The organism is Parabacteroides gordonii MS-1 = DSM 23371, assembly GCF_000969825.1.
GTDB classification, from domain to species: domain Bacteria; phylum Bacteroidota; class Bacteroidia; order Bacteroidales; family Tannerellaceae; genus Parabacteroides; species Parabacteroides gordonii.
In genome coordinates this window covers 3,747,134-3,862,476 of sequence record NZ_KQ033919.1, presented here as the reverse complement: position 1 = coordinate 3,862,476, position 115,343 = coordinate 3,747,134, and the positions used below count along the sequence as shown (strand labels likewise).

The window sequence follows — 115,343 nt, the reverse complement described above, 5'->3', positions numbered from 1 at the left end:
CGTATGCTTAATCGCATTGGTCAGCAAGTTAGTAAGAATTTGCGTAAGACGATTACGATCTGTACAAAAAAGTTGCGGCGGGCATTCATTAAGTTCCAGCTCCACCTCCTCCGGCATCCTGAGCCGTATTACATTATATATCTCTTTCATCAGGACGGGAAGATCATGTTCGGCATAAGTCAAAGCCATCGTGTTGGATTCTATCTTCGAAATATCGAGGACATCCGCGATCAAACGCTGAAGCAATTCATTGTTACTTTGGATAATATCCGCATATTCCTGACGCGTTTCCAAATCATCTTCATCTACCAGTACCTGCGAGAAACCGACAATGGCATTCAACGGCGTACGTATCTCATGGTTCATATTAGCCAGGAATGCCGATTTCATCCGGTCGGCTTCTTCCGCCTTTTCCTTTGCCACTTTCAATTGCTGACCATAGCGATGGCGGCTATACGATATATATCCCAGCAAACAACATAAGACAAATAAAAGAGCCGCTCCTCCCCCCATTTGCAGGAGATGGGAATGCGCCTGGGCTACTTCCAGATCCATCTGCTTATTTTTCAGTTCCAGCTTATCCACCTCATGCTGCGTTTTCATTTCTGCCAGCTCGTCATAGAAGCGGACTTTCGATAAAGAATCGTTCAGGAAAGCATATTCTTTATAGGCCAGCGATGCTGCTCTGTCTCTTCCGCTTTCCAACAAAACGTCTGCTTTATCCTGCAATGTTTCCAGATAAGAGTCCATCGTATTCCGCTTACGCCAAAGCGGCAATAAAGAATCGTAAACAACCAACGCGCGGTTATACTGTTTGCTTTGTTTGTAATAATATCCGTAAATGGTCAGCAATTCATTCTTATAACTGAACATCTCATGCTGCCCCAACAGTTCTTCTGCCTTTTTCAGATGAGACAAGGCCTCCTGAAGTTCATTCCTCTTTATATATTCGATAGCATAATGCCGGTGTGCGACATATTCCAGATAATAGAGAGGTATCTCTTCATCCAGCCAGTCCATATTCCTGCTCTTACATATATGTATATAATCATCCAGCCGCTTTACGTATTTCATCCGGATATCCGGGTCGAGCGCTTTGTTCATCAGCTGCCTGACAATATTGATCCTTTTGATGAGCGGGGCATTCCGCATCTCCATACTCCGGATCACTTCCTCGTATAAAGCCACTCCTTCTTCACCTAAATTATTGGATAAATAGAAATCGGCCAATGCCTGGTTGGCCATCTCCATTCCTTCCGGGAATTTCAAACGACCGGCCTCTTCCCTCAGGCCGGATACGTATTTCAGCGCTTCTTCATTCCTTTTCGTCCGGTTCAGCACATAAATATACCAGGCTTTCATCCGGAAATATTCGACATACCTCTCCTGTTCCAGAAATAAAGGCAAAGCTTTTTGCATCCAGAAATACATACTGTCCGGATTCTTGGAGTAATAATACCGTACATAACAAAACATGGCATTGGCTTCCTGAAGCCTGTCTTTTTGCTGCCTGGACAGTTCCAGTAACTGTGTCGTATAATCAAACCCTTTCTGTTGTTGAACATTCGCTTGCGCCAACGCAAAGAGCGAATCCAGTGAAGGCGTTTTTTCTATCACTTCAGCGCCGTATATAGTTAATGGAAGGGTACAGCCCCACACAAAAACTAAAAAGATTAACAAATACCCTCTAATTACCCTCATTTCCCGCAAAACTTGTACAATCAAGGCCTGCAAGTTAGCAAAAAACAAATAGATTATTCCTTTTATTCCAGGAATTTAAACGAAAACATCCATATTTGTCCAAATAAGGAGCAAACATGGATGTTTTATATCTTTATAAAGAAACCTTCCCTTACTTTTTCAGGGCAGCAATGCTTTCTTCAATCGATTTGATCTTACTTTCGGCATCTGCCTGTTTCTTGCGTTCCATTTCGATTACCTTGGCAGGCGCTTTGCTTACAAAGCTTTCGTTGCTCAACTTCTTGGCAACGGAAGCCAGGAAGCCTTGCTGATATTTCAGTTCTTCCGCCAGTTTAGCCAGTTCTTCTTCCACATTAATCATGTTGCCCAGAGGTACTGCATATTCCGTAGTACGAACCAGGAAGGAAACCGCACCGGCAGCCTTATCATCTGTCCTGATAATATCCGTCAGGTTACACATCTTGGAAATAACGGGATTGAATGCATCGCTATGATCACCCAACACCTGCAATTCAAGTGTATCCTTATTCGGTATATTCTTCTGCAAACGGATGGTACGTACACCACTTACAATCTCTTTGACGATCTCGAACGATTCCAGATAAGCGCTATCCACCGGCGCAACTTCCGGCATCAAAGCAACCATCAGGCTTTCGCCTTCTTTACGCAGTTCCAGCGCCTGCCACAATTCTTCCGTGATAAACGGCATGAACGGATGAAGCAAACGAAGCAAGGCATCGAAGAAACCAAGAGTCGCATCGTAAGTTGCCTTATCGATCGGCAGCTGGTAACCCGGCTTGATCATTTCCAGATACCAGGAAGAGAACTCATCCCAGAACAGTTTATAAACAGCCATCATCGCCTCACTCAAACGATATTTGTCGAACGAGTCGTTCACTTCGGCTATTGTCTTATCCAACTGCATCTTGAACCATTTAACGGCAGTAGCCGAAGCTTCTGGTTGGGCAATCGTATCGTCTACCGTCCAACCTTTGATCAGGCGGAAGGCATTCCATATCTTGTTGTTGAAGTTACGTCCTTGTTCACATAATGCCTCATCGAAAGGAATATCGTTTCCGGCAGGTGCAGCCATCATCAGCCCCATACGAACGCCATCGGCTCCGTACTGTTCGATCAGCAACAGCGGGTCGGGAGAGTTACCTAACGACTTGGACATCTTACGTCCCAGCTTATCACGAACGATACCGGTAAAGTAAACATTCTTGAACGGCATATCTTTCCGGTATTCGTAGCCGGCCATAATCATACGGGCCACCCAGAAGAAGATAATATCCGGCCCTGTTACCAGGTCGCTGGTCGGATAATAATAGTTGATTTCTTCATTATCCGGATTATTGATACCATCAAACAAAGAGATCGGCCATAACCAGGAAGAGAACCAGGTATCCAGACAATCGTCATCCTGACGAAGGTCTGCCATTGTCAGGGAAGCGTTACCGGTCTTTTCTTTTGCCAGTTCCAGAGCCCGTTCCGCTGTTTCAGCTACAACGTAACCACCTTCCGGCAGGTAATAAGCCGGGATACGGTGTCCCCACCATAACTGACGGCTGATACACCAGTCCTTGATATTTTCCATCCAGTGACGGTATGTATTCTTGAACTTGGGTGGATAGAATTTGATATCATCCTTCATCACCGGTTCGAGGGCGATCTGCGCCAGATGTTCCATCTTCAGGAACCACTGCATAGACAGCTTCGGTTCGATAGGCACACTGGTACGCTCAGAATAGCCTACTTTGTTTTCGTATGCTTCTACCTTTTCCAGCAAGCCGGCAGCAGCCAGGTCTTTTTCGATCTGTTCGCGAACGTCGAAACGATCCATGCCGATATACAAGCCGGCCGCTTCACTCAAGGTACCGTTATCGTTGAAAATATCGATGGAAGGCAAGTTATATTTCTCGCCCAGCATATAGTCGTTTACGTCGTGTGCCGGAGTTACTTTCAGGCAACCTGTACCGAATTCGATATCTACATAATCGTCTTCGATAACCGGGATCACACGGTTTACCAGCGGAACGATCACTTTCTTACCTTTCAAATGCTGGTTCTTCGGGTCGTTCGGATTGATACACATGGCAGTATCGCCCATGATCGTTTCCGGGCGAGTAGTCGCCACTACGGCATAACCGTCTTCGCCTTCTATTTTATAACGCAGGTAAAACAGTTTGCTATGTTCTTCCTTATAGATCACTTCTTCATCGGAAAGAGCAGTCAGGGCTTTCGGATCCCAGTTTACCATACGTACACCGCGGTAGATCAATCCCTTTTCAAACAGGTCTACGAATACTTTCAATACGCTTTCCGAACGTTTTTCGTCCATCGTGAAAGCCGTACGGTCCCAGTCGCAAGATGCACCCAGTTTACGCAACTGTTTCAGGATGATACCTCCGTGTTCTTCCTTCCATTCCCAGGCATGTTTCAGGAACTCGTCGCGGGTCAGGTCTGTTTTCTTGATGCCCTGCTGCGCCAGTCTGTTCACCACCTTCGCTTCGGTTGCGATAGAGGCATGGTCGGTACCGGGCACCCAGCAAGCATTCTTACCCAGCATACGGGCACGGCGAATCAGAATATCCTGAATGGTATTGTTAAGCATGTGTCCCATGTGAAGTACGCCGGTGACGTTAGGGGGCGGAATGACGATTGTGTACGGCTCACGGCCGTCTGGTTTCGACTTGAAGAAGCCGTTATCCAACCAATACTGATACCACTTTCCCTCTACTTCGGCGGGGTTGTACTTACTTGCAATTTCCATATTGTTTTGTTCTAATTATATCCTTATTAAATACAGGCCAGCCAGCCCGTTATTTTTTGATTCGCAAAGGTACAAAAAATATTATCATATAGCATGTTCAGTCTATAAATATAGCGGTTCTGTTACTTTGAAACCATTCCACCATCTGCTATAGGTTACAGATACGATTGGGGAATAAGGATATTATAAGGAATTAAGTCAGCCTGGCAACTTCATCGCGGAGTTCAGATTTAACCAGATTCCAATCGATGGCTTCAAACATAAAAGGTTCCGGATCATTTTCGGCATCATCAAAATAAATCAGACTTTTCAGGATCATAAATACGGAGCCATCTGCATATTTGGCAGTGTACAGATCCAGCATTTCCTGTAAAGAAAATTGTCTGAGAAGAAAATGAATGTCTATAAAATCTTTCCGGGTACCGCGTCCGGCTATTGCTGCTAATTTCATAGCTGCAATGTCTTCAATAGACGCCAAACGTAAACCATCTGCTTTATTTGCTTGATGTAACCAAGGATAAGAATAATTTATGATGTCGACTTTTATTCCGTTAATCATAAATACGTGGATATTTCTCATATTCCTGATGGTAGTCAAGCTACCAATAGAATTGAGTATATCCAATATTTCATTCGGTTCAATTTCAATTGCTCCGAATAAATCGAGGTCTATGGATTTACGATGCCCAATCTGGAGAGCCAGAGAGGTTCCTCCTGCCAGTCGTAAATTTTTAAATTCGGGGATAGCCAGTAAATCTCTTAGAAGTTCCAGTGTGGCTGGTTCGATTGTTTGGTATTGTAACATCTGAATTCTTCTTTAGGAGTATTTGATATCGCAGAAATAAAGGCAAGGGTTTTTGTATCGAGTTGGCGGAACTGTTTGGCCAGTTTCGCTATTTCGGTGACAGATAACCTGCTGCGGAGAAGTTGCCAGTCCGAAAATAAACCGTATTCCAGAACACGTTCTACAATATAAGAACGATGCTTTGTCCAATCCAGTTTACTCCGATCAGTATCCCAAAATAAATGGGGAGAAAACTTCTCAATGAAGTTGCTTACCATATTATCTGATTGTTCCATAAAGAGGTGATTTGTTGTTACTATTTTCACTCGCAAATATAACAAATATATTCTTTTCTCCAATCCCATCCTGTCAAAGAACGCCATTGTTTATTGACAGGATGGAAGAAATTGTTACAGTCTGCCCCTGATAGAGGTGGTGCCACCAGGCCATGCGATCGTCGGGCGGTTATTCAATTACCGGGCGGTCGTCGGGGTCAGGAGTATCGGGAGAGTCGGGAGATTCGGTGCCGCCCCATTCTTCCCAGAAGATATCGTTGGAGATGAGGGAACGGGTAGCTACCTTCCGGCCACTGGTACGAGTCGTTTCAGGGATAAACCGGACACGCGTGCCGATAATATGAGAGGCTTTTACCTTTTCCCGCGAATCGACACCCTGTTTGGTGGCAACGGCGGTTAAGTAAAAGGTGCCCAGCCCGTCCAGTTTGACGGTACGGCCCTGCGCCATGAAGTCGCCCAATACACCGCCGAGGCATTTCAGTACGGCGAAGGTGTCGGCAGGGCTGACGGTTGATATTTCGGCCAGCCGTGCCGACACCTGGTTGGTGTTGACGGGCTTGCCCACTGTAACGGACTTCGGATACCAAAGCCCGTTAATTTTCTGTTGAACTCTCTTAAAAAATGCCATAATTTATATTGTGTTTATATACGAATATTCCTTATAAAGAGGTTCCCTATTCAGTGACGGACCGAATGTGATTCAGTGACGGACTGAATAGGGTTCTGTGACGGATCGAATACAGTTCAACAACGGGCTGAAAAGTATCCTTTCAGCTTAGTTTCATTTTCGAGCGATCGAATAAGAATAGTCATCTTTATTCGAATAATCACGTACAATCACATGATTAGAGTCTACACAATCATAGTCACTATTTATCACTATTTCATGGAGTGTATTCCCATCAAATTTAGTGTAAAGAGTAGCAATTGTTTCTCCTGCACTATTTTTTACTTCCATTTTAAACCATGGGTCAGAAGCAAACGCTTTACCCGAAAGATAGAATGTGTGAGAAGTAGAAATTTCTGCATGAAGAATAACTGTTTCAGGATCTTTTTGATTTGTCCAATCTGCTTTGTCCTCATCGAAAGCATTCACTGTGATCGGCGAACCGGTCTGATTGATAATAGTAAACTTGTAATCCATAATACTTAAATATTTAAAAGGTTTGACATATGTTCCTTGGCAAAGCCTCAGAAACTTGTACAAATGTTTATTTTTCTTCCGAACAATTCTTCCCAGATTACAATTTGAGAACTCTTTTTTTCAAAAAAAATAAGAGCTTGATAAGAATACCTTTATCCGGGAAAAATATGATAAGAATAGCTATGTCGGTTATCGGACAGATTCGGTTTCAGGGTTATTTCCTTATTAACCGGAACCTTACCGACAGATGAACAGCATTCGTTCATTGAGGTATCGCTTTGCCTTCTATCAGACTTTCATACTGCTTCCAGAACTTATCACCCTTATACAGATCTACATATAGCGTCGGCACGTATATTTTTTTAAGACTACTCAGGCCCTCGCCTAAAGAATAGTTGGAAGCAGCAGCCTGTGGTGGAGCACTATTCCAACAACTTATAGACGCCAAGGGAGTGCAGCCTGAAAAGACATTATTTCCAATGGTTTTCAAATACTTAGGTAATTCAATCTCCTTTAAAGAAGTGCAGCCTGAAAAAGCACCAGTACCGATCGTATAACATTTCTCCGGTAGCTTCACGGTGGTCAGATTTGTTTTTCCAGAGAAGTAATTATCGGGAATAGCATTCCCCTCCAAGGTCGCATCTTCCAGATCTATCCCCTCTAGTGGTAACTTTTGGATTTCATTCATATGCTCAGATGTCAATCTTCCACTGACTTTCAGATAATTCGCCTGATCGCGGTAGTTTTCCAACATGGATGACAGGTTATTGGCTTTGCAATAGAGAAAGTCGGAAGCTACCAAGAAGAAGGTATACTCGGATGTTTCTCCAATTTTGTTTTTAACTGTAACAATCACTTTACACTCGGCCTTATCCGGGTCTGATTGGCAATCGTCTTTACTTGGGGCTTTGATAGTACGGCTGGAGTTAGGTTCTTCTTGTAGACCCCAAGAATTATTCGAACGGTTCACACTTATTACCAAGGAACCTTCTGATAGGTCAGAGAAGGAAACATTTAAGGTTCCTTCGAATTTCACTGACCGTATTTCTCCTCTAGGTATTATCAGGCCTTTTCCGTCTTTCACAACCAGCGACAGTGTTACATCATAGCGTGGAACCTTTATCTTATCTCCATTCACGTCAAATATGACATAGTCATAGTTGGAATCATCTGTTATTTTAATAGAAGACGAGCCAGTTCCGGGATCGCCGGTGTTACCTTTATCGCCTTTATCACCTTTGTCACCTTTATCACCGGACACTTTATTCCATGTCTTTCCATTATCAACCGAGAGGTAGAAGGCGTCGTCCTGCCAGGTGCCGGCAACGGAATCGACTTTTAACTGACGGCCCGTTTTCAGTTGCGGTGTCGGGGCCGAAGTGCCGTTGGTTCCGTTGGTTCCGTTGGCTCGAATAGGTGCACCGGAGGCATCGGTCATCAGGGAGCCGTTCAGCGTCCAATACCAGTTACCGTCTTTTTCTTGTTTCAGGCTGATAAGCGGAGTGTCGCCTTTATCCCCTTTGTCGCCTTTCTGACCATTCAATAGGGTGATGGTTCCACTCTTTTTAAAAGTAATAGTATATCCCTTTTGGGTTTCGCCCTCCATAACGGGAACGACAGAAAGAATATAGTCGCTCTCATCGGTTATTGCCTTCAAAAGAGCGATTTCTTCACTGGCTTGTTTCTGCCATGTTTCTAAATTAATAAGGCGCTCTTCCAGGTTCCTGACGGCATCCCAAATGGCGTCATCATCATACTTGCAGCCGAACAGTGATAGAACTGCAATGGCAATCAGAAGTAGGTTCTTTGTTTTCATCATCTTGTATTGTTATTATTATGAATTTGTCCAAATATCCGTTTTCCATCTGAACAATTCTTCCCAAATTACAATTTGAGAACTCTTTTTTACCATGAAAAATAAACTATTGATAGGAATACCTCTATCCGGAAGAATAATGATAAGAATACCTATGCCGGTTACCGGACGCTGTTCTTGCGGAAGAGCGCAGGGGAAAGGCCGGTTTCGGTTTTGAATAGACGGTAGAATGTTTGCTGGCTCCTGAAACCGGCAGAGAAAGCAATGTCGAGGATGGTCGCACGGTCGGCGGGATCGGACAGCCGTTCGATCACTTCACGCAGGCGGAAGTCGTTAATATACTGGTTGAAATTTTGGTTCTGGATAAGATTGATTACTCTCGAAAGGGTATTGCGGTGTACATCGAGCCGGGTTGCCATCGAGTCGAGCGTCAGGTCGGGATCACGGTAAAGGTGTTCCTCTTCCAGTAAAACATGCACCCGGTGCATCAACAGACGGTCGTCGTCGGCAACAGACAACGGTAACTCCCCGATCGTCTGCTTCCGGGCCCATTCGCGGCTACGCTCTACCAGGATACGGTAAGCGCTCCGTTTCTGCCGGTAGAACATCCATAATACAAGCAATCCGGCAGCAAGCAACACACAGCCGGCCGTAATCCATCCCAGTAACCGGCGTTGCACGGCGATCCGGTGGGCAGCCGTCTCCTCCTGCTGTGCCGCCACCTCCTGTTCGGCCCGGAGCAATACCTGTGCATTGAACCGTTCTTCCCGCCGGTGACGGACAACGGTTGCCGAATCGAGGTAAGCCTGAAACAACGGCATATTGCCCTTCTCCGCATAATATTTATACATCAACGGATACAACCGGAAATACACGGAATTGTCGGCTCCGGCCTTTCCTTTGTGCAGGTAGACAAAGGCCGAGTCGATCATGGCTTTTACCTGCACCGGGTCTTTCTTTACCTGATACACTTCGCCCAGTCCGGTGAAGATCGTGGCGGCCAGGGTATGGTAACCCTCCTTGCAGGCAAAGTCGGCGGCATAGCGGTAATAATCGGCCGCGTTATCGTACGATCCTCTCAAATACAGGTTATACCCCAGTTCGACCAGGGCCAGATGATCGTAATAGGGACGGAATTTGATCATATCGCGGCTGGTTATAATGGAACGGAAATAGTAATCGGACGAGTCGAGCTGCTGCTCCGTACGGAAATAGTTGCCCAACTCCACACGGGCGCGGATATTGGAACGGTCGAAAAAGAAACGGGTCGTATCGACCAGCGCTTCGCGAAGGTAAGAGAGCGCACGGGGATAATCGCGGAAATCCATATAGGCCCGTCCCAGATGGAAAAACATTTCCCGCCGCTCGGTATATTGCCGGTCAGTCAGTTTATTGAGTTCCTCCACGACACAGGGGGCGAAAGCAAAGGCATAGGCATAATGCCCGGTGCGATAGTTGGATATAAAATCGAAGTTCATCGCCCGTATTCGGGATACGGCATCGCCCTCTTTTCCGGCCCGCACGGCAACTTTCCTGACAATCCGGTTGCAGACTTGCAAAAGGCTGTCTTTATAATAATCGAGTACCGACACTTTCATCAGGTCTGCTTCGTTGGCCAGCGCTTTGCTCTTATAGCGGCGGGCGGCATCACGCATGCGCTCCACTTCTTTTTCTGCTTCTTCCAAGCTCATATAGGAGACATAATCATGGTAATAATAGTATAATTCGTCCGGCAAAGCGGCATATCCTTCGGTGGCATACCTATAAAACAATGTATCGGCATTAAACAGGTATTTGCTCCGGTCTTCCTCGCTCTTTTCGCGAACCTGATACAGGTGGTGCATCGGGTTGTCGTACATATGTAACAACAATGTGTCGGGAACAGCGGCAGAGGCTGTCGCTCCGAGTATGAAAAACAGAATATTAAATACGGTTCTTCGGGACATTGTCGTTAATATTAATAAGAGTGTATTATTCAACCGAGTTCTGAGAGAACTCGGTTATAACAGAATCCCTTTTGTCCGTTTTTTGGTAGAATAAGACCTTTTTTAGGCTGTCAGGATTGAAGCAGTATTAAAAAACAAGTTCTTTTTTAGGGAAAAAGCAAAGATATTAGCGAATTGTTTCTATTTTTACCGGAGAAATGCCATAGTTCTCTCAGGACTATGGTATTCATAGCCTCCCCCAATATATTGCGGAGAATATATACTTTTACCTATATCTATCTGTATATGAGAGTTTACGGAGCAAAAACAACGGGTACAGACACCTTCATCGTATCCACTTCCCAGTCCGGCCCTTTCTCTATCAGGCGAAGTGCTTCCTTATCGACCGACTCGCAAAGACTTTGTTTGACTGCCAGGTCGACAGGACGACCTTGTTCGTTGATATGAAATTCTACTATTACGGTTCCGCTAACGTCCTTGCAAAGAGAGTCCTGCGGATGGATCAGTTCTTTTTTCAGATATTCCTGATAGGCTTCCTCACCGACAACAGGGCGGGGACGGCGATCGGCCACAGCTACGTCATCTTCGGCAATAGACCGGGCTTCCAGCTGAGCCATAGCGGGAGCAGCGGCAAACGGTTCTACCTGTGCCTGTTCCAACGGAGCTGCCTCTTCTTCCGTCACTACTGCCAACGGTGATTGTGCAGGCATCCCCGGTTGACGGTTCAGCCAGAAGTAGCTGCCGAAACCTACACAAATCAACAGACTGGCGGCAATGCTCCATTTCGTTATGCTGTCGCGACGGGAACGGGTACGGCGGGAGATCCGGCGGCGCATCTCTCCAATACTTTCCACATGGTTGCCCTCGACGGACTGGTAACCGTCGAGCGCTTCCGAAAGGAAAGGGTCTTTCATCGCCTCTTTCTCCAGGCGATGGGCTTCCTTGCCTTTTCGTGAACCTTGTATGTATTGCATCAGATTTTTCATTGCGCCATTCTCTTTTCAATACAACTTTTCAGATTGCGTTTGCCATTCTGGATATAACTTTTTACGCTCTTCAGCTGATATCCGGTCTGTTCCATGATATCGGCGTACGACATTTCTTCCATAAAGAAAGAGAGGATACAACGTTGCTGCGGTTCGGGCAGTTTCTCCATGCAATGTTTGAGGGCTGCCGTACGGGCATCGTCGCTTGTCTCTTCCTTGTCTAATAGATGCAAAATATCGTACGTTTCCACAAATTGTTGGTCGAAATCGGTTGCTATCTCCGGATTTTCTTTCCGGAGCAACTGGAAACAATGGTTCTTCGCCACACTGTAAATCCAGGTTTTGAATTCACGTATCTCGTAACGTGACAATTTAGGCAGCAGGTCTTCAAACAATTGCATCACGGCATCCTGTGCCTTAACCTCTTCCTGCAAGTATTTCAGACACAGCCCATAGATCAACGGGATATAGCGGTTATACAATTCACCGAAGTAATCGCTTTCCCCGGTTTCCTTATATAATCGCACCAGATCACTGTCGGAATAGGTCGATATGTTACGTCTGAAAAACAGCAAGTTGTTCTTATATTTTTCTACAAATGTAAGATTTAAATCAAAATATTGGCAAAAGAAGCCCGTACAAACACGTGCCAACTATAAAAAAAATCACAAAATAAGGCATCCCTTACAGATTAATAACTAAGATATACAAACACGGCTTGCAACATTCCGCAAATGCCAGTATCTTTGTGAATTATTTACGAAATAAAATGGGAAGACGCTCAGGTTACAAAGACACAAATCTAAAAAAAGCCCCTCGCGGACGCAAAGTATCGGTGAAGGAAGAGAATACTCTTCTTCCTTTCCTTTTCGAATTGCTGAGCCAACAGAGCAAAAGTTCCGTTAAAGCGCTATTAGGCCACGGACAAATCTTGATAAACGGGAAGGTTACTTCCCAGTTCAACGCTCCTTTAGTGCCGGGAGACGAAGTCGAGATCAGTTACGAACGGGGGAAAGTGGAGTTCACCAATCCGCTATTGCACATTGTTTGGGAAGATGACGACCTGATAGTGGTCAACAAGAAAAGCGGGCTCATGTCCGTTTCCAGCGACCGTGTAAAAGAACGTACCGCCTATCATCTGCTTAGCGATTACGTGAAAAAGAGCGATCCTAAAAATAAAATATTTGTCCTGCACCGTCTCGACCGTGACACATCGGGGCTGATGATGTTCGCCAAAAACCAACGTGTGCAGAAAGCATTGCAGTCGAACTGGAATTCAGCCATTACCCAACGTGCGTATGTCGCTGTTGTGGAAGGCAAGCCGGAAAAAGACTCCGACCTGATTGTCTCCAACCTGGTTGAAAATGCCAAGATGCAGGTATATGTAGCTGTCGACGGCGACGGAAAGGAAGCCATCACCCGCTACCATGTGCTGCATAGCAATGGCCATTATTCATTATTGGAACTCGACCTGGAGACAGGCCGCAAAAACCAGATACGTGTCCAGATGGAATCTATCGGACATCCCATCGCCGGCGATTACAAGTACGGCGCAGATACTGATCCCGCCGGACGGCTGATGCTTCATGCCCGACGGCTCTTCTTTATTCATCCGGCAACAGGTGAAGAGATGCGTTTTGAAACACGTATTCCGGATGCTTTCGTTTCATTAGCTAAATAACTAAGACAGAAATATAGACAAAGTATGAAGAAACTCTTTAGCATCTTTTTGCTGGTGTTCGTAACACTGGCTGTACAGGCGCAGATACATCAGCCTGTCAAGTGGAAAATCAAACTGGAGGACTCCAAAACTGCCGAAAAAGAAATCGTGTTTACCGCTACCTCTGAGAAGGGATGGCATTTGTACGATATGAATCTGCCTGAGGGAGGGCCCGTTTCTACTTCATTCACATTCGAGACTTTAAAAGGGGCCGAATTGATCGGACAACCGGTTTCATCCGTTAAACCGACTGTAGTTTATGACGAACTGTTCGCGATGGATCTCCGTTGGTATCCGGGAACGGTTTCATTCACTCAAAAAGTCAAAATCACCGATCCGAAGAAATTCAAGATTGAAGGTGAAGTTGAATTCATGGCCTGCAACGACGAAACTTGTTTACCTCCTGATCGTGTAAGCTTTACTTTCGATGCAAAGAATACAAAACTGACCTTACCGTCGGATGCCCCAGCCATCGACAAAGAGGATGTAACGGCTATCCAACCGGATACCGAACAGGTGGCGCAAGAAGCAGAAACGCTTACGACTCCCGATCCGGTTGCAAAGACCGATAATATAATTTCCAGCCCGGCAAAGATAGCCAATGAGCTGACAGACGACGCTGCTCTCTGGACACCGGTCATCGATAACCTGAAAGCATTCGGTGATACAACTGTTACAGCCACAGATACCTCCTGGTTGTTTATCTTCTTCGCCGGGTTCCTGGGTGGATTGATCGCCCTGCTGACACCTTGTGTATGGCCTATGATCCCGATGACGGTCAGCTTCTTCCTGAAACGCACCAAAGACCGGAAGAAAGCCATCCGCGATGCATTGACTTACGGTCTTTCCATTATCGTTATCTATCTGGTTATGGGATTACTGATCACCGGCATATTCGGAGCCAGTGCGCTGAACGACTTATCAACGAACGCGATCTTCAATATCATATTCTTCCTGCTACTGGTAGTATTTGCTATTTCGTTCTTCGGAGCATTTGAAATGGTATTACCTGCCTCATGGACTACTAAGCTGGATAGCAAAGCAGACTCGACAACCGGTATATTGAGTATCTTCTTTATGTCGTTTACGTTGGTATTGGTATCCTTCTCTTGTACCGGCCCTATCATCGGAACATTGCTAGTTCAAGCTGCATCTATGGGTAACGCAGTTGGCCCGGCTATCGGAATGTTCGGATTCGCATTAGCATTGTCCATTCCGTTCAGTTTGTTCGCCATCTTCCCGAATATGCTGCAAAGTATGCCTAAATCAGGCGGTTGGCTGAACTCCGTAAAGGTTGTATTAGGCTTCCTGGAACTGGCTCTGGCACTGAAATTCCTTTCTGTTGCCGACTTGGCTTACGGCTGGCGTTTGCTGGATCGTGAAGTTTTTATCGTATTATGGATTGTGATATTCGTTCTGTTGGGCTTCTACCTCTTAGGCAAGATCAAGTTCAGCCACGACAGCGATGTGAAATATGTATCTGTACCGCGCCTGTTCATGGCAATCATTTCATTCGGTTTTGCCGTTTATATGGTTCCGGGGCTTTGGGGTGCACCGCTGAAATCGATCAGTGCCTTCGCTCCTCCTTTGTACACACAGGATTTCAGCTTGTATGACGATGAAGTACATGCAGCTTTCGATGATTACGAAAGCGGTATGGCTTATGCCAAACGGGTAAATAAGCCGGTGATGATCGACTTCTCCGGTTTCGGCTGTGTCAACTGCCGTAAGATGGAAGCCTCTGTATGGACAGATCCGAAAGTAAAACAGTTACTGGAAAAAGATTACGTCCTGATCACCCTGATGGTCGACGATAAAACTAAACTGCCGCATCCGATCGAGATCGAAGAACATGGCAAAGTGCGTAAGCTGAAAACGATCGGTGACAAATGGAGCTACCTGCAACGAAGCAAATTCGGTGCTAACGCCCAACCGTTCTATATCCTGCTGAACGACGAAGGCCAACCGCTCGGCCCATCCTATGCTTTCAACGAAGATGTATCGAAATATGTACAATTCCTTGAAAACGGATTGAAGACATTTAAAGAGCAAAGTAAATAAAACACCATAGAGGGGTAGGTTTTGCCTACCCCTTTTTTAAAACTATAAACCCTGGCGTGGTCTATCCGCCTTTATAATATGTCAACGAAACAAGAAAAAATGGAAGCCTTCGGGCAACTGCTCGACATCCTGGATGAACTCCGGGTAAAATGTCCCTGGGACAGAAAACAAACAAATGAGAGCCTACGTACCAACACGATCGAAGAAACTTACGAATTGTGCGACGCCATTATGAAGAACGATAACAATAACATCAAAAAAGAGTTGGGCGACCTGCTCCTGCATATCGTCTTCTATGCTAAAATAGGCGAAGAGAAAGAAGCATTCGACATCAAGGATGTATGCGACAGTCTCTGCCAGAAACTTATCTTCCGCCATCCGCACGTTTTCGGCGATGCATCTGCCGATACGCCCCAGAAGGTGGAACAAAGCTGGGAACAAATAAAACTAAAAGAAAAAGGTGGCAACAAAACCGTCCTGGAAGGTGTCCCCGCCTCTCTCCCGTCTGTTGTCAAAGCACACCGCATCCAGGACAAAGCACGCAACGTAGGCTTCGACTGGGAACAGCGCGATCAGGTATGGGATAAAGTACACGAGGAATTTACCGAGCTGAAAGAGGAAATCGACAAGATGGATGCCGACAAGATGGAAGGCGAATTCGGCGACTTATTCTTCAGTCTGATCAATGCCGCCCGCCTGTATAAGATCAATCCCGACAATGCACTGGAACGCACGAACCAGAAATTTATCCGACGTTTCAATTACCTGGAAGATCATACTATCAAACAGGGACGTTCATTGAAAGATATGCCGTTGGAAGAAATGGATAAGATATGGAACGAAGCCAAATCGAAAGGGTTATAAAAAACAAAAGGGGAACCGACATCACGTCGCCACCCCTCCCTTAACTTAAACGCCAAAACTAAATCTAAACAAAAAACACAAATAATGATAATATTTTATTTTTTCTTGTTTTCATCTTTCTTATCGTCCGGCCCTTTCATAAAACTCCGTGCAAACTTATATTCTGCCCGCCGGTATTTATAAAGTTTCTCAGGCGATAATATCTTTTTGAATTTCTCGTAATATTCTTTTTCCAGAGCAGCCTCTTTCAACTTTACTCCGAGACATTCATCGTTAACCTTTGAATAATCGGACTCTGTCGGAGACTTCTTATGCCTCATTTCTTTCGTCAGTTTACGGCATTCACGACCGACTTCAAACATCTTCTGTTGCAATTCGTTACATAACGGAATAAAAGCTGCTGCTTCTTCCGGTGTAAGACCTACTTCAGCTGTAATAAAAGCACTTCTCTTTGCCTGATAGGCTTCTTTGTCAAAATGTCGATGTTCTTTATCTCCCTGCGCCAACACTTTCGAAGAGAACAATACTGAAATCGCCACAAATGTAATAAAAAATATTTTATTCATACAAGTATTATTACAAAAATATGCTAATAACTTCTTTTTTTCGTCAAATTATTCATAATTACCCAATTCTTCTGCTAAAAGATAATCCGTGTACTGTGCTTCCAGATACTCCAGGTATTCCTCATTTTCAGCTTCCTGTATAGCAGATATTGTTGCAGATGCATCGTTAGACTGCACTAATAATGTATCTGTTTTACTTTGCTCACCGTCGATGCCTACAATTGCTTTAAAGAACAGCCCCAGCCCGGCAAATACAGCAGCCATATACAACCACGGACGCATACGATCCATCATAGAGATCTTTTTCGCCTCTACTTGCGGTTTCTCAGGCAGCTGGCTCATTATATTAGCCGTCAAATCCTCCATGTACCCGTCGGGCACGGTAAAAGGATTTTTTCCTTTAAAACGATCCAGATTGTTTTGTTCTTTTTCCATACTCCTGCGTTTTAATACACCTTTGACGAGCTTCCGTCCAAAAGGTTTAAATGTCTTTTGTTAAAAACTCCTCGACTTTTTTTACAGCATGGTGATAAGAGGCTTTCAGGGCACCAACCGAAGTACCCAGAATATCCGACATATCTTCATACTTCATCTCGTCAAAGTATTTCATGGTAAACACTAAACGTTGTTTCTCCGGCAAAGTAAGAATTGCATTCTGCAACTTCAGCTGTGCTTCATCACCATCAAAGTATTCGTCTCCTTTCAGCCGTTCCAGCAAAAAGACATCCGTATCGTCGATCGACACATTATTCATATTCCGCTGACGGTTCAGAAAAGTAATACATTCATTGATTGCAATTTTATATAGCCAGGTAGATAACTTTGCCTCGCCCCGGAAATAGTCTATATTCGTCCAGGCCTTCAGAAATGTATTCTGCAAAAGATCGTTGGCGTCATCATGACTCAACACCATCTTCCGTATCTGCCAGTACAACTTTTCCCCATAAAGATTCACCACCCGGGCAAAAGCATCCCTTTGCCTGGCCGGATCCCGTAGCTGTTCTACTAATTCATCTTCTGTATACTGCTGCATCCTCTCTATTTTGGCGTAAATATATAAAAAAAACGGATATAAAAAAAGCGGGCAACTTTACAGTTGTCCGCTTTTCAGAAGTGCCCAGAACAGGACTCGAACCTGCACGCCTCGCGACACACGCACCTGAAACGTGCGCGTCTACCAATTCCGCCACCTGGGCAATTCATTATTTTCAGGTAAGCAATCTCTCGTGATTGCGGTGCAAAGGTAGTGTTTTTTTTTATTCTACAAAATATTCACTCTTTATTTTTCAATATTATTTATTTTATCCCCCATGAGTAATTGGGCTCCGATGACATTTCAAAAACAAGCGAGCCTCCTTTCAGTAATTCTGAAGCCGGAAAACTAAAAGACTGCAAAGGTTTACCATTCAGGAGAGCGCTTTGTACATATTTATTACTACGGGAAGCATTACGGGCTTCAATCGTAAATGTTTTACCTCTACCGAAGCGTTCTCCCAAATCGATTACAACTTTTTCATACAAGGGGCTTGCTATTTCATAAACAGGCTCGGTGCTGCAACCTCCGTCTGTTTGAAAGAGACCCAGGGAGGCCATTATCAACCAACCACTCATCTGTCCCTGATCTTCATCGCCCAGATAGGCATTAGCCATACCTGTACCATAATAACGTTCTATGATAGAACGGCTCCACCGCTGAGTCAACCAGGGTTTGCCAACCCAGTTAAATAAAAATGCAAAGTGCATGGATTGTTGATTACCCTGAACCACCGGATAATCCCAGTACTGATCGTTCGGGGCATTATATCTCCAGGGTTCACTCGCTTCAAATCCCCATTGCAAACGTTCAACAAAACGATCTTTTCCGATGACTTCTGCCAATGCCGGAACATCTTGCGGAACAAAATAAGTAAGCTGCCAGGCGTTTCCTTCCACATAATGATGGTTGGCTCCCGAATGGAACGGGTCAAAATCTTTAGACCAACTGCCATCGCTACTGCGCATCTGGGCGTATCCGGTCTCCGGATTAATTGCATTTCTCCACCATGTCCCCCGTTCTGTAAAGTATTTATAATCCTCTTCCTTATTCAGTGATTTTGCTAATTGGGAGACCGTCCAATCATCATAAGCATATTCGAGCGTGTTGGAGAAACGTCCCTGATCGGTCGGAACATATTTATGTTTCAGATAAGGGATCAAGTCTCGATTTCCGGCATAACCACCACAAACCTTTTGACTTGGAGTTGTCTGCATCTTCTTTACAGCTTCAAAGGCCTTTTCTCCGTCGAAACCACGAATACCCATTTGCCAGGCACTAACGATCAGGGGAATTTCATGTTCCGCTACCATCACTGGAATATATTCCATACCTGCCGGGCCTTTTGCCAGCCAACCGTTTGCATCATACATTCCCAGTTGTGACTTCACCCAGCGATTGCTCCACTCCGGAGTGACCAGATTCCAGAACTGATTCAGATTCCAAAACGTATTCCAGAAAGCATCGCAACCCAATGCTACATCATCCGGATCAGTAAAACGACGCACTTTTTCATCGGCAGACACCCATTCTCCATTTACATCACTCCATATATTGCGGCTGCACAAAGCTCTGTACATATTCGTATAGAAACGGACTTTTTCCAATCGGTTATCAGTCGTTATCTGTAGCCGGTTGAATAAATCATTCCACACATTCTGTTGGTTAGCACGTACCTGATCAAACTGCCAGCCAAAAGGAGTGCTGATTTCTTTTTCCAGGTTATCCGCTGCATTGGCAACACTAACCAGAGAAATGCCGGAACGAGCCTGTACTACAGGCGACTTCCGGGCATCAAACTGCAACCAGGCTCCGGCATCTTTTATATCACGGGCAGTCAAACAATCGGTTATCTGCCGCTTTTCATTCACCCATCCGCCCATCGACAAGATCGGTTGATCAAATTCTATTACAAAATGTATGGTATATTCCTGGTCTGCATCCGAACTCCATACATTCTTAGACAATTGATGACTAAATCCCTCGATACGGGTATCACTGACTTTTTTAATTTCAATATCTTTTAATTGATAATCGTATTCGGCAGGTATATGTAAATCTACCAGAACGCGGGCACTGTCTTTATCCGAAGGAAAAGTATATCGCTGGAAACCACAATGGGTAGTCGCTGTCAGTTCTGCACGGATGCCATAATCAGTAAGATCGACTTTGTAATATCCCAGAGGGGCTTCTTCACTCAACTTATCGATCCGGGAGCGATAGCCCGAGTCCGGATCTGATTCATCTCCAACGACGGTATTCAAAGAACCATTTGTCGGCATCATTCCTAAACCCCCCATTGTCCATTCATGGATATGGCTAAAACAACCTACACTTTCAAAAGTGGGCTGATAACCGGCCTGCCATCCGGCATTCTGGTTATCCGGACTTAGTTTAACCATACCGAAAGGCATCCAGGGGCCGGGAGCAATCATCCAGCGGGAATGAGCCGTACCGATTCTTGTATCAACATATTGTGCGAATGTTTGAAGTGGTTGTTGCCGGCGTTGTATCTCTCCTTTCTGAAGGACTTTACCATCTGCACGAACCTCATAAGAACTTGTCACCTCTCGGGTAACAGACGGCATCGGAGCTTCAAGGCAATAGCGTGCCGTATCCAGCCGGGTAGACAGGATTTCCTTTCCATCCAGTCTGACAGATAAAAGCGGTTGCCCTTCCAGATGTTCTACATCGACAAGCAGAGGTTGTATCTTATTTCCATCTGTTTCTATTTCATAATTTGCGGCTTCTACGGAACGGACAAATGCCTTTTCCGGAACTGTTGTCCGGACATTTCCCGGCCCTTCCAATGCTATATGATCAAATAAAAGCCACGATCCTTCAAGTACGGAAAGCGTAATGCAGTTCCCTCCTTTTCGCAAAGACTCTCTCTTTACAGGAACAATCAGACGGACAGGTTTCCCCTGACTCATATCTCCTGTAATAGAAGTATCGCTTCCTCCGGCAGCTAGTTGTATTTTTTCTTCCTGACAATTGTTGATTGTTATTTTTAATAAAGGGGGAAGATGCGGAGAGTTATCAGCGAGGTCGATTACCAAATTCCATTCTCCCTTTGCCGGAAGTTTATCCAGACCAAAGAGAATATTAGACTCATGCGTCCGCAAACCGGCAGTAGACCAGGTTCCTCCCCATTGGTCGGCAGGCCCCGGCAAAACATAAGGGAACGATTCTTTGGCATCACTTCTCCCTACCAGATAATATCGGTCTTCAAAGCCAAAGTCATTCGCCAGAAATTCTTTATATCGATCAGGTCCCAGAGCCAGCTCGACAGCCGAACTGTCAGCCACACCAATATTCCATACCTGTTGTCCCTTTTCCGGTACTGTACATGAAGTAATTATCAAGCAACACAGACAACCAAGCGAGAGTATTCTTTTTCCCATAACTGCAAAGATTGTTTTAATTGACAAAAGAAGTAATCTTTCACGATTCCGGCAAGTCATATTATTCCGATTGAGTTGTACTATGTTCTGATTTTTCTATAAGACGCAAAAAGCCCCGCCGGATAACCAGCGGGGCTTTGTAGTATGTTACCTGTCAACCTTACGGTTTACCAGGAGTGTCTTATTTACTTAACGATAGCTTTAACTGCGCTTTCACCGTCAACAGCAACAACTACGATACCTGCAGGAGCAGAGAATGTTACGTTGTCTGAGTTCAGAGTCTGAACTGTTACTGTCTGACCAAGGATGTTGCTTACAGTTACTGTCTTACCAGCTGCATTCTGGATAGTGATCTTACCTTCACCTGCAATTACGCTAACTGTTGATGTAGAAACACCTTCGTTAGATGTTGCGAAGTCTTCAGTATCTTCCAGATTGAAGATCTGAGCCTGGTTGATCAATTCCTGCATCTTCTGGTCGTCATCTGCATGATTACCGTTATCTACAGTATATTCAGCCAATACAGGAACACCGTTGTGGATTTTCACCCATGCACCCTTGAAGGAAGCAACGTGAGATACACCGTCCAGGTTAGATTCCAGTAAGAAGTCTTTATGATCATCGTCTGTGTAACGCAGAGAGAATGCATAGTTCTTATGTAAACCATCTACCGGTTTCTTTTCGAAGATAGCTTCATTGTACAGGTCGCGAGGATCAAGAACGCCGTCTTTAGTTCTCAGGTCTGCCAATTTCTTACCGTCTTTCAGGATATACAAGAATTCGCCGTCTGCATCTACCTGGTGAACACCTTCTACAAAACCAAGGCGAGTGTAAGACTGCCATTTGTAAACGTCAGGATTGTTCAACATGTTAGTGCTGCTCTTAACCGAGTCAGTCAGGTTGATCAGGAAGCTACCAGCCAGGTAACCATTGTAATCAACTTCGTGCTCGCAGTTCGGGTTGTAACCGTGAGTGTTACACCATTTGCCGTCTTTTACAGAATCCGGACGTACAACGAACAGATACTGAGGCATACGATCAGAAGAACTTAATACATAATCTGCATACAGAGCTTTTGTGCTTTCTTTACCTACCGGCTGGATCTTTTCAGCTGTCATACCCAGGTAACCGAAGTCTTTCACTACCTGCGGAGCATTGCTCTGGTTGTTAGAGTCTTCGAACAGGAATTCAGAACCTGTACCTCTTGCACGGAAGATATTGATGTTCTTACCGATTTCACCCAGATCCATATACAATGGACGGTCGTCTTTGATAACTGCAAATGCAGAAGCTCTTTCAGTAGCTACGTTGTTCAGAGGCAGATAGCTCATTTCGCCAACGCCGTCTTCGCAATGTGCCTGCATCCAACCATTAGAAGTTTCAAGAACTGCACCACTGTTGATATCAACTAATACATAGCAGATTTCGTCACCCTTCACCTGGTCAGCTTTCAGATAGAATACACCCAGTTTAGGATTATCAGCTGCATTATCTTCAGCCTGAGCCTTAGTCATAGCCTTGTAGTAAGGAGTCTTACCCTGCGGGCTTACCAGATATACATATACCTTATCGTTGTCGATCAAGTTTTTGTCGCTTACTTTCAGTACATAAGCAGTTCTAGCCAACTGAGGCAAACCGATTTCTGCACCGTAACCGAACGGAACGTCAATAGCTTCTTCGTCTTCAACCGGAACATCTTTCGCTTCGATCAATTCATAAGTTGTAGCCTGACCTGGAGTCGGAGCAAAGCTCTTATCCTCTGTTACATTCAGATAAAGTTCCTGATTTGCGAACAGGTTATAGTTCAGATAATACTTAGTATAAAGCAGATCATCAGAGTTCAGATATTTGTAACCATGACGAACACTTGTTTTAGCTTCATTATCTTCTACAGCAGTGAATGTATAAGTATCTTCGTTCAGAAGCTCTTTCTGTCTGAAGCTATCATAATTCTTATTGATGAAGTAAGTACCGGTTGCATCTGTGTAAAGCTGACCTTCAAATACTTCGTCTGCATATTCACGGTTGTAAACAGCAACTGTAGGAACATCACCGCAACCTGTAGTTTTAACAACCCACATAGTAGCCGGCATATCATTGTAATCCTGAGCAGTAGTAGCAGCATCCAACATCAGACGACCGATGAAGTTATCAACTACATTCTTACCTGTAGCTACGTCTTTGATGAAATATAGACCTTGATCAACTTTAGCACGAGTCAGATAGTCAAATTTTCTATCTTTGAAAGTAAACTTAGTCTGAAGAGAACCAGGAAGTTCAATACCACCGTCTGTTTCAGTATTCTTTGCTGTGATAACAGCCTTACCTTCTGTCAGATAAGCGATACGAACTGCAACCTGACCATTTTCGGCTGTATGAAGACCTGCACCAGGTGTAGCCGCTGCACTTGTATGAAGTTTTGTCAAGTCATTGTAAACAGAGTTGAATGCGAAATCAGGATTCTGCCACAAGCTGCTAGCCGGATTCTTCGGCAAAGCATTCATAGGCTCAATGAACAAACTATCATTTGAAGGATAGTAAGTAAATCTGAACAAGCTACGAGCTTCCCAAGTTCCTGCAGTCAGGTTTGTTCCATCAGGAATAGCAACTCTTGTAGGAGCATCTTCCAGCAGAACCAAAGGTAATTCCTTACTTAGACTTGAATAAAATTCTGTACCTACAGACAGAACTTCACCCTTTGCATTCTTCAAATATACGAATTCTTCTGCAACCAAAGCATCTGCACCAGGTGTATCACTAAGACCTAACTGATCTCTAACAGCTTCTGTTGCAGTAGCAGTTGAAACTACCGGGAAGTCTGTAGCATTAAGTTCCACAGCTGTGAACTTCTCAGTCAGCAGTGGACTTGCCGTGTTCGGAGTAACAGCAGAAACGATACCGAATGTACCATCATACTGAATGTCAACCATTCTGTTCAAGTCATCAGCAGTAAGGATGATACCACCAGCCAAAACCGGTTTCAACTGCACAGCATCAGTAATAGCTTGAACATGAGTTTGAGCTATATCGTGAGAATACTTAGCTGCGATGATTTCGTTGTTATCATTTTTCTGTAAAACAACAACAGAGTCACGATTTGCAAAATAAGAATAAACAGGTTTGTAAGCAAAAGGAGTATTTCCCTGATTATCGGTTGTATACCAAGTCCAATCTGTTAAACAGCCTTCTAGAATAGAAGTAGGCAGATCCTGATCAGAAGTTTTAGTAGCCACATCAAATAAAGTAGCATTTACATGCGAGTAAACCAACTCCAGATTTGTTTCTTTATTGATCAATGTAAAACTGATACCGCTAGCGTTATCATCGTTTACTTTAACTGACCACAAAGAAGCATTGATAGGAGCGTCAGCTACTTCAACCAACTTCATGTTTAATTCACCTGTTGTGTAATTACGAGTCTGGATAAGCACTTTTCCGTCTGCATCTGTCAACTGATACAATTTGTCTGCATCAAAACGAGTGATGTCAGATCCTACTGCGGCACTTGCAGTTGCAGTTGGACGAAGAGTAATACCGTGACCAATCTCATTTTTGTTGGTATGCACTGCGGTAGTACCTTGCGCGAAAGCTCCAAGACTTGTTGTCAGCAGAGCGCCGACAAGAAGAGTAGAAAACTTTTTGTTCATAATCAAATAATTTAATTAGTAATAAAATATAAAGTTCAAATAATCTATACTGTAATAAAATATAAAGCTCTAACGATTTATCTTTATCATTCTAACTGTGCATACTTCGCACCTAAATCGTATGGCAAAGATACATATCTTTTTTGGTTGCACTATTTTTTTGTTATATTTTTTTCCCTTTAACCATGCTTTCTTATCCGATTCTTGGTTTAAAACGTACAAATAATGCGGTTTTAAGGACATAGTAAATCATCCTTGCTGGGTCCGGCCATGCTCCGACTCTTTCTTACGGTAATCGGAAGGAGATACTCCCATTACCTTTGTAAAGGTACGCGAGAAATAAGCGGGCTCTTCAAAACCAAGCTTGGTAGATATCTCATTCAGCTTCAGGTTTGTCAATACAATATACTGACAGGCCTTCTGTATCTTCAGACGGATAAAATAGCTTATCGGCGACACACCGGTCTCTTTCTGGAAAAGCATGGAAAAGTGGGAAGGAGAATATTTAAAATAAGCCGCCAACTGATCCAAAGTCAGGTTACGCTCCACATGTTCGTTCATATAATGGATCACGCGCGAAGCAAAAGAATACTCTTTGTGATTAGGCAAATTAATGTAACGATACTGCTCCAGATATAAAAAAGAGGTAAGGAACATATACAGGCACATCGACGAGTAAACCATATACTCCTTAATATATCCCATCGAGAAACAACTGTAAATCTCCTCGAATAATTGTATCCTGTCTTGCAGGCGCGAATATTCTCCCGGCAGGATCGTTCCCGGTATCGGGGTAGACGGGAGAAACTCCTTACTTAGCTTTCCCATGAAATGAACCCAGTAGATAGTCCAGGGATCGTGTTCGGAAGCACCGAAGGAATAAGAGACATTGGGCGGTATAATAATGTATTGGTTCTGTTTCACCGGATAAGTCTTGCCGTTAATCGTATACCACCCCTCTCCTTCTATACAGTAGATAAGCATGGCATAGCTGCATCCCTGGTCTTTTTGTACGTAATGGTACTTTACCCTGGGGAAGAAACCGATTTTACGGACATACAGATTCCCGATAAGCGGCTCGTGGCTATAGGCGTTCAGCAATTCGTCCGGCAAAGAGACAAAACGCTCTCCTTTAAATCCTTCTTTAATCTTTATCACTATACATTATTATATATGTAAACCGTGACAAATATAATAAAAAAACGGCCACTTCCTTTTTTGGAAGCAGCCGTTTCGGGTTTTATTTTCCGGAGAAGGAATTACATCATTCCACCCATTCCGCCACCCATACCCGGGTTCATCGGCGGCATAGCAGGGCCTTCTTCTTTCTTTTCAGCAATCACACATTCAGTTGTCAGGAACATACCAGCGATAGAAGCTGCATTTTCCAAAGCAACACGAGTTACCTTAGCCGGGTCGATTACACCGACAGCGCACAGGTTTTCATATTTGTCTGTACGGGCATTGTAACCGAAGTCACCTTTACCTTCTTTCACTTTCTGAACGATAACGGCACCTTCTTTACCTGCGTTGGCAACGATCTGACGCAACGGTTCTTCGATAGCGCGTTTTACGATTTCGATACCGGTTGTTTCGTCTTCGTTTTCACCCTTCATGCCTTCCAATGCTTCGATAGCACGGATGTAAGCTACACCACCACCAGGAACTGTACCTTCTTCGATAGCAGCGCGAGTTGCATGCAAAGCATCATCCACACGGTCTTTCTTTTCTTTCATTTCCACTTCAGAAGGAGCACCTACGTAAAGAACAGCTACACCACCTGCCATCTTAGCCAGACGTTCCTGCAGTTTTTCTTTGTCGTAGTCAGAAGTAGTGTTTTCGATCTGAGTCTTGATCTGACCGATACGAGCCTGGATAGCAGCTTTGTCGCCTGCACCGTTAACAATGATAGTAGTATCTTTGTCTACAGTGATCTTTTCAGCAGTACCCAACATATCCATTGTAGCACCTTCCAGCTTCAAACCTTTTTCTTCAGAGATAACAACACCACCAGTCAGCACTGCGATATCTTCCAACATAGCTTTACGACGGTCGCCGAAGCCCGGAGCCTTCACAGCACAGATCTTCAAAGAACCACGCAGACGGTTTACAACCAATGTAGCCAATGCTTCGCTGTCGATATCTTCAGCAATGATCAACAGCGGACGACCGCTCTGAACAGCCGGTTCCAGGATAGGAAGCAAGTCTTTCAATACAGAGATCTTCTTGTCGTAGATCAGGATATACGGATTTTCCATCTCGCATTCCATCTTTTCTGTATTGGTTACGAAGTACGGAGAGATGTAACCACGGTCGAACTGCATACCTTCCACTACGTCTACTGTAGTTTCAGTACCTTTTGCTTCTTCCACTGTGATAACGCCTTCTTTCTTCACTTTCTGCATAGCTTCAGCAATCAGTTTACCGATAGTTTCGTCACCGTTGGCGGAGATTTTAGCTACGTGTTCGATCTTTTCGAACTGGTCGCCTACTTCTTCAGCCTGGTCAGCGATCTTTTCAACCACTTTGGCAACGGCTTTGTCGATACCACGTTTCAAGTCCATAGGATTAGCACCTGCTGTAACGTTCTTCAAACCTACACCGATGATAGACTGTGCCAATACAGTAGCAGTAGTTGTACCGTCACCTGCATTGTCGTTTGTTTTAGAAGCAACTTCCTTTACCAACTGAGCACCCATGTTTTCGAACGGGCAAGTCAGTTCCACTTCTTTAGCAACAGTTACACCGTCTTTAGTGATGTGAGGAGCACCGAATTTCTTTTCGATGATCACGTTACGGCCTTTCGGGCCTAATGTTACTTTTACAGCATTTGCCAATTCGTCCACACCTTTCTTCAAAAGGTCGCGGGCATCCATATCGTACTTAATTTCTTTTGCCATGATTATATTTCTTTTTTATTGTCCGTTAATGAATTAGATAATAGCTAAGATATCAGACTGACGCATGATAAGATATTTCTCACCATCCAGTTCGATTTCTGTTCCTGCATACTTTCCGTACAGTACAGTATCGCCTGCTTTAACAACCATTTCTTCATCTTTTGTTCCGTTACCTACGGCAACAACTTCACCTTTTAAAGGTTTTTCTTTTGCTGAATCCGGGATAATGATTCCGCCAAGTGTCTTTTCTTCTGCTGCAGCCGGCTTGATAAGCACTCTGTCTGCTAATGGTCTAATGTTCATCTTTTGATATATTTTTAATGTTAATAATATTATGTATAATATGTGTATTTCTAATTCACGCTTACTCCTATGCGAAATCTGTGCCAAAACATTTGGCAGGAAAAAGACTGACAAATTTGCATAACCCGACAGTTAGTTATACCGACACAACTGACAGGATGACTATCCTTCCCGCCTTACTTGCTTCCCGACTAGAACAAAAGTACCGGGAAAGTAGTTCACAGGTAACTATCTTTTAACTGATAAGTGCTATATTTTTATTCTTTTGGGCATGCTTCAATTTAATTTTGAGCTAGCTCAAAATTGATTTCGACCATGCTAAAAATTAATTTCGAGCATGCTCAAAAGCAAAAAAATAAGGGAAGAAAGATTTAGAATCTGCCTTCCCCTACATTAATATATAGTAAGCTATCGATTAGTCTATCAGGAGAGTGGAGATAGAATGTGCCGGTAATACAGGTTGATACACGCGGCCGTCTATTTCGACAGATACCTGCCGGTCGTCGTTTCCCTCGTTTGCCAAAGCGACAACGATGCTTTTATCGGGGTTGATAAAGGCCAGGAGATTGGCGAAAAGGCCGGAAGTTTCGAGTTTACGGGCACCGGGCTGCACGTAGTGGCTCAGGTGCTTCATTACATAATACTCGGGAGTGTAATGGAAAGATTTCGTATCGGGGTCGACAACCACCAGGGAATTTTGCGCCCATCCCCACCGGCTGATACCACCTTTATCCAGCGAAATATTCCAGTACATATAGGCTGAAGCACCGTTATTCAGGTAATGACGCATCAGGTTCCAGGAGTAGACGGCTCCGCTCCAGTCGTTCTGTCCGTCGCCACATTCCTGCTCGGTCTGGTAGAGCTTCATATCAGGGTAACGTTCGTGCAAGCCTTTGATCGCTCCTTTCCCTGCCCATTGGAAACCGACACCGCTGATATACTTACCGCTTGCCGGGTCTGTCAGGATGGTATCCACCAGGGCCTCGTTGGCACGTTCCATAGTACCGAACATCACCTTTACGTCCTGATCCTTCATTGCCGGGCCCAGATAACGGCCGATAAAGTTTGCCAAAGAAGCGGCCGTCCAGCAACAGCTGGGGAAGATCTGGGCCGAGTTAAATTCGTTCTGCGGCATAACGGCAAAGATGTCGATCCCCTGCTCACGATAGGCTTCGATAAACTTGGAGAAATACAGTGCGTAGGCCTGCAGATAAAGGGAGTCCTGGATAAACATGTCCGTACCTTCGTAGCCAACTTTATCGGCCGGCAATCCGTTACGGTATTTCTCGTTGAAGTTTTCGCCTGTATAGGCAGAGGCGTAATGTTTATTGTATTTCATCCAGGAAGGAGGGCACCAGGGGGAAGCCCAGATACGCAGGTCGGAATTGTATTTCTGCGCACTCTTGATGAAAGGGATCAGCGTTTGCTGGTCGTTGGCAATGGTGAAATACTTCATTTCGAAGTCGCCATCCGTTTCATTATAGGAGTACCAGTCGCGGGAGAAGTCGTTGGCTCCCACAGGCATACGGCAAATAGTAAAGTTAGCCCCTATCTCCGGGAAAAAGAGTTCTTCCATGATTTCTTCCCTTACAACCGGGTCGAGTTTGCTCAGGGAGATCCAGCCCAGTTCGTTGAAACAGGCGCCGAAACCGTCTATCTTCTGTAGCTTTTTATTGGTATGGATGATGGCATCGATCTCAGGAATGGTATCCGGAGAAGCAGAAACGAGGTCGGACTGCTCCTGCCACGGTTCGTTTTCAGTGGTTGTCACCCAGGAAGCTCTTGGTTGGAAAGAGCAGGAAGAGAGACAGAGGGCGAATGTGAGAATTAAATAATATGTTTTCATAAGGCAGTAAATATAAAGGACAACGACTTCTCTTTTATCGAGAGAAGTCGTTGTGTTTGTTAGCTTTCCGAATCAGGTTAGAACCGTGCGATCAGTTCTTCTACGGTAACAGGCACTTGTTCTCCTGTGAGCATATTCTTCAGGTTTATCTTACCTTCGTTCATTTCATTTTCACCGACGATAGCGACAAACGGGATCTTCTTTGTATCGGCATATCCCATCTGTTTCTTCATCTTGGCTGCTTCCGGGAAGAGTTCGGTACGGATGCCGGCGGCACGTACTTTGGCGATAATAGGCAACAGATAGCTCTCTTCTTTCTCTCCAAAGTTGACAAACAGTAGTTGTGTTGTCAGTAATGAATCGGCAGGATAAAGCTCCAACTGGTTCAGTACGTCGAAGATACGGTCTGCACCGAAGGAGATACCTACGCCGGATACGCCATCCATGCCAAATACGCCGGTCAAGTTGTCATAACGTCCGCCCCCGGTGATACTTCCGATCTGAACATCCAATGCTTTTACTTCGAAGATAGCTCCGGTGTAATAGTTCAGTCCGCGCGCCAGGGTCAAGTCGAGCTCCAGTTCGGAATGCATAGGCAGCAGATCGATACGGTCGAGGATGAAGGTCATTTCTTCTACGCCTTTCATAGCGATCTCGGATGTTGCCAGTTGTTCTTTCAGGACGGCCAGTTTTTCACGGTTGCTACCTGTCAGCATAATAATCGGTTGCAGGCGGGCTATAGCCTCTTCGGTCAGGCCTTTGCTGCGAAGTTCTTCATTCACATTGTCGAGGCCGATCTTATCCAGTTTATCGATGGCGACAGTTATATCGACGATCTTATCCGCTTCGCCAATGATCTCGGCAATACCGGACAGAATCTTACGGTTATTCATCTTGATGCAAACACGGATACCGAAACGGTGGAACACCTCATCCATGATCTGGATCAGTTCCACTTCATTGACCAGTGAGTCAGAACCAACCACGTCGCCATCACACTGATAGAACTCGCGGTAACGTCCTTTCTGCGGACGGTCGGCACGCCATACAGGTTGTATCTGATAACGTTTGAAAGGGAAGGTTATATCGTTGCGGTGCTGCACCACGTAACGGGCAAAAGGGACAGTCAGGTCGTAACGCAGGCCTTTCTCGCAGGCTTTTACACCGAATTTCACGGCGTTACGTTCCAATAGTTCTTCATCTGTAATGCCGGAGAAGCAATCACCGGAGTTTAATATCTTGAAAAGCAGTTTATCACCTTCTTCGCCATATTTACCCATCAAGGTAGACAGGTTTTCCATAGCCGGAGTTTCGATTTGCTGAAATCCGTACAGATGATATACTTCGCGAATTGTATTGAATATATAATTACGTTTCGCCATTTCTTCGGGCGAAAAATCTCTTGTACCTTTTGGTATAGACGGCTTCTGCATATACTGTTTGCTCTTCTTTATCGTCGGAGCTAACCGACTTTTATCTATTATATTATTATTCGGAATGCAAAGGTAGGTATTTTGTTTCAATTTCGTTATTTATTGGGTAAGTTCATTGGTTTATCCGTTTCTTTTTGCTACGTTTGTAACATAATCAAAATATGACGAGACTATGAAAAAGAAACAGAAGAAAGCGTTATATGGCGAGATGAGTAGTTTTTTTACTGATCTTGCAAAATATATTGCCACAGGTGTAATTGTAACGACCCTGTTAAAAGATTTCGGAGAGAATACAATTATTATTTATGCCCTCGGGATCATTGCGATTGGAGGATTCTTTGGCCTTGGTTTATTATTCACTAAATATAAGGAGGAATAATTATGACAAATATAATTATGGCTTTTATGATTCCTATAACATTAGCTATTATAGCATTAATCTGGCTTATTTATATGGAACGGAAGTTTAAACAAGAAAAGAATAAGAAGAAATAAAAAACAACTGCCCAAGCCATTCAGAATGACTCGGGCAGTTAGTTTTATTGGGTGCTGCAGCGGATTTTATTGACTGCAGCAGCCAGCAAAATCTGCTACAGCAGTCAGCCCCGCTTAGTCGCGGCTTCTGCCACCCAGGAATATCATTACATAATATAATAAGGTAGCCAGCGAACCTAAAGCTGCAACCACATAGGTATAAGCAGCAGAACGCAAAGCATCTTCGGCCTTATCATGTGTATAGGCATTCGTTATCCCGGCATTACTCAACCAGGCCAAAGCACGCTGGCTGGCATTGATCTCTACCGGCAATGTAATAAAGCTGAACAGCGTAGTCATCGCGAACAGAATGATACCGAACAGCATCAACTGCGGAAACGTATGCAACATCAACATACCGCCCAGCAATACCCAGGTCATAATGTTGGAAGAAAAACTTACGATCGGAACCAGAGCCGAACGCATCTTCAGCGGGCCATAAGCCGTAGCATGCTGTACCGCATGACCACATTCGTGTGCCGCCACAGCCGCAGCAGCGATACTATTACTATAATAAACCGATTCACTCAGATTCACCGTTTGATTTGCAGGATTGTAATGGTCTGTCAAATGTCCGGGAGTAGAAATTACTTTTACATCGTAGATGCCGTTATCGTGCAACATCTTCTCTGCTATATCCTTTCCGGTCATACCGTTAGGCATAGGAATCTTAGAATACTTCTCAAACTTGCTTTTCAGTCTGGAAGAAACCAACCAGCTTAACAAGGCAAAACCAATAAATATAATCCAATACATGCTCATAATGTCCAAATAATTAAGTGTTATACTAGAAATGTCTTACAAAAAGTCTGCCAAAAACAAAAATGGCAGAAGATTGGCCTGCTAGAGGTGGTCTTCTGCCATTTTGTAATAGTATCTGATGTTTATTCTTCGGTATATCTGATAATTGTCTGTTCGCGGTCAGGCCCTACTGACACGATTTTAACAGGAACACCCAGCTCTTCTTCAAGGAAAGCAAGGTATGCATTGAATTCTTCCGGGAATTCATCTTCACTCTGCATCTTTGTCATGTCTGTCTTCCAACCCGGCAGTTCAACGTATACAGGTTCGATCGTATCGTCAATTTCAAACGGGAATTCTGTTACCTCTTCCCCGTTGATCTTATAAGCTACACAAGCCTTGATCGTTTCGAAACCGTCGAGTACGTCGCTCTTCATCATAATCAACTGGCTTACACCATTGATCATAACGGCATATTTCAACGCTACAAGGTCGATCCATCCGCAACGACGCTTACGTCCTGTTACGGAACCGAACTCATGTCCCAGTTCGCAAAGCTGGTCGCCTGTTTCATCGAACAACTCCGTCGGGAACGGGCCACTACCCACACGGGTACAGTAAGCTTTGAAGATACCATAAACTTCACCGATATTACGCGGAGACACGCCCAGACCGGTACAGCATCCTGCGCAGATCGTATTGGATGAAGTAACGAACGGATAAGAACCGAAGTCGATATCCAGCATAGTGCCCTGTGCACCTTCTGCCAAAACAGACTTACCTTCTTTCAGGTAGTTGTTTACGACATGTTCGCTATCGATCAGGTTGAATTTCTTCAGGTATTCCAATGCTTCGAACCACTGGGCTTCGAGTTCCTTGATATCGTAAGAATAATTCAATGAATTCAGGATAGCTTCATGGCGCGCTTTGGCGGCAGCGTACTTTTCATCGAAGTTATGCAGCAAATCACCTACGCGGAGACCGTTACGGCTAATCTTGTCTGTATATGTCGGGCCGATACCTTTACCTGTAGTACCGATCTTACCGGAACCTTTGGCAGCTTCGTAAGCAGCGTCCAGCATACGGTGGGTAGGCAGGATCAGGTGTGCCTTTTTAGAAATACAAAGTTGTTTGGTCAGATCGTGACCACTGGCAGCAAGCGCTTCGGCTTCCTGTTTGAACAATAACGGGTCGAGAACGACACCATTACCGATTACATTCACTTTTCCACCCTGGAAAATACCTGACGGGATAGAGCGTAAAATATACTTCTCTCCGTTAAACTCCAGTGTGTGTCCTGCATTGGGACCTCCCTGAAAACGAGTGATTACATCGTAGTTAGGAGTCAGCACGTCGACAACTTTACCTTTGCCTTCGTCACCCCATTGCAATCCTAATAAAACATCTACTTTCATTTTATCTTTATAATAGGCTGTTAATATTCTTATTTTCCAATTCTCTGCTGAAGCTTGAATTTACATTTGCTGCATATCCCATAGATATATAACGAATGAAACTCGGGAGTGAAGCGGGATATCTTCAAATTACAAACATCCTTTTTCAACACGCTGTCTTTCATTTCCCTGATCGCCCCGCATTTCATACAGATCAGATGCAAATGCGTTTCCGCCAAAGCCCGTAGTTCGTATTGAACCGACTGGGCGTTCAACTGATGCCGCACGATCATTCCGCCGTCTTCCAGCACATCCAATGTATTGTAAAGCGTTGCCTTACTCACATGGAAGTTTGTTTCTTCGAGCCTTTCCTGGAGTGAGTACATGTCGAAATGCCCAGAGAAACCGCATATGCATTCGAATATAGCATATCTTTCTTCGGTCTTTCGTAGTTTTTTCTCAGTCAGGTACTCCGTAAATGACTGCTTCATCTCTATGTACTTCTTTTCATCCATTTTGTTGCGACACCACGCGACCGACAAAGTTAGCGCATTTATTTTAAACGCAAAGCCTTAGCTATAATATTCAAATTCAAATTTTAATTCATTATAGATTTCCTGCTTCTCGGCAGTCGTCATCAGCTCCGGAAAATCTTCGAAGCCACTCAATATTTGTCCGGCATGAAGAGGAGACTGACGGCCGTAAAATTTCATTGCTTTCACAGCAGACTGTATTTCTTTCCAGGATGCACCGAAATCTGTCCTCAACACCGTGCGCATAGACTCAGCCAGAAAGGTTGCCTTTGCCGGTTCAGTCATATCTTTTCCCTGCCGGAACATTTCGCACCATATCAGGAAAGCAACCGTCCGCGCATATTCATCTTTCTTGTTAACGATAAGTCCCAGAGTCAAATCTTCAGCATAGGGAAGCTTACAAAACAAATTCCTGCTGCATTGCTCGGCTATTTCCAGATAGGGGATTTCCTCAACCCACTGCTCCGCCTGTTCAAGAGGAAAATCATCAACAGGCTGCAACAAAGGGGCCAGTAGCTTGAACTCACGAATATCCTCTTTCCACAAAGCTGCTGCCAGCTCCGAACCCGGTTCATGTCTGGCGGCTATCAGCTTTACTTCCGGCAATGGAACGCCAAAGTTCAGTTTATAGATCATACCCTTCTCACGCATACTTGTCGAGATAACCCCATTCATAGCCATACGGAGTTGGGTACGTATTTCTCTTAATTCGTCCTGCAACATCGCTTAATCGTTGTAAGAAGGTAAGAATGAATAATCTTTGCTGTAACGGAGCATCTGCTCGGTGTAACCTTCGGTATAATCGAGCACGATATCGGTAACTTCACCTTTATCGTTTTTCACTTCCTTCATAACCGGGTTCACGAAACCTTTATAGGGAGCCAGATTCAGTTTGGCATAACGGGCTAGCACTTCGTCGTGCAATGTCTGATCCACTTTCACGGCGTAATCTTCTACCAGCTTCTTACCAGCAGCAAAGTCTCCTTCGCTCTTGATACGCTGTACCTCGGCCAACAGAGTCCCGAACAGCTTACGTAGCTTTTCGTAGTCATTCACTACAACATACGTTTTGCCGTCGCGTTTTCTGTATTCGATCACGTTGTCGGCTTTACCGTTTTCGTATGCCCATTTGGCAATCAGCTGACGGTTACGCATATGGGCTTCTTCCACATCTTTGCCTGCTTCGATGCGGACAAGCTGTGTCATCAAGCCGTTCATTATATATTTGTAATACTCTGCTTTATAAGCTTCACTATCCGGCACCAGTCCCAACTCTACCAGTTTCGGATCCCCCAGATAATAAAGTCCGAACAGATCGGCACGGGCTTCTTCCAATGTAGAGTCGTAAGCTTTCAAAGCGCCCGACTCGGTAGTTGGTAAGAGTTTACCGGAGCCGTGTCCGAGGCATTCGTGAAGGTCTGTGTGTAAGTTGTCTGTCAGGAAGCCGTATTTATTAAGGGCTTCGCGTTCAGTATCGCTCCAGATAAATTCTTCATTGAAGCCGTTCCCTTGCGAAGCTTTATCATAAGCTTCCGTTATATTCTCGATAGTGACCGATTTGGAACCGTGATCACGGCGGATCCAGTCTGCATTCGGCAGGTTTATTCCGATCGGAGTAGCCGGATAACAATCCCCACCTAACATAGAGACAGTGATCACTTTTGCACTTACCCCTTTCACCTTTTCTTTCTTGAAACGGCTGTCTACAGGAGAATGGTCTTCGAACCATTGCGCGTTATCACTGATCACTTTTGTACGCTTGGTCGCTTCCTTATTGATAAAGTTCACAGTAGACTCCCAGCTGGCTTTCATTCCCAACGGATCGCCGTATGTTTCGATAAAGCCGTTCACGAAGTCCACATCCGAAGTAGTATCTTCTACCCAAAGGATCGAATAAGCATCGAATGTTTTCAGGTCACCAGTCTGATAATATGCGATCAGCTTTTCAATGATAGCTTTCTGTGTGCCATTCTCTGCAAAAGGAACAGCTTTCTGAAGTTCTTTAACGATTTGTTCGATGGCAGGAGAATAGAGACCGCCCACTTTCCAAACCTTCTCCACCACCTTGCCGTTTTCCTTTACCAGTCGGCTGTTCAAACCGTAGGATATCGGAGTGATGGTATCCTGTCCGACTTTCATAGTAGCATAGTAATCTTCCACCTCTTTCTGGGTGATACCGCCACCATAATAGTTATTGGCCGAAGCCTGGATCAAATCCCGGTCACCACTCTGTACGGTACGTTTGGCCAAAACCGCCGGATCAAAGATAACCGGAGAGATCTCGGCGATGAATTGTTCCAGTGTCTGTCCTTCACGCAAAGGCAGATCCGAAACGTTAACCTGTTCCAGACAACCCTTAAAGAATTCGGGAGTGAAACCCGGAGCAAACTTATCTTCGGCATAATGATGGTGGATACCACTGGAGAACCATACCCGTTTCAAATAAGTTTCCAAAGCCTTAAATTGCGCATCTTCCCGATTACCCTTGTATTCCTTATAGATTGTTTCCAGTGAACGGCGGATCGGCAGGTTGTAACGGCAATTCTGATCGAAGAATATGTCGCGCCCCATCTGCGCAGCTTCCGCCAGATGATATAATAACTGTTTCTGTTTTAACGAAAGAGACTCGAATCCCGGAACCTGATAGCGAAGGATCTGCAGGTCTGCGAACTGGTCTACTACATAATTGAATTCTCCCTGCGGAGCCTGGGCGTCATCAGCCTTCTGGCCTGCGCAAGCGGTTAATGCCATTGCTGTCATAAGCGATACAATTGTATTTCTCATATTATTTATACTAATTCTTTTGTTTTTTCTGAAGTATTACAAAGAAAGGCTCTCCCGCAAAGGTAACGAATAAATCGAACCCGTAGGAATATCACCCTAATATTTTGTACCTTTGTAGCCGATATATTAGTAAAGAATGGAAATAGCAGCATTAGTATCAGGAGGTGTGGACAGCTCTGTAGTAGTCCATCAGTTAAAGGAGGCGGGATATGATCCTACCATCTTCTATATCCGTATCGGTATGGAAGATAAAGACGGATATATCGACTGCCCTGCCGAAGAAGACATTGAAATAACATCTTACATAGCCCGTAAATACGGATGCCGTTTCGAAGTGGTATCCCTGCATGAAGAATATTGGGATAAGGTGGTCAGCTACACGATCGACTCGGTGAAACGTGGCCTTACCCCCAACCCGGATATGATGTGCAACAAATTCATCAAATTCGGATGCTTCGAAGAGAAATGGGGAAAAGACTTCGACAAGATCGCCACCGGCCATTATGCCACAACGACCGAGATAGACGGAAAAGTATGGCTCTCCACCGCCAAAGACCCGGTGAAAGACCAGACTGACTTCCTCGGACAGATCACGCGCCTGCAGATACAGAAACTGATGTTCCCCATCGGTCACCTGATGAAAGCCGAAGTACGTGCCATTGCCGCCGAACAAAAGCTACCAAGCGCCATGCGGAAGGACAGCCAGGGCATCTGCTTCCTCGGAAAGATCAACTACAACGATTTCATCGAACGTTATCTGGGTAAACGCATCGGAAAGATCGTCGAACTGGAAACAGGCAAAGTGCTGGGCAAACACAACGGTTACTGGTTCCATACCATCGGACAGCGTAAAGGGTTAGGTCTTAGCGGTGGCCCCTGGTTCGTTATCAAGAAGGATATCAAGCGTAACATAATATATGTATCCAATGGCTACGATCCCGAAACACAATATGGCAAAACAATCAACCTGCATGGTTTCGACTTCATTACAGAAGATCCGTGGGGCGAGTTCACTGACGAAAAGGAAATCACATTCAAAATCCGTCACACCCCGGATTTCACCCCGGGACGTATCCGCCGCATCGGAGATCTCTATCGTATCGAGTCAGAGAACAAAATACAGGGAATTGCCCCCGGTCAGTACGGTGTTGTCTATGACAAAGACCATCATCTTTGCCTGGGAAGCGGTATGATTATTGACGACAGCAAAGAGTAATCTTTCATTTATACTCTCAAAATAACGGCTACTCTTTTGAATAGCCGTTATTTTTTTGTACTACACCACAATAAATAATTATTTTTCTTCTATTTTATTTGGTTTATAATATAAACCGTTTTATATTTGCGGTGTGTAGGTGAGAAATGCGCAGCTCCTTACACTTTTTTTATCCATATATGGTTTATATTATAAACTTATTTATTTCATCCTTTAAAGAGCAAGAAACAATGAAACGAACAGCATTATTAATCATTCTGGCAATGATCTTCACCTATAGTACAGTCGGAGCACGTACAATTATTGTAAAAGTAAGCAATATCCGCGGAGAACAAGGAACGATCCTTGTCATGGCCCAATCTGGAAAAGAGAGTAAACCTGTTTACGGCATGGCAAAACCGGAAAAAGGAGAAGCAACCATTACGCTCGAGAATGTAGAATGGGAGCAATTCGACCTCTCCGTCTTTCATGACGAAAACGAGAATTACAAAATGGATTTCACAGACGATAAAAAGCCTGCGGAAGGATATGCTATGAAAAGCTGTAAAACTCGGAAAGAGGAAGAAACAGTTAAGCTGAAGTTATATTACCCGTCAAACGAGTAGCACCATGAAAGGGATCCTACTCCTTATACTCCTCCTTTCTTCCGGCTTTACGGGCATGGCTCAAAAGCCGGCAGAGACTAAGCCTTATTCAGGCCATCTGGCAGATGAACAGGGAAACGGAGTGGAATATGCAACGATCGTTTTGCTACAGGATGATTACCAGAAAGCCGGCGGAACCACCGACAGCAACGGTAATTTCATCCTGGAGGCGAAAGCCGGAACATATACGGTAATTGTCCAATGTCTCGGATACGACCCCATACGGAAAAACAGACAATTACCTGTATCCGGTCAGGACACACTTGTACTAAAGGCCTCCGCCTATGCATTAAAAGAGGTCGTAGTACAAGCCAGGAATATGGAACGTAAGGCAGACCGGTTTGTCATATCGGTTTCGCCTTCCGCGGGAAAAGACGGAACGGAGTTATTATCGCAGGCACCAGGCGTATGGCTGGCAGAAGATAATATTTCTATCAATGGCGCGCAGGGCACCAAAGTATTTGTCGACGACCGGGAAATCAAACTCACCGGAGAAGACCTCCTCGCCTATTTACGTTCCCTGAAATCGGAGGATATAAAACGGATAGAGATCATACCAATTGCCGGGGCTGAGTATGACGCCAGTTCCCGTGGAGGGATCATACAGATATCCCTCCGCCGGCGACAAAACAATGGTATCCAAGGAAATGTAACAATGGGAACAGCTTTATCTTCTACCTTCGGCCGTCATCTCCTCGCCGGCACAATGAATGCACGTATCGGGAAATGGACGATCAATGCTGCCGCCTCCGGTACTTTCACCCCTAAGAACGACAGTAAAATGACTTCCGAACGGCATTACCCGGACAGTAACAACCGTTTTTCGAGCCTTTCCGAACTCAACACCCGTTCCGGCTACAGTACAGGACGTATCAGTACAATCTATGAAATAGATACGCTCAACAATATCGGAGCTGAAATAGAGTATGTCGGGCAAAAGTCTAAAGGCGGATCACGCAGTCAAACCCAATTAACAAAGGATGGATTTTCGATAAACAGCTTCGGCGATTACATGCAAAGAGAGGATTATAACACGGTAGCCGCCACAGCCAATTATCTGCACAAATTCGACAATAAAGGTTCCATCCTCAAGCTGATCGTGGATTATGCCAACAAAAAATCGACAGGAAAGAATGACTATCATAGCCGGCAAAGGCTAAATTCGGGGGACAAGGGTGGAGACAAAGACAGTACGTACCGGAGTAATGCGGATGCCACCTATGAAATTGTCACATCAGACATTTCAATGAAAAAGCATATCAGGAGAGGTATGTCATTCGATGCCGGTCTGAAATATACACATACGTTTATGGATGACAACTCGCAATACGAAGGATTGTCGGAAGATCAGCAGTGGACGGTAAGTCCGGCTTACGGATACGCTCTCAAATACAAAGAAAACATACTAGGTGTATACGCCGCTTTTTCAGCAGAAATCAACCGCTGGTCGCTCATCGCCGGGCTAAGGGGAGAATATACCCGCACTTCAAACGAAAGCGACCGTATCAAACGGGATTACTTCGACCTGTTCCCGAGCCTGAGCGCCACCTATGCCTTCAACAACCTGAAAACCTGGATGCTGGTCGGACAATACGCCCGCAACATCGAGCGACCGGCCTTCTATACCCTCAACCCGAACCGGCTCCAGACTTCCGATTATAGCTACAACATAGGCAATCCTTACCTGAAACCGACCTATATCCATCGTTTCAGCACAACCCTTGTCTATAACTACCGTTACACGCTGACGGTCGGAGCCAGCCTGCACCGCAACCTGATCCGCGAATTCTGCAAGGTGGATGCCATCGATCCGGATGTATCGTATATCACTTACGAAAACCATGATGTCGAAAACCATTGGTTCGTTGCCGCCAATATTCCGGTGCAACCCGTCTCATGGCTTAACCTGGCAGCCAATTTCGTAGGTGTCAGACAGGATATCCGTATAACGGAGAAAGCCGCCTTTGCTCACCATTACCTGGCATTTACAAATGCAACTGCAACCTTCACCCTGCCGAAAGACATCACGCTCGAAGGACAATACAACGGAGCCAGTCGCCTATATTCGGGAAACAGCGAAGTAGCTCCCCGGCACATCGTCAGCCTGTTTGCCCGGAAGAAGTTGGCCGGTAACCGCTTCCTGATAACCATTTCGGTCGCCAATATCTTCAACCGCTACAATGACTTCACCAGCCATATCGAGGCTTATACGGCACAAAGCCATTTCGAAAGCGGCCACCTCGGACGTTCCTTTAAAGCGACACTGACTTGGAACTTCAACAGCGGCAAGAAGGTCAAAAAGTCGACGATCGAACGGGAAGTAAACTCTGAAAGAAACCGGTTGAATGAAAAATAGACCGGAATGATTGACTGTTAAAAACAATGACATTATCTTTGAACAAACATAGTATGAACAAAATAAAAACAAATATAATCATGGAAGAAAGAACATTAAACGAGAAAGAAAGCCTGACACTCATCACACAGATGATAAACTCCAGCAAAAAAAACATGGAGATGGGACAGGGAAACATCATGCTGTTTTGGGGATATTTTACAACAGCCTTATCAGTTATACTGTTCCTATTGATAAACTTCACACACAACTTTATGTGGAGTTGGGGATGGATGCTGATGTTTGTCGTATGGCCGGTAATCTCTTATAGAAAACGGCAAAATAAGCCGAAAGTCGTAACCTATACAGACAAAGTGATCTCACAGGTATGGCAAGTAATGGGATATATGTTCATCATCACTTTTCTAACGATCGGTGTTATGGAATTCACATTCGCCAGACACGCAGATTTTATGCTTATGTTACCGCTGTCCCTGATCTATTGCGGACTTGGGACTGCCATTACAGGCATTATAATACAAGAACGCTGGATGACATATAGTCCTCTTATTGCATTTATCATAGCAATATATATGCTAACCATGCTAATGATAGGCACTAAAGTAACACTTTTGTGGTATCTTTACTTCGGTTTATCGTTCGTGTTTATGATGATCATACCCGGACATATCGTCAATCATAAAGCCAAGAAGCAATGTTTAAAGAACTAGATCCACTACTCCACTCACAATTACGGCTCGCCGTGATGTCTATACTTCTGTCGGTCGAAGAGGCGGATTTCGTCTATCTGCGGGAAAAGACACAGGCAACAGCCGGTAACCTGAGTGTCCAGATAGATAAACTGAACGAAGCCGGCTATATAGAAGTTGAGAAAAGTTTCGTCGGAAAGAAGCCCCGCACCACCTGCCGGATAACGCTCGCAGGCCGGCAAGCCTTCGAAAACTATGTGAATGCCCTGAAAGGATATATCGGAGACTAAACATAAAAACAGGCACGGAAACACAACTGAATGTGCATTCCGTGCCTGTTTTATATTATGTACAATGATTAAATAGCGTACAAAGAACTGATAGACTCGCCACTGCAAACACGACGGATTGCTTCGGCAAACATATCGGCAACAGACAGGACCTTTACCTTTTCGCATTTCTTAGCGTAAGGGATAGAGTCTGTAAAGATCATTTCTGCCAATGCAGACTGGTCGACACGTGTTGAAGCCGGATCAGACATAACAGCGTGGCTGGCAATAGCACGTACAGACTTCGCACCGTTCTCCAACATCAGGTTGGCAGCCTTCGTGATCGTACCGGCTGTGTCCACCATATCGTCAACTAACAGCACATCCAGACCTTCCACATCACCAATGATACGCATTTCAGCCACTTCGTTTGCACGAAGACGGGACTTATGGCAAATAACCATCGGCAAGCCAAGATATTTAGAATAGCTGCTGGCACGTTTCGTACCACCTACGTCGGGAGTTGCGATACACAAATTCTCCAACGGCAGTTCCGATTTAATGTAATCAAGGAAAATAGAAGAAGCATACAGGTGATCCACCGGAACATTAAAGAAGCCCTGGATCTGGTCTGCATGTAAGTCCATCGTAATCAAACGGTCGATACCGGCTGTACTTAACATATCAGCGATCAGTTTCGCACCGATAGACACACGGGGTTTATCCTTTCTGTCCTGGCGAGCCCAACCGAAATAAGGAACTACGGCTATCACAGAGTGTGCAGAAGCACGTTTAGCAGCGTCAATCATCAGGAGAAGCTCCATCAGATTGTCCGAATTAGGAAATGTTGATTGAACCAGGAACACATCGCGACCACGGATAGACTCTTCGTAAGAAACCGAAAACTCACCGTCAGCAAAATGTTGAATGTTCATCTGTCCCAGAGGACAACCAAGACTATTGCAAATTTTCTCTGCAAGATACCGGGAGTTGGTTCCCGAAAACACCAAGAAAGGAGTTTGTGCACTCATTATTCCGAATATTTATCTTAAGTAAATAGATTTGAATTGTGGTGCAAAAGTACAAAACTTATTTGCAATTATCTCTTTATCTTAGGAAAACTTTCAACAAGAAGGGCGAGTCACCCCCGCCCTTCCTACTCGTTTTCCGTATGTAAACAGATTATTTCTTATACGTAAACTTCAGTAACTTACCCGAATAGGCCGAAAGAGAGACCTGATACGGACATGCAGCCGTCAGGGTACTGATACTTGTCTCTCCTGTCAGTAAATCGGTCAGGACAGCCGCTTTGTTATCATCAAATCCCAGTGATTGAAACGCTTCCGATGGAATTTTCACCCGTACGGTCTGTTCATTCTTATCGAAATTGACAACAACCAACAGCACTTCCTTCTGGTATTTACGCATAAAGACATACTGGCGGCTCGTATTAAAATACGGGTTGCGCGAGTTGGCATACATCAGGTCGTAGAAGGCACCCTGGGAAATCACCTGCTCCGTTTTAGCCACGTTCAGTATTTTAGCATATTGCGAGCGAAGGAGACGCTGTTCTGAAGTCAGTTTACCGCCGTCGAAAGCACCGTCATTCATCCAGTTACGCAGGCTTTCCACACTCCAGTAATCGAATATCGTAGTGCGTCCGTCACGTCCGCTGAAACCTTCTTCGTCCATACCCGGTTCGCCCAATTCCTGTCCGCTATAAATCATCACAGGGTTGGTATTCAGAGTAGCCGACACGATCAGTCCCGGAATACCCGGACGCGGATCACCAGCAAAGAAATAAGAAGCCACACGTTGTTCGTCATGGTTTTCGAGGAAGTTCAACATATGAGACTGAATACCTTCCAACGCCTGCCAGCAACCGGAAATATTGGTAGCCGGAGCCTGGTCGCACATAACCGCACGCACGGTATCGTAAAGGCCTACCTTGTCATACAGATAATCGAAATGACCGTTGAAGATATAATTACGGTATTCGTTAGGATTATATACTTCGGCAATGAAACAGACATCATGCTTCTCTTTCACCTTTGGGATTACCCAGTTCCAGAATTCTACCGGAACCATTTCCGCCATGTCGCAACGGAAGCCGTCAATGCCTTTATCCGCCCAGAACAGCAGGATATCGAGCATCTTCGTCCACGTATTCGGTATCGGGTTGAAATGGCAAATACCCCCGTTCACATAATCCACCCCATAGTTCAGCTTTACTGTTTCATACCAGTCGTTCTTGCCGGGAGAGGCATCAAAATGGTTGTTACCGGTTACTTTGGCCGGGAACTCGCTATATTCGAAATCTTCCTGGTTATCCCCGAAATGCAACTGCAAAGGTTGTCCGGGTATATAATAGAAGTTATTGTTTATATCGAAAGCCTTCGATGTGTTATCGTGTTGCCCGAGGTCTTCCACATACGAAAGACGTGCATCCGAATGATATTCGCGCGCCACATGGTTAGGGACAAAATCGATGATCACTTTCATCCCGGCATCATGCGTCCGTTTCACAAGGGCTTCAAACTCCTTCATACGGTTCGGCACGCGGTCGGCCAAATCGGGATCGATATCATAATAATCTTTGATGGCATAAGGGGAACCGGCCTTGCCTTTCACAACGTCCGAATGATCCTTATGTATCTGATAAGCGGTGTAATCAGTCTGTGTGGCATGCTCTATCACGCCTGTATACCAAATGTGGGAAGTTCCCAGTTCCTTGATTCTGGCCAGAGCCGTAGGGGTAAATGCGGAGAATTTACCCACTCCGTTTTCCGTAATACTACCGTTCTTGACCAACGGATATGTCGAATTTCCGAACCAACGGGGAAAAACCTGATATATAACCATTTTGTCCTTTTGTTTCATCGCCTTTATCAACTTTAAATTATCGGTGAAAGTAGTTCCGGCCCCAAGCCGGGCCCGGCTTACGGCATAAGGATATTCGTCTTATGCTCCGTAATTGCTTTCACCAGGGTTTCATATTTATTCTCTTGTATCACCAGTTCGAATGCACGGACAGCGGCAGAATAACCGATTTTAGATATCTGATCCACATTCTCCAGATCGAACGTTTTATACATGCCGAACTCCTCCGCTTCGATCAGCACGTCACACATTTCACGGTCTTCTATCGTATTGGCACGGAACATATAATGGTATGAACGCTCTGCGATATGAAAGATCGTCTGCTTATATTTCTGCGAAATAAGCGGACTCACGTTTACCCCGATCACCCTTTCGCACGAGTCGCGAATAATGGATACCGGGAAGTTATGGAACAAGCCTCCGTCAACATAATGCACCCCATTGATAACCACAGGGCTGAAAATAATCGGGATACTGCACGAAGCGGTCACCGCTTCCACGATCGGCCCGCTGCGAAACTCGTGGCTTTCGCCATTATCGAGGTCGGTAGCCATTACGATCAGAGGAGTCTTTAGTTCTTCAAACGTTTTTGCCCTTAAATGGCGTCGTAGGAAATGCCGGAAGCGTTTGCTGTCGAACAATCCGGACTTGGGAAGTTGGAGCTGTGCAAACTCGGAGAATTCGCGGCCGCTAAAGAGTTCTTTTATCTCGTCGGCCGTATAACCGTCGGCAAACAGGGCACCCATCAACGCACCGACGCTCGTTCCAACGATCACATCCGGCATCAATCCACACTCTTCCAACAATTTAAACACTCCGATGTGTGCAAATCCTTTCGCGCCTCCTCCACTCAGAGCCAGGCCCAACTTATAGGTCGTATGGTTCGATTCTTGCGTCATTGTATGTTTCTTCTCTTTAGCAGTGGCAAATATGATGTTTTTTTTAGTATGAAACAGTATTATTCTTAAAAAAGTTTCTCTGCAACTTTATTTTTCTTACATTTACAGGGCATGAAACAAGACCTTGAAAGGCTTGTCATGAAACGATTAAGACTGAATTACTTTTAAATCGAACTGCTATGATAACAAGTATTTTCTGGATTATTCCTGTTGCGTCGATCCTGGCGCTGGTATTTGCTTGGTTCTTCTTCCGGCAAATGATGAAAGAGAGTGAAGGAACGGAAACGATGGCTAAAATCGCTTCATACGTACGTGAAGGTGCGATGTCGTACCTGAAACAACAATACAAGGTTGTTGCCTCTGTCTTTCTTGTTTTGGTTATCTTGTTTTCAATTATGGCTTATGGCTTCGGGGTGCAGAACGAATGGGTACCCGTTGCTTTCCTGACCGGCGGTTTCTTCTCAGGACTGGCCGGATTTTTGGGAATGAAAACAGCCACCTACGCTTCCGCCCGCACCGCCAATGCCGCCCGTACATCGCTCAACAAAGGGTTGCAGGTGGCTTTCCGCAGCGGGGCTGTGATGGGGCTCGTGGTTGTCGGGCTCGGACTGTTAGATATATCCTTCTGGTATTTCCTGCTGAATGCCCTTATCCCCGACGAAGCATTAAACCCTACACATAAACTGACTATTATCACCACCACCATGCTTACCTTCGGAATGGGAGCATCCACCCAGGCGCTTTTTGCCCGTGTGGGTGGCGGTATCTATACCAAAGCTGCCGACGTGGGTGCCGATCTGGTAGGAAAGGTGGAAGCCGGCATTCCGGAAGACGATCCACGCAACCCGGCCACCATCGCCGACAATGTGGGTGATAATGTAGGCGACGTTGCCGGTATGGGCGCCGACCTCTACGAGTCGTACTGCGGCTCAATCCTCGCCACTGCTGCCCTGGGAGCTGCGGCTTTCGTTTCTTCCGGAAATGTAGAAATGCAATATAAAGCCGTGATCGCCCCGATGCTGATCGCCGCTGTCGGGATCGTCCTTTCCATTATCGGTATCTTTGCCGTGCGTACAAACGAGAATGCAACGATCCGGCAACTACTGAAAGCACTGGCTGTCGGAACCAATCTCAGTTCCGTCCTGATCGCCGTCTCCACGTTCGGTATCCTGTATCTGCTGGGACTCGACAACTGGTTCTGGATCAGCTGCTCGGTAATTATCGGTCTGCTGGTCGGTATCGTAATCGGACAGGCCACGGAATATTATACTTCACAATCGTTCAAACCGACACAGCGGGTATCGGAGTCGGGACTTACAGGCCCGGCAACCGTCATTATCTCGGGGCTTGGACTGGGTATGTTATCAACAGCCATTCCGGTATTGGCCGTCGTGGTAGGTATCATCTGTTCGTTCCTTTTTGCTTCCGGATTCGACTTTAACAATACCGGAATGGGGCTTTACGGCATCGGTATCGCCGCAGTCGGAATGCTTTCTACCCTGGGTATCACACTGGCTACCGACGCTTACGGGCCGATAGCCGACAATGCCGGGGGAAATGCAGAAATGTCGGGATTGGGAAAAGAGGTGCGTAAACGTACCGACGCCCTCGACTCGCTGGGAAACACCACAGCGGCAACCGGTAAAGGTTTTGCCATCGGTTCGGCAGCCCTGACGGGACTGGCACTGCTGGCTTCTTATATTGAAGAGATAAAAATCGGCCTGCTGCGTCTGGGCGAAACGGTATTATCGTTTGCCAACGGCAGTACGGTAGAAGTGTCGAAAGCTTCTTTCTCCGACTTTATGGTCTATTATGACGTCACGCTGATGAACCCGAAAGTGCTGTCGGGTATGTTCATCGGTTCGATGATGGCTTTCATGTTCTGCGGATTGACAATGAATGCCGTAGGCCGTGCCGCCGGACATATGGTGGAAGAAGTGCGCCGACAGTTCCGTGAAATACCGGGTATACTGACCGGCAAAGCAGAACCGGATTACGCCCGCTGTGTAGAGATCTCCACCAAAGGGGCACAGCATGAAATGGTTCTTCCCTCTCTGCTGGCTATCATCGCCCCGATCCTGACAGGGCTTATATTCGGTGTAACGGGAGTGATCGGCTTGCTGATAGGTGGTCTGAGTACCGGATTTGTTCTGGCTATCTTCATGGCAAACGCCGGCGGAGCTTGGGACAACGCCAAGAAGCATGTGGAAGAAGGCAACCACGGCGGTAAAGGCAGTGAAGCCCATAAAGCGACCGTAGTAGGCGATACCGTAGGCGATCCGTTCAAAGACACTTCCGGTCCGAGCCTGAACATCCTAATCAAGCTGATGAGCATGGTGGCCATCGTGATGGCGGGATTGACGGTGGCTTGGAGCTTGTTCTGAATAAAATGACTGCTGCAGCCGTTTTTAGTGGCTGCGGCAACTATTTTTGGTGGCTGCCGCAGCAAAATAAATTAGCTGCGGCAGCCATTTTTTCTTATTTGGGGGGCAGATGGGGGCAGCAAAAAGGCTGTTTTGAAAACTTTATAATAAGATGTTCCTTGTTCCATCTACGAACCTTTCATAGATGGAACAAGGAACATACTATACAGAAGTTTACCAAAAGGTCTTTTTGCCGCCCCCATCTGCCCCCAATTACTAAAAAGAGGAGTCTCGCCTCAAAACAATTTCACAGATAAAACACAGATTATCAAACAATAAAGCCAAAACAAGCAAATTACATCGAATCCCCTTTTAACAGGCTTTTACCTGCCCATTACCCGGGAAACAATCGGCAAAAACACGCATATTGGCAGCTACTTGTTCCTTAAAAACGGCACTTTTTAACACTTTTTCGGGCACATTTCCACCTAATACAGGCACAAAACAGCGTATTTGTTCCACAGTTTGTGACACAAGTTGGAGCTTACTCCGGAACAGTTAATAGAATTTAATCGGACTCAAACATTCCTGTACGAATAGCCCGTAATTACGAATCATTCGTATTTTTGTATACAGTAAATAACTTTAAACGATCTTGTATGAAAACAACTGGCCTACTCCTCTCCTCCATCCTGTTAGCAGGATGTTTATCAGCATGCGACACCTCCACCCGGAAACAACAAACGCAGAAAGCAAACGACGGAAGTATCACCACTGTTGAAACAGACGGGCACAAACTGACCATGTGCGACTTCGCCCTCGCGAAAGATACCATCGACGTGCCGCTCAGCGAATTTATCGACGACTGTCGAATCATACATTTCGACAACTCCGACAAAGCTATGTTTAAAGCCTGGTTCACCCTTGCCACCGACCAGTATATCGGGGTACGGCAAGAAGGCGCCCCCTTCAAACTTTTCGATAAAGAGGGTAGGTTCCTGCATGATATCGGCTCCGTGGGGAATGGGGCGGGAGAATATGCCATTTCCATCTACGATGAAGTCATCGACGAAAAGAACGGCCATATCTTTCTTTCTCCTTTTGTTGGCGACAAAATCATGATGTATAGTACAGACGGCAGTTGGATAAAAGACATCAAGCTCCCCACAAGACTCAACAAGCCCAAAATATACTTAAACACAGACGGCACCTTATCGGTCGTGCACATGCCTTTTGCCGAAGGAGAGTATTTTGCTTTCCGCATGGATCCGGAAGGTAACATCCTGCAACAAATCCCGGCAACCGCAACAACAAAAGTAAGTGACTTCAACGGAGAAGTTTTCTCTCCCAGAAACTGCAACGATTTCGATTTCTTCCACACCAACATAGACACTCTCTTTGTCTACGATCCTGCCGGCAACCGGCTATTGCCGGAATTCACCATGACTTTCCCGAATCCGAAAGAGAAACCGGTACATTTTTATTACAGACTACCAAACCATTTTATAATTACTTATTACTATTGGAGGAAAAACGGTCCGGAAAATGGTGGAGACATATTGGTAGATACGCAAAAGAATGCCTCCTCCCATTTCCGCCTCGTAAACGATTTCTACGGAAATCTCCCGATCTCCAATCCGGGATACCGCTTTTACCGTGGATATTTTATCCAGAATCTGGAACCGGGACAGCTGGCAGAACAAATAGAGACTCATCTCGCTTCCGGTAAATGCCCCGCCCAGGACAAAAAGAAACTCGGGGAGCTGGCTGCTTCTTTGAATGAGAATGATAATAATGTGTTATTTATCGGGAAGATTAGAAAAAGGCTTTAGTGTATTCATATATTATTTCTAAATCGTTGGTTGGCAAACTTCCTTCTAAATGCTTCGCTACGTTAATATCAAACAGATGTAAATTGAGTACAACAATGAACATAATGGTCGGTTTTATGGAATATTTATAACAGTACCTTCTTTTTATACAGTCCTAAAAGCCGGCTATCAGCCAATTTCCGGCAGGTAATTGCAAATTAAGTCCTGCCCAATGCCAACTACCCGGCAGGTAGTTTCAATTACCTCGGACTTCACCGGCAATTACCCGGCAGTTGGTCGCGATTACCTGCCGGGTAATCCGAACTAACTGCGCAGACAATTTCTTTTTTCGGAAAATATCTGCAAAAAGCATCCTCGTCTATATCAAACAGCCCCCTTTTTTACACAGAAGCTCGTCCGAACAAGTTTATTCCCGATTGACATTTTTATCTGTATATCAACCAACCGGTAACCGATGAGCAAATTACCCGCCGGAGCTTTCCATAATAATGAAATTTATTTTACCATTATAAACAAACCGCTATCATTATGTCAATGCCCAACATTTGCTCCGTTCGTTATTTGAAAACCACCGTCCGCTTCCCCGCATACAACGGGTTCTCCCGCAGCATAAATATCAAAATGACAAAATGATCATTTTTTCAAAACCATCTCTGACCTTTACGTTTTATAGATAGTATACCCCCAATCATATATTATCATCCACCAAGAGTTACACTCTTCTACATACTAATTATTCATAAATCCGTCAGCCATAATTTTTGCTATCTAAAACCAATATTCTATCTTTGCTGTCATTACCGGGGAGAAATCCGGCAATTTGTTATAGAACATTTAATTATCTAGCTGTAAAACTGGAAATTTAACAAAATCGATGATTGGATGTTCGTGCCACGCTTATGTAATTTTTGTTACGATAAGTGGGGGTACGGGCATGCTACGTATTCTCGATTTTGGGGTATTCCAGTACCTACAGCTGGGGTTTATGTATATGTTACGTGCCCCTTTTTTGTGCGGTTGCGGAACATATCAGACTTAAAACTCAGTAGGATATGAAAAAGAAAACACTAGTACAACTTCGCCACATCGCCGACCGCATCCCGAGACAATGTCCCTGCGATATCGCCGCTTTACTTTACTCCATCTGCGAAGAATGGGAATTTGCTTTTTTGAATGGTTGCCTGGTATTTATGGAAGATGGAACTCCTGTCCTCGTCATGCCACTAACCACTATTTATGGGACATTAAAAGCCGGCGATACCCTCTATATCCTTTGTAATAACGGGGCACTGCATTATTTCGATCGGATGACACATCAATATTGGGTCACTTTCCTCGATAATACGGACGAAGATTTCTTTGACAGTATGTTCAACTGAAAGGTTGTTCTAACATACTACACTAAAAAAGGAAAAATCGAGCTCATCCAAAGTCAGCGGACTTTTTTGTTTTTAACTACCCATTGAAAGCATAAATAAAGATTTGCTCGTATCTTTGCGGTCGGTAAACAAAAAAATAATCCGTATGTCAATCTCACGCTTTAATGCAGTGGAGAAAGCTTCCAACCGTAAGGCCGTAGAAGCCGTCACTCCCAATCAGAAAGTATCAGAGTACTATGGCGAGAACGTATTTAACCGTAAGGCAATGAAGAAGTATCTCTCCAAGGAAACGTACAAAGCCCTGACCCACTCTATTGATAATGGAACACCTATCGACCGCGAAATAGCCAATCATGTGGCAGCCGGTATGCGTATGTGGGCACTGGAAAAAGGAGTAACTCATTACACACACTGGTTCCAGCCTCTTACCGACGGAACAGCCGAAAAGCACGACGCTTTTGTAGAACACGACGGCAATGGCGGTATGATCGAAGAATTCAGTGGCAAGCTGCTCGCCCAACAGGAACCGGATGCTTCCAGCTTCCCCAACGGCGGACTGCGCAACACGTTCGAAGCCCGCGGATATTCTGCCTGGGATCCTTCCTCCCCCGCATTTGTTGTAGACGACACACTGTGTATCCCGACTGTCTTTATCGCTTATACCGGTGAGGCACTCGACTACAAAACTCCGCTGATCCGTTCAGTAGAGGCTCTGAACAAGGCGGCAAAAGATGTTTGCAACTACTTCAACGAAGATGTTCATAAAGTAATCACTTATCTGGGTTGGGAACAGGAGTATTTCCTGGTTGACGAAGAATTGTATTCCGCCCGTCCCGACCTGTCACTGACGGAACGTACCTTGCTGGGACACGAAAGTGCCAAGAACCAGCAGTTGGACGACCATTATTTCGGTGCCATCCCTTCCCGCGTACAGGAATTTATGAAAGACCTGGAAGTGGAATGTTATAAGCTGGGTATCCCGGTTAAGACACGTCATAATGAGGTTGCTCCCAACCAGTTCGAGTTGGCTCCCATCTATGAGGAATGTAATCTGGCCAACGACCATAACCAGTTGCTGATGTCGGTCATGAAACGTGTTTCACGCCGTCATAACTTCCGCGTACTGCTTCACGAAAAACCTTTTATGGGTGTGAATGGTTCGGGTAAGCATTGTAACTGGTCGATGGGAACCGATACGGGTATCAACCTGTTCTCGCCGGGTAAAGACCGCGAAGACAACCTGCGTTTCATCACCTTCGTTGTGAATACGCTGATGGCTGTATATAAATACAATGCGCTGCTGAAAGCCAGTATCGCTTCTGCAACCAACGCACATCGCCTGGGTGCCAACGAAGCACCTCCGGCAATTATCTCATCTTTCCTGGGAACGCAGATCAGCGAAGTACTGGATAAGTTCGAAAACAGTTCGATCGAAGATGCCATCGAGGTGGACGACAAGAAGCGTCTGAGCCTGGGCTTCGGACAGATCCCCGAACTGCTGCTGGATAATACCGACCGTAACCGTACCTCTCCTTTCGCTTTCACCGGAAACCGTTTCGAGTTCCGTGCCCCGGGTTCATCCGTTAACTGCGGATCGGCTATGCTGGCTGTCAACTCGGCTGTAGCCCATCAGTTGCAACAGTTCAAAAAAGATGTAGAAGCACTTCAGGCTGCAGGAAAGAGCAAAGAAGTTGCCATCTTCGAAACATTGAAAGCATACATAAAAGAGTCTAAACCTATCCGTTTCGACGGTAACGGCTACTGCGACGAGTGGAAAAAAGAAGCTGCCCGCCGTGGATTGGATTGTGAAAACAGCGTTCCGTTGCAATACGATGCTTACCTGAAACCGGAAGTGATCCGTATGTTCAAGGAAACCGGTGTTTTGAATGAAAAGGAGCTGGAAGCACGTAACGAGGTGAAATGGGAGATCTATATCAAGAAAGTACAGATCGAAGCCCGTGTATTGGGAGACTTATCCATGAACCATATTATTCCGGTCGTATTGCATTACCAGTCTTTACTGCTCAGCAATATCACCAAACTGAAAGAAACATTCAGTCCGGAAGAATACGAGGAACTGTCAGCCGAACCGCGCCGTCTGGTACGTAAGATCTCCAAACATGTAAATGCCGTAACACGCATGACAGACGAAATGATCGAAGCCCGCAAGAAGGCAAATGTCATAACCGACTACCGCAGCAAGGCGATCGCTTATCACGACACGGTTGTTCCGTTCCTGGATGAGATCCGCGAACATATCGACGAACTGGAGTTGATGGTGGATAACCAGATGTGGCCATTGCCGAAATACAGAGAGTTGCTGTTCATCCGGTAATAAAGACTATAAATAACAAGCCCTGTGTAAGTACAACTTTACACAGGGCTTTCTTTTTTACATTGATCGGTTAAAATCACTAAGTGCCTGATAAAAGCTTTTTATATTCTCTGCCGGAATATGGGGCGGTACATCACAGCCTGTCGACAGAATGAAATTTTTCCATGACTTGGTTTGCTGTAACAGATCCATCGTTGCAGCATACACTTCTTCCGAAAATGATTGTTTAAAAAGACCGACAGGATCCAGGTTACCCATCACCAAACGATCTGTCGGGCAATCTGCCAGCGCATCCATCATATTGATCTTATTACCGAAATGAAGGCCGGCTGCCCGCGACTGAACCATAGCATCCGTACAATGACCGGCATTCCCGCAATTATGTAAGATCACAATGAAGTTCTCATCCTGCACGGCTTCCACGACCTGACGGACATAGGTTGTCGAATAAAGTATAGAGTCTTCGTTCGAGATCAGCCCCGCTGCCGGTTCCGCCATAATTACTCCGTGAACGCTGGTTGCTTTGATCGCACGACAATAGTCGATCAGGAAGCGGGTACATTTATCTAATAGAATTGTTATATTCTCGGGTTCTACATAAAGGGCAATCATCAGCTCCGATAAACCGAACAAGCGTCCGGCCAGTGAAAACGGCCCGATACAACCGGCAAAGACCGGTTTGTCGTTGATACGTTCCGCTGTCAGTCGGTTTGCCTTCAGATATTCAGGAATACGCGCACTATCCAGAGAAGGTATCTGCAAATTGTCGATCGATTCTTTATCCGATACCAACGGTTCCGTCACGCTGGGGACTTCATCTTCGGGGAATACCACTTTCGCACCAAAAGCTTCGGCTTCCACTGTCAGATCCATGATCACGGTCGGAGCGGCCGCGGGATATAACTCATTCAGCCGGCAAATAGCTTCTGCATGTACCGTACCGCTGGTGACGGCTTCTTTTACTGTCTTTCCACAAAGCTCAATACCGGGATGAGTCATGATAGGGATAGCCCTACGCTCATTCTGCCCGATTGTTTCCTGTAGCCATTTTTGTATTTCCATTAACTCTTCTTTCTTTTTCGTTTATAGCAGGTTTCCAGTTCACAATACTGGCAACCGTATTTTTTCACATCGACTTCCGGGCCGATACCGATTATTCCGCTGATCGATTTGATCGGGGTCATAAGGCAAACATCCGACAGGCTGATGCCGCAGGGATTTCCGCCCATCAGCCGGAACAAGGCTTTCTGCCCCGTCAGGTGCCAGCCACAATAGCCGGGACTCAGGCGGTTCGTATGCCGCTCACCTTTCAACTCTTCCTCTAGCAGACGTTCCATATAATCGCCGGCTTTTTCTGCTACACATGTTCCGATAATATCTGCGATGAAACATTTCAGAATATCTCCTTCCTCCTTCAGACGATCCTGGTATTCCTGAAAAACCGTTCCCGCCGTAGCCGCAAAAAGGGCAAAACGTCTGGATCCTTTCAGCAGGGAAGCGATCGTATCTCCCACAGGGATAGTCTGACCGCAAGCGAGAGATACAACTCCGGCATCAACCGTACCTTCAAATAAGCTGAAAAAACAACGCGGAACAATCCAGGAAGAAACCTCTTCCAACATGGAAACAGTCAATGCTTCCACAGGTTCTTCCGGAGCAGTGTTTCCGTATCCCATTTCAGCAAGCAAATCGTCTGCTGTCAGGGATAACGTACTAAAATCCAATTTACAATCAAGCATAGTATCAAGCTGATAACAACGATTTTGCCAATGTCACAGCAGCATTCGCATTATCACTATAGCCATCCGCTCCGATCTGGTGAGCAAACGACTCCGATACAGGTGCTCCTCCAATCATCACTTTCACTTGCTGACGGATACCGGTTGTTTCGAGAGCATTGATAACCTCCTGCATATAATTCATTGTCGTTGTCAGCAAGGCGGAAAGGCAAAGGATCTGCGCCTGGTTTTCCCTGATCGCCGCTATAAACTTTTCCGAAGAGATATCCGTCCCCAAGTTGATCACCTCAAAACCACAACCTTCCAACATGGAAGCTACCAGGTTCTTACCGATATCATGCAAATCCCCCTTTACCGTTCCTATCACCACCTTACCCAAGCAATGGGAAGCAGCTCCTTTCATCAGCGGCTTCAGCAGGTCGAGTGCTCCTTTCATGGCACGGGCTGCCATTAATAGTTCAGGGACAAAGGCTTTTCCTTCCTCAAAACGTTTACCTATATCTTCCATTGCCCGCGACATATAGTCGTTGATGATCAGATGCGGATCCACATTCTCCGCAATCGCCTCGGTTGTCACCGTTTTGGCTACTTCCAGTTTACCTTTCAAAATAGCTTCATATAAACTCTCTAAATCTGCCATAACTTTATTCTGTATAAATTATATGTTCCGTATTTCGCGTAAGGTTTCGATCATAGCCACCACATTTCGTACAGGTGCATTGGCCTGGATATTGTGGACGGCGTTGAATATAAAACCTCCGTTTGCACCCAATATTTCACATTCCTGCAAAACATGGCTCCTAACTTCTTCAGGGGTTGCATTCGGTAAAATACGCTGAGTATCGATTCCCCCACCCCAGAAAGTAACCCGGCTGCCATATTCTCTTTTCAAAACCGCCGGATCCATATCCTTTGCATTGATCTGTACCGGGTTGATAATGTCGAAGCCTGCTTCCACCAAGCCGGGAAGGATCGGCATAATAGCCCCGCAGGAATGTTTGAATACTTTCCAATTAGTATGCTGATGTATCCAGTCATTCATCCGCTTATAATGGGGAAGCCACAGTTCCCTGAAGGTATCCAGCGAACAGAATTGGGAATCCTGAGTTCCGAAGTCAGTACCACAGGTAAAAACAACATCAACCTTGTCTCCAACCGTATCCCACAACCGCTGATAGTTTGCTATTGCTATGTCGGTTTGTTTTTCAAATACAGTCTGCACATAGTCACGGCGCATGGCGGTCGACATATACCACTCGGCAACATTACGGATACCTTTCGGGTTCTTCAATCCCATGCCGGGGACAAAGGCGATATCCCCTAATGCAGTTCCTCCGAAACTGGCAACAACGGCTTTTCCTGTTGAAGCGGCCCGGCCTACAGCCGTCTTATAATATTGCAGGTCTTCCTCCGAAATAAGACCGAACTCTTCCAGATTATCCTCCGGAGTGATTTCGTCGTCATTCACATATTCCTGTCTTTCCGTCGCATTGATAAAATAGCAATCGGAAGGCATCACGGCACTGGGAGGATAGGAACGGTCGCCACCGGCATAAATATAGACATCTCCCTCCTTATCTGTCGTCAGGTCGATACCGGTGGCGATCATAACCTTCTGTCCCCAGGGGGTAATCTGCTCATGCAGTTGGGTTTCGTCGATATCGAACATATTTTTACGTCCGAAAACAGGGACGCAGTCTATTCCCATCACTTCCTGCAAATCATCTTCTATCTCGCCCAGCATCTGAAAGGGTTCGATAATACGGACGGGATGGGCGTCCAGCCCGTAATGTTGTCTTAATGCTTCCACGACCTTGCAATGAATGCCAGTGACGGATGTGGCTCCGAAGTCAACAGGTATATAGTCGGGAGCCTTATGGTTTAATGCGCTTTGTACGCGCTCTCTGGATGTCATATCAATATATATTTAAAATTACCATACTTTAATCCTGACCTCTCCGTCGCGGATAGATTCCAACGGCCCGGGTTTAGGTTGATTTCCACGTGCATTGCCCAGATAGTCGGTAGCAATATCAATCGGGCTTCCGTCCGGTTGGTCGAAGGTCTGGCGTGGAAGTTTTGCTTTCCCCAGCCTTTCGGTTGTCACTCTGGAAGTTTGCAAACCTTCCAGACCTTTCACGGAAAAAGAAAGATAAACGCCATCAGCCGTTTCATCGACTTTCACATTCGGAATGAAGTCAAGTAGAACCACTTTATTCTTTTCACCTCCAAAAGGTAACGCGCCATTGTAATAAACATTTCCGTCCACCATCATCGGATAAACAGTCCCGTTATAATCAGCCAGACCGTATTTCCGTTTACTATCTTTTTCATTTAGAGGAAGAACCGTAGCAAAGAGGTTATTGATGTAACGATCGTCTCCTCCAGGGATGATGGACAAACCGGCTACTTCCGTCGAATGAGGCTGGAAATAAGGCGTATACCGTCCATGTTCCACGTAACGGTAGATCTCTCCGACAATCAGATTGTGTACATAAGCTCCTCCCTGTGATTGTTCGAGAATGCTCCGGCGGGAAGCAAAGATATTATTATCAACCAGGAACGGACCGTGATTAACTTCCAGGAACAGATCTTCCATAGTATTATCATAGAATAAATTACAGGAGACGCGCGTACCCTGCGTCATCCAATCCAGCCAAAGGGCACGACCGGCATTGTGGATACGGTTATGAATAATCCGTGTATCCACAGCGGCATGAAACTTGATACCTCCGATCTCGGCACCGGTAAACTGGCGCTTTACCCAGATATCATGGATATGATTGTTTTCAATCAAGCTGAAAGCAGCTCCCATACTTCCACAGATACCCGTTTGTTCGCAATGGGATATTTCATTGTTACGAACAATATGCGAACCAATGTTCTCCTTGTTCCAGCCGTGGCGGATCGTATTGAAAGTAACTTCAATATAATGTAGTGAGCCGTCGAGGGTAGTGTCGTTCAGCCAGACATTATGCCCGGTTTTACGTTCTTTTCCGAGGGTGATACCCGAACACTTTGAGTTGCTGATGATGTTGTTCTCAATAATCCAGCCTTTATTCCAATGGGTAGCCACCATACCGATTTGCTCGGCGGTCGGTGCTCCCCATTGGGTAGCTGCCTGACTGATTTCAAAGCCCTGGATAGTCAGGTAGTCGATACCCGGTTTCTCCGGATAAAAACAAGTGGGGCGGGTACTTATTTCCACTAGTTCTTTATTGGGATCGTATTTATGGAAATTGGCGAAGATAGTGGTATTTATACCGTCGTTCTCGCAATACCAGGTGTAGACAGACCCTTCCTTATCCCGGCTATTTTCGTGCACGACAGGAGTCAGCACCTTATCCAAGGTTTCCTTTTCATAAAGGGACTTGTTATTAAGGAATACCTCTCCGGTATGATGCTTGCGTCCCATATCACTAAACCAATCTCCATAGATCAGATCTACGTAGGGATTATAATTTCCGAAGAAGGTGTTCGGTATCGTTACTTTCCAGACACCGTTTTTCTCTTTCGTCCAGTTGGTAATTCTTTCCGAGCCTTTTATCTCGACCTTTTCTCCTGGCGCTGCGCGGTAGATAATGCGTTTCTTATCGCTTTCGCCTCCCCGGGGTGGATTCACCCATTCCCGGTACGTTCCTCCATGCACGGTAATCACGTCTCCCGGGAAAGCATATTCCGCAGCTTTTCCGATAGTCCGGAAGGGAGCCTTTTCCGTTCCTTCATTCATATCATTACCTTTTACGGAGACATGGTATTCTTTTGCCTGTACTACCGCGCAACACAACAAGAGTAGTGTAAATAATAGTTGTTTTCTTTTCATGGTATTTCAATCACTTTATTGTACATCGTACTGTAAGTATGATGCAAATATAAAGGCTCCCCTACCGATAAAAAATAGCAAATTATTGCTTATTTTGTGGACTATTATTGTATCTCCTTAATATGATACAATCAATTCCTAAAAACAATCTCAAAAACCTTCTTTACTACTTCCACACAGTCATCAGAAGAAGATGCACTATAGAAATTTGTTTTTTTCGTCCAAGCCTCATCTAACACATAGTAATCAACTTTCTCATTTTCTCCCTTTTCAAAAAAAGCTTTCCAGCGTACATAGTACACATCTTTCAACAAACCATTCCATTCCCGATGAGCATAATCCCACAGTCCACCTTTTTCTGCAGCTGCACGATTACCCCAAGTTGTTATTTGCACACGTGCATTCCATTCATACAAATCTTTCTCAGCCTGTGTATTGCCTATATTACGAGCCTGTGCAATCCAATTACCTACCTTGAATTCAGATCGTGTACTTAGTAACTCATCTTGCAACAAAATCATATCCAAAAAACGTTTTGAAAGACTTCTGTACAAATCCTTTTCCCCCGCTTCGTGGGCGGCTCGGACAACTTTTAGCAGTAAACGTCCTTTTTCGGCAATTGCCTGGCGAACGATATCAACCAAATCATATTCAAAATTATTATTCCCTTTAAATTGATCAGCAACAGATAACATCAATTCGGCCGCCTTGATCACTTCATTCGGGTCATAATAATCTTTCATATAGGACCATGTCGATACTTGATAAGCTTTTAAAGAAGGCCGCGCACAAAAAATAGACTCATGTGTTCCCTGTTGACTGGAAGCTGCCGGAGCATTATAAATGGAATTTGATAAAATACGCCAAGCCTGCTTAATTTCTTTGCAGTCTTTCCCATAACGAGCAATCGTATAATTATCCAACCAAGCGTCTTTATCAAACCTTTCATTCCGCCAGGGGAGTTCTGTCAACAACTCAAACATGACAGGATTGTTCTCACTCCCCTCCATCGTCAACCCGACACCTTTCAAGTCTTTCCCAAAGGTAGGATGAGATTTTGCTTTATAAAAACTATTTATAACATGTGCCATTTTACCATGCAAACCAACGTTACCTCCAAAATTGAGAAGCATACAATATAACCAGTCATGTCCATCAAGTCCATTCTTTCTGCCATTTTTGTAATCCGGATCACCCCATTGCGGTGTACTTTCCGAAAACAGGTCAAGCACCAACAAGTCTCCTTTTTTCAAACCTTTTATCATTTGGGAGTGAGGGTTATTTCCCCATGCCATCACAACCCATTTTGCATCCGGGTTATTCTTTTTCATCTGATTCATAACAGCATGTCCCGCAGCAGGCAAATCGACACCTTCAGCACTTCCTTCGTGGAAAGGATCCATGCTGTAATAATTGGATTTACCATACAATTTATCCATCTCTTCATAATAAATGGAAGCGATTTCTCCAAACCTAGGATCTGTCGGCAACAAAAAGGCTGGACGATTATAAGAACACCATAAGCCGGGCTTGACATCCAATCCCAGTTTCTCTTTTGCATTATGCGGAACCATGCCTGAATAACCAGGTAAAACAGGCTCTATTCCAAACTCGCGCATCCGTTTCAAGATCTTTTTCTGCAAATCGGCTTGCTGTATGTACCAACTATCCGGATTCGGTCCGCCCCAACCTTCCAGATTATTCATCAACCACCATGCCTGAAAGCCTGGACCTGCTATATACTCGTTTATCTCTTCTTTAGTATATCCTAACCTTTTCAGCACATTAAACCATACCACATCGGTTCCGGTAATAGCCAAAGGCAAATTGATACCATGCAACGCCATCCAATCTATTTCCTTTTGCCAACGTTCCCAATCCCAGAAAGCCATCGTATAGGAATAGGTACAATAGTTTAAATCATAACGATACTGCATCGTTGTTTCATGGCGTTCCTTTTGTAATACAGGAGGTAATGTTGATGGCAATTCTGCTGTCATCCCATTCCAAGAAAGATGAATACCAGCATAATATTTCAAATACCAGTTAATACCTGTAGCAATACTTACATAATTGTTTCCACGGACAACAACTTTGTCGCCTTTTTGATCAAGTTCAAAAAAGTCTGTCAATGAATTCTCCCGCTCTATGATGAACTTACGCGATGCACCTTTGTCAATACGTTCCAACAAACCTTCTATTGGAGATGTGGCATTCACACACCAAACACACGACACATATACAAAAACAAAAAAAACTTTTCTTAGAATAACACATTTCATATGCAATTACAATTAATAATTCAACTCATAATCTGATAAAAGGCTGAAATTTTAGACCTTCACAGCCAAAAATACAGCCTTTTTACCTTAAAAACGTTATTTTATTATATTAATATCCGGGATTCTGAATAATAATACCCTTTCCCTCATTTATCACAGCTTGAGGCAACGGAAATAATACAAATTCAGGCTTTGTCGTTGTCGATCCACGGTCTATTGCACCCTGAATAAATTTACCATGACGGATCAAATCTGAACGTCGAACACCTTCCCACCAGAATTCATGCCCTCTTTCTTCCAACACCTTATCCAAAAAATCTTCAACTCCTTTTATATCCCCCATTGTATATGCCTTTAATTTGGCACGCATACGAACTTGATTCAACAAATCAACTGCTTCTTGTGTTACAACATTACTGTTACGAACAATAGCTTCGGACAACAATGTCAACACATCTGCATAACGATATACAATCCAATCTATTTGGCTTCCATCCCCAGTAGACTCAGGATCTTCCCCATATTTTACAGGAACAGCACCTGAATAAACATCACCACGTTTAGCAATATCTGTCTCTTCATTAAATAATACACCGTCACTTCCTTCATATTCTCCTATTAAGACAGATAGCCTATCATCGTTTTTATCAAATGTATGGTAAAATTTCCAGGGAACTTTAAAACCGTCCCAACGTTGAATTGAGTTGTTCTTTAATGGATAATTACCAGGTAAGCAATGATCATGCCATAATTCCAATTGAGTTCCTCTTTCTTCTGTACAAGCATAAATAATTTCCTCATTCTGCTCATTCTCCAACGTAAAAATAGAAGCATACGAATCCATCAAACCATATTTATATTCCGGTTTTATCAATTCACGTCCACACTCTATTGCTTTTTCCCAACTCTTTTCATGCATATAAAACTTCATCAGGACCGTATAGGCAAGGCCTTTATCAAAACGACCGAAAGAAGAAGTGCGGACAGGCAAGCCTTCCAATGCAGCTTTCAATTCCGTTTCAATAAATGCTGTCATTTCACCCTGTGTGGCTCGAGGTATGATTCCTTCGGCTAACGGATTATTTAATTGTTCCAAGGTCGGGATAGGAACAGGTCCATAGAAATCGTATAATAGAAATGCCAACCAACCACGTCCCATGTGAATCTCCGCATTCATCCGGCTCCTTGCCTCATCACTCATTGTCACATTAGCAATGCGCTCCTGAGTTAATGTCATTGTCCCCAAGAATTTCACATAATTCGTATATTGCGTTGTTGTATAAGAATGATTTGCAGTCCAATTATGATGTGTTAAAGGAGTCCAAGCATCATTTATCCAACAACATACTGCTAAATCAGTAGTCATATCACCTATAATTTGAATACCACTTGCACAATTAAATATTCCATTATAATCCGAATTTCGGAACGGTGCATAAACACTAGCAGTAATCAAAGCATCTGCATCCTTTTCCGTGTTTGGGAAAAAACCGGGATTAATAGTATCATATCTTTCTGAATCCAAATTCGTACATGATACGAAATAAAAACTCAACAATACATATATTATTTTTTTCATAATTCAATTATTATTAAAATGTAATATCCAAACCTAAACTATAAGTACGAACATTAGGATAAGCATAATTATCTACGTCTGTTTCTGGATCAAGTCCATCATAAGGAGTAACCACAAATGGATTATTGACATCCAAGTAAACACGAACGTTAGATAGAATTTGTTTTTCCTTTTTCATTGGTATATTATATCCAAGAGTTATATTACGACAACGAATAAACCAAGTCTTATCATAAAAATAATCACCTGTTCCATATGCACTCTCTATCTGGAAATAACTAGGCAACTTTCCATTCGGATTCGTGGAACTCCAAATATCCTTTACAGAAGTAGGCTGATTATACCCTCTACGTAACTCATTTACAAATTCACTCGGCCATTTTGTTTTATAGCTACCACTGGTTAATTTATTAAACTGTCCATAGAAATAAACGTTCAAATCAAAGTTCTTATAACGGAATGTATTATTAAACCCTAATAAATAACCCGGATCATTTGAACCATAAATTACTTTATCAGCATCATCCAACTTGCCATCTGGCGTTCCTGTTTTCAAAGGAATACCATGTTTATCGACTTTAATGGAACCATCAGCATTATAGGCATACCCATCTATATCCTTTATTTTTACTTGACCTGGTAATGCCCCTGGCATATGGGCAATTTCTTCACCGGGTTGTACTAAACCATCCGATAAATAACCCGAAGAATAGCGCATATATCCATTGTATTCATCCCAAGAACTTGGTTTCCAATTCGGGTCTCTTTCTTTCCATTTATCTCTATACAAAGAGAAAGTCAAGTCTGAAGTCCATTCGAACTCTTTGTTCTTCACATTTGTCGTATTAACCGTTAGTTCAAAGCCCTGACTCTGCGTCTTACCTACGTTTGCTATAATTTTATTTACCTCATTGTATGAAAGTAAAGTATGTTCGTTCAATAAATCAGAAACAACCTTGTGATAATATTCTGCTGTCACATTAATGCGTCCGTCTAAGAAACCGAAATCCAATCCGACATTCCATTCACGAGTCGTCTCCCAGGTCAGATCGGCATTACCCATTTGGCTCAGATATACACCATTAATCTGACTTCCGCCGAATATATTATTATACCCAACATTATAATAGCTATAAGCTTTATCTCCAACATTTGCATTACCTGTTTCACCGTAGCTTAAACGCAATTTACCATTTGATAACACATTAGTCAAAGGCTGCATAAAGTCTTCTTCCAAAAATCTCCAACCAGCAGCTACAGAAGGAAATATACCCCAACGATTCCCTTCCGCAAAATTCGAAGATCCATCTGCTCGTAACGTAGCTGTCAATAAATAGCGATCTTTAAACGAATAATTCACACGTCCGAAGAAAGAAGCCATACGCGATTTTGTTGCACTGGAACCAACAGTAGGACGTTTTGCATTTCCTGCTCCTAAGTTATTATATAAAAAACCATCTGTAATAAAATCATTACTTTTAGCAGAAAGAAACTCGGAATCAAATAATTGATAAGAGTGTCCGGCCAAAACATTCAAGTTATGGTCTCCGAATGATTTTGTGTAATTGGCAGTCAACTCCATCAAATAATCTGATTTATCTGATTGGCCAATATATCCTGCACCATTTTCCTTCGCACCATAAAGAGTCGTAGTAGGAAGATATTGTCTACGTTTCTGATAATTTCTATCGATACCGAAATTTGCTTTCAATAATAAATCTTGGATAGGACGAACTTCCAGGAAAACCGTTCCCAACAAGCGTTCCTTAGTCGTTTTATCGGTTATGTCCAACAATGACACCGGATTCGGCAAATAAGCAACATCTTGATTCAAAGTATAATCTCCATTTTCATCTCGAACAGGAAGTGTCGGCTTATATTGAACAGCCGTTACCAAAACACCTGCACTACCAGCCTGGTTATCCCCCAAAGAGACATTGTCATAAGAGTTTCTCGTCACATTCAAATTCACTCCCATCTTAACATATTTACTCAATTTCTGATCCAAATTGACACGGGCAGAATAACGTTCCATGGCATTATTCTTGATCACACCATCCTGTTTGAAATAGTTGCCTGAAACTAAATATTTTGTATTATCATTTCCTCCTGTTATAGAGATATTATGCGATGTTTGAAAACCTAAACGAGTTATCTCATCAAACCAATTAGTGTTATGTTCCGGGTTAGCAATCTGTTCGTCTGTATAGTTAGGAACAAAAGGAGAAGAAGCCTCAGCTTCTGATTTTCCACCATATATACCAATACCATTAGCAGACATCCATAATTCCTTATTGTAATGATTGTGTATCTTCATAAAACCGGACGCATCCAGCACGTCATACGATTTTGCAATTTCTTGTACAGATGCAGAACCTGAATATTGAACTTTTGCGGCACCGCTCTTTCCACGCTTTGTAGTCACAATGATAACCCCATTTCCTGCACGAGCTCCATAAATGGCTGTTGAACTTGCATCCTTCAATATCTCTATAGATTCAATGTCATTGGGATTTATAGAACCTAATACATTATCTTTCTTTCCATCCGAATATTGGTTTCCGCTATCTAATGAGCCAGGATCACTTACAGGAAATCCATCGATAATAATCAGCGGATCATTTCCCGCTTTATCCGAAGAAGCTGCACCTCTGATACGAAATGTTGATTGACCACCAGGTTGCGCACTGACAGTGTTAACCTGCAAACCGGCTGCTTTACCTGCTAAAGCATGGCTAATGGTCGAAATTGTTCCAACAGGAGCATCATCCATTTTAACGGAAGTAACCGCACCAGTTAAATCTCTTTTTTTCATCGTACCATATCCGACAACAACCACTTCTTCCAAAGTTTCCGAATCTTCAACCAAACGAATCGTATAAGTCGTATTATTTGTTACTTTTATTTCCTGCGTAATATACCCGATATAAGATATTTGCAACACCGCTCCCCGGGAAACTGTCAGTGCAAACTTTCCATCCATATCCGTTATAACTCCGTTAGTCGTACCTTTTACCAACACATTTGCACCAATAACAGGTTCGTTATTTGCATCAACAACGGTTCCTGCAATTTTTTGTTCTGATTGCTGAAGCTTCATGATTCCCACATTGGGATAATCTTCAGCCAAAACCGGTACGACACTGAATGCCGTCAGCATAAAAGCCGAACATATTTTCAACATATACCTCGACTTTATGAGATAATTAAAATTAGGTTGATACTTCATAATATTATTCTTCAAGTTAAACATTATATATTTTATACTCCATCGATTCCCTAGCACTTACTCCGCACATTCCTTACCGTTGACTCCCCACCGGAGTTACCGGCAGGGAAAGTACGGAGTAAGTACAGGCGGCCGTCCTACTCTATCACTGGACGGTCGTCTTCTTCATTTTTCTTTTCTCCCACATATACCGGCACGGATACCGAACGGGGAGATTTCAGAAACACACCTTTGTTTTTCGTATATTGCGTAGTAACCGTCAATTCATACTCGCCATCACTCAATTCAGTAGGAACAATAAAAATCAGTTCCGACGGGTTATTGGTACTATACATTTCTTCCTCCACTTTGACAACCGTATCGTCAGCCTTGTTACGGAAAGAAATACCCACGGAAGGATCGTCGCCCACCACCTTGATGTATGCGCCACGGACAACCAGGTTACGTCCCGACGACATCCTACCATCGGTCAAGCCCGTTTTTCGATCTTCCGTTTCCAAGATATACATGACATCGTTCTTTTCACCCTGAATGACAATATCGGTCTTGGCAATCTCTTCACGCAAAACCTTGTCTTGTGAAAATGCAACATAAATACTGTTCTTCTCAGGATTCCAACATCCCTTTTCAATAAGTCCCAAAAAACGGGGCACAGCATAAAACAAACCGGTATTCACATAATAACCGTTCATTAAAAAACGGGCAACAATTCGCTCATAAAGGGTAACGACATGAGTCAACGTTTCCGGACGCAAGCCGGTATCTTCTTCCCTCATTTCTTTATAAATTTCCTCCAGCCCCACATGTCCGGCAGGATCAAGTATCAAGATCTTGTCATTCGGATCCTTGGTGATGCTGTTCGGTGCGATCCATCCTTTTAATTTGTTTTGCATAACAGATGATTTAATTGATTAATATTTTTATCGTATAAAAACACACAACTTTAAGTGCCTAAAGCCTTTCTATTGTTCCTTTCAATCTTGACTGCTCTCCCCTGAACCCCATCACATGACTTTCGATAGAGGCAGCTATACCACTGGTTAACAAAGATTCATCCTTTTTATCGACCGCCCACAACAGGTCTCTGATCAGACGAAGGTCGCCTCCGCCATGCCCGTCGTTGATATCGGTTCCCCATTTTTGTTGTTTTCCGGTTAAGAAATCAGTCACAGTAAATGATTGCATATCACCTACAATATCCCCTTTGGTACCCATAATCCGTGTCCGTCGTCCACCGTAAGAGGTCAGAGCTTCCATCGAGAAAGCAACAGTCGCACCATCTTCAAACTTCATATTCATAATGAAATGATCCGGCTGGTCATTATCCGAATGGAAGACACAACGTCCGTAATCAGTCGTCCGCAGATAAGACAAGATCTGTTCGCCCTGCTGTTGTTTGTCACCGTCCAGGTCGAACACATGCAACCAGATGCGTCTGTCGTAATAAATCCGCTTGGCAGAAAAGGCGCATTCACGTTCTATCGGGCAATCCAAACAACGCTTTGCCGCATTCTGCGGGGCCTTGGATGCCTTGAAATAAGAGAGATCACCGAAAGCAGTCACTTCTTTACACGGTTTCCCTACAATCCATCGTAAAATATCCAAGTCATGGCACGATTTGGAAATGACGGCAGGAGTACTCTTTTTTGAATTATTCCAATTACCCCGCACATACGAATGGGAGAAGTGGATACGTTCGATCGGTTCCAGGTGCTGGATGCTTACCAACTCTCCGATTTTTCCTGAATCGACAGTTTCTTTGAGTGCTTTAAAATAGGGTGCATATCTCAGTACATGGCAGATTGCCACGATACGGTTATACTTTTGCGATTGTTTCAAAATGTCAGTACATTCCTTTTCCGTTTGAGCGGCTGGTTTTTCCAATAATACATGATACCCCATCTCTAAAGCTTTCATACAAGGGGCATAATGCAAATGATCGGGAGTAGTTATGAAGACAATATCCGCAAATTTCGGCTTCTTAAAGACTTCACTCCAATCTCCCAGGCGACATGATTCTTTCACTGAAAAGCGATCAGACATCCGTTTTCTGCGAAACTCGTTGATGTCGGAGACACCTACGATCTTAAGTGAATTCGGAAATTTTTCTGCGTATTGGGCATAGACACCACCTCGCCCGCCGGCACCGATAATAATAGCGGTCAAAGGTTTATTCAACTTGGCGTCCAGATCGTCCGCAGCGGCCGGCATGTCTGTTATCGAACTAGCTTGTGCGGCATTCAATAATTCTGTCTGTCCGAAGATAGCCGTTGAAGAAGCTATCAAACCGGTACTTTTTAAAAAATCTCTTCGTTTCATGGTATAACTAGATTTAACATTTGCAAATGTAGAGTTACTAAGCGACTTACAGGTTAAGAGAAATATTATAGCACTATTTTGAATGTTTTTTTCAAAATAAATAAATTACACTTCTACTTTATTCCTATATTTGCCCCTATTACAACCTATAAAATCTATGTGCGCCCGTAAAGGTTGCATCGTAAACATCTCTTTGGCAAGAGATTAGGAAAGTGTTCTTTGAAAATAACCTATCATCAGCCGACTTATCTGTTTTCGGGAAAACTTAACCGAGCAGGGAGTGTAGCATGTCGGAAAAGTCATAAGTCAGTTAGTTACCAAACTGCGACTGAATGGCGAGATGAAAAGATAGATATGAGGATAAAGTCCGAATTGATTAAACGATAGTCCGAGTGGTTCCCCTTTAGGCTATGGCGTAAGGTAACTATCAATCGCCATATCGTGATACTACTTCAGTGTATAGGTATGAATGTAGCAAGAACTTATCACGACACAACCGCAGTAAGCGAGTGAAGGACGGAAGTCGTATCCGACAATCTATCATGCCAACAGTTACGATGTAATAAACGGGGATTACCTATCCCGAAGTGCCGAAAGGCTATTAGGTTTGACCTATGAAAATTCGGAGTGGTAACGGAGCTTCCATAGTAGTCCGAGCAAGGTAACGCCTTGTACATGGCGAAGGGAAGCAGCTAATTATTAATACAATTAACGGAAAATGTGAGAGACATTATGAGAAGTCCAGAAAGAGTATTAAACAGTCTATCAGAACACAGTAAGGATGTAAGCTACAAGTTTGAACGTCTTTACAGAATTTTGTTCAATGAGGAAATGTTCTATGTTGCCTATCAGCACATCTACGCCAAAGAGGGCAACATGACTAAAGGTTCGGACGGTCAGACCATTGACAACATGAGCCTGAAACGAATTGAAAAGTTGATTGATACGTTAAAAGATGAAACGTACCAGCCCCAACCGTCAAAGAGGGTGTACATACCGAAGAAAAACGGTAAGAAAAGACCTCTTGGCGTACCGACTTTCAATGACAAGTTAATACAAGAAGTAGTAAGAATGGTATTGGAAGCCATATACGAGGGAAATTTTGAATACACCTCGCATGGGTTTCGACCCAATCGAAGCTGCCATACTGCATTAACTCACATCCAAAAGGAGTTTAGCGGTGCAAAGTGGTTTGTAGAGGGAGATATAAAAGGTTTCTTTGATAATATAAGCCATGATGTATTAATAAACATACTCAAGGAGCGCATTGCGGACGAACGCTTCATACGCTTAGTACGCAAGTTTTTGAAAGCGGGATATATCGAAGAATGGCAATTCCACAATACTTACAGTGGCACACCGCAAGGGGGTATCATCAGCCCGATATTGGCTAATATATACCTTGACAAGCTGGATAAGTATATAAAGGAATACATAGCCAAATTCGATAAAGGGAAGAAACGAAAATTCAGTAGAGAAAGTTTGGACTTCGGCAATGCAAGAAAACGTATTGTGCGAAGATTGAAGTCCGTAAAAGACGAAAGGCAAAGGGTAAAGCTAATCCTTGAACTGAAAGCAATAGAACAAGGACGGGCTAAATATCCCAATGGCGAAGAAATGGATGCCGATTACAGGAGAATGAAATATGCGAGATATGCAGATGATTTTCTCGTGGGAATTATCGGAAGTAAGCAAGATGCGCAACAGATAAAGGGAGATATTAAAAACTTCCTTGCTGATAAACTGGCATTGGAACTGTCTGATGAAAAGACACTTGTCACCCATACCGAAAGACCTGCCAAGTTTCTCGGATATGAAATTACTGTAAGAAAGTCCAACGACCAAAGACGTGATAAACGGGGTAGATTAAGAAGAACCTATGGTAAAAGGGTCTGCTTGAATGTCAGTATGGAAACTGTCCGTAAAAAACTGTTCGATTGGGGAGTCTTGGAAATGACAAACCGTAACGGAAAGGAAATATGGAAACCGAAATGTAAATCGGGACTGATATTCAATGACGACCTTGAAATCCTTGATAGCTATAATCGGGAAATCGTGGGTTTCTATAATTACTACTCCATAGCCAACAACTGTGCCCATGCCTTGAATAATTTCAAGTACATCATGGAATACAGCATGTACAAAACGTTTGCAGGCAAATATAAGTGCCGCACACGCAAGGTAAACAAGAAATATCGTAAGAACGGTAGGTTTATCATAAAGCACATGACTAAAACAGGTGTAAAGGAAAGATACTTTTACGACGGTGGCTTCAAACGCAAGAAGCCCACCTATAAATCGGAATGTGACACCATGCCACGAACAATTTATACTGCGGGGCGGACAAGTCTTGTTGAAAGGCTGAAAGCCCATGAGTGTGAATTATGTGGAGCGACAGACGACCTTGTTATGCACCATGTAAGGAAACTAAAGAACTTGCAGGGTAAGGAAAGCTGGGAACGACACATGATTGCCCGCAAACGCAAAACGATTGCCGTGTGCAGGAGTTGTCACAAAAAGATACATGACGGAAAGATAGACTAAAATTAGTGGAGAGCCGGATACGCTGAGAGGTGTAAGTCCGGTTCGGGGGCGAGCATTTGGAAACCTACCATAGAAATATGACAAGGCGCTGGGTGCTTAGCCTACAAATACAAATGAGAAACAGAGAAATTAGCCGACTTATTTTGAATATGGAAAGACATGGTATTGACATTTTCGATGAATTTGGCAGATACAATTATGTAAATACACAAACCATACTTCCCACCCATACCCATCCGGATATGATAGAAATCTGTTATTTGGCTAAAGGAAGTCAGGAATACTTTGTTGGCGACAATATTTTCAGATTATATGGTGGAGATGTGTTTATTGCTTTTCCTGATGAAATACATGGCACTGGTGATGTTCCTGAAGAAAAAGGGGTCTTATACTGGATGGTTCTGAAAAAGCCCCAAGAGGGTAAAGAATATTTAGGATTAAACTATTTGGATGCCTGTGAGCTCTTCTCCAGGCTACTGCAATTACCCAAACGCCTCTTTAAAGGAGGAACGGAGTGTGAACGTTTGCTCCTAAAAATCATATCTATCTACTTTCAGAACAAGGAACCGTTAACCAAAATGGAGTTGACTAATTTACTCGTGTCCCTTTTACTTCATATCATACATGCAGGTGAAAAAAATTCCGGCAGGACATACAGTGACCGTATAGCCAAGATTGTCCATTATATAGATGAGAACCTTTTTGAGGTACTCGACCTAGATACTCTTGCAGATAAATGCAACCTCTCCGTATCCAGATTCAAACATTCATTTAAAGAGGAGACCGGTATACCTCCGTCTGAATATATAATTCGTAGAAAAATAGAGAAAGCACAAGAAATGATGAAAGAACACAAATTCTCAATTAAAGACATCGCCTATGACCTGGGGTTTTCTTCACCGGCTTACTTCTCTACCGTATTCAAACAATATAACGGCCATTCACCCACTTCGTACAAAAAGAAAAGCAAACCTCAATAAGCATTATTTCAAAATAGTGCTATAATACCGAATTTAAACGCAAACCTATTTGACGGAGTTATCTTTGTGAAAAAATAACTCCATGAAAACACACATCTTATACTTTTGGATAGCCATACTAGGAGGAATGCTTTTCGGTTACGATACAGCGGTAATTAATGGGGCTATGCCATTTTTTACATCCTATTTCAATCTTTCGGATACAATGGTCGGTTGGTCGGTCAGTTCTGGGCTTGTTGGTTGTATCACAGGAGCTTCATTAGCCAGTTGGCCTACTGACAGGTTTGGTCGCAGAGATACAATGAAAATAGCGGCTTTACTATTTTTAATGTCTGCATTAGGTACAGGATTTGCCTATAACTTTAATATGTTTATTATTGCCCGGATATTGGGAGGAATTGCTGTTGGAATAGTTTCCGTAACTATGCCTATTTACCTTTCAGAAATTACACCTCCTGAAAAGCGTGGAAGTTCAACCATTAACTTTCAATTAGGTGTTGTCATTGGCATATTAGCAGCCTTCTTTATTGATTATTTATTGATCGATACAGGTGAATATAATTGGCGTTATATGTTCTTATCGATGACTATTCCATCCGGTATTTTCTTTTTGTTACTACTTAAGGCCCAACGTAGTCCTCGATGGCTCGTTAAACGGGGATACATACAAGAAGCTGAAATTGTATTATCAGGGTATAATTCACTAAAAACAAGTGGAAGATTAATTGAGGAAATACAAGCATCTCTTCATAAACAAGACTTTAATAAACAAGTACATATCTCATTGTTCAAGAAGCCTAATCTTCGATTCATTCTAATAGGTATTGCAGTCGGTATTTTCAGCCAACTATCAGGCATAGCAATTGTTATGTATTATGCAACAGATATATTCAGATCAGCGGGATTCTCAACCGATGCTGCTATTGGACAAACAGTTATCATAGGTCTGACAAATCTTACTTTTACCTTATTAGCAAAATCATTAATAGATAGACTGGGAAGAAGAAAACTACTTCTTTTTGGAACAGCAGGTATGTCCGCTTCATTGGCATTACTAACATTATCTTACTTCGGTTCAGGTTTCCCTGCATGGATATTATTAATTTCCCTCATAAGTTTTGTAGCATTCTTTGCCTCTTCAATGGGAGCCGTATCCTGGGTTTTATTAGGAGAGATATTTCCTAATAGTATCCGGTCGCAAGGTATGTCCATAGGATCACTTTCTAATTGGATCGTTAATGGAGGGATTTCTTTCCTGTTCCCTATCGTAACCGGAGCATTACCCAACGGAGAAGGATACTGTTTCGCATTTTTCTCTATTACAACTCTCATCGGATACTTCTTCTTTAAGAAGTATCTGTTTGAAACAAGAAATAAATCATTGGAAGAAATTGAAAAAGAAAACTCATAAACACAATTAACATGACTGGATACGAAAGAATCAAAGCTGCTCTTTCCGGCAAAAAGCCGGATAAGACACCTATTATGCTGCATAATTTTATGATGGCCGTCAATGAAGCCGGATATACGATGGAACAATACCGCAACAATCCAAAAATTATAGCCGAATGCTTTATCCGTGCAGTAGAAAAATATCAATATGATGGTATTGTTGTAGATATCGATACAGTGACACTTGCCGGTGCATGCGGGGTAAAGGTCGATTTTCCACAACATGAACCGGCCCGTTCCCATACTGGGATATTATCTTCATTAGCAGAAGTTAATCAACTCAAACCTGTCGATGTACAGAATTACCGATACGCCAATATCTGGTGTGAAGCCGTTACACTGTTAAAAGCATACTTTAAGAACGAAATCTACATACGGGGCAATTGCGATCAGGCTCCCTTTTCTTTAGCTACAATGATCCGTGGTGTAGAAAACATGATGATGGATTTATATCTGGAAGAAGAAAAGTCTGTCTTTGCGTTACTGGATCATTGCTATGAAGCGACTTCACAATTTATAAAAATGATGATAGAAGCCGGCGCCGATATGGTTTCTAATGGAGACAGTCCAGCCGGCCCTTCTATGCTATCGCCTGATATGTATGAACAGTTTGCACTTCCTTACGAAAGAAAAGTTTGTGAATATGCGCATCAATCCGGTATTCCTTATCTATTACATATTTGTGGAAATACAGACCTTATTATCGACCAGATGATCACATGCGGAGCGGATGTATTGGAACTGGATTACAAAACCGACATCAAAAAAGCAGAAGAGAAAATGCATAAAACGACTGTTTTTGCCGGTAATATAGATCCGGTCGGAGTATTGGCTTTTGGTACCCCAGAGCTTGTTAAGCTGAAGACAATTGAGCTACTGGAGGTTTTTAAAGATAATCCCCGCTTCATTCTGAATGCAGGTTGCGCAATACCATCCACAACTCCTCCTGAGAATCTTTCTATGATGATTTCTACAGCACGCGAATAAGGTATAGCTAAAATCTTACAGATAAACAGGACTATAGTGCTACCCTCACTCACACTACTGTGCTAAGGGGGGCAGCACTATAGTCCTGAGGGAACTAATACTACTATGTCAGAAAAACGAATTCCTATAAAAAATAGCATATTATTGCCTTATTTGTGGATTATTATTGCTTATTTTAGGCTGTGAATGGCAAAAAACATGAAATATGGCGAAAGTAGAACTAGGATTTTCCGGCGAACGTTTCATTTATCTTCCTATCCCGATGATCAACCTGATGGAAGACAGTCCGTTGACGGGTGATTTGTATCTTTACTCGATGGGATATTTCTCAAGAGCGTCCCATCATTATATCAACCGCCCTACCGGATGCGATGAATTTCTCTTTATCTATTGTAAAGATGGCTGCGGATGGATTGAGTTATATGGAAAAAAGCAGAAACTGGAAGCCAATCAGTTCATTATCCTACCCCGGAACATTCCACATGCTTACGGGGCGGATGAACAAAGTCCCTGGACAATCTACTGGATTCATTTCAGAGGGAGTAAAGCGCCTCTTTTTTCCAGCCGCTTCGATAAACCGACAACAGTAACCCCTTCCGCCCGGTCGCGCATCGAAGAAAGGATCGACCTGTTCGAAGAAATTTTCTTTACACTGAATGAAAGTACGTCTATGGATCACATGCACTATGCCAACCTGTGCTTTGCCCATTTCCTGGGTTCCTTCCTGTTTATTGATATTTACCGGAATAAATTCCGCCAGAAAGAATATTCCGAAAATGTAATGAACCGGGTGGTTCATTATATGAATGATAATATTGAAAGTAATCTCAAACTGGCAGATTTCGCAGACTTCTGTGGATACTCAACATCTTATTTCTACCGCAAATTCGTCAAGGAAACAGGCCACTCCCCAATGGATTATTTTATTCGCCTGAAAATAAACAAAGCCTGCAAGCTACTGATCCAAACAGATATGAAAGTGAATCAGATCGCTCACAAGCTTGGTTTTAAAGAATCTCAATATTTCTCCCGTACGTTCTCCAATGTGATGGGACTTTCACCACTGGAATTCAGGAGGCAGAATTTCAGATTATAGTTAGAACCACCTCTTTTACTTCGCCCGAACGCAAAGATATAGTTTGCTTTTCTTTACCGGAAAAGCCTGATAAAGGTTTCTTTGCTTCTTCAGCTGTTTCACTAAAAATCGTCACCTCTGCCGGGAAGCGGGTCGGATTCGTCAGACGAAGTACATAACGTCCTTTTTCCACCTTGACTTTTTCCGCATGAATATTATCAAAAACAACCAATACATCTTTATCCGGTTGCAAATAGATACCTGGCAGTTGCGTCATCGTTAATGCAATGGCTGCTTCCACCCAGGAGCAAGAATCGAAAATACTACCACCCACATTATTCTTGCCTTCCCAATCACTCAGGTTAACACGCTCACAGGAACCGCCCGGAGGCATCTCGCCTATCGGTTGATCTTCACGGCTTATATATTGAGGAACACCGTGGGCTATATCTGTCAGCAACTCCAGAGCATATTTATCTCCCGTCGCCCGGTAATATTTCAATAAACAATCGCCCGACCAGGTACATATACCCGGAGCACCGTGTTTATTAGCTACACTCGCCCAAACAGCACCACAGGAACGAGCATCGATCTTCCCCATCTCCGATTGAGACGGGAAATTGAAGTCATAGGAAACAGTCCAACTGGCACATATCGGTAATAACTCCGACATATATTCAAGCCATTCCTTTTCACCTGTTGCTTCATAAAGAGCCATATAAGCTTCGAAAAGTCCAAAGGCCGACTCACTGTCGGGAGTAGATAAAATCTCTCCCGGCCCTCCGGTGGTATATCCTTTCCGCACATAATCGGTATAATATTTACGCCCTGCCTGTTTGGCAACCTCCAGATATTTCGGGTTCGAGTAAACCTGTGAGGCCAAAGCCAAACCACCGCAGACAATCGCACCGGCAGTAGAATTACCGATACAAATATCCCCAGTCTCTACATCCACAAAGTGTCCGAACTGTCCTTCCCGATCCCATAAATGAACAAAAGCATCCGCCTGTTTCTGCAAAGCCGACTTCCAATGTGACGGAACAACTTCCCCTTCCGATTCCATATAATGGAACTGTCGAAGCGCCATATACAACCAATCGCCCTGCGAACGAACCAATGACTCATTGTTTTTTAAAGGAGAACCATACCCGAAGCTAACAAAATCCTTTCCATTACCATAGGCATTAAAAAATCCCGAACGAGCCTGGCTCTTAGATACAATTACTTCTATATTTTTCTTAGCCCGTTCTTTGCCGGTTTGTCCTCCTTTCATCATAATTGGCAAGGTATTCTGGCCTCCACCTACCCATCCCAACTGCCAAATAAAATTCCAACTGGTATTTGCACCGACTTTACTCAACCAATACATATCGATCTCATCATCCCAACGTTCAGTCTGATAAAGGTTATTCACCAATTTCCAGGCCTCACTGAACGGGAGTTCTTCTTTACGGTTTACCACATTATATCCTTTACGGGCCTTCAGGAAACGTTGGTACAAATCGCTCAAGCTCTTTGCGGGGAAGGTGTAAACCCGGAAACGGATAGATACTGCATCTCCCTGTTTGTAATCGGCAGCTTTATCTCCCGACTCTGCAAATCCACTAATTATAGCTCGTTTTTCACGAACTGCCGGAGATGTAATTGTAAAGACACTCTCCGTCTTCGTTCCATTCTCGGTGATCGTTAGACCGTGATTGCCATTAATGTTACCTTGTGTAGTCTGTACCATCCAGCCTTTACCCTTATCCGGCGCATAAAAAGCCATTAAAGGAGTTGAAGCATTTCCTGTTGTCAGTTCTATTTTAGCAGCACTACTACCCTTCTTACCCAGGGTAGGTTGAACCGTAGTCGTTGTCGGCATATCTTTTCGCCATTCACTTTTCTCATACCAGTATGGTGGATAGCCGACATCCTTGACATCAAAACGGTTTCCATCATAAACGATGGCCGGGACAAACACATAATTATCGACCGACCAATCCTTGAATGGAAAATCGACCCCTACTCCTATACTTTGTGCATTTCCTTTCTCCAATGTCCAGGTTAACTTGTAATCGGTTGCATCCGGCTCTCCCGGAACATTTTGTGTATGAACCGACAAATTCCATTCTTCGCCACTTCCGGTCTTCACCCTCTCTCCATCTTTCAATGATAACGATATCTTATCTTTCAGCTGCGTTTCATCGAAACTACTGATAAACGGGACTATATCACCGGATATACTTTTTAAAGACTGAGCAGATGCAATTGTCATCATACTACCAGAAAGTAATATCGCTAAACCTGTACGTACTTTGATCATACAACTACTATTTAGTGGATTATTATTGTCAATACTCAATTTTCAATGTTATCTGCCCATAAGGCTTCATCATGAACTCACCGTTTGTCGGCTTTACCGGAATCTCTTCACGCTCACAAATCATAAGACTTTTCGGATCAGCTTTCGGGAAAAACAGCTTTACAGGCTCAGCCTTATCCGACAGGGAGCGTAGGCGAACGATCAGTTCCTTATCTTTATCGGTACTCTTCAGAATCGTTGTATACACCCGTTCATTGTCAATAGTAATAACAGGTTTTATTACCCGGGCCTTATCGGCCGTCGCATAAACCAGCGGTTGGGATTGTTCCAGGCCGAATCGGTTAGCTTCTACCACATTATATTCTTCATGGGGGTACAAGCGGTAACGGAACCTAACGGGGCCATCCTGCGTCAACGGGAAATTGGTATGCCAATGATTGTTCATCACCCAGGAATAGATAGTCGAACTCGGTTCCAATTTAGTAATCCAATTCCCTTGTCCGCCCCAACTCATCGAGATATTGGCGTATCTGTCGCCGTATTCAAACAAAGGAGCATCCAGCGAACACCAGGTAACGCCATGTGTGGAGTTCGAAACATCCAGCCAGCGCTGCATCGCCAGCCAGTTCCGATTTCCCTGCGGCCACTGGTCTTTTTCCACTTCCATCATCCCCCAGGGGATATCTACACGTGTTTTTGAATCAGGCAAGTTAAAATCAAAACCAAAGTGAATACCATCTTTCTCTACCAAAGGTAATTTGTCGACGATATTGGAAATCTCTACCCAGGGTTGTCCAGCCTGCAAACGGACAGAACGGGAGACACTCCGGCATCCGGTAGCTTTTGATGTGATACGTAACTCTACCGCCAACGGGCCCTCCTCAACGACAGATACAGACTCTACCGTATCCGCCTGGGGCGCATCGACATTGGCCGGCAACCAGGAGAATGTATTTGCTCCACGGTTGACATAGTTATACTCCGAACCATTCTTCGCCAGATAAACAATATTACCCGTCACCGGATCCAGCCGTACGGTCAGATACTCATTCTCAAGGGTATTCCCGTTTATCCTGCAACGACTGGACAAAGTGCATTTCCCTTCCACAACCCGGTAATGACGCGAGCCCAAGGCCGGAACCTCCGAGGCATAAAATAATAATTCTCCGGACGACAGACGTTGCGAAAGCACTTCCTTCCCATCCTGATCAACCACTTTATCCCCTTTCAGACTTTCTTTTGACGATAATGTTATCACACCGCTTTTTGGCCACGTATGCGTATTAAAGACAGCAATTCCTCCATTCGAAGGCCCCTCTTTCGGCCCTAAAGCACCGTCAGACTTATCTGTTACCGGAGCCAGCGATTCATCCAGCATATCGATCGAACGGTCTTCAGCCTCATGGAAGTAAGATTGCTTCACTTTCCAGATGGCATCCTGAAAATAAGGTTCTGTCGGATTCTCAAAACACCAGGTGTGTTCCGATCCGAGAAGAATATAACGCCAGGCTTCATCAAAATCATAACGGGGAGCTTTCGTCCCGTTCGCCAGCATAGACCAGATAGTTTCCGCCTGCAGCAGTCTTCCCTTGGCATTCCGGTTCATTGCCGTCAGACCGGCCGCCGTTCCCAGGCCGTCCGTCCAATATTCCGTATAGTCGCCTGTGACAACCGGTAACCGGTCGCCGTACTTTTCTTCAATCATCGACATAATCTCATGACCGCCACATATCTTTATTTTCGGATAAGCATATTTCTCGTTCCAGGCCTTCACTGCATAAGGTATATCGGCATCCAACGGGCAATTATCCCAGAGAGTCCAGGAGAAAACGGCAAAATCATACGGATAGTTTTCTGCCTCCATCTCCGTCAGCTGCCGGGTAAAATCGACATCCGCTTCTCCGGTACGGATCACAGCCGGCACCTTTTCCGGATCACGCTGGCCGAACCAGGGACGTCCGGTCGTTCTTCCTTTTCCCATACTGCCGCAGTTTGCATATCCTCCCGGCTGGAAAAACAGAACTTTCGATTCGCCGTCCGGCCCGATCCACCAGAACGGTCTTCCGTCCATCTGATATTTATGTGCATTACCCGCCCGATCTGAATTTGGCCAGGAGATAATATATTTCACTCCTTCCTGCGCCATTACCGGGATCAGTCCCCAGGATACCCCAGGTATATCAAATTGCTGGAAAACATCCGATGGGACTCCGCTTAAACGTTGTATCTCACGGGTAAATTTAAATACATGAAATAATTCCTCATCCGAACAGGTACTGGTATTCAGATTCAGATAACTTGCATCCACACACAGTTGTCCTTTTTTCACTGCCCCAATAAGTGCCTCTCTTCTTTCCGGCTCTGACTGCCACAACCGTTCCAGCGGCCATCCAATCTCCGGGTTCCAGACATACCGCGAACCTTCCGGATGATTCTTTGTCTCTTCGGCCAGCCTGACACCTTCTATGATATTTGTTTTATGAAGCCGCTCTACATTCTTATGCGTATTCGTATAGCCGATATCGACATGGGAGTGATTATACAAATACACATTCCATTGACGCATCGGAGATATACTCACCTTCTGCTTTTCTTTTTTACCGGCACTACTGAGTACAAAAGTCACTTCCGACTTCTTTCCGGCAGGTACAGTCGGCGGTAAAAGAACCTCCACTTCTGTCGAATCCTTTGCATTCAATACAAAATGGTTCTTTTCGGTTTTTCCTTTAGTTATCACGTCTACAGAAAGATCCCCTTTCAGTTCTTTCCCTTTCAATTTAACCGTCACAATACGTCCGGGAGTACCATCCGCCCTGTAACCATAGAGCGGGCGCACTACATAATCGATTGTAGATGGAACTACATCTGCATAAATCATAGAAGATAATACGGATGCAAATAAACAATAAGCTATTCTCTTTTTCATCGTATTCAATTTAAAATCAACGACATTCATTGCCAATAATTAGTTCTGCACACAAATAAACCTATCTTTTACTTCCTGATCAATGGACTTTTTTATGGTTTATTTGCATTATCTTCTGATTCTTGCTGCTTTATTTTTTCCTGAACAGGAGACAAGCGCCTCCACCAGGAGCCAGCTTAAGTTTCAATACATCTGATTTTGCAACCTTCTTTTGAGAGACCTTCAGTGTCTCACGGTTCGTCAGATAGTGACCATCATCGCCGTCTTCCACAATCCGTACATCATAAGAATCTTCATTGAGGAAAGAAAGAGGCAAGTCAATAGTCCGTTCCGACTCATTAGTAGCAGCTGCAACCAGAATCGCATCATCTGTTTGCCGCATCATCACAATATACCCTCCGATCTCTCCGGCCAATGTGCGACTTTCCTTCCAAGGCATTTCCTGTGCGGAAAGGAAGTCTAGCAACGCAGGATATTTCCTATAATATTCCGGTATATCCGGCAAGATTGTAGCCCCTGAAAATACAATCAACGTACGTGCTGCTTCCGAAACCAAAGTCGACGGAACCGGTTGATTTTCGTCAACACGGGTCGTATTGCCTTGACGGAGATCGAACATGCCGTTATTCATATCGATAGGGCCTGCTACCATATTGACGAACACTGTTGTACAGAAAGTAGTCGGCGTGAACACCCGGTGAGCATCCAACTGAGCATGACAGAACTCACGTGTCACGGCATTCGGCCAGGTACGCATCTGTCCGTAAGGATGAACCGGGCCATCGTGGAAGTCAACCAATAAATGATTCTCTGCACAAAGTCTCGTTATCTTCTGTGTCCACAAATTTTTCTCTTCAGGAGAGCCTTTCATAAAACCATACTTCACGCCGGACGCTCCCCAGTCACCATACTGTTTCAAAGTCTCTTCAATCGGAAATTTCCGTCCACCCACATCATTCAGGTATAACCAGATACCTACACCTTTTTCTTTTCCATAAGCCAGCAAGCGCTGCACATCCTTTGCCTTATCCCCCTTCACCGGATCGGAGTCTGTTTCAAACTCAGGCCCATACCAGTTAGCGTCCAACACCAGATGTTTAAATCCTTGCTCAGCTGCAAAGTCCACCATTCTTATCCACGAAGGATACGACATCGAATAGGTAAATCCATCCCATATAGCTCCGTCGATACGCCAGTCCCAGACAGCCACCCCTGGCTTTACCCAGGAGAAATCCATATCCGGAGCAGGATCCGGATTCAGCAATTCCAGCAAATGACTATCCACCAATGCTCCGGGAGTCTTTCCCACCATAATGACCCTCCATGCTGAAGTAAAACCTCCTTTCAACTGTCCGAACACGCCCGGAGAAGAAGCTACGGCAAACGAATGTTCACCTTTACAGGAAGTCAGACGCAACGGATCACCCTCCAGCAAACAAGCTTCATGCATATTCAGATAGAGACTATCTGATACTCTTAATGTCACATTCGACGGACGCACCTCATCCACCTCGCTCAAAAGCACAGGACCATAATTTTCATGCTCGCCGTTATAGAACCAGGCTGTCGGATCTGTCACATAGTTATACTGTGTCAGTTCACATTCGGCTGCTTCGTCCATATTTTCCGGAAAAGAATAGCGGAAAGCCAGTCCGTCATCATAAAGACGAAACTCAATCGTCATATCTTTTATCCCTGACAATGCATTCCTATTTGCCAGTTGAAGCGTAAGTCGATTATACTTATCAGCCACAATGGAACGTTTACCCCAAACTGGACGCCATTCGCTATTCACACTTGCTTTTTCCTCTTTCGCGATAATCCAACCGCCAGCAGGAAACTCGTTTCCATCTTTCAGGCGATATCCCAAACGGGATGAATCTATCACCATTTCATCTCCCGCATAAAAACAATAGACTAAATCTCCCTTATTCGATTGTCCGATCTTAACAGACAAACAGCCATCCGGAGAATATAAATCATAATTACTACTTTTGGAACAACCAACAAACATAATTGCCAGTAGGCCAAAGAACCAACTGTTTATGAACGTTTTCATTTTTTTATTTACTAGGTTAAAGACTTCGTTTTTTTCTTATTTAATTTGTGATACTTCCAGCACTTTCCGTCCAAATTCTTCAACAATCATCCAATAATCAAACTGAACATTGTGTAATTCTGACGGATCATTCTTCAGGTTATATAATTCCTGATTTTGATTTCTCTGCGCAGGAATCCATTTCCACTCGCCGGAACGTACAGCGATGTTTCTGCCATTATCCTGCAGAATAAGATAAGGGCGATACAGTTTTGCCTGAGGATTAAAAAATAGTTCAGATGCATCCCGGCTATCATTCATGTCAAGACTATTTGTATTATTGTCCAGTATCCGGGAAAATGTAGCCAACATATCTAAATAGCAAAAAGGTTGTTCTTGTTCAAAGCCTTTTCTAACCTCTTGCGGCCAGCTAAAAATAAAGGGAACACGGGTTCCACCTTCATTTAATGTACCTTTTTCTCCTCTGAATATACTAAAAGGATTATGTCCGTTCAAATTCTCCAAAGCGCCATCAGCATACCCTTCTCTGATTCGCGGCCCATTATCGCTGGTTACAATAAGTATAGTATTATCTAATTCTCCTTTTTCTTTCAGAGCCTTTATAACCTCCCCTACCATATAATCAAATTCTTCAATCACATCACCATAAATACCAGCCTTCGACTTTCCCCTGAATTTCAAAGAAGGGATTCGTGGTTCATGTGCATTATGAGTCGCAAAATAAAGGAAGTAAGGTTTATCCTTTTGATTTTTTATAAATTGTAAAGCTTTATCCAATAAAGTATCAGCCATCTCTTCATCTTTCCATAAAGCAGCATTCCCACCACTCATCCAGCCGATCCGGCTGACCCCGTTAACGATAGTTCCGTCGTGCCCCATATGAGGTCGTAAAGTCAGCAACTCAGGATTCTCCTTTCCCGTTGGGTTATCTCCCACCTTTTTCTGGTAAGAAACTTGTATTGGATCTGAAGAAGAAAGGTTTACAACTTTACTATTTTCTATATAAACACAGGGAACACGATCATTTGTCGCCGGAAATATATATGAATAATCAAAACCAACCTCCTTAGGACCATTGACTATCGTTTTATTAAAATCAACTTTATCTTCTTTACTCCCCAGTCCTAAATGCCATTTACCGATAATACCTGTGCAATATCCAGCCTGCTGAAATGTTTTAGGTAAGTTATTTTTTTGTGTATCTATCAATAAGGGTGCGTCCCCTGGTAAAATATGAGCACCCGCCCGCCATGCATATTCACCGGTAAGTAAAGCATAACGCGATGGAGTCGATGTAGAAGCCGGTGCATAGGCATTGGTAAATCTTACTCCGCTACGGGCTAATTTATCCAGATTGGGAGTTTTAATTTTTCTGGCTCCATAGCAGCCAAAATCGGCATATCCAATATCATCTGCCAGAATAAACACAACATTGGGCCTATCAGCTGCACAAAGAGTAGAATGGATTGCTAATAAACCCAATGCTGTAGTATAGATTTTTTTATTGAGATTCATAGTATTTTTAATTAAAGAAATTGACATGTTTATTCTTTGTCTGACAGAAGAGGCTTGTTACCGGCCTCTTCTGTCAGACAGTAAAAACTTATTTCGGAGAATCCCATCCCGGATTTTGTTTCAGATTCGGATTGATAAGCAACTCATCCATCGGTATCGGATTCAGATAATCTCTTTCCGGTTTAAACTTAAATGCACTTCCATTTAAACTAACGGCATACGGATCCAGATAACCATCAGAGTCCACCGGAATAGTTGGTATTTCCAACCCTAACTTAATATAATCTTCTTTCTCAAACCGATAACCTTTCGGACGTTTTCCATCAAACAATTTATGAGCCCGCCAACGTTTCCAATCATCTGTGCGATACCCTTCTCCAGCTAATTCCACACGGCGTTCCTGACGGATAATAGCCAAATTATCAGAAACCGTATAACCATAATCGGGCCACCAAGTTTCTACAGACGGTTTAACATCTGTCAAAGCCGGCATACCAACACGTTTACGCAATAGATCTATATTATCCGATAAATCAGGAAACGATCCGTTCAACTCTACATAAGCCTCCACATAATTCAACATCAATTCAGGTATTCTGAATGAAATACTCGAAACCAACGGATCGGTCTGGTTCAAAAGAGGGCCTTCGGCATTATGGGCTTTTTTAGGAGCAAACCCAGATGTCGTATTGCGGGTTGCTTCAGAGATATGTATCTGTGGTACGGTAAACAAAGAATCTATAAATCCGGCTGTAACCGTATTCAAAAGATCACCGGGAGTAAATACGCTTTGACGATAACGAGGATCTAATTTTGAAGCCAGTTCCGAGAGGTAAGCAACTCCCGTTCCCGGAATGACCGATTTATCCATAATATTAACAGACTTACCTTCATTGGATAAATAACTGCGAACCAAATCCAGCGTATAAGAACAATTAGAATATCCATACCACCAGGACTGGACATTAACGTTATTTTTTATCCCCAAGGCTTCCGAATACTTCTTACTAAGAGTTACTTCCTGAATATCTGCATAATCAAACCGGTTAAACAGATTATAATAGTCTGACTCTGGATGTCCGGTCGAATAAAGTTTTCCCTCAAATCCACCACACATTTGCTTAAACTGATCATATGCTTCCACCGCTTTCTTAAAATATTTGTCAGCATCCACATCCGATGCAGACGGTGTTCCGGCATGATATTTAGCCCAGGTCGCTTCAAATAAAGCCACTCTTGATTTATAGATCAGTGCCGTTTCTTTATTGATCCGGTTTACACCAACAGCCGAGCGGAGCTTCAGATGTTCCACCGACTGATCGATCAGGTTCATTATAGAATCTACCACTAAAGATCTTGGATCACGGGCTTTACTCAACTGCTCTTCATCCGTATCGGAAACAACGGAAGAATACCAGGGCACATCTCCAAAATTCTTAACCAGTTCATGATACTTCAACGCTTTTAAAAAACAAGCTTCGCCATAAGTTTGCTCATACGAGCTGAACGGAGATTCACATTGAGTATAATTATCAAAAAACAAATTAATCTCACGAATAGCCTCCCATTTCCAGTTACCTCCACTGGTAGGAGTCGTATTATTCTCCCCGTTCATCCAGGTCGGATGATTCATGCCGACCACCATATTATCCGAATTCTGATCGTCAATATAATGTCCCATTCCCCAGTCTGTGAATTGCCCGGGAAGCCAGTTATATTTCCCTATTATATACGAATTCAATTGTTCCGGAGTCTTCCAGAAAGTTGCCTGCGACACTTCGTCCAGAGGTTCTCTGTCAAGAAAATCATCACAGGAAGATAATACCATAAGTGCCAACGGAAGGATAAAGAGCCCCTTATGTATCATTTTTATTTTATCCAATATATTTCTCATAATATTTATATATGCGTGATTAGAAACTAACATTAACTCCAAAAGAATAAACAGCCTGTTGCGGGTACATTCTACCACCACCCACAGCTTCCGGATCTATATAAGAAGGTAGTCCGGATAAAACAAACAGATTCTCACCAGAGAAGTATACCCGGCAATTACTCATTCCTGCTTTCGAAATAAGATGTTTTGGTAATGTATAAGTCAACTGTAAGTTCTTTAACCGGATATATGCCCCACTAAGCAAATACTTGGTATTCGTCTGGAAATTCTTCTTGCCTTCTGCATTGTCATAAGGACGTGGAAAATATGAATTTATATTTTCGCCCATATATTCAAGAAGACGCGCTTCTGTTGTCTCATCACGATAAAAATCCATATGCCATTTATTATCGTACACAGAACTCGCAAACGAATTACTAACCCCTGTCCCCCAGAAGTAGAAAGAGTTATCCATAAACAGGTCACGTTTAGCAACCCCTTCAAAGAAAAGAGACAGATCCAGACGACCAGCTTTCTCGAACTCGTATCCGGTAGACAAATTAATACCGTACCTGAATCTGGGTGTCGTATTACCGATAATCCGTTTATCACCCGGTTCCTCTACCGTAGAGTTACCGGGAGTTATCTCTCCGTCACCATCCAAATCTTCATATTTAACATCACCCGGATACCAGTTTGCGTGGATCTTACTTTGATCTACAAGCAGTTTCCCGTTTTCATCGAAATCATCTTTTGTCAGGAATCTGTCAACTTTATATCCCCATACCTCACCAAACACTTTTCCGACATACCATTTTTCTTTTCCGTCTGAAGTCTGTCCAAACGAGTTAGACGAAGTATTATATTTAGTCACCTTGCTACGTCCGTCCGCTAGATTGAACGAAGCACTGTAATCCCAACGCTTGCTGAACTGATCTCTCCAGCTCAACTGCATCTCAAAACCATTGGTGACAAACTCTGCATTATTCACTTGAGGAGCAGTTGTTCCAAGTACTGCAGCCTTTGGAGTTGGAGGACCAATGATATCCCACGAACGTCTATTAAAATAACCTATCTCCGCAGACAGTTGGTTATTCAGAAACCTCATTTCCAACCCTACATCCAACGTCGTTATCTTTTCCCAGGTTCTGCTCATATTTAAAATACCTGGAGTTTTGACATAAGGCAACCGGCTTCCGTTAAATATCCAGTCTGATTCCGATTTTACCTCCATAGTCGGTATATGCAGATAGCCGGCCGAATTTCCTTGATTTCCCAAAGTACCATAAGAGGCCTTCAATTTTGAGAAATTTACAACATCTTTAATACCATCCCAGAAACTCTCGTTACTCATATTCCAAGCTGCAAAAGCAGAAGGGAAAAATCCCCATTGAGACCCTTTTGAATATCTACCCGATCCATCATAACGTCCATTCAATTCAACAAAATAACGTTCATCGAAATTATAATTTATACGCCCAAAGAAACCGGCTGTCGCCCAGTCATTTATTTTATCATCGAATGTACGTATTCCCTGGGCGATCGAAACTGCATCCATATCAGGTACGAACAAATCCTTTGCCGTACCGGAAAGTTCCCTATACGTATTTTCTTCAGCCTGCGCGCCTAACTGAATTCTGAAGTTATGTTTTTTTATCTGGTGTTCGTAAGCTGTATACCCTTGTATCGTCCAATACTTAGTCATTCCAGTCTGTTTTGCCAATGAAGATTCAGTTCCTCCAAATGTAAACTGATCACCTGAAGGCCTTAGCCCGTAGACCGGCTTTCTCAGCGTCTGATAATCTTGGAAATTCATACGCCATGTTCCATCTACATGGGCTGTCCACCCTTTGGCAATATTAAAGTCCAATGCCAGGATATTATCCAACCGATGTTGCATATCCGTCCGGTGACCAGCACCAACACCGGTACCGATCCGGTTTCCTTCATTGTAATATCCATCCGGATTTACAATAGGAGTAACAGGCCATGCACCGAAAGCAAAGTCATATACACGTTGCCGTCCCTGGTTATACTCAAAAGCCGGTTCTTTAGTCGTCTCATAAGAATAACGTGAACGATAGGTTAGTTTCAACCAGGAGGTAATATCTGTTTCTAACCCTCCATTAATATTAAAACGGGAATAATTATCTATATCTTCCACATAATTCAAAATACCCGGCTGATAAACATATCCGGTTGATACAAAATAAGATGTCTTATCATTTCCTCCTCTTACGGAAAGGTCATGTTGATGACGAAATGAAGAACGCAACCAAATATCGATGAAATCATTGTTACAGTAGGACTTATTTCCCCATCCCCAATCATTTCCATCTCCCGGAACTAAATCAGATAAGGTATATTTGCCTGGATTTTGGATATTATCCAAAATAAAATCCAATTGATCATCAGTGAAAGCCCTTGGCATTTTTGCATTAATTTTCGATTGATTTTTCATCAACCCAAATGTATACGAATCGGCCATTCTCGGCATATTCACCGGAGTCACCACACCATAATTACCGCTATAAGTGATGGTCGGTTTCTCATTTCTCCGCCCCATCTTAGTCGTTATCATCAACACACCATATGGTGCACGTGCTCCATATACGGCAGAAGCTGCAGCATCTTTCAATACAGAAATACTCTCTACATCATTCGGATTCAGAGCATTAAAATCAGCCATTTCGGATGGAATCCCATCTATTACGACTAGTGGAGGCGTCGATTCATTCAAAGCAGCCTGGCCACGAATCTGAATAGTCGGATTCTTTCCCGGCGTATTACCTCCGGTCGGAGTAGAAAATGTGATACTGGTCGCTTTTCCTTGTAACATCGAACTGGCACTCGTTACGGGACGGTTTTCCAAATCTTTCGAGCGAACCACATCTACAGAACCGGTTAGATTCGAACGCTTTTGTGTTCCATACGCAACCACAACAACCTCATCCAATGTCTGATTATCCTCCAGAAGAACTATTTCAAAAGAGGTATCTTTTCCCACTTTCACTTCTTTGGAAAGATATCCTATATAAGAAATCTGTAATACAGCTCCCTCCGGTACATTCATATTAAAAGCACCGCTTATATCGGTTATAACTCCATTAGTTGTTCCTTTCTCGATAATGTTGGCACCAATAATCGGTTCTCCGTTCATATCTTTAACCATTCCGGATACTTTTCGCCCTTGTTGTGTGATTAATGAAGTACTATTATTCATTGTATTTTGGGGTGACAAAATAATATATGCTCCATCCACAGCGTACTTCACATCCGTTCCTTTAAACAAATGCTCCAACACTTCTTCCAACGGACGTTTGTTCAGGTCAAGAGAAACTTTGCGGTTCACATTCACATATTTGTTGTACACAAAAAAGTAATCCGTTTGTTTTTCAATATCGCTCAGAACATTTTCCAGTTCTGCATTACTCTGCTTCAAAGTAACCCTGACATTCTGGGAGTTTGTATTTTCTGCATGTAGACAGAAGATCAACACGAATAAGAATAAAGTGGTTATCTTCATGATTCTAAAAAAGTGTTTACATCGTTGGGTTTTAGTATAAAAAGCCCACGATAAGAATTTTTTATTCATATCTTTGTAATTGTAGTATGTTAATACAGTTATTTATTAATTGTGTTGATTAGATGCCGATGGGTGTGGGGACACTTATCGGCATTTTTTAAGGTTAATGCTGCTTTCTTTATTCCATAGGCTATTTCATTTTAAATTAGACTTATTTTATATAGATAATTGAGTTGTCTTCATTTCTTTCAAAAGTATACCGGGCATCCCGCTGCAAAATCCGAAGGGCATTATCCACACCATCTGAAATACGGAACTTGCCACTACATGTATACTCTTCCAAATGCTTATTTTCCACGATAATCTGTATCCCGTAACATTTCTCAAACCGTGTCATCAGTTCATTAAAAGCGACATCTTTGAAACAAACCAGCCCTTCACGCCAACGAAACTGATCGTAATCACTGATAGACGACACCATTAACCGCCCGTCTTTCAAACGAACTTCCTGATCGGGCTTCAATAGAACCGGGCGGGAAGAACTATCGTTGCCTGTCACCTTCACGGAACCTTCCATCAATGCTGTCGAAAAATCATTCGAACCCGAATAAGCGTCTACATTAAACTTCGTTCCCAATACTTCTATATCACACCTCTCTGTCCGAACGACAAACGGATTTTCTACATTATGCGTTACTTCAAAATAAGCCTCTCCATTCAGTTGTACTTCACGCTTCCCACCGGAAAAGACAGCCGGATAAACGATCTCGGAACTGGCATTCAACCACACCAAAGTTCCATCAGGTAATTTCAAGTTCACTCGTTGCCCAACAGGTACAGAGATCGTATTCATTACCGACAACAACTCTTTTTTATCAGCCAGATGGAAATATAACCCGCAAGCTACCGTTATGGCTACCACGGCAGCCACCTTCAGGACTTCACGTACAAATGAATGTGTCCGGGATCCGGAATGTTTCTGCTCCTCGCCTTTCTTTTCTTTAGCATCTTCTGCACTTCCTGCCAAGATCATTGCATCAAAGAATTCACGTTCACTGAACAAATCTTTCTCATTGCCGACAGAAGCATCTAACCAGCGATAAACAGCCTCCTCTTCTTCGCGTGAAGCCAGACCTTCAAAATATCTATATAATGTTTTTTTATCCATTTTTCTCTATTCTATCTATAAAGCGTATAGCTCGGGGATATCCCTAGTGGGAAAATGACTTTTTTGCATGAAATTTTAAATAAATCTGTAAAACAGGTTATTTCATCAATAAATATAAAAATACGGGCAAATAATCTTTTAAAGCGACGCGAAGTACTTTCAGGGCTTTTGTGATATGAAACTCAACAGTTTTGGTAGATATACCCAAGGCTTCTGCTATTTCTTTATGGCTTTGATTATTATAACGGCTTCTGATAAAAACATCACGAGTCTGCTCTGGTAACGAAGCCAGCACTTTGTCTACCAGACTTTGAAGCTCATCTGAAAAAATTCGCTCGGGATTACAGGCCTCTAAAGTTGCGATTCGCACATTCAACCGGCGGGTTTCAATATTTTGCAGGTATTCGGCAAAATCTTCCCGCGTACGCATCTTACGCAAATGATCCAGACATTTATGTTTCACGACAGTTAGTACATAGGCAAGAACGTTCGAATGCCCGTCCAGATTTTTCCTGTTTTCCCAGTAATACATCAAACTCTCGACAGCAATATCTTCTGCTGTCATTTCATCGTCCACGTACGTCCGGGCAAAATGGGTAAAGCGCCCTTTGTAGTTCGTAAACAAGTAGTTAAAAGTTTGTATATCTCTGTTCTCCTCCATAATAATATCACTAACGAAAGGCAAAGATAAAAGAAAATCGTATCAACGTATACTTTATGTACAAAAAACATTAAGGCACTAATCTTTGTACACAGTAAAGCCTGCATTCTGTTTATCAAAATGTCATTTTACCCCTATCACCAGCAAGCTGTATATACCCCAACTTGAGTATACTCTTTTTTATTTAACTATGAAGAAGATCAGGAATACCATTCTTCTGTTTTTTACACAACAAATACAGCCTTTTATTCTATTTTATCAACATCAAGCAGACAAAGCGATTTAATAAAATCATATCCTTATAAATATGTCGTTCAAATTATACACAATATTTCACCCCTTCCAGAAAATAAATCTGCTAAAAAGCATGGATTTTAGCAGAAGAAAAGTTCGAAAAAAGAGTTTTCCTGATTACAATTAACAAAAATTCAGCTTTAAACAAACTTCAACTTTGTTTAAACAGAAAAAAATCTCGTTTTAAACGAAGTTGAAATTCGTTTAAAACGAGATTTGCGAAGTGTTGCAAGCAATACATATGTTAAATATTGTATACCACACCATTCTAACTTGGTTATTACAACCAATACGCGAGTTACAAAAACAAGCCTAAACCCATCATTATGATATTTAATTCACAACAATTCATCAAAAGTGATATTTAGAAAGCGGACAAGGGAGTGAGATACAATACACAACCACTATTCCCCTCTATATCCAACGTCAGTTTTTCCTGTCCGTGCAGTTTAATTTCTTTTACGCTAACCACATCCTTTTTCTTACCCGGAGCCTGATAATATAAAGTCGCTTTATACCGGGATTGACTCTTCAACATATCGAGCGGTAATGTAACCTGACGTTTGTCACCGGCATTCAAGATGCTGACATACCAATCGGAAGCAGAACGGCGGGCTACAACCGCATACGAATCCATGTCTCCTTCATAAAAACGGGTATCATCCCAGGTTGTAGGTATTGAACAATAAAAATCGGTAATAGCATCCGTCTTAATTACAGATTCGACAGAGCCTGCACCACCTGTACGAGCAGGTGCCTTATAAGGACGATCATACCAAAATATAAACTGCCAGGGGCTGTAAATAGCAATACGCTTAGCCAATTGAGCCGCACGTCCGCCCATCTTTTCAGTAACCCTTTCGGCAAAGAAACAGTTCGTGTAATCGCCAGCCCCACAGATCATGCGATTGTATAATGTATAAACAGTTTGATACAAAGCCGGACTTTCCTCATCCCCACGAATTCCTTCCTGCGTAATCAGGTTCGGATAGGTACGGGAATAACCGGTCGGACGATATTCGTCGTGGACGTCCACCATCAGTTCATATTTGGCAGCTTTGCGAATCGCCTGATGCAGCCAGGCCGTCGCATATTGGTCGCCTACATTCACAAAGCCGAATTTGAGACCTTTAATACCCCACTTTTTATAAAGGGGAAGGATTACATCCAACTGTTTATGCAGGGCTTTCTTGTTCACATATACAATGATTCCCACGTTTTTAGTGTCGGCATATTCTATAACCTTCTGCAGATCAAGCGGCCCTTTGGAACGCGCCGGATCAACGGTAACTGTTGTCGCATCCGAAAGCGTATCTTCTTCCGCACCGTACCAGCCGGCATCGAACTCTACATAGGCAATATTATTTTCTGCGGCAAAGTCGATCGCCGCCAAAGAACCGGCTGTGGTTAAAGTCACTTCACGAAGTACTTCACCCGGTCTGATCCAACTGGTATTCTGAATCTGGTTCGGTTCATTCAGGTTCAAAACAAAATCGTTGTTCTGTACCAGTTGTCCCGGATGCCAAGCTACCATCACATAACGCCAGGGAGAACGATAACCGGCCAGATCGAGGTTCACTTTGCCGGACAAGACGGACTGTACGCCTATCCCCTCTTCACTCTTACCTAGCTTCATGCGGGAATAGTCAACCAAAGCAGCTTCACCGATAGCGACAAACCGTCGGTCGTTTACCTGTATTACTTGCGGACGATCTGCTACCCCTTGTAATGCTGTCAGTTTCGTTTTAGAATAAGCACCTTGTGCCATACCGGTAACCCAAGTATCACAGTCACGATTAAAGAGGAACTGTGTTTTCTCTGCCGTTAACGTACAATTCCAGAAATCCAATGTATCGAAGGCATAACGGAAAGCCAAGCCTTCATCGTAAAGACGCACGAACAATGTCATCTCTTTTTGGTTTTCATCCGATTGTAACGATAACTCCAACTCATTATACCTGTCCGTTACAAGAGAACGCTCTCCGTATACAGGCTGCCAGGTTTGATTGACCGTTTTTCTAGCTTGGTTGATTACCAACCAATTACCGGCCAGAATATCTTCCTCCAAATCCAACTGAAGAGTTTTCACATCTACAACCTTATCTCCTTTTTCAGATAAACCTATCTGCACAGATCGACCTTCTACCCGGACTTCTGCATTCAATATTTCCGAAGGGCTTTTCAATGGTATTACAGTTTGTGCGCAAACAACAACCGACTGTAATAAGACAGCTAATAAAACAATTGTTTTTTTCATGATATGATTACTTTCACATTTAACTTCTAATCTCTCAATATCTTTATCCATTCTTCAATGTATCTTCCTTATCCGGAGCAAAAGGTTCCGGTGTAGAAGAAGGATCGAACAAATTAAAATAATAAATTCCTGATTCACTCAATAAATCCAGATAATATGGCAATTTCCTCAAAAACATTCCATAAGATTTCTTGCCAACAGGTGTCCAGGCAGCCTCCGCAACAGCCAATAGGCGTGGAAAAGTCATAAAATCAAGCCGTTTTTTATCTGCAATACGTTCTGTCCACATCGAATACTGAATACCTAAAATTTGTTTTTCATAACCTTGTACCAGATTAATCAGCGGTTCCGGAAAACGATAGACATCTTCCAACATATTATAGCCATCCCAACGACCCATTCTATGAGTCGGGTATTGAACAAAATCGCCATACATTGGCAACCGTGGTGTCATAATAACTTTATATCCGCGCTCAAGCGCCTTCACTAATTGATATTTACGATCATGACGCCACCACATAACCACAGCCTTTTCGGGAGATACCTCTGCATCGACAATTTCATCCCAACCAATCATAGTCTTCTCTTTTGAGGCGACAATATCAGCTGCACGACGAACAAAATAATGCTCTAACCCTGTCTCATTAACCAATTTATTTTCTTTTATAAAATCCTGGATTTCGGGATCTGTAAACCAATTCTGATTACCATAATGAACCTCATCGCCTCCGATATGAACATAAGGAGCTGGAAATAAACCGGCAACTTCATCCAAGACATTACTGATAAATTCGAATGTTTCTTCTTTACAGGGATGAAAGGTAAAACCATCCCAACGTCCTTCGCCACCGCCTGAGATTTCAGGATAAGCACGACATGCAGCAGTTGCATGTCCCGGCATATCTATTTCAGGAACGACCATGATATGACGTTCGGCAGCATAAGCAACCACCTCTTTTATCTCTTCTTGCGTGTAAAAAGAAGGAGCAGCTTTCGGGTCATGCCAGTTGCCAACAGCGCCTATTGTAGTCAGTTTCGGATAACGTTTTATTTCTATGCGCCATCCCGGTTCATCTGTAAGGTGCCAATGAAACACATTCAAACGCAAAGAAGCCATAATGTCCAGATATTGCATCACTTTCTCTTTCCCGAAGAAATGACGGCTCTCGTCCAACATAAATCCACGCCAGGCAAAACGAGGATTATCCTGAATCCGGCAAGTGCTTATATTGCCCTTATTAAAACGGATCAGTTGGAGTAAAGCCTCTTTAGCATAAAAAAGACCTGATTCAGAGGATGCACAAAGCCTTACCGTATCTTCTTTTATATCCAATACATAAGACTCAGAAGGCATGCTTAGCTCCGGCTCCTGCAAAAAGAGAACAATTCCACTCTTTCGCTTTTCCGGCAAAGATAACTTTCGCAATTCTTCCCGGAAGTCTTTGCCCTGTTTGTCTGCATATATTCCGTGAGCTATAATTTCAACATCTCTGCTAAAAACAAAGGATCCGCTTCCATCCTTCAGTATAGCAGGAGTAGGAAATAACATTTGTTGTGCACAAACTAAGGAAACAGAAAACAACAACAATACATTTATAAAAAAACATCGCATCATAAATCCTCTTTATTATAATACCTAAACAATCTATTGCCTTTACAGACACAATCTATTTATATACATTAATATCCTTCATTCTGAACTAATCCACCTTCCTTATTTGCTTCTATTTCCGAGTTAGGGATCGGCAACTTATTCAGATGGTCATCCAGTTTATATCCGGCCCGAATAACCTGTGGATTATATCTCATCAGATATTCCGACAATTTATTTGTACGCATCAGCGTGTTGATACGGAAATCTTCCATACACAATTCACGGGCACGTTCGTCCAAGATCAAATCGATGTTGACATCACCAGCCGTAACCGGAGTAGCATGCGCACGTTCGCGAACAGCATTGATATCTTTGGCAGCTGAAGCCAAATCCCCTTTATTCATATATGCCTCGGCACGCAACAGGTAAGTCTCAGCCAAACGCATGATATACCAGTCTTTGTAAATACGACCGTTATCATGCCATTCTTTACTTGTGGGATCCTGGAATTGACCGTGAGGTATATCGCTTACAAACTTCATTAACATAGGAGCTTGCCAGTCCATTTGCGAAGGAGTAGCCATTGTTTCGGCAGTCATAGGCTGACCGTAGAAACGGCTTTCAGGATTCGTCCAATAGTGTACCCGCTTGATGTTGTACAAAGAGTTACGCATGTCACGCTCCCAGTCGTCTTTATATTCCCAAATCTGCTTGCCCATATAATCGCTGGCAAATGCAGCGGCAGAAGGACGACCGTTCAAGACAGCTTTCAACCAGTTGGCGTTGCCGTCGAGGTCTCTCCGGTTCCACCATGTCGGGCTAAACCAGCGTTCCAATGTGAAGTTACCCCCCCATTGACCGACATTTCCGCCGCCTTCGAGATTTACATCAAACTGTACATTCCAGATACATTCCATGTTACCATCCGTACGATTAAAGTTCCCTTCACGGAACAAGTCCCACCAAACATCACCCCAAGGTTCTTTTTCGCCTTGGTAATCATACCCTTCGAATGTAAAATCTTTCAATTTACCGAAACGTTCAGTCATTAAATGCATAGCCGGATTGTTGATCGCATCTGAAGCTTGCTTAATGGCACCATCGTAATCCTTCAAACCGATCAGGATTTCAGCCAACAGATGTTGTGCAGCCACCTTAGAAGCGCGACCTCCTTTCTGATCGTCTATATCAGGCATATGCTGAATCGCAAATTCAAGGTCTTCCTTACACTGCTTGTAAAGTACCTCTTGGGTGGAATTGGTATAATTGAACTGGGGTTCAGTGGTCTCTTTCAATATCAACGGAGCTGTTCCCCACATATTAGCCAAGAAACGATAGGCAAAAGCACGTAAGAACTTCGCCTCACCTACAACGGCATTCTTCTCTTCCTCCGATTTCCAACGGGCAACCTCGGCATCGGCACGGTCTATAATTACATTACAACTGTAGATATAAGAATAGAAACGAGACCACCAGGTCTTAGACATATCATTATCTCCATTCAGCTGATTCCAGTAATAATATTCAAAGTAGGGCCCGCCCAAATCCCAGTGTTTCATATACAGATCAATGTCCAGACCGGACAACAGGTCGTAGTTATTAAGAGCATCATTCTCGGCATAAAAATTGTTACGTATATTCCTGTAGATATCCGCAAGGGCGGATTCGAAGCCTGCCTTGTCCACATAGGAGTTATCCGGCGTAAGGAAGTCTTTCGGACTTTCAGTCAACAAGTCATGGCAAGAAGTCAATGATCCGGTTAACAACAAACCTATAAATAAATATTTAATAGTTTTCATTTTCAATTAGCGATTTAGAAGTTGAACATTAATGTCATCTGATATGTACGAATAGAAGGCAAGGCCTGATCATATACGCCCTGATCCGTTTCAGGATCCAGTCCGTCCCAATGCGGGGCAAACGTAAAGAGGTTATCCGCACTCACGGATAAAATCATATTATTAAAGCCCGCCGGCTTTACAAAACGTGACAGATCATAGCTCAAAGCCACTTTCTGCAATTTGATAAAACTGCGATCGATATATTTTATACCTTGATATGCTGCATTCTTATAGTCCGGACGAGGATACTTGGCACCTGTATTTTCAGGAGTCCAGTAATCATATATCGGGTGGTTGATATTAGGATTATTCGCATAGCCATCATTGTAAGGTGTATTCTTTTCAGAGAGATAATAGCCATTTCCTCCCCAAACGGAGTTGAAGTAGAACATCAAAGAAAACTCTTTATAATTCAGGGTATTTGTCAAACTCCAACGGAAGTTGGGGTTTGTGTTTCCAACAAATTGACGATCCTTATCCGAAGTGATCTTACCGTCGCCGTCCACATCTTCCAAAATATAATCTCCGGGACGCATACCTTCCATAATGGTTCCATTATCGACATCGCTTTGCTGCCACATGCCACTTACTTTATATTTATAGAGAGTACCTAAAGACTTACCGATAAAATAGCCGGAACTAATCAAATCGTCTTCCTTTCCGTCGCCGTCATTATCATCTCCATAAATAGAAACGACTTTATTACGGTTCAGAGAAAAAGCGAAGTCTGACGTCCAACTGAAATCGCCACTTTCAATATTCAATGAATGTAAATTGATCTCCACCCCTTTGTTCCGGATCTTTCCAACATTCGACAGCATACTTGTTTTACCCGAAATTCCCGGCAAAGTCAAGTTAAACAACAAATCTGTCGTGTTCGTGGCATACGCATCGATACTACCGGACAGGCGATTATTCAGAACAGCAAAGTCCAAACCGAAGTTGAAACCGGTCGTTGTTTCCCAACCTAAATTATTCAAGGCAAAAGATTTGATATACTGAGTAATTGAATAAGACGGATCACCTGCAAAAATGTATTTATCAGTAGCCACTTTTGCCAACGTGCTATACGGACTGATAGACTGGTTACCGTTCGAACCGTAAGACAGGCGAAGCGCCAGATTATCCACAAATTTAACCGGCTTCATAAAAGCTTCATTCGATATATTCCAGTTCACACCACCTGAAGCAAATGTACCCCATTTCTTACTGATACTAAAAGCTGAATATCCGTCACGACGTACCGTTCCCGTTAATGAATACCGGTTATCGAATGTATAGGTGGCACGTGCCATCATACCGATAGCCCCGCTTTCACCGGCAGAGGTAGTCGTCTTCTGGTTCTTCCCATCCTGTAAACTATTATCACCCAGGATAGTATTGTCGAAGTTCTCTGCATAGGCTTTCGTTTCTTCCCATGTGCTGCGTTCACGTGAATATAATAAAGTAACATCTACATTATGCTTGCCGGCAAAAGTATTGTTGTACTTGATCATGTTATCCAGCAACATATTGTAATCATTATTCAATTTACGTTCACCCTTACCATTCTTACCCAGGCCTTCAGTGGTGAATTCGTTGTCGAAATAATATTTCTGAGACCAACGTAAATTGTTTGAATAGACCATTGAATAAGAAAGGCCTTTTACCCAAGGGATCGTGATCGTTGCATCCAGGATAGCACCCAAGTTGTTGTATTTTTCCGTATCGCTTGAATGCATGCTCCAATAAGGACTTTGAAAAGATGTCGTTGTCTGTGGAAACTGCAAATAATCACCGTTTTCATCATAAATGGAAGCAAAAGGACTAAAATGAGTCGCCTGTTCCATTTTAGGAGCACTACCGGATAAGTCACGGATGCTATAATTACTCTTTACGCCGATCTTCAACCAATCGGTCAAATGCGTATCGATATTGATACGACCGGAGAAATTCTTATAAGTGTCATTCATCAAAACCCCCTTTTGATCCGTCATATTAGCAGATATATAATAGCTGGCCAAATCAGAACTGTTTGAAATGCTGACATTCGCTTTCAGGTCATAAGCATTTTGGCGGAACATATCGTACGGGTCTTTCAATGTCGGCCGATGGTCGGCAGTAGCTTCATAGTTTTTCTTTTCTTCCACTTCCAAATAGTACGGGATTTTGTCGGGATCCGCTTCCATACCATTCAGACTACGAATATCCAGCATACGCTGTAAATACCCCGGAGCATCGTACACTTTCAAACGCTTCATTTCGTTACTGATACCATACGATAAATTCACATTAAAGTTGGGCTTATTGTCTTTGCTACGTCCCCGTTTAGTCTGAATCAAAACAACACCATTAGCAGAACGGCTACCGTAAACAGCTGCTGCACTGGCATCTTTCAAAACTGTAAATGATTCGATATCGTCAGAGGGAATATCTGCCAAATCTCCATTAAAAATGGCACCATCCACTACTATTAACGGTTTGTTACCATTATCTTCGGCACTGTTACGAGTAGAATTCTGGCCACGGATAGAGAAAGAAGGAGTACCGCCAGCCGTATTGGTTCCGCCAATATTTAGTCCAGGCATACTACCTTTTATTGTTTCGAGCACGTTGTTCGTCGGAACGATTTTATATGTTTCCAACTTCGCTTTAGAGATAGAACCGGTAATGGCCTGTCTGTTCTGCGTTCCATATCCGATTACAACCACTTCATCCAGAGCCAGGGAATCTTCAGATAGTCTGATTTTATAGGTTGTCTGGCTCCCTATGGCTATCTCCTGAGTTTCATAACCTATATACGAAATCAGCAAAGTCATGCCCTTAGAAGCTTCGAGACTGAATTTTCCATCCATATCCGTTATTGTACCCGTTGTTGTTCCTTTTATTGAGACATTCGCCCCAATAATCGGCTCATTGTTATCATCGACAATCGTTCCGGTAATCTTGACCGGGGTTGCACTTACCGTCTTCCCTGCAGCCAGATAGATTTGATTATCTTCTCTTTTCTCATAAATCAAACCGGTACCGTTCAATAATTTAGCCAGTGTCTCTTCTATCGGTTGATTATTTACCTCCAAGGATACTGTTTTATCCAGACCCGGAAGTTGGTTACTGTAAAAGAAACGGTAGTCTGTCGTCTTTTCAATAGTACGTAACGCCTGTTTGATAGTTTGTTGTTTTACATTGACAGTAACCTGTGCAAATACTGAAGTAGTAAGAAAGGCAGACAAACATATAGCCCCTACCTTTTTCATAATCTTTCTTTTTTGAATAAAGGAAGAAATAGTTTCTGATTTTTTATTCATACTTTTGTGTAGTAAATAAAGGTTATTAATTAAGAGCAGTAATTTGTGAACATCCTACTCTTTTGATTGATTAATCCGAGGGAAGGTGTTGCAAGCACTTTCCCTTTTTGTTTACATGCGTTTTCTATGCCATATCGATAAATATTAAAAGGTTAATCACTATAAAGTTCTATCACATCCTCTTTTTTCTTATAAGAGATAGAAGAGGTAAATTGCAAAGCATAAAGCGTAGACTGCAGGCTGGAATTTTTTAAAGTACCGGTAAAAGTGATATCATACAACTTATCGCTTTTGATCTCAAACTTCACATTGTAATTACGCTCCAGTTGTTTGACGATATTCAGGATCGGCTCATCGTTAAACACCATTTCATCGTTCATCCATGCAGTAAATAACCGGTCGTCATCTTCCTTTTTTTTCGTCATTTGAATTCGGTTCAATGAATAGACTGCCACTTCTCCCGGACTTAAATTAAGCGATTGGTTCGGCGACGTGACAACGACAGAACCTTCCGACAGATAAGTAGTGATATTTTCATCCTCCGGATAAGCCTTGACATTAAACGATGTTCCCAAAGCACGAACCTGAATCTCCCCGACTTTTACGATGAAAGGAGATTGGACATCCTTTGCCACTTCAAAATAAGCCTCACCTATTAGCTCTACCTCGCGTTGTTTCCCGTTAAAATGTTCCCCATAACATAATTTGGAGTCAGCATTCAAATGAACTCTTGTTCCGTCCGGCAGGGAGATATCCGATTTTTGTCCCTGACCTACTTCTACGGTCATATCTTTGTATTTGGTTAACAGCCTGTTTTCATTCCAATAGAATGAGGATACTGCAACGGCACCAACTATAGCTGCATAGGTTGCTATCCGCATAAAAAACCTTCTGACATTTATCTTTACCGGCTTAACTGTTGCATTTATAGCCTCAAAAATTCGCTCATCCACCGACTCAGGTATATTACCAAAGGAATGATCCCAGATTTCGTCAAAATCATCAGCCCATCTATCCGGGTCGTTCACCAGTCCGGCTAACTGACGTTTTTCACTTTCGGTAGCCTTATTGTTGTAGAATTTATCTAATAGTTCTAATTGTCTGCTCATAATATTTCTTTAATATAAGAATGAGAAAATAGGATAAAGCAATAAAACTATACCATTTAGCAAATCATTTCTATTCGCTTTAAGCTTCTGGGTAAGGAACTTTGTCGACTGCTTCAAATGACTTTCCACGGTATTTTCCGAGATACCCAGCTGGCTGGCTATCTCCTTTTGTGAAAGGTGCTCGATATGCTTCAAACGATAGACTCTTTGTCTTGCGGGTGGCAATAGGGAGATAATACGTTCCACTTCCTCCAGCAACAGATTCAATTCGACTTCATTCTCCACACAATTCTCTGTTTCCCTGACATTCTCGATCTGCGAGATCATCAACTGCTCCTGGATACGTTTTGCCGTTTCTTTCAGGAACAGGTTGCGGGATATCTTTTTCAGATAACCCTGAAATGAAAATTCAACCACAATCTTTTTCCGGTTCTCCCAAATGATGATAAATGTCTCCTGCACAATATCTTCTGCCATCGAATAATCGCCATGTGAAAGGCGGATGACAAACTGAAAAAGAGTATGTTTATATCTATTGTAAAGCTCAGTGAAAGCTTTAAAGTTATCAGATATGATCTCTTCCATCAACTGTTGATCTGATAACTGTCCAATCTTGTGCATTCGTGGTATTTTTTCTATAAATGATACATTGCATTATTACCGAATCTATATTAAGGATACTATACCGTTATAGTTTCCGTGACTCGACAATAAATATTTAACATTGTTTTACATTATAAACTCGCGGAGATGCAAATATAAAGGCAGCTATCACTATTAAAAATAGCAAATAGCTGCCTATTGGGTGGGTTATTATTGCAATCCGAGATCAGTTCTTATTGTCAGAGGATATCCGGGCAACGATACCATACATCTCCCTTTCTACTCACTATTGATTGGATTGTAACAGTTTTATTTCCTCACCGGGAGAAGTCTCTATCTCAAACTGTTTTGATTTATAAATTTCTTCTGTTCCGTCAGCATGGACAACAATACAAGCTGTATCCCCCCACGGATTTTCGATTTTACATGTACGTCCTTTTTCACTTATTAGCGTTACGTATTCAATTACATTATTCTTACAGGAAGACGAAACGAGGAAAGCACCGTGAGCTCTCAGATTTCTGAAAGAGGCATCTTTATCTTTCGGCCATACAGGAAACAAACGGATCACTCCTTCATATCCCTGTAATAACATTTCGTTGATACATGAAGGTACGGCACTCAGGGTTTCTATTCCTCCGCCACTCTGCTCGATCCATAAGTTTGGCAATGCCGTTTTCGTGATACGTTTTCTCAATTCATCCAATAAACTTTCACCATCATATCCCAAGCGAGCTGCCGATGTAAAATAAGTTTCAAATCCATTTCCCAGATTCTCCCAGCCGGAATCTTTCCATCCGGTATACTTCACCGTATCCGTATTCCAACGATATACCTCATCCAGCAATATCCCGGCAAATGCAGCATCTGTTACTGATCCACAAACACCGGAAGGGAAAACCAGGCCATGCATCATCACCCTGCCAAATCCGGGAGCGGTACGGCTACCGGAACCGGAACCACCTTCGCAGGCTTTGATCCGTGTAATGCCATTGATCTCTACTGTCGGTATTTCACTCAGGTGATTCAAGATATGTTCCCATTTTTCTACTTTATCGGCATCTGTTTGAAGAAATCGGCTCATCTCGATAATACCGGCAAACAACATACGGCACAAACCCAATGAAACAGTAGGATTGATATCACCATATCCTTTTTTATAATCTTTTCCTTCCCAAGGGCCAACTTCCCAGAAATTGTCATTATAGCTGACATAACGGCCATTTTCATACACCAGGTAATCTTCCCAGAAATCGGCAACAGAACGGATAAACGGATATACTTTTTCCGCATACTCCCGGTCATAAGTGTGATAAAAGCGCATGAACATATTCGTAGTACAGAAAGCGGCATCACTTTTTTGTCCCAGGAACATATATCCGCCTTCAATTCCGGTCTCCGGAGTATTATATTGCTTCATCATATCCTCAGAGGTCAGAGGGAACATACTTGAACAAAAACCTTTGGGGCCGATTCCTACCGGATAATATACACCTTTTTTATTCAGGAACTCCTTTGCATGCGCTCGTCCTTTTTCCATATACTCCAAAATAGGAGTATCGTAAGGTTCTGCCAATCCGATATGGTTGGATGAATATACTCCCCACCAGGGAGCCATATGATTATAATTCAGATGGTAATCGCCGGCCCATCCGTTTGCAGTAGCATCCATTGTAAGGCTGGTGCCCCATAATCCGGGAGGAAAAGCCGTATTCCGGCTGCAACAAGCCAAAAGGTAATGTGAGCCATAATAATATTTTTCCAGTATAGGGTCACCCAGTTTTACCTGCGATTCATTCCAGAAGGAAGTCCACCATTGTTTATGGGCATCAGACAGGGAGTTCAAGTTTTTCTTGTCGAATGATTTGATACATTCCACAGACTGGTCGATATAAGCCTGCTGTTCATGGTTCGTACAAAACGACAGGACAATCGTCGCCTTTTCTCCTGCAGCCAACAAAAGTTCGGATGCATCCTCCTTGCCCAATGCTTTCATTCCTACAGCCACCCCCGTAGGCCATTCCAACGTCGTCCCCTCAAATTTACGAACATACCAGTCGATACCTTCTTTACGGCCATTTTCCACTTCTGCATCCATGCCTTCTTCCATCATAAAATTCAGGTCAAAATGAACAGGGGTAGTTCCGGCCTGCAGTTCTATGACAGCTACATTCTGTGTTGCTGCACACCAGGCCCGTAACTGGTATGACGATCCGTCCGGTTTCGCAAAAGAACCGTTGATGGTAGCATCTGCAATTTTCTGTTCGACCTGGTAAGAAGCTCCTTTCATCTCCGATGATGAAATTTGTAACTGTCCCACATAACAGACTCCTCCGTTTGGATAACCGTTCTGTGCTTTCCAGAAATCATTCTTAGAGAAATAGAATAACTGCTTGTCGGGAGTTCCTCCTAACACCATTCCGATATCACCATTTCCACAAATCGCCCCATCGGGCACTTTATTTGTCGGAGTATTCGAAGGCGGAGTTGACCATTCTCCTTTATAATCCGGAAGAAATTCAACCACAGCTTCTTCTTTCAAACTACAACTACTAAACAGGAGTATCAAAGCCAATAGTTTATACGAAAAAACATTCATAAATTCATGATATTAGTTGTGACATAAAAAAGGCCGTTGCGACATGTTACGGTAAACGATTAGCTCACCTCCATTCAACAACGGCCTTTTATTTAATTATTTATAAGCAGGATCCTGTATCAAAAGACCATTTGCTTTATCTATTTCTGCCTGCGGAATCGGCCAGAACATAAAACGATCTTCATATTTGGCTGCCACCGTATATAGTTTTTCCTGCGCAACAATCGCCGGAACATTCTTCAGTTCATTCCATTGTTTCAACTGGAAGTATCTCCAACCTTCAAGAACGGTTTCAATGCGCCATTCTTTACGGATTCTATCCCGTAGTTGTTCTTTAGTCAAACCTTGCGGAAGCTCCGGCTGGCCAGCCCTTACTCTGACCTGGTTAATAGCGTCGTATGCTTTAGCCGTCGGCCCATTCGCTTCATTTTCTGCTTCTGCCAACATCAGCAAGACATGTGCATAACGCATCAGGTTAAAGTCTGCCCCCACAATTGAATTATAGGGTTTTTCATCCGCTGTAAACGGCTGGATAAAACGGAATACACCAAATCCGGTAAAACCTGGTTCGCTGTCGTAAATTACAGCATTATCCGGATAACCCGGTAACTCGGGAAAACGGTAAACAGTAGAAGGAATAATGCTAGCACTCATACGTGCATCACGATTGATAAACAACTTTTCACGTTCTGCACGTACAGCAGCTTTGTCTGCAGCCGGTGAAGTAAGCAAATCTTCATTTACCGGCACTGTTAACGGAGATTCTCCCCAAGCTTTACCATCCGTACATTCGTAAGCATCCACCAGGTTACGTTGGATCATAGTACAGCTCCAGGCACAATAAGCCACATTCGCACTATTTGTCAGGTCGGGAGCAGCATAACGTGCTGAGAAAATCATTTCTGTCGAACTCATCTGCTGTGATTCAATAAATGCAGTTCTCAAGCTCTTATCCAAGGCATAGCCTTTTACATTTTCGCAATATTCAATGACTTTCTTCATTGCTTCCGGCTTAGCAATACCTGTCGGTATACCGTTATCATCAGAGTAAGCATTAAACATTTCCACACGTGCCATATAGGCATAACAAGCACCTTTGGTAAAACGTCCCGGAGCATCCATATAAGTAGCATCATTGAGTGCAGCTGCTGCCTCAGAGAAATCTTTCATTATCTGATCGTAAATTTCTTTACGGGAAGCTTTTGGCTGATACTGTTCTTCCAACGAAAGAAAGTTTGTAAATACCGGAACCTCCTTATAACAGAAGAACAACCAATGATAAAAATAAGCCCTCAATGCTTTGACCTGCGCTATCATATAGGTACGGTCTGTATCGCTGATATCAGTTCCTTCATAAGCATTCAATTTATCCATAAACAAATTGCAACGAGAGATTGCCTTGAATGATCCGTTAAAAACACCGGATACAAAACCATCTGTTGTCGAATAGATATCTCCCATGATCATTGTTTTCGTCTTGCCATACCAACCATCATCAAACTGACAAAGAGCATTATCCGTCAGGTTATCAAAGCAAGGTCCCATATCTGAAGTAAACCCATTATCAATAATAGATGAGTAACATGCCGTTAGCGCATAATCAAAATCTGATTTTTTCTGCCAGAAAATAGATTCAGACGGACTGGAAGGAGGATCTTTCTGTAAGAAGTCGCTACAGGAGCTAACCGTCAATCCGACATAAATCAATCCTATATAAAATAATATTCTCTTTTTCATTTCTTTATCTTTTAAATTTAGGTCACATTAAAAGTTTATATTAACGCCTACTGAACAAATTCTGTTCTGTGGATATTCAGCAGCAATGCCATCTTCTTTACGTTCCGGATCCAATCCTCTGAATTTAGTAAATGTCAACAAGTTATCTCCGGAGAAATAGAATCTCAGACGTTGAACGGCAAATTTGCGGGTCAACTCACTTGGCAACGTATAGCCAAAAGTCAAATTCTTCAGACGGAAATAAGATGCATTTTGTAAAAAGTAACTATTGGAACGCAAATTCTTTGTTCCCCCCATATCCTCAAGATAGAGTCTAGGGTGTTCGGCATTGTACGGATTTTCTTCCGTCCACATATTCTTCACATATTCTTTTGTAGGTGCAGAGCCCTGTCTGAAAGGCTGAGCTCCCCAACCGTTAATATAAAATTTCTTGTTAGCTACACCCTGGGTTAAAAGTGACAGGTCGAACCCTTTCCAAGATGCACTGACGTTGAAACCATATTCAAAACCGGGATATCTACCATCAATAACCACACGGTCATCATTATCGATTACACCATCGTTGTTTACATCACGATAGCGTAAATCACCCGGCTGTGTATTATCATTAAACTGCTTAGGAGCATTTTCAATTTCTTCTTTGGTAGCAAAGACTCCGATGCAATCCAGCATATAGTAAGAATTGTAAGGAAGTCCCTCTTCTCGTATTTCCTTACCATCTTTTTCTACTACACCAAAGTTGACCAATTTGTTACGGCTTCTATCGAAATAAGCACCCACAGTATAATTCAAACCAGCCAAAGCTCCGTTTTCAATAACATCGTTCCAATTGGCAGACAACTCGATACCTTTATCCTGCATCGTTCCATTATTAATGATCGGTGCATCCATACCCAACAAACCGGAGATCTGAGATTTTCTCAAAATACCATCCGTCTCTTTACGGTACCAGTCGAATGTTACATTCAAACGGTTGAAAAGTTGAACATCGGCACCCACATCAGTAATTGTAGTTTCTTCCCATTTAATATCCCGGTTAACATAAGCCGTTTGGAAATAAGCTGAAGAAATATTCGATTTGTCAAATGTATAAGACTTTACTTTGTTGATCATAGCCTGATAAGGATATAAACCGATTTCCTGATTACCTAATTTACCCCAAGATCCTCTTATTTTTGCATTACTTAACCACGCCCAATTCAGATCTTTCATAAATTGTTCTTCAGTCAGACGCCATGCAGCGGAGAATGAAGGGAATAATCCCCAACGTCCATCCGGAGACAGTCTCGATGAACCATCATAACGAGCGTTCGCTTCAAACAAATAACGATCTTTAAAATTATAATTCAGACGGAAGAATCCGGACATCAATGCCCACTCTTCTTTCTTACCTTCATTACTCCAGTTTGGAGCACCTAACCCGGCATCAATAGTAGGCAAGTCGAACGGATAGTCACGACGGTAAGCCACCAAAGTCTTATATTCATTGGTTTCCTGACTATAACCGGCCATCGCTGAAAAGTTATGTGCCTTGTTCGGAGTCGTAAAATCGTATTTCAAGTATGTATACAAATTGGTATAGAATGTTCTGAACTCTTTTGCCTCGAATCCGGGATCCCCCTGATTATCTGACAACTCCCCTGTATGGAAATTATACATAGGTACGCTACCACCGATCCAATGCTCTTCTCTTTCATTGTTTTGACGCACGGCACCTTTCGTATACCAGGTCAATCCCTTTGCCAAATTGATTTCCAACCAAAGTTGGGCATTTACATCTGTAACATTGTTTGTATGACGGCGCAAGTTCTCTTCTATAATTACCGGCATACTCTTGTTATTCAGCTCAAAACTATAAGCTTTGTGTGCCCAACGTCTTACGCCCGAACCATCGTCCGGCATCCACGGTGTATAAGTCGGGGCTTGAGACATGGTTGAAAGCATGGCATCCGAAGGTGAATAGCCGTTATACTTCCGATCCCCCTTCATTAGATTGGCATATAGACCTACCTTCATCCATTTGGTGGCCTGGCTTGTCAAGTCTAACGTCAGGTTGTATTTCTTATAATTAAAACTCTTCAATGTACCATCTTGATCCATATAATTTAATGCCACATTATAGGTCGTCTTATCTGCTGTTCCAGCCAGGCTTAAATTATGATTTTGAGCAAATGCCGGATTAAACATATAATCCAGCCAATCAAAGCTCGGATAATGTTCATCTCCATTAGAGTTTTCATACTTCTCAATCTCACTCTCCGGATACAGGCCGCTAATTCCCGAATTAGTCTTAGCGATGTTAAACAAACGCATATATTCCGGAGAATCGGTAACTAAATCAAACATTTTAGAAGGTGAGTGAGAGGCAAAGTTTCCATGATAAGCGATATTGACTTTACCGTCGCTATCTGCACCTTGCTTTGTTGTAACCATTATGACACCATTCGCTGCACGTGCGCCATAGATTGCCGCAGAAGCCGCATCCTTCAAAACAGATACACTTTCAATCATACTTGGGTCTATGTTTGCCATCTCCCCCGGAATACCATTGATAAGAACCAAAGGTTTAGCGCCGTCACCTGAGAAAGTTCCCACACCACGTACTTTTATAGTTACATCTTCAGAACCCGGTTGTCCGGAACCTTGAACAACACGAAGACCCGGAACCTGACCTTGCAACATGGTCGTAGCATTCGCTACCGGACGCTTTGTCATTTCCTTACCTGATACAGCAGTCACAGCACCGGTCAGATTCACTTTCTTTTGTGTGCCGTAACCAACCACAACGATCTCATCCAACGACTGTAAATCATCCTTTAACACAATATCCAAACGATTTCTTCCTTTTAAAGGCAGTTCGAGGGAAACGTATCCGATATAAGAAACCTGAATGATGGCATCTTCCAGTACTTCCAGCATAAAATTACCATCGATATCGGTAATTGCACCAACAGTCGTACCTTTTACAGATACATTAGCACCGATAATAGGCTCTCCATTCTGGTCTTTAACCGTACCGCTGATTTTTTTCGATTGGTTACTTTGGGTATTCCCCGGTAATTTCAAAATAATTTGTTTTCCTACGATCTCATAACTGATTTGTTTCCCGGCAAGGGCTTTTTTCAAAATAGCATCCAGACTTTCCTGACGGGCATCTACTGTGACCTTTTGTGACTGGTCAACCGTCTGATCCAACATAAAGGTGTAATCCGTTTTCGTCTCTATCTGTTTAATAAATTGCCTCAGTGATTCGTTCTTAACGGATAGATCAATCTTTACACTTTGGGCATAAGCAGAGTTAAATAAAAATAATGTGAATAAAACAGGAAGTAACTTCCATTTTAATTTAAACATACGTAATAGCTTTAAGATTATAAAATTATTATATCTTTGCCAATTGTATATCAACTACTTATTCAGTCAATTCTGACTGAATAACTCACAAGTATATATATACTTCGAAAGGCATGGAGATTAGGGGTCTCTGTGCCTTTTACGCATAAGGCATGATACGTTCAATAAAAAAGTATCTTATTTATATCTGATCGTCACCTCCTTTCCATTCAGTTTATACTCTATAGGGGTTATCTTATTAATCATCTCCAACAATTCCGTCAGAGATTCTGTCTTAACCGTAAACCAATAAGCCCTGGACGGATCGATATTCGATAATGTAATATCCACACCATACCAACGTTCCAGTTTTTTCCAGACCTCATCCGCAGGTATCCCGTCAAACTTCAACAAGTTATGATGCCAACTGGATTCGATCTCTGCATCACAGGCCTCTACCTGACAGGATAAATTATTCTTCGAAACCGTTGCGATCTGATCCGGAGACAGATAGGTTAGCACATGCTGGTCGTCAGCAGATAACAGGCTGACCTTACCGCGAAGCAACGCGACCATGACATTTTCCTCATCGGTATAAGCACTTACATTAAAGGCCGTACCATGTACTTTTACATCGACGGCTCCCGTCTTTACAATAAAAGGATATTGTGTGTCCTTCTTCACATCGAAGAAGGCTTCCCCTTCCAAGCTAACAATACGGTCAGAGGTACTGTATTGGTAATTATAGGACAAACGCGATCCGGAGTTCAGCCAGACAAGCGTACCGTCGGGAAGGACAACCTGAGATTTTTGTCCGGAAGGTGCCAGGATCACATTTTCAAAACGCGAAGCCTGCCAGGATCCATCCTTATTGAATAAAAGGGATAAAGAAAATCCCAATACTAAAGCGATAGTAGCTGCAATACCTGCAACACGAATCAACAGTGAACGGGTATATAACGGGACTTGTTCCACCTTTCGCCGGATACGGTCTTGTATCTTTCCCCAGACCATTGTCTTATCCGGTATCACATAGGCGGATGTATCTATACGGATGGCCTCCCACTGGTTTTTCAAATTATCCAGTATGACACGATGCCCGGGAGATTCGGCAAGCCAACTGCTTACCAGCTCTTGTTCGTCGGGGGAACATTGCCGGGAGAGGTATTTTGCCAATAGTTCGTAAGGTATATCTTTTGTATCCATCTTCTGCATTTTGTACAGTAGACACATAGACATCCCCTAAACCCCTAAAGGAATATGAATATTTTTTATTTTTCCGTTAGTTTCATCAAAAGGAAGACTAAAGTGACGGTTTCATCCGAATGGGTTGTAAGGTATTGACGTATCTTTTTCAACGCGATCCCCATCTGGTTTTCAACCGTTTTTACTGATATTTCTTTTACCTGGGCTATTTCTTTATAACTCAGCTGCTCCTCCCGGCTCAGGATAAATATTTCCTTGCATTTCTCAGGCAGGGATTCGACAGCCGCTTGTAGTAACCGGTAAAACAGTTCACGGTCTACACAATCGGCAGCTTCGCTTTTTTCCAGTTCTATGCGGGCCCACTTTTCGAGTAAAACAGTGTGGTTCTCTTTGTCGCGTAAGTAATTCAGCATACGGTTGCGGGCACTGTTATAAAGAAAGGTTTTGATATATTGGATATCCTTTCCTTTATACTCTTCCCATAGAACGACGAAAACATCCTGTACAACTTCCTCTATCGCCTGGTTATCCCGGGTATAGTAATTCAGAAAGCGGCATATAACTTCAAAATAGTCATTATATGCTTCTTTGAATGTCCTCTCATCAATAATCATGACAATATAGCTTTTCCTGTGTATATAATAGTATATTAGACTTATCAAACGCGATCCCATCGCAAAAATAAGTAAATAAACAATTATACAATCAATATCCTGATAAAATATAATAAAGCTTACAGGGATTGCTCCTAACAGATATGAATACGGAGCAATCACCTGCAAGCTTAAGGAATATTTCTATCTTTCCAACAGGAGATCTCTTGAGAAACGAATATTCTTTTTCTTCATATTTTCAATCCGGATATTACGCCCCGGCACATCGCCCTCAAAGCTTGTTCCTTCGATGACTACCCGGTTACATCCATTCAACAGAAATGTATTTTTATTTCCGGATGAGGGTTGTAATTCGGAAGTACGGACAATCCGGTTATCCTTAAACAACAGATCGGTTGTACTCTTGGCATAGAGGATCGGATAATCGAACGTTTTAAACGTATTATTCTCTATCCGGACATTCCGATGCACCGGGCGATTCGGTTCGATCGCCGTGTTTGAAGGGTTCAGTGCTATGATCGCATTACCCGGCCCTCCCTGATAAGCACAATCGATAAAGGTATTATTCCTGATCAGTACATCGGATACCGGGCCGGACTCAAACCATCCCTCGGCATCCCCTTCTATCAGGATGGCACTCATACCTGTTTTATAGAATGTGTTATTCTCAATAACTGCCTTACGGGGAGTAGTGAGCAGCAGGCCACGGGTACATGTCCGTGCAAAATAGTTGTTCCTGATATCAACTTCGGGGGTACAAGTCATATTCTCAATACAATCCAGATTCAACTCCATATCTGACGGAACAGGGTTATCCAGACGAAGCTCCACTTCCCTGTCGGAAAGCCTTTTAACAGATAACACCTTAGCCGAAGCATACCGTTCCATCCGTTTTGCCCTTACAAATGCGATTTCATCTCCTTCATGGAAAGCAGTAAAGCCATAACTCTGACCATGCATAAAACGAAGTTTCAATGTCTGAGTATCCAACTTTTCGATAACCCGCAGGTTCGTTCCATGTATATTGATCGGATCATCATGGGCTCCTTCAAAACGGCAGTCGGCGATACTGATCTTTCCACTGCAACCGGAGAAATGCATCATATCGGCAGAGGCAGCCAATATTCTACCACTCCCTTCCGGCGGTACACAGTGAACCTGATCCATTGTAATATTTTTCACAAACTGATTCACGATTCCCAGTCCATGCATATAATGCATATTAACCTGACGAAGGGTTATATCACTACTCTCCACAATAAACATGCCGACCTGATCACGGATAACATCACGAATTGTCAGGATATTTCCTACTTTCGGTCGGAAATCGGACGGAGTAGAAAAATGAATAATACCCGGAGCTAATTCTTTAGCCTCCGACTGTGACAAGATTTTCCAGCCGGTGCTGTACCGTGAGGTTTCATTCTCTGCATCGAATTCGTTACAATGTATCAAATTCGATTTCCATCCTTCTCCAAAGATATTTATCCTGCCTTTCCGGATCTCATACCAGGAATCCGGGTGGAGAGTAACAACCACTCCGTCTTTCTCTATCCGGGTATAACAGATCTCCGACGCAGTAGGTCGTTGAAAATCCGTACTGATATTCTGAAGCCTGATATTCTTACAATGGTCGAACACCATTGTGATCATTTTACCATGATACATCAACACAGAACCGTTCCCCTCGATAGTCAGGTTCTCCATGTCTTTAAAAAGCAGACCTATCGTTTTGATCTTAGAAGGGCATTCCGATTCTGTCGATGTATTGGATATAAAATATTCAGCACGGGTTACCCCTTCGGGCCAGATATCATACCGGCCTTCCGGAAAAGACAAGACCTTCGCTCCGGTCTGCTTGCAGGCATCAATAGCGGCCTGCAAGCCTGTTACTACATTCTCATATGTATCCGGATGTACTCCAAAGCCGGATACACAGACTGTATCTCCTTGATCAGCTTTCATTGTATGAACCGACAGGAGCAAAAACGACAGTAACAAATATTTAATATACGACATAGGAGTCTCCTTCTATTTTCAACTCTCCGAAACTTCCTTCTGATTTATAGGGTTGTCCCCCACCGATGTACAATTCAACCGAACCTTCTTTTTCAACAAGGTTTCCCTTCTCGTCCACCAAAGCCAACTCTTCGGGAGAAAGAGTGAAGATCACCTGCCGGCTTTCCCCTTTATCCAGATGGATACGCTTAAAACCTTTCAGAGCCCGCAAGGGAACACGGGTGTTACCATTCTGCGGATGAGACACATATAGCTGAACAACTTCGTCACCGGCGCGTTTACCCGTGTTGGTTACCGTTGTTGCCACCTGGATACTTTCCCCTGTTTTAACGGTCGAATTATTCGTTAATGGAGCATACCCGAATGTCGTATAACTCAATCCGTAACCAAACGGATACCTGACATCTCCCTTAAAATAACGGTACGTACGGTTTGCCATCGAATAATCTTCGAAGTCGGGCAGATCACTATCGTTCATATAAGTGGTGAGCGGCATACGACCCGCCGGATTGTAATCTCCGAAAAGGACGTCGGTAATGGCATCACCGGCAGCCTGTCCGCCATACCAGGCCTGAAGGATCGCGTCGGCATTGCGGCTTTCCCAATCGAAATTCATCACGGAACCGGACATATTTACCAAGATCAACGGACGACCTGTCTTTTTCAGTTCTTTCATTAATTCCGTCTGTACAGGTGGCAGTTTCATCGTTGTACGGTCACCGCTGGCAAAACCA

76 protein-coding genes, 1 tRNA gene and 1 pseudogene (2 of these 78 running past the window's edge) are annotated in these 115,343 nt (G+C 43.3%); 18 read left to right on the top strand and 60 right to left on the bottom strand.

All coding sequences use genetic code 11. The features are described 5' to 3' along the window. The 10 genes from HMPREF1536_RS14545 to HMPREF1536_RS14500 form a co-directional block, all read right to left on the bottom strand. On the bottom strand, positions 1–1,617 hold the 5' portion of the coding sequence (locus HMPREF1536_RS14545; RefSeq protein ID WP_225607926.1) for a sensor histidine kinase. Its footprint begins 267 nt before the window's first position; 1,617 of the gene's 1,884 nt are visible here — the first part of the coding sequence; it begins with the start codon at positions 1,615–1,617; the stop codon falls past the left edge of the window. Positions 1,618–1,852: 235 nt separating this feature from the next. Further along, positions 1,853–4,474 carry a valine--tRNA ligase gene (locus HMPREF1536_RS14540; protein WP_028728494.1) on the bottom strand — a complete coding sequence of 874 codons (2,622 nt, stop codon included), beginning with the start codon at positions 4,472–4,474 and terminating at the stop codon, positions 1,853–1,855. 193 nt (positions 4,475–4,667) lie between these two features. After that, a complete protein-coding gene (locus tag HMPREF1536_RS14535) occupies positions 4,668–5,279 on the bottom strand; it encodes a nucleotidyl transferase AbiEii/AbiGii toxin family protein (RefSeq protein ID WP_028728493.1) in 612 nt (203 codons plus the stop codon). Next, a complete protein-coding gene (locus HMPREF1536_RS14530) occupies positions 5,234–5,554 on the bottom strand; it encodes a DUF6922 domain-containing protein (protein WP_225607927.1) in 321 nt (106 codons plus the stop codon). Before HMPREF1536_RS14530 ends, HMPREF1536_RS14535 begins: the two co-directional genes overlap by 46 nt. A 169-nt stretch (positions 5,555–5,723) precedes the next feature. Then, entirely contained in the window at positions 5,724–6,182 is a 459-nt protein-coding gene (locus HMPREF1536_RS14525; protein WP_044192639.1) for an HU family DNA-binding protein, read from the bottom strand. Between the two features lie 153 nt (positions 6,183–6,335). Further along, positions 6,336–6,698, bottom strand: coding sequence for a hypothetical protein (locus tag HMPREF1536_RS14520; protein ID WP_147337510.1), 363 nt, complete (start codon positions 6,696–6,698; stop codon positions 6,336–6,338). 262 nt (positions 6,699–6,960) lie between these two features. Continuing rightward, on the bottom strand, positions 6,961–8,517 hold the full coding sequence (locus HMPREF1536_RS26670) for a leucine-rich repeat protein (RefSeq protein WP_028728490.1): 1,557 nt from the start codon (positions 8,515–8,517) through the stop codon (positions 6,961–6,963). A 158-nt stretch (positions 8,518–8,675) separates the two neighbouring features. Beyond that, entirely contained in the window at positions 8,676–10,460 is a 1,785-nt protein-coding gene (locus HMPREF1536_RS14510) for a helix-turn-helix transcriptional regulator (protein WP_028728489.1), read from the bottom strand. Between the two features lie 293 nt (positions 10,461–10,753). After that, a complete protein-coding gene (locus HMPREF1536_RS14505; protein ID WP_028728488.1) occupies positions 10,754–11,446 on the bottom strand; it encodes a TonB family protein in 693 nt (230 codons plus the stop codon). Next, positions 11,443–12,021 carry an RNA polymerase sigma factor gene (locus HMPREF1536_RS14500; protein ID WP_028728487.1) on the bottom strand — a complete coding sequence of 193 codons (579 nt, stop codon included), beginning with the start codon at positions 12,019–12,021 and terminating at the stop codon, positions 11,443–11,445. Before HMPREF1536_RS14500 ends, HMPREF1536_RS14505 begins: the two co-directional genes overlap by 4 nt. Before the next feature lie 194 nt (positions 12,022–12,215). Here HMPREF1536_RS14500 and HMPREF1536_RS14495 point away from each other — a divergent pair, with 194 nt between their 5' ends. The 3 genes from HMPREF1536_RS14495 to mazG all read left to right on the top strand — a co-directional run bounded on the left by HMPREF1536_RS14495 (position 12,216) and on the right by mazG (position 16,091). Then, positions 12,216–13,127 (top strand): RluA family pseudouridine synthase, encoded by a 912-nt coding sequence (locus HMPREF1536_RS14495; RefSeq protein ID WP_028728486.1) that lies wholly within the window; start codon positions 12,216–12,218, stop codon positions 13,125–13,127. A gap of 24 nt (positions 13,128–13,151) precedes the next feature. Further along, positions 13,152–15,227, top strand: coding sequence for a protein-disulfide reductase DsbD family protein (locus tag HMPREF1536_RS14490; protein WP_028728485.1), 2,076 nt, complete (start codon positions 13,152–13,154; stop codon positions 15,225–15,227). 78 nt (positions 15,228–15,305) lie between these two features. Beyond that, complete coding sequence (gene mazG / locus HMPREF1536_RS14485; RefSeq protein WP_028728484.1) at positions 15,306–16,091, top strand: nucleoside triphosphate pyrophosphohydrolase; 786 nt, start codon at positions 15,306–15,308, stop codon at positions 16,089–16,091. A gap of 95 nt (positions 16,092–16,186) precedes the next feature. Here mazG and HMPREF1536_RS14480 read toward each other — a convergent pair whose 3' ends face one another. The 11 genes from HMPREF1536_RS14480 to hisS all read right to left on the bottom strand — a co-directional run bounded on the left by HMPREF1536_RS14480 (position 16,187) and on the right by hisS (position 31,223). Beyond that, positions 16,187–16,657: a hypothetical protein gene (locus HMPREF1536_RS14480; RefSeq protein ID WP_028728483.1), complete on the bottom strand. Its 471-nt coding sequence runs from the start codon at positions 16,655–16,657 to the stop codon at positions 16,187–16,189. A gap of 48 nt (positions 16,658–16,705) precedes the next feature. Further along, on the bottom strand, positions 16,706–17,092 hold the full coding sequence (locus tag HMPREF1536_RS14475; RefSeq protein ID WP_028728482.1) for a hypothetical protein: 387 nt from the start codon (positions 17,090–17,092) through the stop codon (positions 16,706–16,708). A gap of 46 nt (positions 17,093–17,138) precedes the next feature. After that, complete coding sequence (locus HMPREF1536_RS14470; RefSeq protein WP_028728481.1) at positions 17,139–17,690, bottom strand: RNA polymerase sigma factor; 552 nt, start codon at positions 17,688–17,690, stop codon at positions 17,139–17,141. An 81-nt stretch (positions 17,691–17,771) separates the two neighbouring features. Beyond that, positions 17,772–17,853 (bottom strand) — tRNA-Leu (locus tag HMPREF1536_RS14465). A gap of 100 nt (positions 17,854–17,953) precedes the next feature. Further along, a complete protein-coding gene (locus HMPREF1536_RS14460) occupies positions 17,954–21,094 on the bottom strand; it encodes a GH92 family glycosyl hydrolase (protein WP_028728480.1) in 3,141 nt (1,046 codons plus the stop codon). A 185-nt stretch (positions 21,095–21,279) separates the two neighbouring features. Then, positions 21,280–24,741: a DUF6383 domain-containing protein gene (locus tag HMPREF1536_RS14455; protein WP_028728479.1), complete on the bottom strand. Its 3,462-nt coding sequence runs from the start codon at positions 24,739–24,741 to the stop codon at positions 21,280–21,282. 249 nt (positions 24,742–24,990) lie between these two features. Next, the gene (locus HMPREF1536_RS14450; RefSeq protein WP_028728478.1) at positions 24,991–25,899 is read right to left on the bottom strand and encodes an AraC family transcriptional regulator; all 909 of its coding nucleotides are present in this window, start codon (positions 25,897–25,899) and stop codon (positions 24,991–24,993) included. Between the two features lie 101 nt (positions 25,900–26,000). Further along, positions 26,001–27,641: a chaperonin GroEL gene (gene groL, locus HMPREF1536_RS14445; protein ID WP_028728477.1), complete on the bottom strand. Its 1,641-nt coding sequence runs from the start codon at positions 27,639–27,641 to the stop codon at positions 26,001–26,003. Positions 27,642–27,674: 33 nt separating this feature from the next. Further along, positions 27,675–27,944: a co-chaperone GroES gene (locus HMPREF1536_RS14440; RefSeq protein WP_028728476.1), complete on the bottom strand. Its 270-nt coding sequence runs from the start codon at positions 27,942–27,944 to the stop codon at positions 27,675–27,677. A gap of 415 nt (positions 27,945–28,359) precedes the next feature. After that, on the bottom strand, positions 28,360–29,790 hold the full coding sequence (locus HMPREF1536_RS14435; RefSeq protein WP_028728475.1) for a glycoside hydrolase family 30 protein: 1,431 nt from the start codon (positions 29,788–29,790) through the stop codon (positions 28,360–28,362). Between the two features lie 77 nt (positions 29,791–29,867). Further along, a complete protein-coding gene (gene hisS / locus HMPREF1536_RS14430; protein WP_028728474.1) occupies positions 29,868–31,223 on the bottom strand; it encodes a histidine--tRNA ligase in 1,356 nt (451 codons plus the stop codon). A gap of 172 nt (positions 31,224–31,395) precedes the next feature. On the opposite strand from hisS, the gene HMPREF1536_RS14425 reads away from it, so the two are divergent. Then, on the top strand, positions 31,396–31,602 hold the full coding sequence (locus HMPREF1536_RS14425) for a DUF6722 family protein (protein WP_028728473.1): 207 nt from the start codon (positions 31,396–31,398) through the stop codon (positions 31,600–31,602). Between the two features lie 230 nt (positions 31,603–31,832). Here HMPREF1536_RS14425 and HMPREF1536_RS14420 read toward each other — a convergent pair whose 3' ends face one another. The 5 genes from HMPREF1536_RS14420 to HMPREF1536_RS14400 all read right to left on the bottom strand — a co-directional run bounded on the left by HMPREF1536_RS14420 (position 31,833) and on the right by HMPREF1536_RS14400 (position 37,209). Then, positions 31,833–32,519, bottom strand: coding sequence for a zinc metallopeptidase (locus HMPREF1536_RS14420; RefSeq protein WP_028728472.1), 687 nt, complete (start codon positions 32,517–32,519; stop codon positions 31,833–31,835). 122 nt (positions 32,520–32,641) lie between these two features. Beyond that, on the bottom strand, positions 32,642–33,913 hold the full coding sequence (locus HMPREF1536_RS14415) for an adenylosuccinate synthase (RefSeq protein ID WP_028728471.1): 1,272 nt from the start codon (positions 33,911–33,913) through the stop codon (positions 32,642–32,644). Between the two features lie 29 nt (positions 33,914–33,942). Beyond that, positions 33,943–34,407, bottom strand: coding sequence for a Fur family transcriptional regulator (locus tag HMPREF1536_RS14410; RefSeq protein ID WP_028728470.1), 465 nt, complete (start codon positions 34,405–34,407; stop codon positions 33,943–33,945). Between the two features lie 57 nt (positions 34,408–34,464). After that, entirely contained in the window at positions 34,465–35,148 is a 684-nt protein-coding gene (locus tag HMPREF1536_RS14405) for a DNA alkylation repair protein (RefSeq protein WP_028728469.1), read from the bottom strand. A 3-nt stretch (positions 35,149–35,151) separates the two neighbouring features. Beyond that, the gene (locus HMPREF1536_RS14400) at positions 35,152–37,209 is read right to left on the bottom strand and encodes a dipeptidyl-peptidase 3 family protein (protein WP_028728468.1); all 2,058 of its coding nucleotides are present in this window, start codon (positions 37,207–37,209) and stop codon (positions 35,152–35,154) included. Positions 37,210–37,345: 136 nt separating this feature from the next. Here HMPREF1536_RS14400 and mnmA point away from each other — a divergent pair, with 136 nt between their 5' ends. The 5 genes from mnmA to HMPREF1536_RS14375 all read left to right on the top strand — a co-directional run bounded on the left by mnmA (position 37,346) and on the right by HMPREF1536_RS14375 (position 42,404). Next, positions 37,346–38,425, top strand: a complete 1,080-nt coding sequence (mnmA, locus tag HMPREF1536_RS14395; protein WP_028728467.1) for a tRNA 2-thiouridine(34) synthase MnmA — start codon at positions 37,346–37,348, stop codon at positions 38,423–38,425. 230 nt (positions 38,426–38,655) lie between these two features. Then, positions 38,656–39,030 (top strand): DUF2141 domain-containing protein, encoded by a 375-nt coding sequence (locus HMPREF1536_RS14390; RefSeq protein ID WP_044192636.1) that lies wholly within the window; start codon positions 38,656–38,658, stop codon positions 39,028–39,030. Between the two features lie 4 nt (positions 39,031–39,034). Continuing rightward, entirely contained in the window at positions 39,035–41,425 is a 2,391-nt protein-coding gene (locus HMPREF1536_RS14385) for a TonB-dependent receptor (RefSeq protein WP_028728465.1), read from the top strand. An 80-nt stretch (positions 41,426–41,505) separates the two neighbouring features. Continuing rightward, positions 41,506–42,135, top strand: a complete 630-nt coding sequence (locus HMPREF1536_RS14380; RefSeq protein ID WP_028728464.1) for a hypothetical protein — start codon at positions 41,506–41,508, stop codon at positions 42,133–42,135. Beyond that, positions 42,120–42,404 (top strand): winged helix-turn-helix domain-containing protein, encoded by a 285-nt coding sequence (locus HMPREF1536_RS14375; RefSeq protein ID WP_028728463.1) that lies wholly within the window; start codon positions 42,120–42,122, stop codon positions 42,402–42,404. The genes HMPREF1536_RS14380 and HMPREF1536_RS14375 overlap by 16 nt, the downstream gene beginning before the upstream one ends. A gap of 68 nt (positions 42,405–42,472) precedes the next feature. Here the strand turns inward: HMPREF1536_RS14375 and HMPREF1536_RS14370 are convergent, their stop codons facing one another. From HMPREF1536_RS14370 to HMPREF1536_RS14360, 3 genes are all read right to left on the bottom strand, one after another. Then, a complete protein-coding gene (locus tag HMPREF1536_RS14370) occupies positions 42,473–43,414 on the bottom strand; it encodes a ribose-phosphate pyrophosphokinase (protein ID WP_028728462.1) in 942 nt (313 codons plus the stop codon). A gap of 151 nt (positions 43,415–43,565) precedes the next feature. Continuing rightward, the gene (locus HMPREF1536_RS14365; RefSeq protein WP_028728461.1) at positions 43,566–45,263 is read right to left on the bottom strand and encodes an alpha-amylase family glycosyl hydrolase; all 1,698 of its coding nucleotides are present in this window, start codon (positions 45,261–45,263) and stop codon (positions 43,566–43,568) included. A 59-nt stretch (positions 45,264–45,322) separates the two neighbouring features. Continuing rightward, a complete protein-coding gene (locus HMPREF1536_RS14360; RefSeq protein WP_028728460.1) occupies positions 45,323–46,162 on the bottom strand; it encodes a patatin-like phospholipase family protein in 840 nt (279 codons plus the stop codon). Between the two features lie 179 nt (positions 46,163–46,341). On the opposite strand from HMPREF1536_RS14360, the gene HMPREF1536_RS14355 reads away from it, so the two are divergent. The 4 genes from HMPREF1536_RS14355 (at position 46,342) to HMPREF1536_RS14340 (ending at position 54,071) form a co-directional block, all read left to right on the top strand. Then, complete coding sequence (locus HMPREF1536_RS14355) at positions 46,342–48,546, top strand: sodium-translocating pyrophosphatase (protein WP_028728459.1); 2,205 nt, start codon at positions 46,342–46,344, stop codon at positions 48,544–48,546. 638 nt (positions 48,547–49,184) lie between these two features. Further along, on the top strand, positions 49,185–50,357 hold the full coding sequence (locus HMPREF1536_RS14350) for a 6-bladed beta-propeller (RefSeq protein WP_028728458.1): 1,173 nt from the start codon (positions 49,185–49,187) through the stop codon (positions 50,355–50,357). A gap of 1,052 nt (positions 50,358–51,409) precedes the next feature. After that, complete coding sequence (locus tag HMPREF1536_RS14345; protein WP_028728457.1) at positions 51,410–51,736, top strand: hypothetical protein; 327 nt, start codon at positions 51,410–51,412, stop codon at positions 51,734–51,736. Between the two features lie 145 nt (positions 51,737–51,881). Beyond that, positions 51,882–54,071, top strand: a complete 2,190-nt coding sequence (locus HMPREF1536_RS14340; protein WP_028728456.1) for a glutamine synthetase III family protein — start codon at positions 51,882–51,884, stop codon at positions 54,069–54,071. A gap of 57 nt (positions 54,072–54,128) precedes the next feature. Here HMPREF1536_RS14340 and HMPREF1536_RS14335 read toward each other — a convergent pair whose 3' ends face one another. From HMPREF1536_RS14335 to HMPREF1536_RS14290, 10 genes and pseudogenes are all read right to left on the bottom strand, one after another. Then, positions 54,129–55,133, bottom strand: coding sequence for a methylcobamide--CoM methyltransferase (locus tag HMPREF1536_RS14335; RefSeq protein ID WP_028728455.1), 1,005 nt, complete (start codon positions 55,131–55,133; stop codon positions 54,129–54,131). Then, a complete protein-coding gene (locus HMPREF1536_RS14330; protein WP_028728454.1) occupies positions 55,133–55,810 on the bottom strand; it encodes a vitamin B12 dependent-methionine synthase activation domain-containing protein in 678 nt (225 codons plus the stop codon). Before HMPREF1536_RS14330 ends, HMPREF1536_RS14335 begins: the two co-directional genes overlap by 1 nt. Before the next feature lie 4 nt (positions 55,811–55,814). Beyond that, a pseudogene (locus HMPREF1536_RS14325) lies at positions 55,815–56,441 on the bottom strand (corrinoid protein); the annotation flags it as partial. 27 nt (positions 56,442–56,468) lie between these two features. Continuing rightward, a complete protein-coding gene (locus HMPREF1536_RS14320) occupies positions 56,469–57,725 on the bottom strand; it encodes a uroporphyrinogen decarboxylase family protein (protein WP_028728452.1) in 1,257 nt (418 codons plus the stop codon). Positions 57,726–57,743: 18 nt separating this feature from the next. Further along, positions 57,744–59,633 carry a right-handed parallel beta-helix repeat-containing protein gene (locus HMPREF1536_RS14315; RefSeq protein ID WP_044192634.1) on the bottom strand — a complete coding sequence of 630 codons (1,890 nt, stop codon included), beginning with the start codon at positions 59,631–59,633 and terminating at the stop codon, positions 57,744–57,746. A gap of 131 nt (positions 59,634–59,764) precedes the next feature. Beyond that, a complete protein-coding gene (locus HMPREF1536_RS14310; protein WP_081693354.1) occupies positions 59,765–61,915 on the bottom strand; it encodes an alpha-N-acetylglucosaminidase in 2,151 nt (716 codons plus the stop codon). 109 nt (positions 61,916–62,024) lie between these two features. After that, a complete protein-coding gene (locus tag HMPREF1536_RS14305) occupies positions 62,025–63,494 on the bottom strand; it encodes a RagB/SusD family nutrient uptake outer membrane protein (RefSeq protein ID WP_028728449.1) in 1,470 nt (489 codons plus the stop codon). A 13-nt stretch (positions 63,495–63,507) separates the two neighbouring features. Then, positions 63,508–66,678 (bottom strand): SusC/RagA family TonB-linked outer membrane protein, encoded by a 3,171-nt coding sequence (locus tag HMPREF1536_RS14300; RefSeq protein WP_225607929.1) that lies wholly within the window; start codon positions 66,676–66,678, stop codon positions 63,508–63,510. A 182-nt stretch (positions 66,679–66,860) separates the two neighbouring features. Then, a complete protein-coding gene (locus tag HMPREF1536_RS14295) occupies positions 66,861–67,616 on the bottom strand; it encodes a DNA-binding domain-containing protein (protein ID WP_028728448.1) in 756 nt (251 codons plus the stop codon). A gap of 58 nt (positions 67,617–67,674) precedes the next feature. Next, positions 67,675–69,042 (bottom strand): Gfo/Idh/MocA family protein, encoded by a 1,368-nt coding sequence (locus HMPREF1536_RS14290; protein WP_028728447.1) that lies wholly within the window; start codon positions 69,040–69,042, stop codon positions 67,675–67,677. Between the two features lie 732 nt (positions 69,043–69,774). Between HMPREF1536_RS14290 and HMPREF1536_RS14285 the strand changes: the two genes are divergently transcribed. The 5 genes from HMPREF1536_RS14285 to HMPREF1536_RS14265 all read left to right on the top strand — a co-directional run bounded on the left by HMPREF1536_RS14285 (position 69,775) and on the right by HMPREF1536_RS14265 (position 76,101). Beyond that, entirely contained in the window at positions 69,775–71,586 is a 1,812-nt protein-coding gene (locus HMPREF1536_RS14285) for a reverse transcriptase/maturase family protein (protein WP_046151773.1), read from the top strand. Between the two features lie 113 nt (positions 71,587–71,699). Then, on the top strand, positions 71,700–72,566 hold the full coding sequence (locus tag HMPREF1536_RS14280) for an AraC family transcriptional regulator (RefSeq protein ID WP_122146129.1): 867 nt from the start codon (positions 71,700–71,702) through the stop codon (positions 72,564–72,566). Positions 72,567–72,648: 82 nt separating this feature from the next. Continuing rightward, on the top strand, positions 72,649–73,977 hold the full coding sequence (locus tag HMPREF1536_RS14275) for a sugar porter family MFS transporter (protein WP_028729589.1): 1,329 nt from the start codon (positions 72,649–72,651) through the stop codon (positions 73,975–73,977). An 11-nt stretch (positions 73,978–73,988) separates the two neighbouring features. Next, positions 73,989–75,005: a uroporphyrinogen decarboxylase family protein gene (locus tag HMPREF1536_RS14270; protein ID WP_028729588.1), complete on the top strand. Its 1,017-nt coding sequence runs from the start codon at positions 73,989–73,991 to the stop codon at positions 75,003–75,005. 205 nt (positions 75,006–75,210) lie between these two features. Further along, positions 75,211–76,101: a helix-turn-helix domain-containing protein gene (locus tag HMPREF1536_RS14265; RefSeq protein ID WP_028729587.1), complete on the top strand. Its 891-nt coding sequence runs from the start codon at positions 75,211–75,213 to the stop codon at positions 76,099–76,101. Here HMPREF1536_RS14265 and HMPREF1536_RS27900 read toward each other — a convergent pair. The 21 genes from HMPREF1536_RS27900 to HMPREF1536_RS14160 form a co-directional block, all read right to left on the bottom strand. Further along, the gene (locus tag HMPREF1536_RS27900; RefSeq protein WP_199884258.1) at positions 76,091–78,385 is read right to left on the bottom strand and encodes a hypothetical protein; all 2,295 of its coding nucleotides are present in this window, start codon (positions 78,383–78,385) and stop codon (positions 76,091–76,093) included. The genes HMPREF1536_RS14265 and HMPREF1536_RS27900 overlap by 11 nt on opposite strands. Positions 78,386–78,413: 28 nt before the next feature. Continuing rightward, complete coding sequence (locus HMPREF1536_RS14255) at positions 78,414–81,311, bottom strand: glycoside hydrolase family 38 C-terminal domain-containing protein (RefSeq protein ID WP_028729586.1); 2,898 nt, start codon at positions 81,309–81,311, stop codon at positions 78,414–78,416. A gap of 130 nt (positions 81,312–81,441) precedes the next feature. Further along, positions 81,442–83,370, bottom strand: a complete 1,929-nt coding sequence (locus tag HMPREF1536_RS14250; protein ID WP_052349910.1) for a glycoside hydrolase family 97 protein — start codon at positions 83,368–83,370, stop codon at positions 81,442–81,444. 36 nt (positions 83,371–83,406) lie between these two features. Beyond that, positions 83,407–84,885 carry a sulfatase family protein gene (locus HMPREF1536_RS14245; protein ID WP_028729584.1) on the bottom strand — a complete coding sequence of 493 codons (1,479 nt, stop codon included), beginning with the start codon at positions 84,883–84,885 and terminating at the stop codon, positions 83,407–83,409. Positions 84,886–84,973: 88 nt separating this feature from the next. Next, entirely contained in the window at positions 84,974–86,779 is a 1,806-nt protein-coding gene (locus HMPREF1536_RS14240; RefSeq protein ID WP_225607930.1) for a RagB/SusD family nutrient uptake outer membrane protein, read from the bottom strand. A 19-nt stretch (positions 86,780–86,798) separates the two neighbouring features. After that, positions 86,799–90,287: a TonB-dependent receptor gene (locus HMPREF1536_RS14235; protein ID WP_028729582.1), complete on the bottom strand. Its 3,489-nt coding sequence runs from the start codon at positions 90,285–90,287 to the stop codon at positions 86,799–86,801. Between the two features lie 211 nt (positions 90,288–90,498). Then, entirely contained in the window at positions 90,499–91,455 is a 957-nt protein-coding gene (locus HMPREF1536_RS14230; RefSeq protein ID WP_028729581.1) for a FecR family protein, read from the bottom strand. Positions 91,456–91,552: 97 nt separating this feature from the next. Further along, positions 91,553–92,116, bottom strand: a complete 564-nt coding sequence (locus tag HMPREF1536_RS14225; protein WP_028729580.1) for an RNA polymerase sigma-70 factor — start codon at positions 92,114–92,116, stop codon at positions 91,553–91,555. A 658-nt stretch (positions 92,117–92,774) separates the two neighbouring features. Further along, positions 92,775–94,667 carry a glycoside hydrolase family 97 protein gene (locus tag HMPREF1536_RS14220; protein WP_028729579.1) on the bottom strand — a complete coding sequence of 631 codons (1,893 nt, stop codon included), beginning with the start codon at positions 94,665–94,667 and terminating at the stop codon, positions 92,775–92,777. A 43-nt stretch (positions 94,668–94,710) separates the two neighbouring features. Continuing rightward, positions 94,711–96,282, bottom strand: a complete 1,572-nt coding sequence (locus tag HMPREF1536_RS14215; protein ID WP_028729578.1) for a beta-N-acetylhexosaminidase — start codon at positions 96,280–96,282, stop codon at positions 94,711–94,713. Positions 96,283–96,347: 65 nt separating this feature from the next. Then, a complete protein-coding gene (locus tag HMPREF1536_RS14210; protein ID WP_028729577.1) occupies positions 96,348–98,060 on the bottom strand; it encodes a RagB/SusD family nutrient uptake outer membrane protein in 1,713 nt (570 codons plus the stop codon). 14 nt (positions 98,061–98,074) lie between these two features. Next, positions 98,075–101,338: a SusC/RagA family TonB-linked outer membrane protein gene (locus HMPREF1536_RS14205; protein WP_225607931.1), complete on the bottom strand. Its 3,264-nt coding sequence runs from the start codon at positions 101,336–101,338 to the stop codon at positions 98,075–98,077. Positions 101,339–101,541: 203 nt separating this feature from the next. Continuing rightward, positions 101,542–102,498 carry a FecR family protein gene (locus HMPREF1536_RS14200; RefSeq protein ID WP_028729575.1) on the bottom strand — a complete coding sequence of 319 codons (957 nt, stop codon included), beginning with the start codon at positions 102,496–102,498 and terminating at the stop codon, positions 101,542–101,544. Between the two features lie 9 nt (positions 102,499–102,507). Then, positions 102,508–103,119, bottom strand: coding sequence for an RNA polymerase sigma factor (locus HMPREF1536_RS14195; protein WP_028729574.1), 612 nt, complete (start codon positions 103,117–103,119; stop codon positions 102,508–102,510). Between the two features lie 268 nt (positions 103,120–103,387). After that, a complete protein-coding gene (locus HMPREF1536_RS14190) occupies positions 103,388–105,700 on the bottom strand; it encodes a glycosyl hydrolase family 95 catalytic domain-containing protein (protein WP_028729573.1) in 2,313 nt (770 codons plus the stop codon). A 96-nt stretch (positions 105,701–105,796) separates the two neighbouring features. Next, complete coding sequence (locus HMPREF1536_RS14185) at positions 105,797–107,437, bottom strand: RagB/SusD family nutrient uptake outer membrane protein (RefSeq protein WP_028729572.1); 1,641 nt, start codon at positions 107,435–107,437, stop codon at positions 105,797–105,799. A gap of 27 nt (positions 107,438–107,464) precedes the next feature. Beyond that, positions 107,465–110,791 carry a TonB-dependent receptor gene (locus tag HMPREF1536_RS14180; RefSeq protein ID WP_081693406.1) on the bottom strand — a complete coding sequence of 1,109 codons (3,327 nt, stop codon included), beginning with the start codon at positions 110,789–110,791 and terminating at the stop codon, positions 107,465–107,467. 177 nt (positions 110,792–110,968) lie between these two features. Continuing rightward, positions 110,969–111,976 carry a FecR family protein gene (locus HMPREF1536_RS14175; protein WP_028729570.1) on the bottom strand — a complete coding sequence of 336 codons (1,008 nt, stop codon included), beginning with the start codon at positions 111,974–111,976 and terminating at the stop codon, positions 110,969–110,971. Positions 111,977–112,041: 65 nt separating this feature from the next. Beyond that, positions 112,042–112,590 (bottom strand): RNA polymerase sigma-70 factor, encoded by a 549-nt coding sequence (locus tag HMPREF1536_RS14170; protein WP_044193291.1) that lies wholly within the window; start codon positions 112,588–112,590, stop codon positions 112,042–112,044. A gap of 183 nt (positions 112,591–112,773) precedes the next feature. Next, positions 112,774–114,609: a right-handed parallel beta-helix repeat-containing protein gene (locus HMPREF1536_RS14165; RefSeq protein ID WP_044193288.1), complete on the bottom strand. Its 1,836-nt coding sequence runs from the start codon at positions 114,607–114,609 to the stop codon at positions 112,774–112,776. Next, positions 114,596–115,343, bottom strand: partial view of a glycoside hydrolase family 3 C-terminal domain-containing protein gene (locus HMPREF1536_RS14160; protein WP_028729567.1) — the 3' end only. Its footprint extends 1,469 nt past the window's final position; only the last 748 of its 2,217 coding nucleotides appear in the window; its start codon lies off the right edge, out of view; it ends in the stop codon at positions 114,596–114,598. The genes HMPREF1536_RS14165 and HMPREF1536_RS14160 overlap by 14 nt, the downstream gene beginning before the upstream one ends.

Excerpts from the sequence above, each read along its gene's own strand:
- HMPREF1536_RS14385 (WP_028728465.1), top strand. The coding sequence starts at position 39,035 with ATGAAAGGGATCCTACTCCTTATACTCCTCCTTTCTTCCGGCTTTACG.
- HMPREF1536_RS14535 (WP_028728493.1), bottom strand. The coding sequence starts at position 5,279 with ATGTTACAATACCAAACAATCGAACCAGCCACACTGGAACTTCTAAGA.
- HMPREF1536_RS14340 (WP_028728456.1), top strand. The coding sequence starts at position 51,882 with ATGTCAATCTCACGCTTTAATGCAGTGGAGAAAGCTTCCAACCGTAAG.
- HMPREF1536_RS14190 (WP_028729573.1), bottom strand. The coding sequence starts at position 105,700 with ATGAATGTTTTTTCGTATAAACTATTGGCTTTGATACTCCTGTTTAGT.
- HMPREF1536_RS14245 (WP_028729584.1), bottom strand. The coding sequence starts at position 84,885 with ATGAATCTCAATAAAAAAATCTATACTACAGCATTGGGTTTATTAGCA.
- HMPREF1536_RS14495 (WP_028728486.1), top strand. The coding sequence starts at position 12,216 with ATGGGAAGACGCTCAGGTTACAAAGACACAAATCTAAAAAAAGCCCCT.
- HMPREF1536_RS14440 (WP_028728476.1), bottom strand. The coding sequence starts at position 27,944 with ATGAACATTAGACCATTAGCAGACAGAGTGCTTATCAAGCCGGCTGCA.
- HMPREF1536_RS14530 (WP_225607927.1), bottom strand. The coding sequence starts at position 5,554 with ATGGAACAATCAGATAATATGGTAAGCAACTTCATTGAGAAGTTTTCT.
- HMPREF1536_RS14400 (WP_028728468.1), bottom strand. The coding sequence starts at position 37,209 with ATGAGAAATACAATTGTATCGCTTATGACAGCAATGGCATTAACCGCT.
- HMPREF1536_RS14360 (WP_028728460.1), bottom strand. The coding sequence starts at position 46,162 with ATGACGCAAGAATCGAACCATACGACCTATAAGTTGGGCCTGGCTCTG.
- HMPREF1536_RS14210 (WP_028729577.1), bottom strand. The coding sequence starts at position 98,060 with ATGAAAACTATTAAATATTTATTTATAGGTTTGTTGTTAACCGGATCA.
- HMPREF1536_RS14280 (WP_122146129.1), top strand. The coding sequence starts at position 71,700 with ATGAGAAACAGAGAAATTAGCCGACTTATTTTGAATATGGAAAGACAT.
- HMPREF1536_RS14200 (WP_028729575.1), bottom strand. The coding sequence starts at position 102,498 with ATGAGCAGACAATTAGAACTATTAGATAAATTCTACAACAATAAGGCT.
- HMPREF1536_RS14365 (WP_028728461.1), bottom strand. The coding sequence starts at position 45,263 with ATGAAACAAAAGGACAAAATGGTTATATATCAGGTTTTTCCCCGTTGG.
- hisS (WP_028728474.1), bottom strand. The coding sequence starts at position 31,223 with ATGCAGAAGCCGTCTATACCAAAAGGTACAAGAGATTTTTCGCCCGAA.
- HMPREF1536_RS14520 (WP_147337510.1), bottom strand. The coding sequence starts at position 6,698 with ATGGATTACAAGTTTACTATTATCAATCAGACCGGTTCGCCGATCACA.
- HMPREF1536_RS14235 (WP_028729582.1), bottom strand. The coding sequence starts at position 90,287 with ATGAAGATAACCACTTTATTCTTATTCGTGTTGATCTTCTGTCTACAT.
- HMPREF1536_RS14375 (WP_028728463.1), top strand. The coding sequence starts at position 42,120 with ATGTTTAAAGAACTAGATCCACTACTCCACTCACAATTACGGCTCGCC.
- HMPREF1536_RS14335 (WP_028728455.1), bottom strand. The coding sequence starts at position 55,133 with ATGGAAATACAAAAATGGCTACAGGAAACAATCGGGCAGAATGAGCGT.
- HMPREF1536_RS14270 (WP_028729588.1), top strand. The coding sequence starts at position 73,989 with ATGACTGGATACGAAAGAATCAAAGCTGCTCTTTCCGGCAAAAAGCCG.
- HMPREF1536_RS14170 (WP_044193291.1), bottom strand. The coding sequence starts at position 112,590 with ATGATTATTGATGAGAGGACATTCAAAGAAGCATATAATGACTATTTT.
- HMPREF1536_RS14205 (WP_225607931.1), bottom strand. The coding sequence starts at position 101,338 with ATGAAAAAGGTAGGGGCTATATGTTTGTCTGCCTTTCTTACTACTTCA.
- HMPREF1536_RS14220 (WP_028729579.1), bottom strand. The coding sequence starts at position 94,667 with ATGAAAAAAACAATTGTTTTATTAGCTGTCTTATTACAGTCGGTTGTT.
- HMPREF1536_RS14420 (WP_028728472.1), bottom strand. The coding sequence starts at position 32,519 with ATGAGCATGTATTGGATTATATTTATTGGTTTTGCCTTGTTAAGCTGG.
- HMPREF1536_RS14480 (WP_028728483.1), bottom strand. The coding sequence starts at position 16,657 with ATGAATAAAATATTTTTTATTACATTTGTGGCGATTTCAGTATTGTTC.
- HMPREF1536_RS14505 (WP_028728488.1), bottom strand. The coding sequence starts at position 11,446 with ATGAAAAATCTGATGCAATACATACAAGGTTCACGAAAAGGCAAGGAA.
- HMPREF1536_RS14345 (WP_028728457.1), top strand. The coding sequence starts at position 51,410 with ATGAAAAAGAAAACACTAGTACAACTTCGCCACATCGCCGACCGCATC.
- HMPREF1536_RS14415 (WP_028728471.1), bottom strand. The coding sequence starts at position 33,913 with ATGAAAGTAGATGTTTTATTAGGATTGCAATGGGGTGACGAAGGCAAA.
- HMPREF1536_RS14435 (WP_028728475.1), bottom strand. The coding sequence starts at position 29,790 with ATGAAAACATATTATTTAATTCTCACATTCGCCCTCTGTCTCTCTTCC.
- HMPREF1536_RS14265 (WP_028729587.1), top strand. The coding sequence starts at position 75,211 with ATGGCGAAAGTAGAACTAGGATTTTCCGGCGAACGTTTCATTTATCTT.
- mnmA (WP_028728467.1), top strand. The coding sequence starts at position 37,346 with ATGGAAATAGCAGCATTAGTATCAGGAGGTGTGGACAGCTCTGTAGTA.
- HMPREF1536_RS14215 (WP_028729578.1), bottom strand. The coding sequence starts at position 96,282 with ATGATGCGATGTTTTTTTATAAATGTATTGTTGTTGTTTTCTGTTTCC.
- HMPREF1536_RS14295 (WP_028728448.1), bottom strand. The coding sequence starts at position 67,616 with ATGCAAAACAAATTAAAAGGATGGATCGCACCGAACAGCATCACCAAG.
- HMPREF1536_RS14175 (WP_028729570.1), bottom strand. The coding sequence starts at position 111,976 with ATGGATACAAAAGATATACCTTACGAACTATTGGCAAAATACCTCTCC.
- groL (WP_028728477.1), bottom strand. The coding sequence starts at position 27,641 with ATGGCAAAAGAAATTAAGTACGATATGGATGCCCGCGACCTTTTGAAG.
- HMPREF1536_RS14255 (WP_028729586.1), bottom strand. The coding sequence starts at position 81,311 with ATGAAAAAGAGAATAGCTTATTGTTTATTTGCATCCGTATTATCTTCT.
- HMPREF1536_RS14225 (WP_028729580.1), bottom strand. The coding sequence starts at position 92,116 with ATGGAGGAGAACAGAGATATACAAACTTTTAACTACTTGTTTACGAAC.
- HMPREF1536_RS14250 (WP_052349910.1), bottom strand. The coding sequence starts at position 83,370 with ATGAAAACGTTCATAAACAGTTGGTTCTTTGGCCTACTGGCAATTATG.
- HMPREF1536_RS14370 (WP_028728462.1), bottom strand. The coding sequence starts at position 43,414 with ATGAGTGCACAAACTCCTTTCTTGGTGTTTTCGGGAACCAACTCCCGG.
- HMPREF1536_RS14460 (WP_028728480.1), bottom strand. The coding sequence starts at position 21,094 with ATGGGAAAAAGAATACTCTCGCTTGGTTGTCTGTGTTGCTTGATAATT.
- HMPREF1536_RS14305 (WP_028728449.1), bottom strand. The coding sequence starts at position 63,494 with ATGAAAAAAATAATATATGTATTGTTGAGTTTTTATTTCGTATCATGT.
- HMPREF1536_RS14405 (WP_028728469.1), bottom strand. The coding sequence starts at position 35,148 with ATGTTGCAGGACGAATTAAGAGAAATACGTACCCAACTCCGTATGGCT.
- HMPREF1536_RS14195 (WP_028729574.1), bottom strand. The coding sequence starts at position 103,119 with ATGCACAAGATTGGACAGTTATCAGATCAACAGTTGATGGAAGAGATC.
- HMPREF1536_RS14300 (WP_225607929.1), bottom strand. The coding sequence starts at position 66,678 with ATGTTGAAAATATGTTCGGCTTTTATGCTGACGGCATTCAGTGTCGTA.
- HMPREF1536_RS14490 (WP_028728485.1), top strand. The coding sequence starts at position 13,152 with ATGAAGAAACTCTTTAGCATCTTTTTGCTGGTGTTCGTAACACTGGCT.
- HMPREF1536_RS14475 (WP_028728482.1), bottom strand. The coding sequence starts at position 17,092 with ATGGAAAAAGAACAAAACAATCTGGATCGTTTTAAAGGAAAAAATCCT.
- HMPREF1536_RS14410 (WP_028728470.1), bottom strand. The coding sequence starts at position 34,407 with ATGGATGAAAAGAAGTACATAGAGATGAAGCAGTCATTTACGGAGTAC.
- HMPREF1536_RS14525 (WP_044192639.1), bottom strand. The coding sequence starts at position 6,182 with ATGGCATTTTTTAAGAGAGTTCAACAGAAAATTAACGGGCTTTGGTAT.
- HMPREF1536_RS14165 (WP_044193288.1), bottom strand. The coding sequence starts at position 114,609 with ATGTCGTATATTAAATATTTGTTACTGTCGTTTTTGCTCCTGTCGGTT.
- HMPREF1536_RS27900 (WP_199884258.1), bottom strand. The coding sequence starts at position 78,385 with ATGATCAAAGTACGTACAGGTTTAGCGATATTACTTTCTGGTAGTATG.
- HMPREF1536_RS14285 (WP_046151773.1), top strand. The coding sequence starts at position 69,775 with ATGAGAAGTCCAGAAAGAGTATTAAACAGTCTATCAGAACACAGTAAG.
- HMPREF1536_RS14330 (WP_028728454.1), bottom strand. The coding sequence starts at position 55,810 with ATGCTTGATTGTAAATTGGATTTTAGTACGTTATCCCTGACAGCAGAC.
- HMPREF1536_RS14540 (WP_028728494.1), bottom strand. The coding sequence starts at position 4,474 with ATGGAAATTGCAAGTAAGTACAACCCCGCCGAAGTAGAGGGAAAGTGG.
- mazG (WP_028728484.1), top strand. The coding sequence starts at position 15,306 with ATGTCAACGAAACAAGAAAAAATGGAAGCCTTCGGGCAACTGCTCGAC.
- HMPREF1536_RS14290 (WP_028728447.1), bottom strand. The coding sequence starts at position 69,042 with ATGAAACGAAGAGATTTTTTAAAAAGTACCGGTTTGATAGCTTCTTCA.
- HMPREF1536_RS14380 (WP_028728464.1), top strand. The coding sequence starts at position 41,506 with ATGGAAGAAAGAACATTAAACGAGAAAGAAAGCCTGACACTCATCACA.
- HMPREF1536_RS14315 (WP_044192634.1), bottom strand. The coding sequence starts at position 59,633 with ATGAAAAGAAAACAACTATTATTTACACTACTCTTGTTGTGTTGCGCG.
- HMPREF1536_RS26670 (WP_028728490.1), bottom strand. The coding sequence starts at position 8,517 with ATGATGAAAACAAAGAACCTACTTCTGATTGCCATTGCAGTTCTATCA.
- HMPREF1536_RS14390 (WP_044192636.1), top strand. The coding sequence starts at position 38,656 with ATGAAACGAACAGCATTATTAATCATTCTGGCAATGATCTTCACCTAT.
- HMPREF1536_RS14275 (WP_028729589.1), top strand. The coding sequence starts at position 72,649 with ATGAAAACACACATCTTATACTTTTGGATAGCCATACTAGGAGGAATG.
- HMPREF1536_RS14240 (WP_225607930.1), bottom strand. The coding sequence starts at position 86,779 with ATGAGAAATATATTGGATAAAATAAAAATGATACATAAGGGGCTCTTT.
- HMPREF1536_RS14470 (WP_028728481.1), bottom strand. The coding sequence starts at position 17,690 with ATGCAGCAGTATACAGAAGATGAATTAGTAGAACAGCTACGGGATCCG.
- HMPREF1536_RS14455 (WP_028728479.1), bottom strand. The coding sequence starts at position 24,741 with ATGAACAAAAAGTTTTCTACTCTTCTTGTCGGCGCTCTGCTGACAACA.
- HMPREF1536_RS14355 (WP_028728459.1), top strand. The coding sequence starts at position 46,342 with ATGATAACAAGTATTTTCTGGATTATTCCTGTTGCGTCGATCCTGGCG.
- HMPREF1536_RS14350 (WP_028728458.1), top strand. The coding sequence starts at position 49,185 with ATGAAAACAACTGGCCTACTCCTCTCCTCCATCCTGTTAGCAGGATGT.
- HMPREF1536_RS14180 (WP_081693406.1), bottom strand. The coding sequence starts at position 110,791 with ATGTTTAAATTAAAATGGAAGTTACTTCCTGTTTTATTCACATTATTT.
- HMPREF1536_RS14510 (WP_028728489.1), bottom strand. The coding sequence starts at position 10,460 with ATGTCCCGAAGAACCGTATTTAATATTCTGTTTTTCATACTCGGAGCG.
- HMPREF1536_RS14310 (WP_081693354.1), bottom strand. The coding sequence starts at position 61,915 with ATGAAATGTGTTATTCTAAGAAAAGTTTTTTTTGTTTTTGTATATGTG.
- HMPREF1536_RS14320 (WP_028728452.1), bottom strand. The coding sequence starts at position 57,725 with ATGACATCCAGAGAGCGCGTACAAAGCGCATTAAACCATAAGGCTCCC.
- HMPREF1536_RS14230 (WP_028729581.1), bottom strand. The coding sequence starts at position 91,455 with ATGGATAAAAAAACATTATATAGATATTTTGAAGGTCTGGCTTCACGC.
- HMPREF1536_RS14425 (WP_028728473.1), top strand. The coding sequence starts at position 31,396 with ATGAAAAAGAAACAGAAGAAAGCGTTATATGGCGAGATGAGTAGTTTT.
- HMPREF1536_RS14185 (WP_028729572.1), bottom strand. The coding sequence starts at position 107,437 with ATGAAAAAGAGAATATTATTTTATATAGGATTGATTTATGTCGGATTG.